106 protein-coding genes, 2 pseudogenes and 1 riboswitch (1 of these 109 running past the window's edge) are annotated in these 112,478 nt (G+C 73.0%); of the genes and pseudogenes, 47 read left to right on the forward strand and 61 right to left on the reverse strand.

Annotated elements, in window-relative coordinates; all coding sequences use genetic code 11:
• Nucleotides 1–122: 122 nt before the first annotated feature.
• Nucleotides 123–401, reverse strand: a complete 279-nt coding sequence (locus tag ACGFQC_RS31715) for a GlsB/YeaQ/YmgE family stress response membrane protein (RefSeq protein ID WP_363091082.1) — start codon at nt 399–401, stop codon at nt 123–125.
• 200 nt (nt 402–601) lie between these two features.
• On the opposite strand from ACGFQC_RS31715, the gene ACGFQC_RS31720 reads away from it, so the two are divergent.
• Together ACGFQC_RS31720 and ACGFQC_RS31725 are read left to right on the forward strand one after the other, a co-directional pair.
• Nucleotides 602–1,039 (forward strand): DUF3099 domain-containing protein, encoded by a 438-nt coding sequence (locus ACGFQC_RS31720; RefSeq protein ID WP_363091083.1) that lies wholly within the window; start codon nt 602–604, stop codon nt 1,037–1,039.
• A gap of 174 nt (nt 1,040–1,213) precedes the next feature.
• Complete coding sequence (locus ACGFQC_RS31725) at nt 1,214–1,474, forward strand: hypothetical protein (protein ID WP_363091084.1); 261 nt, start codon at nt 1,214–1,216, stop codon at nt 1,472–1,474.
• Here ACGFQC_RS31725 and moaA read toward each other — a convergent pair.
• The 3 genes from moaA to ACGFQC_RS31740 all read right to left on the reverse strand — a co-directional run bounded on the left by moaA (nt 1,471) and on the right by ACGFQC_RS31740 (nt 4,617).
• Nucleotides 1,471–2,460 carry a GTP 3',8-cyclase MoaA gene (gene moaA / locus ACGFQC_RS31730; protein ID WP_363091085.1) on the reverse strand — a complete coding sequence of 330 codons (990 nt, stop codon included), beginning with the start codon at nt 2,458–2,460 and terminating at the stop codon, nt 1,471–1,473. The genes ACGFQC_RS31725 and moaA overlap by 4 nt on opposite strands.
• Nucleotides 2,461–2,629: 169 nt before the next feature.
• Complete coding sequence (locus ACGFQC_RS31735; RefSeq protein ID WP_363091086.1) at nt 2,630–4,264, reverse strand: cation acetate symporter; 1,635 nt, start codon at nt 4,262–4,264, stop codon at nt 2,630–2,632.
• Nucleotides 4,261–4,617 carry a DUF485 domain-containing protein gene (locus ACGFQC_RS31740; protein ID WP_363091087.1) on the reverse strand — a complete coding sequence of 119 codons (357 nt, stop codon included), beginning with the start codon at nt 4,615–4,617 and terminating at the stop codon, nt 4,261–4,263. Before ACGFQC_RS31740 ends, ACGFQC_RS31735 begins: the two co-directional genes overlap by 4 nt.
• A gap of 309 nt (nt 4,618–4,926) precedes the next feature.
• On the opposite strand from ACGFQC_RS31740, the gene ACGFQC_RS31745 reads away from it, so the two are divergent.
• From ACGFQC_RS31745 to ACGFQC_RS31770, 6 genes are all read left to right on the forward strand, one after another.
• Nucleotides 4,927–6,456, forward strand: a complete 1,530-nt coding sequence (locus ACGFQC_RS31745) for a S8 family serine peptidase (protein ID WP_363091088.1) — start codon at nt 4,927–4,929, stop codon at nt 6,454–6,456.
• Between the two features lie 365 nt (nt 6,457–6,821).
• On the forward strand, nt 6,822–7,808 hold the full coding sequence (locus ACGFQC_RS31750; RefSeq protein ID WP_363091089.1) for a DEDDh family exonuclease: 987 nt from the start codon (nt 6,822–6,824) through the stop codon (nt 7,806–7,808).
• 79 nt (nt 7,809–7,887) lie between these two features.
• Nucleotides 7,888–8,121, forward strand: coding sequence for a hypothetical protein (locus ACGFQC_RS31755; protein ID WP_363091090.1), 234 nt, complete (start codon nt 7,888–7,890; stop codon nt 8,119–8,121).
• A 48-nt stretch (nt 8,122–8,169) separates the two neighbouring features.
• Nucleotides 8,170–8,964, forward strand: coding sequence for an SURF1 family protein (locus ACGFQC_RS31760; protein WP_363091091.1), 795 nt, complete (start codon nt 8,170–8,172; stop codon nt 8,962–8,964).
• A gap of 229 nt (nt 8,965–9,193) precedes the next feature.
• Nucleotides 9,194–10,984, forward strand: coding sequence for a glycoside hydrolase family 15 protein (locus ACGFQC_RS31765; RefSeq protein ID WP_363091092.1), 1,791 nt, complete (start codon nt 9,194–9,196; stop codon nt 10,982–10,984).
• A 5-nt stretch (nt 10,985–10,989) separates the two neighbouring features.
• On the forward strand, nt 10,990–11,745 hold the full coding sequence (locus tag ACGFQC_RS31770) for an SDR family oxidoreductase (RefSeq protein ID WP_363091093.1): 756 nt from the start codon (nt 10,990–10,992) through the stop codon (nt 11,743–11,745).
• A 51-nt stretch (nt 11,746–11,796) separates the two neighbouring features.
• Here ACGFQC_RS31770 and amaP read toward each other — a convergent pair whose 3' ends face one another.
• Genes amaP through ACGFQC_RS31795 form a run of 5 tightly spaced genes read right to left on the reverse strand, consistent with a single transcriptional unit; the run spans nt 11,797 to nt 14,115 of the window.
• The gene (gene amaP, locus ACGFQC_RS31775; protein ID WP_363091094.1) at nt 11,797–12,384 is read right to left on the reverse strand and encodes an alkaline shock response membrane anchor protein AmaP; all 588 of its coding nucleotides are present in this window, start codon (nt 12,382–12,384) and stop codon (nt 11,797–11,799) included.
• Nucleotides 12,381–13,025: a DUF6286 domain-containing protein gene (locus ACGFQC_RS31780; RefSeq protein ID WP_363091095.1), complete on the reverse strand. Its 645-nt coding sequence runs from the start codon at nt 13,023–13,025 to the stop codon at nt 12,381–12,383. The genes amaP and ACGFQC_RS31780 overlap by 4 nt, the downstream gene beginning before the upstream one ends.
• Nucleotides 13,022–13,405: a hypothetical protein gene (locus ACGFQC_RS31785; protein ID WP_393289022.1), complete on the reverse strand. Its 384-nt coding sequence runs from the start codon at nt 13,403–13,405 to the stop codon at nt 13,022–13,024. The genes ACGFQC_RS31780 and ACGFQC_RS31785 overlap by 4 nt, the downstream gene beginning before the upstream one ends.
• The gene (locus ACGFQC_RS31790) at nt 13,402–13,581 is read right to left on the reverse strand and encodes a hypothetical protein (RefSeq protein WP_363091196.1); all 180 of its coding nucleotides are present in this window, start codon (nt 13,579–13,581) and stop codon (nt 13,402–13,404) included. Before ACGFQC_RS31790 ends, ACGFQC_RS31785 begins: the two co-directional genes overlap by 4 nt.
• 51 nt (nt 13,582–13,632) lie before the next feature.
• A complete protein-coding gene (locus ACGFQC_RS31795) occupies nt 13,633–14,115 on the reverse strand; it encodes an Asp23/Gls24 family envelope stress response protein (RefSeq protein ID WP_363091097.1) in 483 nt (160 codons plus the stop codon).
• A gap of 87 nt (nt 14,116–14,202) precedes the next feature.
• Here ACGFQC_RS31795 and ACGFQC_RS31800 point away from each other — a divergent pair, with 87 nt between their 5' ends.
• Nucleotides 14,203–14,925 (forward strand): nucleopolyhedrovirus P10 family protein, encoded by a 723-nt coding sequence (locus tag ACGFQC_RS31800; protein ID WP_363091098.1) that lies wholly within the window; start codon nt 14,203–14,205, stop codon nt 14,923–14,925.
• Between the two features lie 31 nt (nt 14,926–14,956).
• Here ACGFQC_RS31800 and ACGFQC_RS31805 read toward each other — a convergent pair whose 3' ends face one another.
• From ACGFQC_RS31805 to ACGFQC_RS31815, 3 genes are all read right to left on the reverse strand, one after another.
• Complete coding sequence (locus tag ACGFQC_RS31805) at nt 14,957–15,760, reverse strand: enoyl-CoA hydratase/isomerase family protein (RefSeq protein WP_363091099.1); 804 nt, start codon at nt 15,758–15,760, stop codon at nt 14,957–14,959.
• 117 nt (nt 15,761–15,877) lie between these two features.
• Nucleotides 15,878–16,099, reverse strand: coding sequence for a helix-turn-helix domain-containing protein (locus ACGFQC_RS31810; RefSeq protein ID WP_004002281.1), 222 nt, complete (start codon nt 16,097–16,099; stop codon nt 15,878–15,880).
• A 334-nt stretch (nt 16,100–16,433) separates the two neighbouring features.
• Nucleotides 16,434–18,032, reverse strand: coding sequence for an ABC-F family ATP-binding cassette domain-containing protein (locus tag ACGFQC_RS31815; protein WP_363091100.1), 1,599 nt, complete (start codon nt 18,030–18,032; stop codon nt 16,434–16,436).
• 407 nt (nt 18,033–18,439) lie between these two features.
• Here ACGFQC_RS31815 and ACGFQC_RS31820 point away from each other — a divergent pair, with 407 nt between their 5' ends.
• Together ACGFQC_RS31820 and ACGFQC_RS31825 are read left to right on the forward strand one after the other, a co-directional pair.
• Complete coding sequence (locus ACGFQC_RS31820) at nt 18,440–19,330, forward strand: neutral zinc metallopeptidase (protein ID WP_363091101.1); 891 nt, start codon at nt 18,440–18,442, stop codon at nt 19,328–19,330.
• A gap of 105 nt (nt 19,331–19,435) precedes the next feature.
• Complete coding sequence (locus tag ACGFQC_RS31825; RefSeq protein WP_363091102.1) at nt 19,436–19,849, forward strand: VOC family protein; 414 nt, start codon at nt 19,436–19,438, stop codon at nt 19,847–19,849.
• A gap of 34 nt (nt 19,850–19,883) precedes the next feature.
• Here ACGFQC_RS31825 and ACGFQC_RS31830 read toward each other — a convergent pair whose 3' ends face one another.
• The 3 genes from ACGFQC_RS31830 to ACGFQC_RS31840 form a co-directional block, all read right to left on the reverse strand.
• A complete protein-coding gene (locus ACGFQC_RS31830) occupies nt 19,884–21,326 on the reverse strand; it encodes a hypothetical protein (RefSeq protein WP_363091103.1) in 1,443 nt (480 codons plus the stop codon).
• 170 nt (nt 21,327–21,496) lie between these two features.
• On the reverse strand, nt 21,497–22,624 hold the full coding sequence (locus tag ACGFQC_RS31835; RefSeq protein WP_363091104.1) for an alpha/beta fold hydrolase: 1,128 nt from the start codon (nt 22,622–22,624) through the stop codon (nt 21,497–21,499).
• Between the two features lie 827 nt (nt 22,625–23,451).
• Complete coding sequence (locus ACGFQC_RS31840; protein ID WP_363091105.1) at nt 23,452–24,162, reverse strand: class II aldolase/adducin family protein; 711 nt, start codon at nt 24,160–24,162, stop codon at nt 23,452–23,454.
• A 221-nt stretch (nt 24,163–24,383) separates the two neighbouring features.
• Here ACGFQC_RS31840 and ACGFQC_RS31845 point away from each other — a divergent pair, with 221 nt between their 5' ends.
• The 9 genes from ACGFQC_RS31845 to cobI all read left to right on the forward strand — a co-directional run bounded on the left by ACGFQC_RS31845 (nt 24,384) and on the right by cobI (nt 37,434).
• Entirely contained in the window at nt 24,384–25,631 is a 1,248-nt protein-coding gene (locus ACGFQC_RS31845) for an inorganic phosphate transporter (RefSeq protein ID WP_363091106.1), read from the forward strand.
• A 34-nt stretch (nt 25,632–25,665) separates the two neighbouring features.
• Entirely contained in the window at nt 25,666–25,887 is a 222-nt protein-coding gene (locus ACGFQC_RS31850; protein WP_363091107.1) for a hypothetical protein, read from the forward strand.
• Between the two features lie 143 nt (nt 25,888–26,030).
• Nucleotides 26,031–26,163, forward strand: a riboswitch (cobalamin riboswitch).
• Nucleotides 26,164–26,263: 100 nt separating this feature from the next.
• The gene (locus ACGFQC_RS31855; RefSeq protein WP_363091108.1) at nt 26,264–27,232 is read left to right on the forward strand and encodes a cobalamin biosynthesis protein; all 969 of its coding nucleotides are present in this window, start codon (nt 26,264–26,266) and stop codon (nt 27,230–27,232) included.
• Complete coding sequence (locus ACGFQC_RS31860; protein WP_363091109.1) at nt 27,229–28,827, forward strand: cobyric acid synthase; 1,599 nt, start codon at nt 27,229–27,231, stop codon at nt 28,825–28,827. Before ACGFQC_RS31855 ends, ACGFQC_RS31860 begins: the two co-directional genes overlap by 4 nt.
• A complete protein-coding gene (cobN, locus tag ACGFQC_RS31865; RefSeq protein ID WP_363091110.1) occupies nt 28,824–32,477 on the forward strand; it encodes a cobaltochelatase subunit CobN in 3,654 nt (1,217 codons plus the stop codon). The genes ACGFQC_RS31860 and cobN overlap by 4 nt, the downstream gene beginning before the upstream one ends.
• Before the next feature lie 169 nt (nt 32,478–32,646).
• Nucleotides 32,647–34,653: a putative cobaltochelatase gene (locus ACGFQC_RS31870; protein WP_363091111.1), complete on the forward strand. Its 2,007-nt coding sequence runs from the start codon at nt 32,647–32,649 to the stop codon at nt 34,651–34,653.
• Nucleotides 34,653–35,252, forward strand: a complete 600-nt coding sequence (gene cobO / locus ACGFQC_RS31875; RefSeq protein WP_363091112.1) for a cob(I)yrinic acid a,c-diamide adenosyltransferase — start codon at nt 34,653–34,655, stop codon at nt 35,250–35,252. Before ACGFQC_RS31870 ends, cobO begins: the two co-directional genes overlap by 1 nt.
• Nucleotides 35,249–36,688 (forward strand): cobyrinate a,c-diamide synthase, encoded by a 1,440-nt coding sequence (locus ACGFQC_RS31880; RefSeq protein WP_393289027.1) that lies wholly within the window; start codon nt 35,249–35,251, stop codon nt 36,686–36,688. The genes cobO and ACGFQC_RS31880 overlap by 4 nt, the downstream gene beginning before the upstream one ends.
• Entirely contained in the window at nt 36,685–37,434 is a 750-nt protein-coding gene (cobI, locus tag ACGFQC_RS31885; protein WP_363091114.1) for a precorrin-2 C(20)-methyltransferase, read from the forward strand. The genes ACGFQC_RS31880 and cobI overlap by 4 nt, the downstream gene beginning before the upstream one ends.
• Nucleotides 37,435–37,763: 329 nt before the next feature.
• On the opposite strand, the gene ACGFQC_RS31890 is transcribed toward cobI, so the two are convergent.
• Nucleotides 37,764–38,492 carry a ZIP family metal transporter gene (locus tag ACGFQC_RS31890; protein ID WP_363091115.1) on the reverse strand — a complete coding sequence of 243 codons (729 nt, stop codon included), beginning with the start codon at nt 38,490–38,492 and terminating at the stop codon, nt 37,764–37,766.
• A 95-nt stretch (nt 38,493–38,587) separates the two neighbouring features.
• Here ACGFQC_RS31890 and cobM point away from each other — a divergent pair, with 95 nt between their 5' ends.
• Genes cobM through cobC form a run of 6 tightly spaced genes read left to right on the forward strand, consistent with a single transcriptional unit; the run spans nt 38,588 to nt 44,980 of the window.
• Nucleotides 38,588–39,406 carry a precorrin-4 C(11)-methyltransferase gene (cobM, locus tag ACGFQC_RS31895; RefSeq protein ID WP_363091116.1) on the forward strand — a complete coding sequence of 273 codons (819 nt, stop codon included), beginning with the start codon at nt 38,588–38,590 and terminating at the stop codon, nt 39,404–39,406.
• Nucleotides 39,403–40,725, forward strand: a complete 1,323-nt coding sequence (cbiE, locus tag ACGFQC_RS31900; RefSeq protein ID WP_363091117.1) for a precorrin-6y C5,15-methyltransferase (decarboxylating) subunit CbiE — start codon at nt 39,403–39,405, stop codon at nt 40,723–40,725. Before cobM ends, cbiE begins: the two co-directional genes overlap by 4 nt.
• Nucleotides 40,722–42,404, forward strand: a complete 1,683-nt coding sequence (cobJ, locus tag ACGFQC_RS31905) for a precorrin-3B C(17)-methyltransferase (protein WP_363091118.1) — start codon at nt 40,722–40,724, stop codon at nt 42,402–42,404. The genes cbiE and cobJ overlap by 4 nt, the downstream gene beginning before the upstream one ends.
• Entirely contained in the window at nt 42,401–42,991 is a 591-nt protein-coding gene (locus ACGFQC_RS31910) for a precorrin-8X methylmutase (protein WP_363091119.1), read from the forward strand. Before cobJ ends, ACGFQC_RS31910 begins: the two co-directional genes overlap by 4 nt.
• Nucleotides 42,988–43,932, forward strand: a complete 945-nt coding sequence (locus ACGFQC_RS31915; protein WP_363091120.1) for a sirohydrochlorin chelatase — start codon at nt 42,988–42,990, stop codon at nt 43,930–43,932. Before ACGFQC_RS31910 ends, ACGFQC_RS31915 begins: the two co-directional genes overlap by 4 nt.
• Nucleotides 43,922–44,980 carry an Rv2231c family pyridoxal phosphate-dependent protein CobC gene (gene cobC, locus ACGFQC_RS31920; RefSeq protein WP_363091121.1) on the forward strand — a complete coding sequence of 353 codons (1,059 nt, stop codon included), beginning with the start codon at nt 43,922–43,924 and terminating at the stop codon, nt 44,978–44,980. The genes ACGFQC_RS31915 and cobC overlap by 11 nt, the downstream gene beginning before the upstream one ends.
• Nucleotides 44,981–45,207: 227 nt before the next feature.
• Here the strand turns inward: cobC and ACGFQC_RS31925 are convergent, their stop codons facing one another.
• From ACGFQC_RS31925 to ACGFQC_RS31945, 5 genes are all read right to left on the reverse strand, one after another.
• Entirely contained in the window at nt 45,208–46,227 is a 1,020-nt protein-coding gene (locus ACGFQC_RS31925) for an SCO1860 family LAETG-anchored protein (RefSeq protein ID WP_363091122.1), read from the reverse strand.
• Between the two features lie 143 nt (nt 46,228–46,370).
• On the reverse strand, nt 46,371–47,468 hold the full coding sequence (locus ACGFQC_RS31930; RefSeq protein ID WP_363091123.1) for an amidohydrolase family protein: 1,098 nt from the start codon (nt 47,466–47,468) through the stop codon (nt 46,371–46,373).
• Nucleotides 47,469–47,495: 27 nt separating this feature from the next.
• Nucleotides 47,496–48,287 carry an amino acid ABC transporter ATP-binding protein gene (locus ACGFQC_RS31935; RefSeq protein ID WP_363091124.1) on the reverse strand — a complete coding sequence of 264 codons (792 nt, stop codon included), beginning with the start codon at nt 48,285–48,287 and terminating at the stop codon, nt 47,496–47,498.
• The gene (locus tag ACGFQC_RS31940; protein ID WP_363091125.1) at nt 48,284–49,120 is read right to left on the reverse strand and encodes an amino acid ABC transporter permease; all 837 of its coding nucleotides are present in this window, start codon (nt 49,118–49,120) and stop codon (nt 48,284–48,286) included. The genes ACGFQC_RS31935 and ACGFQC_RS31940 overlap by 4 nt, the downstream gene beginning before the upstream one ends.
• On the reverse strand, nt 49,117–49,968 hold the full coding sequence (locus ACGFQC_RS31945; protein WP_363091126.1) for a transporter substrate-binding domain-containing protein: 852 nt from the start codon (nt 49,966–49,968) through the stop codon (nt 49,117–49,119). The genes ACGFQC_RS31940 and ACGFQC_RS31945 overlap by 4 nt, the downstream gene beginning before the upstream one ends.
• A 175-nt stretch (nt 49,969–50,143) precedes the next feature.
• Between ACGFQC_RS31945 and ACGFQC_RS31950 the strand changes: the two genes are divergently transcribed.
• The 6 genes from ACGFQC_RS31950 to thpD all read left to right on the forward strand — a co-directional run bounded on the left by ACGFQC_RS31950 (nt 50,144) and on the right by thpD (nt 55,513).
• Nucleotides 50,144–51,244, forward strand: a complete 1,101-nt coding sequence (locus ACGFQC_RS31950) for an aminotransferase class V-fold PLP-dependent enzyme (RefSeq protein WP_363091127.1) — start codon at nt 50,144–50,146, stop codon at nt 51,242–51,244.
• A 216-nt stretch (nt 51,245–51,460) separates the two neighbouring features.
• On the forward strand, nt 51,461–51,973 hold the full coding sequence (locus ACGFQC_RS31955) for a DinB family protein (protein WP_363091128.1): 513 nt from the start codon (nt 51,461–51,463) through the stop codon (nt 51,971–51,973).
• Nucleotides 51,974–52,254: 281 nt separating this feature from the next.
• Nucleotides 52,255–52,764 (forward strand): diaminobutyrate acetyltransferase, encoded by a 510-nt coding sequence (ectA, locus tag ACGFQC_RS31960; protein WP_363091129.1) that lies wholly within the window; start codon nt 52,255–52,257, stop codon nt 52,762–52,764.
• Nucleotides 52,765–52,873: 109 nt separating this feature from the next.
• Nucleotides 52,874–54,145, forward strand: a complete 1,272-nt coding sequence (gene ectB, locus ACGFQC_RS31965; RefSeq protein ID WP_363091130.1) for a diaminobutyrate--2-oxoglutarate transaminase — start codon at nt 52,874–52,876, stop codon at nt 54,143–54,145.
• Between the two features lie 53 nt (nt 54,146–54,198).
• Entirely contained in the window at nt 54,199–54,603 is a 405-nt protein-coding gene (locus tag ACGFQC_RS31970) for an ectoine synthase (RefSeq protein WP_363091131.1), read from the forward strand.
• A gap of 7 nt (nt 54,604–54,610) precedes the next feature.
• Nucleotides 54,611–55,513 carry an ectoine hydroxylase gene (gene thpD / locus ACGFQC_RS31975; RefSeq protein WP_363091132.1) on the forward strand — a complete coding sequence of 301 codons (903 nt, stop codon included), beginning with the start codon at nt 54,611–54,613 and terminating at the stop codon, nt 55,511–55,513.
• 28 nt (nt 55,514–55,541) lie between these two features.
• On the opposite strand, the pseudogene ACGFQC_RS31980 reads toward thpD, so the two are convergent.
• The 5 genes and pseudogenes from ACGFQC_RS31980 to ACGFQC_RS32000 form a co-directional block, all read right to left on the reverse strand.
• Nucleotides 55,542–55,910, reverse strand: a pseudogene (locus tag ACGFQC_RS31980) (aminotransferase); the annotation flags it as partial.
• Between the two features lie 233 nt (nt 55,911–56,143).
• Complete coding sequence (locus tag ACGFQC_RS31985; protein WP_363091133.1) at nt 56,144–56,860, reverse strand: DsbA family oxidoreductase; 717 nt, start codon at nt 56,858–56,860, stop codon at nt 56,144–56,146.
• A gap of 74 nt (nt 56,861–56,934) precedes the next feature.
• Nucleotides 56,935–57,438 carry a GNAT family N-acetyltransferase gene (locus tag ACGFQC_RS31990; protein WP_363091134.1) on the reverse strand — a complete coding sequence of 168 codons (504 nt, stop codon included), beginning with the start codon at nt 57,436–57,438 and terminating at the stop codon, nt 56,935–56,937.
• Nucleotides 57,439–57,521: 83 nt separating this feature from the next.
• Nucleotides 57,522–58,130, reverse strand: a complete 609-nt coding sequence (locus ACGFQC_RS31995) for a DUF1349 domain-containing protein (protein ID WP_363091135.1) — start codon at nt 58,128–58,130, stop codon at nt 57,522–57,524.
• 51 nt (nt 58,131–58,181) lie between these two features.
• Nucleotides 58,182–59,711, reverse strand: coding sequence for an aldehyde dehydrogenase (NADP(+)) (locus ACGFQC_RS32000; RefSeq protein ID WP_363091136.1), 1,530 nt, complete (start codon nt 59,709–59,711; stop codon nt 58,182–58,184).
• 144 nt (nt 59,712–59,855) lie between these two features.
• On the opposite strand from ACGFQC_RS32000, the gene ACGFQC_RS32005 reads away from it, so the two are divergent.
• Complete coding sequence (locus ACGFQC_RS32005; RefSeq protein WP_363091137.1) at nt 59,856–60,629, forward strand: IclR family transcriptional regulator; 774 nt, start codon at nt 59,856–59,858, stop codon at nt 60,627–60,629.
• A 3-nt stretch (nt 60,630–60,632) separates the two neighbouring features.
• Nucleotides 60,633–61,103 (forward strand): GNAT family N-acetyltransferase, encoded by a 471-nt coding sequence (locus ACGFQC_RS32010; RefSeq protein ID WP_363091138.1) that lies wholly within the window; start codon nt 60,633–60,635, stop codon nt 61,101–61,103.
• 88 nt (nt 61,104–61,191) lie between these two features.
• Here the strand turns inward: ACGFQC_RS32010 and ACGFQC_RS32015 are convergent, their stop codons facing one another.
• Nucleotides 61,192–62,643, reverse strand: coding sequence for an NCS2 family permease (locus ACGFQC_RS32015; protein ID WP_363091139.1), 1,452 nt, complete (start codon nt 62,641–62,643; stop codon nt 61,192–61,194).
• 273 nt (nt 62,644–62,916) lie between these two features.
• On the opposite strand from ACGFQC_RS32015, the gene ACGFQC_RS32020 reads away from it, so the two are divergent.
• The 3 genes from ACGFQC_RS32020 (at nt 62,917) to ACGFQC_RS32030 (ending at nt 65,291) form a co-directional block, all read left to right on the forward strand.
• Entirely contained in the window at nt 62,917–63,486 is a 570-nt protein-coding gene (locus tag ACGFQC_RS32020; protein WP_363091140.1) for a SigE family RNA polymerase sigma factor, read from the forward strand.
• Nucleotides 63,483–64,352: a hypothetical protein gene (locus ACGFQC_RS32025; RefSeq protein WP_363091141.1), complete on the forward strand. Its 870-nt coding sequence runs from the start codon at nt 63,483–63,485 to the stop codon at nt 64,350–64,352. The genes ACGFQC_RS32020 and ACGFQC_RS32025 overlap by 4 nt, the downstream gene beginning before the upstream one ends.
• Before the next feature lie 108 nt (nt 64,353–64,460).
• The gene (locus ACGFQC_RS32030; protein ID WP_363091142.1) at nt 64,461–65,291 is read left to right on the forward strand and encodes a pectate lyase; all 831 of its coding nucleotides are present in this window, start codon (nt 64,461–64,463) and stop codon (nt 65,289–65,291) included.
• A 90-nt stretch (nt 65,292–65,381) separates the two neighbouring features.
• Here ACGFQC_RS32030 and ACGFQC_RS32035 read toward each other — a convergent pair whose 3' ends face one another.
• The 21 genes from ACGFQC_RS32035 to ACGFQC_RS32135 form a co-directional block, all read right to left on the reverse strand.
• A complete protein-coding gene (locus ACGFQC_RS32035; protein ID WP_363091143.1) occupies nt 65,382–66,536 on the reverse strand; it encodes a right-handed parallel beta-helix repeat-containing protein in 1,155 nt (384 codons plus the stop codon).
• 330 nt (nt 66,537–66,866) lie between these two features.
• Entirely contained in the window at nt 66,867–68,024 is a 1,158-nt protein-coding gene (locus ACGFQC_RS32040) for a dienelactone hydrolase family protein (protein ID WP_363091144.1), read from the reverse strand.
• The gene (locus ACGFQC_RS32045; RefSeq protein WP_363091145.1) at nt 68,011–69,051 is read right to left on the reverse strand and encodes a pectinesterase family protein; all 1,041 of its coding nucleotides are present in this window, start codon (nt 69,049–69,051) and stop codon (nt 68,011–68,013) included. Before ACGFQC_RS32045 ends, ACGFQC_RS32040 begins: the two co-directional genes overlap by 14 nt.
• Nucleotide 69,052: 1 nt before the next feature.
• The gene (locus ACGFQC_RS32050; RefSeq protein ID WP_363091146.1) at nt 69,053–70,180 is read right to left on the reverse strand and encodes a pectinesterase family protein; all 1,128 of its coding nucleotides are present in this window, start codon (nt 70,178–70,180) and stop codon (nt 69,053–69,055) included.
• 142 nt (nt 70,181–70,322) lie between these two features.
• On the reverse strand, nt 70,323–71,642 hold the full coding sequence (locus ACGFQC_RS32055; protein WP_363091147.1) for a polysaccharide lyase family 1 protein: 1,320 nt from the start codon (nt 71,640–71,642) through the stop codon (nt 70,323–70,325).
• A gap of 31 nt (nt 71,643–71,673) precedes the next feature.
• Nucleotides 71,674–72,468 carry a rhamnogalacturonan acetylesterase gene (locus ACGFQC_RS32060; RefSeq protein WP_363091148.1) on the reverse strand — a complete coding sequence of 265 codons (795 nt, stop codon included), beginning with the start codon at nt 72,466–72,468 and terminating at the stop codon, nt 71,674–71,676.
• 253 nt (nt 72,469–72,721) lie between these two features.
• The gene (locus tag ACGFQC_RS32065; protein WP_363091149.1) at nt 72,722–74,062 is read right to left on the reverse strand and encodes a sugar ABC transporter substrate-binding protein; all 1,341 of its coding nucleotides are present in this window, start codon (nt 74,060–74,062) and stop codon (nt 72,722–72,724) included.
• 68 nt (nt 74,063–74,130) lie between these two features.
• Nucleotides 74,131–74,907, reverse strand: coding sequence for a hypothetical protein (locus ACGFQC_RS32070; RefSeq protein ID WP_363091150.1), 777 nt, complete (start codon nt 74,905–74,907; stop codon nt 74,131–74,133).
• A gap of 33 nt (nt 74,908–74,940) precedes the next feature.
• Nucleotides 74,941–76,485: a family 43 glycosylhydrolase gene (locus tag ACGFQC_RS32075; protein ID WP_363091197.1), complete on the reverse strand. Its 1,545-nt coding sequence runs from the start codon at nt 76,483–76,485 to the stop codon at nt 74,941–74,943.
• Nucleotides 76,486–76,496: 11 nt separating this feature from the next.
• Nucleotides 76,497–77,348 carry a PmoA family protein gene (locus ACGFQC_RS32080; protein ID WP_363091151.1) on the reverse strand — a complete coding sequence of 284 codons (852 nt, stop codon included), beginning with the start codon at nt 77,346–77,348 and terminating at the stop codon, nt 76,497–76,499.
• Nucleotides 77,348–78,544: a Gfo/Idh/MocA family oxidoreductase gene (locus tag ACGFQC_RS32085; protein WP_363091152.1), complete on the reverse strand. Its 1,197-nt coding sequence runs from the start codon at nt 78,542–78,544 to the stop codon at nt 77,348–77,350. Before ACGFQC_RS32085 ends, ACGFQC_RS32080 begins: the two co-directional genes overlap by 1 nt.
• Nucleotides 78,541–78,870: a hypothetical protein gene (locus ACGFQC_RS32090; protein ID WP_363091153.1), complete on the reverse strand. Its 330-nt coding sequence runs from the start codon at nt 78,868–78,870 to the stop codon at nt 78,541–78,543. The genes ACGFQC_RS32085 and ACGFQC_RS32090 overlap by 4 nt, the downstream gene beginning before the upstream one ends.
• Nucleotides 78,867–79,769: a carbohydrate ABC transporter permease gene (locus ACGFQC_RS32095; RefSeq protein WP_363091154.1), complete on the reverse strand. Its 903-nt coding sequence runs from the start codon at nt 79,767–79,769 to the stop codon at nt 78,867–78,869. Before ACGFQC_RS32095 ends, ACGFQC_RS32090 begins: the two co-directional genes overlap by 4 nt.
• Nucleotides 79,766–80,701 carry a sugar ABC transporter permease gene (locus tag ACGFQC_RS32100; RefSeq protein WP_363091155.1) on the reverse strand — a complete coding sequence of 312 codons (936 nt, stop codon included), beginning with the start codon at nt 80,699–80,701 and terminating at the stop codon, nt 79,766–79,768. Before ACGFQC_RS32100 ends, ACGFQC_RS32095 begins: the two co-directional genes overlap by 4 nt.
• Nucleotides 80,702–80,820: 119 nt before the next feature.
• Nucleotides 80,821–82,557, reverse strand: a complete 1,737-nt coding sequence (araD, locus tag ACGFQC_RS32105) for an L-arabinonate dehydratase (protein ID WP_363091156.1) — start codon at nt 82,555–82,557, stop codon at nt 80,821–80,823.
• Nucleotides 82,554–83,465, reverse strand: a complete 912-nt coding sequence (locus ACGFQC_RS32110; RefSeq protein ID WP_363091157.1) for a dihydrodipicolinate synthase family protein — start codon at nt 83,463–83,465, stop codon at nt 82,554–82,556. Before ACGFQC_RS32110 ends, araD begins: the two co-directional genes overlap by 4 nt.
• Complete coding sequence (locus ACGFQC_RS32115) at nt 83,462–84,118, reverse strand: GntR family transcriptional regulator (protein ID WP_363091158.1); 657 nt, start codon at nt 84,116–84,118, stop codon at nt 83,462–83,464. Before ACGFQC_RS32115 ends, ACGFQC_RS32110 begins: the two co-directional genes overlap by 4 nt.
• Before the next feature lie 156 nt (nt 84,119–84,274).
• Nucleotides 84,275–85,024: an MBL fold metallo-hydrolase gene (locus tag ACGFQC_RS32120; protein ID WP_363091159.1), complete on the reverse strand. Its 750-nt coding sequence runs from the start codon at nt 85,022–85,024 to the stop codon at nt 84,275–84,277.
• A 528-nt stretch (nt 85,025–85,552) separates the two neighbouring features.
• Nucleotides 85,553–86,215, reverse strand: coding sequence for a TIGR03086 family metal-binding protein (locus ACGFQC_RS32125; protein ID WP_363091160.1), 663 nt, complete (start codon nt 86,213–86,215; stop codon nt 85,553–85,555).
• A 384-nt stretch (nt 86,216–86,599) separates the two neighbouring features.
• Nucleotides 86,600–87,763 carry a hypothetical protein gene (locus ACGFQC_RS32130; protein ID WP_363091161.1) on the reverse strand — a complete coding sequence of 388 codons (1,164 nt, stop codon included), beginning with the start codon at nt 87,761–87,763 and terminating at the stop codon, nt 86,600–86,602.
• Nucleotides 87,760–88,701: a 5-dehydro-4-deoxyglucarate dehydratase gene (locus ACGFQC_RS32135; RefSeq protein WP_363091162.1), complete on the reverse strand. Its 942-nt coding sequence runs from the start codon at nt 88,699–88,701 to the stop codon at nt 87,760–87,762. The genes ACGFQC_RS32130 and ACGFQC_RS32135 overlap by 4 nt, the downstream gene beginning before the upstream one ends.
• A 251-nt stretch (nt 88,702–88,952) precedes the next feature.
• On the opposite strand from ACGFQC_RS32135, the gene ACGFQC_RS32140 reads away from it, so the two are divergent.
• The 7 genes from ACGFQC_RS32140 (at nt 88,953) to ACGFQC_RS32170 (ending at nt 96,437) form a co-directional block, all read left to right on the forward strand.
• Nucleotides 88,953–89,762: an NAD(P)-dependent oxidoreductase gene (locus tag ACGFQC_RS32140; protein ID WP_363091163.1), complete on the forward strand. Its 810-nt coding sequence runs from the start codon at nt 88,953–88,955 to the stop codon at nt 89,760–89,762.
• 267 nt (nt 89,763–90,029) lie between these two features.
• On the forward strand, nt 90,030–90,800 hold the full coding sequence (locus tag ACGFQC_RS32145) for a DeoR/GlpR family DNA-binding transcription regulator (RefSeq protein WP_363091164.1): 771 nt from the start codon (nt 90,030–90,032) through the stop codon (nt 90,798–90,800).
• A 142-nt stretch (nt 90,801–90,942) separates the two neighbouring features.
• Nucleotides 90,943–92,316: a sugar ABC transporter substrate-binding protein gene (locus ACGFQC_RS32150; protein ID WP_363091165.1), complete on the forward strand. Its 1,374-nt coding sequence runs from the start codon at nt 90,943–90,945 to the stop codon at nt 92,314–92,316.
• Entirely contained in the window at nt 92,313–93,251 is a 939-nt protein-coding gene (locus ACGFQC_RS32155; protein ID WP_363091166.1) for a sugar ABC transporter permease, read from the forward strand. Before ACGFQC_RS32150 ends, ACGFQC_RS32155 begins: the two co-directional genes overlap by 4 nt.
• Nucleotides 93,248–94,090: a carbohydrate ABC transporter permease gene (locus tag ACGFQC_RS32160; protein ID WP_363091167.1), complete on the forward strand. Its 843-nt coding sequence runs from the start codon at nt 93,248–93,250 to the stop codon at nt 94,088–94,090. The genes ACGFQC_RS32155 and ACGFQC_RS32160 overlap by 4 nt, the downstream gene beginning before the upstream one ends.
• Nucleotides 94,087–95,076: a zinc-dependent alcohol dehydrogenase family protein gene (locus ACGFQC_RS32165; protein ID WP_363091168.1), complete on the forward strand. Its 990-nt coding sequence runs from the start codon at nt 94,087–94,089 to the stop codon at nt 95,074–95,076. Before ACGFQC_RS32160 ends, ACGFQC_RS32165 begins: the two co-directional genes overlap by 4 nt.
• 164 nt (nt 95,077–95,240) lie before the next feature.
• Nucleotides 95,241–96,437 (forward strand): TerD family protein, encoded by a 1,197-nt coding sequence (locus ACGFQC_RS32170; protein WP_363091198.1) that lies wholly within the window; start codon nt 95,241–95,243, stop codon nt 96,435–96,437.
• Nucleotides 96,438–96,520: 83 nt separating this feature from the next.
• Here the strand turns inward: ACGFQC_RS32170 and ACGFQC_RS32175 are convergent, their stop codons facing one another.
• The 6 genes and pseudogenes from ACGFQC_RS32175 to ACGFQC_RS32200 all read right to left on the reverse strand — a co-directional run bounded on the left by ACGFQC_RS32175 (nt 96,521) and on the right by ACGFQC_RS32200 (nt 102,770).
• On the reverse strand, nt 96,521–97,093 hold the full coding sequence (locus ACGFQC_RS32175) for a helix-turn-helix domain-containing protein (RefSeq protein WP_363091169.1): 573 nt from the start codon (nt 97,091–97,093) through the stop codon (nt 96,521–96,523).
• Between the two features lie 68 nt (nt 97,094–97,161).
• Nucleotides 97,162–98,178, reverse strand: a complete 1,017-nt coding sequence (locus ACGFQC_RS32180; protein ID WP_363091170.1) for a 1-aminocyclopropane-1-carboxylate deaminase — start codon at nt 98,176–98,178, stop codon at nt 97,162–97,164.
• Nucleotides 98,179–98,225: 47 nt separating this feature from the next.
• A complete protein-coding gene (locus ACGFQC_RS32185) occupies nt 98,226–98,912 on the reverse strand; it encodes a GntR family transcriptional regulator (protein WP_363091171.1) in 687 nt (228 codons plus the stop codon).
• Nucleotides 98,913–99,085: 173 nt separating this feature from the next.
• Nucleotides 99,086–100,669 (reverse strand): TROVE domain-containing protein, encoded by a 1,584-nt coding sequence (locus tag ACGFQC_RS32190; RefSeq protein WP_363091172.1) that lies wholly within the window; start codon nt 100,667–100,669, stop codon nt 99,086–99,088.
• Nucleotides 100,670–101,007: 338 nt separating this feature from the next.
• A pseudogene (locus ACGFQC_RS32195) lies at nt 101,008–101,172 on the reverse strand (alkaline phosphatase PhoX); the annotation flags it as partial.
• Nucleotides 101,173–101,345: 173 nt separating this feature from the next.
• The gene (locus ACGFQC_RS32200; RefSeq protein WP_363091173.1) at nt 101,346–102,770 is read right to left on the reverse strand and encodes a hypothetical protein; all 1,425 of its coding nucleotides are present in this window, start codon (nt 102,768–102,770) and stop codon (nt 101,346–101,348) included.
• Between the two features lie 250 nt (nt 102,771–103,020).
• Here ACGFQC_RS32200 and ACGFQC_RS32205 point away from each other — a divergent pair, with 250 nt between their 5' ends.
• Complete coding sequence (locus ACGFQC_RS32205; RefSeq protein WP_363091174.1) at nt 103,021–104,853, forward strand: endonuclease/exonuclease/phosphatase family protein; 1,833 nt, start codon at nt 103,021–103,023, stop codon at nt 104,851–104,853.
• Nucleotides 104,854–105,199: 346 nt separating this feature from the next.
• Here ACGFQC_RS32205 and ACGFQC_RS32210 read toward each other — a convergent pair whose 3' ends face one another.
• Complete coding sequence (locus tag ACGFQC_RS32210; protein WP_363091175.1) at nt 105,200–105,700, reverse strand: DUF3618 domain-containing protein; 501 nt, start codon at nt 105,698–105,700, stop codon at nt 105,200–105,202.
• Nucleotides 105,697–106,116, reverse strand: coding sequence for a phage holin family protein (locus ACGFQC_RS32215; protein WP_363091176.1), 420 nt, complete (start codon nt 106,114–106,116; stop codon nt 105,697–105,699). The genes ACGFQC_RS32210 and ACGFQC_RS32215 overlap by 4 nt, the downstream gene beginning before the upstream one ends.
• Nucleotides 106,117–106,278: 162 nt before the next feature.
• Here ACGFQC_RS32215 and dapA point away from each other — a divergent pair, with 162 nt between their 5' ends.
• On the forward strand, nt 106,279–107,181 hold the full coding sequence (gene dapA, locus ACGFQC_RS32220) for a 4-hydroxy-tetrahydrodipicolinate synthase (protein ID WP_363091177.1): 903 nt from the start codon (nt 106,279–106,281) through the stop codon (nt 107,179–107,181).
• Between the two features lie 130 nt (nt 107,182–107,311).
• Here dapA and dapD read toward each other — a convergent pair whose 3' ends face one another.
• Complete coding sequence (gene dapD, locus ACGFQC_RS32225; protein ID WP_363091178.1) at nt 107,312–108,295, reverse strand: 2,3,4,5-tetrahydropyridine-2,6-dicarboxylate N-succinyltransferase; 984 nt, start codon at nt 108,293–108,295, stop codon at nt 107,312–107,314.
• A gap of 431 nt (nt 108,296–108,726) precedes the next feature.
• Here dapD and ACGFQC_RS32230 point away from each other — a divergent pair, with 431 nt between their 5' ends.
• The gene (locus tag ACGFQC_RS32230; RefSeq protein ID WP_363091179.1) at nt 108,727–109,557 is read left to right on the forward strand and encodes an AbfB domain-containing protein; all 831 of its coding nucleotides are present in this window, start codon (nt 108,727–108,729) and stop codon (nt 109,555–109,557) included.
• A 100-nt stretch (nt 109,558–109,657) separates the two neighbouring features.
• On the opposite strand, the gene ACGFQC_RS32235 is transcribed toward ACGFQC_RS32230, so the two are convergent.
• The 4 genes in view from ACGFQC_RS32235 to sufC are tightly spaced (at most 39 nt apart) and all read right to left on the reverse strand, a layout consistent with a single transcriptional unit that may run on beyond the window.
• Nucleotides 109,658–109,990: a metal-sulfur cluster assembly factor gene (locus tag ACGFQC_RS32235; RefSeq protein WP_030677253.1), complete on the reverse strand. Its 333-nt coding sequence runs from the start codon at nt 109,988–109,990 to the stop codon at nt 109,658–109,660.
• The gene (gene sufU, locus ACGFQC_RS32240; RefSeq protein WP_363091180.1) at nt 109,987–110,457 is read right to left on the reverse strand and encodes a Fe-S cluster assembly sulfur transfer protein SufU; all 471 of its coding nucleotides are present in this window, start codon (nt 110,455–110,457) and stop codon (nt 109,987–109,989) included. Before sufU ends, ACGFQC_RS32235 begins: the two co-directional genes overlap by 4 nt.
• Before the next feature lie 39 nt (nt 110,458–110,496).
• Nucleotides 110,497–111,753: a cysteine desulfurase gene (locus ACGFQC_RS32245; RefSeq protein WP_363091181.1), complete on the reverse strand. Its 1,257-nt coding sequence runs from the start codon at nt 111,751–111,753 to the stop codon at nt 110,497–110,499.
• On the reverse strand, nt 111,750–112,478 hold the 3' portion of the coding sequence (sufC, locus tag ACGFQC_RS32250; RefSeq protein WP_363091182.1) for a Fe-S cluster assembly ATPase SufC. Its footprint extends 36 nt past the window's final position; the window shows 729 of its 765 coding nt (coding positions 37–765); its start codon lies beyond the right edge, outside the window — the gene reads right to left on this strand; it ends in the stop codon at nt 111,750–111,752. Before sufC ends, ACGFQC_RS32245 begins: the two co-directional genes overlap by 4 nt.

Raw genomic sequence — 112,478 nt, forward strand, 5'->3', positions numbered from 1 at the left:
GGGGGGGGGGGGGGGGGGGGGGGGGGGGGGGGGGCCCCCGCCCCGGGGGGGGGGGGGCCGGGGGGGGGGGGGGCGGGGGGGGGGGGGGGCGCGCGGCCCCCCCCCCGCGCCTCTTCGTGCGCTCAGGCGTGGTGCCTGCGCCTGCCCAGCGTCCGGACGTACAGCATGTCGCCGACGGCGACGATGATGACGGCGGCGACCAGCTGGAAGATGTGCCGGCTCCAGTCGATGCCCGAGGTCTCCTCGACGCCGAAGCCCCGGGCGACGGCGTTGCCGACGATCGCGCCCAGGATGCCGAAGATGGTGGTCAGCCACAGTGGGCTGTGCTGCTTGCCCGGGATGATCGCCTTGGCGATCAGTCCCAGCACGAATCCCACGATGATCGCCCACAACCAGCCCATGACTGCCTCCTCGTACGGCTCTACACGAGCATTGCCCCCAGTGTCGGCCCGGCCTGCTTACGCCGCATGTCGGGCGCCGCCGTACGTGGTACGGCGCAGCGCGTTCGCCCGGCCGGCGGTGACCCGGTCTCGAGGGCGGCCGGGTCGCGGCGTACCGTTGACAAGCGGGGAGAGTTCGAGCGCGCGGATGGTGGAATGCGATGCGGAAGCAGCGCGGCGGCGGCGACGCCCAGGTGTTCCGGATCACCGGGGCACGCCAGGGGCTCCAGGAGGACGTCCGGGGCCGGCAGCGGCGGTACGTGATCTCGATGTCGGTCCGTACCGTGGCGGTGATCCTGGGAGCGACGCTGTGGAACGTGGAACGGCATGTCGCGGTGGTGGCGCTGGTCCTGGGTCTGGTCCTGCCGTACATCGCGGTGGTGATCGCCAATGCCGGACGGGAGAACGCGCCGGGGCTGCCGTCGACGTTCGTGACCACTCCCCCGCCGCCGATGATCACCGCCGGGCACGCGGAGGAACGAACGGCGCAAGAGGAGCCCTCCGCGGAATCCCCGCGGGAGGAACCGGAGTCCCCGCGCGAGGAACCCGGGCCCCGGTCGGGGCACGTGGAGGCCGGTCCGGCAGAGCGGCGGCCATGAGCCCGCCGTACGCCGAGGCCAATAAAAGCTGTTGTTCCAGTGCCGTGGCGCCGGGTCGCCGTGACATACTTCGTACGCGCTCCGCATCCCCCGTCGGAGCGACGGACCGACGCCGGGCAGCTCCCCCCGTGGCTGCTCGGCGTCGCCTTTTCCGCGCATCTGTGAGACGAACCTGTGAGTGACGAGACCCCGATCTGCTCCGCGAAGGGCTGCCGTGCCGACGCCGTGTGGGTACTGGCGTGGAACAACCCGAAGATCCACACGCCGGAGCGCCGCAAGACGTGGCTGGCGTGCGAGGAGCACCGGGAGCACCTGTCGCAGTTCCTCGGAGTGCGCGGCTTCCTGAAGGACGTCGTCCTGCTGGAGGAGTGGGAGTCGCCCGAGGTTCCTCAGGGTCCGGTTCCCGGGACGCCCCGGGCGCCCGGAGCGTCCTAACCGCCGATCGCCGACATCGGGCGGTCCGGCTGGACGAAGGCCGGGTCGTCCAGGCCCGCGCCCGCCTTCTTGCCCCACATCGCCAGGCGCCAGATGCGCGCGATCTCCTCGTCGGGGGCGTCGGAGCGCAGGGCGGCACGCAGGTCGGTCTCCTCGCGGGCGAAGAGACAGGTGCGGACCTGACCGTCCGCCGTGAGGCGGGTACGGTCGCAGGCCGCGCAGAACGGGCGGGTGACGGAGGCGATGACGCCAACCCGATGCGGGCCGCCGTCGACGATCCAGCGTTCGGCCGGGGCCGAACCGCGCTCCTGCGAGCCCTCCTCGGTGAGGTCGAAGCGGGTGCGCAGGGAGGCGAGGATGTCGCCCGCCGTGACCATGCCCTCGCGCTTCCAGCCGTGCTGGGCGTCCAGGGGCATCTGTTCGATGAACCGCAGCTCGTAGTCGTGCTCGACGGCCCAGGCGAGGAGGTCGGGGGCCTCGTCGGCGTTGAGGCCGGGCATCAGGACCGCGTTCACCTTGACCGGGGTCAGGCCCGCGTCCCGGGCGGCCCTGAGGCCTTCGAGGACGTCCTTGTGGCGGTCGCGGCGGGTGAGGGTCTTGAAGACGTCCGGGCGGAGCGTGTCGAGGGAGACGTTGACCCGGTCCAGGCCCGCGGCCTTGAGGGCCGGGGCCGTGCGCCTGAGGCCGATGCCGTTGGTGGTCAGCGACATCCGGGGGCGCGGGCCCAGGGCCGCGACCCGCTCGACGATGCCGACCAGGCCGGGGCGCAGCAGGGGTTCGCCGCCGGTGAAGCGGACCTCCTCGATGCCGAGGGAGGTGACGGCGATGTCGATCAGGCGGACGATCTCGTCGTCCGTGAGCAGATCCGGCTTGGCCAGCCACTGCAGGCCCTCTTCGGGCATGCAGTACGTGCACCGGAGATTGCAGCGGTCGGTCAGTGAGACGCGCAGGTCGGTGGCCACCCGGCCGTAGGTGTCGATGAGCACGCGGGCCCCCTCCCTCGTAGCGGATCACAGGTGTTCGCAGTTGTTCCGTCTTCTGTGAGCCTACGCGACGCCACCGACAACGAGGAGGGCGCGATCTCCGGGAGGCGCGAGGGGCCGCGTCGTGGGGATCCGTGGATCGCCCGCGACGCGGCCCCTTCGACGGGGTGGGTCAGTGTGCGCCGGTGCCGGTCAGGGACCGCACCTCCAGCTCGGCGTACTTGGCGGTGTCCGGCCCCTCCTTGGACAGGACCGTGCCGAGGAAGCCCATCAGGAAGCCGAAGGGGATGGAGATGATGCCGGGGTTCTTCAGCGGGAACCAGGCGAAGTCCACGTCGGGGAACATCGCCTTGGGGTCGCCGGAGACGACGGGCGAGAACAGCACCAGGCCGACCGCCACGATCAGGCCGCCGTAGATCGACCACAGGGCGCCCCGGGTGGTGAACCGCTTCCAGAACAGGCTGTAGAGGATGGTCGGCAGGTTGGCGGAGGCGGCGACCGCGAAGGCCAGCGCGACGAGGCCGGCCACGTTGAGGTCGCGGGCGAGGGCGCCGAGGGCGATGGAGACGACGCCGATGAGGACGGTCGCCCAGCGGGCCGCCCTCATCTCCTCCTTCTCCGTGGCCTGCCCCTTGCGGATGACGTTGGCGTAGATGTCGTGCGCGAAGGACGAGGAGGAGGCGAGGGTGAGGCCGGCGACCACGGCGAGGATCGTCGCGAAGGCGACCGCCGAGATCGTGGCGAGCAGGATCGCGCCCCAGGCCGAGTCGACGCCGCCCAGGTGCAGGGCGAGCAGCGGCGCCGCCGTGTTGCCGGACGGGTTGGAGGCGATGATCTCGTCCTGGGAGATCAGGGCGGCGGCGCCGAAGCCGAGCGCGATGGTCATCAGGTAGAAGCCGCCGATGATGCCGATGGCCCAGTTCACGGACTTCCGGGCGGCCTTGGCGTTGGGGACCGTGTAGAAGCGGATCAGGATGTGCGGCAGGCCGGCGGTGCCCAGGACCAGGGCGATGCCGAGGGAGAGGAAGTCCAGCTTGGTGGTGCCGGTGGCGCCGTACTGGAGGCCGGGTTCCAGGAAGGCGGCGCCCTTGCCGCTGTTCTCGGCGGCGCTGCCGAGCAGGTCGGAGATGTTGAAGTCGAACTTCAGCAGCACCAGGAAGGTGATCAGGAGGGTGCCGCCGATGAGCAGCACGGCCTTGACCATCTGCACCCAGGTGGTGCCCTTCATGCCACCGATGGAGACGTACACGATCATCAGCAGGCCGACCAGGGCGACGATGGCGATCTTGCCCGCGTCGGAGGTGATGCCGAGCAGCAGGGAGACCAGGACGCCCGCGCCCGCCATCTGGGCCAGCAGGTAGAAGATCGAGACGACGATCGTGGAGGTGCCGGCCGCCGTGCGGACCGGGCGCTGGCGCATGCGGTAGGCCAGGACGTCGCCCATGGTGTAGCGGCCGGAGTTCCTCAGCGGCTCGGCCACCAAGAGCAGCGCGACCAGCCAGGCGACCAGGAAGCCGATGGAGTAGAGGAAGCCGTCGTAGCCGAAGAGGGCGATGGCGCCGGCGATGCCCAGGAAGGAGGCGGCCGACATGTAGTCGCCGGAGACGGCGAGGCCGTTCTGGAAGGCGCTGAACTGGCGCCCGCCCGCGTAGAAGTCGGCCGCGTCCTTGGTCTGGCGGCCCGCCCAGACCGTGATGGCGAGCGTCGCGACGACGAACAGGGCGAACAGCGTGATGATGAGCGTCCGGTGCTCGCTGGCCTCGTTGGCCGCGAGGTCGGCGGCGAGAAGCGTGTGTGCGGGGCTCATGCGGCGTCCTCCATCCGGGACTTGATCGCCTCGGCCTTGGGGTCGAGCTTCGTGGCGGCGTGCCGCGCGTACCACCAGGCGATGAGGAACGTGGTGAGGAACTGGGCGAGCCCCAGGACCATGGCGACGTTGATGTTGCCGAACAGCTTGGTGCCCATGAAGTCGCCCGCGTAGTTGGACAGCAGGACGTACAGCAGGTACCAGGCGATGAAGGCGAAGGTCAGTGGGAAGGCGAAGCCGCGGTAGGAGCGGCGCAGTTCACCGAACTCCGCGCTCTCCTGCACCGCGACGAACTCCTCGGCGGAGGGAAGTCGGGCTGGGGTCTTCGAGGGGGGCGGTGTCTCGGTGGCCACGGAGTCTCCTCGCGTTGCGGGTGCGGTGGGTAAAGGGCGGGCGAGGGGCCTCGCCGTCCCTGCCCAAGGTCACGGCGGCGCACGACGACGGGTTCAACACCTCGCACCGGTTTCCGAAGTGGCCTCGGCGCCTCCTGGCCAACGAGCGGCGCCCGGCGAAGGTCATGGCCGGGTGAACTGACCTCCCGAAGGTCATTGCTGGGCGGCGAGTCGGGGAGATAGCTTCGGGCGAGCACCACCCCGTCATGTACCTGCCCAGGCACGACCCGTGTCCGGGCAGGTCTCGCTTCCGGATGATGTGGAGACCCCATGGCTCATCTGCCTTCCAGACGCCGCCTCGCCCTCGCGGTGCCCGTCGTGCTGTCGCTGACCGCCTCCCTCGGCTTCCTGCCGACGGCGGCCTCGGCGGCTCCGGTCACGGCTGCGGCCACCCTGACGGCCGACGCCGGAACGCTGGCGTACGTCGTCAACACCAAGGTGGACCACCGCACGATCGAGTCGGTGAAGAAGGCGATCGTCGCGGCCGACGGCACCGTCGTCGCGACCTACGCGAAGATCGGCGTCATCGTCGTGCACTCGGCGAACCCCGACTTCGGCGCGCAGATACGCGCGGTGCGCGGGGTGCAGTCGGCGGGCGCGACCCGCACGGCGCCGCTGAGCCCCGCCGGGACCACCGACGAGGGCGCCGCCGAGCTGATGTCGGCGGCCCAGGCCGCGAAGACGGCGAGCGCGTCCGCCGCGGCGGGCGCGAGCGAGCCGCTCGAGGCCGACCAGTGGGACCTGCGTGCCATCGGCGCCGACAAGGCCGCCGAGATCAACCCGGGCAGCAGCAAGGTGACCGTCGCCGTCATCGACACCGGTGTGGACGACACCCACCCGGACCTCGCGCCGAACTTCTCCGCCGCCCAGTCGGCCAACTGCGTCGGCGGCGTCGCGGACACCTCCGAGGGCGCCTGGCGCCCGTACACCGTCGAGGACTACCACGGCACGCACGTCGCCGGTGAGATCGCGGCGGCCCGCAACGGCATCGGCGTGGCCGGTGTCGCGCCCGGCGTGAAGGTCGCCGGCATCAAGGTGAGCGACCCGAAGGACGGCCTCTTCTACCCGGAGAACGTGGTCTGCGCCTTCGTGTTCGCCGCCGACCACGGGGTCGAGATCACGAACAACAGCTACTACGTGGACCCGTGGCTGTACAACTGCATGGACGACCCCGACCAGAAGGCCATCGTCGACGCGGTCAACAGGGCGCAGCTGTACGCCCAGAAGAAGGGCACGCTCAACGTCGCCTCGGCCGGCAACTCCAACCACGACCTGGACTCCGACGCGATCGTCGACTCCACCAGCCCGGACGACTCCACTCCGGTGACGCGGACGATCGACCCGCACGAGTGCTTCGACGTGCCGACCCAGCTGCCGGGGGTCGTCACGGTGAGCGCGACGGGCGTCAAGGGCACCAAGTCGTACTACTCCACGTACGGTCAGGGCGTCGTCGACGTGGCGGCGCCGGGCGGCGACCGGTACCAGATCCCGGAGACCCCGTCGGCCAACGGCCGCATCCTGTCGACGATGCCGAACAACGCGTACGGCTTCCTCCAGGGCACCTCGATGGCGTCCCCGCACGTCGCCGGTGTGGCCGCGCTGCTGAAGTCGACCCACCCGTGGGCCTCCCCGGCGACGCTGCAGGCGCTGCTCAAGGCGCAGGCCGACAACCCGGGCTGCCCCACCGAGCCGTACGACGGCAACGGTGACGGTGTGGTGGACGCGACCTGTGAGGGCGGCAAGCGCGTCAACGGCTTCTACGGCTTCGGCGTGGTGAACGCGCTGCGTGCGGTGAAGTAGCCGGGACGCCCCGCGGAAGGCCGGGCGGAGCGCATCCGCCCGGCCTTCCGGCGTCTTCGGCGGTCGCCGGCGCGGTCCGGGGCCGGTGCGGACAGGAAACAGCCGGGGACGGCAGGGACCGCGCCCCTCGGGCCCGGCCCTCGCCTCCGCCGCCCCGCCCGGACCCCCGCCGCACCCGGCGGTGAGCCGGCCGCTCACGTCCCCGGCATCGCGCGGCGCGCCAGTACGGCCGGCCCGGCATCGAACCTCCGCACGTCCGCCGCGCCCTCCGTCCGGCTTCGTCCCGCACGCGCGTGCGGGTGTGTCCGGCCGCGGAGTGGGAGGCGTGCGTGGGCTGTCGGTGGCGGCCCGTATCCTCATTGACCATGCTCGAAGACCGCACGCCCGCAGCGTCCTCCCCCACGGAGTGGCCGGCCGCCTACCCCCGGGGATACGCGGTCGTCGACGTGGAGACCACCGGCCTGGCCCGCGACGACCGGATCATCTCCGCAGCCGTGTACCGGCTGGACGCGCGCGGTGAGGTCGAGGACCACTGGTACACGCTGGTCAACCCGGAGCGCGACCCGGGTCCGGTGTGGATCCACGGTCTGACGAGCGAGGTGCTGGAGGGCGCGCCGCTCTTCCGGGACGTGGCGCAGGAGTTCGCGGACCGGCTCGACGGCCGGGTGCTGGTCGCGCACAACGCGGTGTTCGACTGGCAGATGATCGCCCGCGAGTACGCGCGCGCGAAGCGCGAGGCCCCGGTGAGGCAGCGGTTGTGCACCATCGCGCTCGCCAAGGAGCTGGCCCTGCCGCTGCCCAACCACAAGCTGGAGTCGCTGGCCGCCCACTTCGGTGTCGTCCAGCGGCGGGCGCACCACGCCCTGGACGACGCGCGCGTGCTGGCGGAGGCGTTCCGGCCGAGTCTGCGGGCCGCGGCGGCGGGGGGTGTGCGGCTGCCGCTGCACGAGTGCCGGCCGCTGACGGAGTGGCAGGACCGTCCCGCGCCGCGGGTCGGGCAGCAGGCGGGCGGCGGCCACCGGCCGACGGGTTGGCGTCCGGCCCGGAAGCGGCCCGCGTGCCCGTACCCCAACCCGGGGCGGTACGAAGACGGCAAACGCCTCAGACAGGGCATGCGCATCGCGTTCTCCGGGGACACCTCGGTCGAGCGCGAGCTGCTGGAGGACCGCGCGACCGAGGCCGGACTGCACGTCGCCACGTCGATCTCCCGGCTGACCAGCCTGCTCGTCACCAACGACCCCGACTCGGGCACCTCCAAGGTGGTCAAGGCCCGCCAGTTCGGGACGCCGGTGGTGGACGAGGCGGCGTTCGGCCAGCTGCTGCGCGACGTCGAGCCGGCCGCTCCGCGGTGACCGTACGGACGGGTGATTGCCGCGCGACTCGCCCGGCACCGTCTCGCCCGCGCCGCGCCGACGGCCCACCCTGTGGCCCATGGCGACATGTGAAGTCTGCGGCAACAACTACGGAATGACCTTCGAGGTGCACGCGCAGGGCGCGGTGCACGTCTTCGACTGCTTCTCCTGTGCGATCCACCGCATGGCCCCGATCTGCGAGCACTGCCGGGTGCAGATCATCGGCCAGGGCGTGGAGGCCGAGGGGCGCTGGTACTGCGGCGCCCACTGCGCCCGCGCGGAGGGAAAGGCGGGCATCGTCGACCGGGTCTGAAGCGGCCCCACCCGAAAACACCCCACGGCCGGGAGGTACCGTCGTGGGGTGTACCGCTTCCTGTTGTCCCGGCAGTGGGTGATCATCACGCTCGTCGCCCTCCTCCTGATCCCCACGATGATCGAACTGGGCATCTGGCAGATGCACCGCTACGACGAGCGCACCGCCCGCAACCGGCTGGTCTCCCAGGCGCTCTCCGCCGACCCCGTACCGGTGGAGAGGCTGACCTCCCCGGGCCACACCGTCGGCACCGGCCAGCGGTACCGCTCCGTGACCGCCGTGGGCCGTTTCGACCCCGAGCGGGAGATCGTGGTCCGGCGGCGCGTCAACGGCGACGAGGAGGTCGGCTTCCACGTCGTCACCCCGTTCGTCCTGAAGGACGGGAGGGTGCTGCTGGTCAACCGCGGCTGGATCCCCGCCGACGCCCCCAGCCAGACGACGTTCCCCGAGGTCCCGGCGCCGCCCGCCGGCCAGGTCACCGTGACCGGGCGGCTGATGCCCGACGAGACGACCGCGGCGAGCGGCATCAAGAACCTCCGGGGGCTGCCGGACCGGCAGGTCATGCTGATCAACAGCGCGCAGGAGGCGCGGCGCCTCGGCGCCCGGGTCCTCGGCGGCTACATCGCGCAGACGGAACCCGAGCCCGCGAACGGCACCCCCGAACTGATCGGCAGGCCCGGCGACGAGGACGCCGCGCTCAACTACGCCTACGCGATCCAGTGGTGGCTGTTCTCCGCGGGCGTACCGGTCGGCTGGGTGATCCTGGTCCGGCGGGAGCTGCGCGACCGCAGGGAGGCAGCCGCCGCGCAGAAGCCGGCGGAGGCACAGCCCGCGGCGGTCTGAGGCCCGCCGGGCCGTACCCCGGGGGCCGCGCCCGGCCCTGCCTCCCGGGGCCGCGCCGGGCCGCACCGCCGAGCCGCGGCCGGCCTCGCCGCCGAACCCGAACCCGTGCCCGAACCCGAGCGCACCGCCCGATCCCGCGGCCGGAAGCCGGCCGAAAGCACCGGCACCGTGTCACCCGCCCGGCTTCCGCCCGGATTGCCCTGCCGCACTGCCGGGAACCCGCACCCCCGTGCACCCCCATATCGAGGACTACGCCGTCATCGGCGACGAACAGACCGCGGCCCTGGTCGGCATGGACGGCTCGATCGACTGGCTGTGCCTGCCCCGCTTCGACTCCGGGGCCTGCTTCGCGCGCCTCCTGGGCGACGAGGACAACGGCCACTGGCGCATCGCCCCCGAGGGCGCCGACGGGAAGTACTGCACCCGCCGCGCCTACCGCCCGGACACGCTCGTCCTGGACACCGAGTGGGAGACCGACGAGGGCGCGATCCGCGTCACCGACCTGATGCCGCAGCGCGACCGGGCCCCCGACGTCGTACGGATCGTCGAGGGACTGCGCGGGCGGGTCACCGTCCACAGCGCGCTGCGGCTGCGCTTCGACTACGGCTGGGTCGTCCCGTGGATGCGCCGGGTCGACGGCCACCGGGTGGCGGTCGCCGGGCCGGACGCGGTGTGGTTGCGCAGCGAGCCGGAGGTGCGCACCTGGGGCGAGAACTTCAGCACCCACGCGGAGTTCACCGTCGCCGCGGGCGAGACGGTCGCGTTCGTGCTGACCTGGCACCCCTCGCACCACGCGCGCCCGCCGCTCGTCGACCCTTACGAGGCGCTGCGGGCCAGCGTCGCGGACTGGCGGGCGTGGTCGGCGCGCTGCCGCTACGACGGACCCCACCGGGACGCCGTGATCCGCTCCCTCATCACCCTGAAGGCCCTCACCTACGTACCGACGGGCGGCATCGTCGCCGCACTCACCACGTCCCTGCCCGAGGAGCTGGGCGGGGTCCGCAACTGGGACTACCGCTACTGCTGGCTGCGCGACTCCACCCTGACCCTCGGCGCCCTGCTGGCGGCCGGCCACGAGGACGAGGCCGAGGCCTGGCGCGACTGGCTGCTGCGTGCCGTCGCGGGCGACCCGGCGGACCTCCAGATCATGTACGGGCTGGCGGGCGAGCGCCGGCTGCCCGAGTTCGAGCTGCCGTGGCTGTCCGGCTACGCGGGTTCCCGTCCGGTGCGCATCGGCAACGGCGCCGTGAGCCAGCTCCAGCTCGACGTGTACGGCGAGGTGATGGACTCGCTGTCACTGGCCCGCACCGCGGGGATGTCGCCCAAGCCGCACGTGTGGTCGCTCCAGTGCGCGCTGATGAACTGGCTGTGCGAGAACTGGCGGCAGCCCGACGAGGGGCTCTGGGAGGTGCGCGGCGGCCGCCGCCAGTTCGTGCACTCCAAGGTGATGGTGTGGGTGGCCGCCGACCGTGCCGTCCGGGCGCTGGAGCGCCACCCGCGGCTCAGCGGCGACCTCGAGAGGTGGCGGGCGCTGCGCGACGAGGTGCACCGTGAGGTGTGCGAGAAGGGCTACGACCCCGAGCGCAACACCTTCACGCAGTACTACGGTTCGCGCGAGCTGGACGCCGCCCTGCTGCTCATCCCGCGCGTCGGCTTCCTGCCCCCCTCGGACCCGCGGGTGACCGGCACCGTCGACGCCGTCCGCGAGGAACTCGGGCACGACGGTCTGCTGCGCCGCTACAGCACCGCCGGGCAGGCCGTCGACGGTCTGCCCGGCGACGAGGGCACCTTCCTGGCGTGCTCCTTCTGGCTCGCGGACGCCCTGCACATGACGGGCCGGTCCCAGGAGGCGCGCGAGCTGTTCGACCGCCTGGTGGCCCTGGCCAACGACGTGGGACTGCTGGCCGAGGAGTACGACCCGAAGGCCGGCCGCCACCTGGGGAACTTCCCGCAGGCGTTCAGCCACATCGGGCTGGTCAACACCGCCCTCACGCTGTACGGCGGCGGGCAGGCAGGATAGGGACCATGGATCTTGGACTGAAGGACCGGGTGTACGTCGTCACCGGGGCCACCCGCGGCCTCGGCAACGCCGCCGCGCGCGAGCTGGTCGCGGACGGCGCGAAGGTGGTCGTCACGGGGCGGGACGGGGAGCGGGCCGTCGAGGCGGCGAGGGCGCTGGGGCCGGACGCGGTCGGGGTCGGCGTCGACAACGCCGACCCCGAGGCGCCCGCGCGGCTGATCGCGGCCGCGCGGGAGGCGTTCGGCCGTTTCGACGGTGTGCTGGTGAGCGTGGGCGGGCCGCCGCCCGGGTTCGTCGCGGACAACACGGACGAGCAGTGGATGGCGGCGTTCGAGTCGGTGTTCCTGGGCGCAGTGCGGCTGGCGCGGGCGGCCGCCGCCGAGCTGGAGGCCGGGGGTGTCGTCGGGTTCGTGCTGTCGGGGTCGGTGCACGAACCGATTCCGGGGCTGACGATCTCCAACGGGCTGCGGCCGGGACTGGCCGGGTTCGCGAAGTCGCTCTCCGACGAACTGGGGCCGCGCGGGATCCGGGTCGTGGGGCTGCTGCCGGCGCGGATCGACACCGACCGGGTGCGCGAGCTGGACGCGCTGTCGGCCGATCCGGAGGCGACCCGGGCCGCGAACCAGTCCCGGATCCCGCTGCGGCGGTACGGGACGCCGGAGGAGTTCGGGCGGGTGGCGGCCTTCCTGTTGTCGCCGGCCGCCTCCTACCTGACCGGCGTCATGGTCCCGGTGGACGGCGGGATGCGGCACGGGTTCTGAGGGACCGCCCGCCGCCCGGCCCGGGACAGTCCGGGCCGATCCGGGCCGGCGTCAACCGACCCGTTCCGCCTTGTGCTTGTGCGTCCTGAGGCGGACCTCCGCCGGGAGCGACGGCAGCGCCGCCGAGTCCCGCGCGTGGGACAGGCACTCGTTCGTCAGCCGGTCGAGCGCCACGGCCGGGTCCACGTGCGGTTCCAGCAGGAGTCGTACGCGGGCCTCGGGGGCGTTCTGGCGGCCCGTGAGGTGGGCGCGGCTGTGGGACACGCCGTCCAGCCGGGCCGCGTCGCCGGCCAGGGCGTTCTCCAGGGCACGGCCGCGCAGCACGGCGCCCGCGCCGTCGCCGGTGTCGACGAGGACCTCGCCGAGGCGGCGCCGGCGCAGGACCGCGACCAGCCACCACAGGGCGAGCAGGACGAGCACCGCCAGCACGGCGAGGACGGTCGGCCACCACCAGCCCTCGTCCCGCCAGCGGGTGCGCTCGGCGGTGCTGAGCAGGACGTCGTGCCGGTCGTCGTGGATCCACCAGGAGGGCGGGTCCGCGCCCAGGCCGACGGCGAGCACGGCGCCGCCGACGACGAGCAGGACGAGGCCCACCAGTCCCAGGGCCACGCGGTTGACGGTCCTGAGCATCGTCGTCATCCCTTCTTCCCGGGCCGGCGCACGTGCACGGACAGCGCGGGCGGCCGGGCGAGCCCCAGGCCGCGGACGGCGTCGCCGAGCACGTCCTCCAGGTCCGCGCGCACCTCGTCCAGGTCGCGGAAGTGCGAGACCGCCCGGACGTCGGCCCGGCGGCGCCCGGAGCGGACGTGGACCGACTGCACGCCGGCGACCTCCATGGCCCGGTCGCGCAGCACCAGCCCGGCGGCACCCCGGTGCAGTCCGGCGCGGACGTCGGGGTGGGGGCGCCGCATGGGCAGCAGGTCGCGCAGCCCGGGCGTGACGGCGAGGAGGACCAGCCACAGGCCGAGGGCGGCGGCGACACCCGCGCCGACGAGGACCCAGGTGTCGTCCAGGGGCCGTTCGGCGAGCTGCCGTGCCAGCTCCCGGCGTACGTGCAGGGCCGGCCGGTCGGACCGCACCGCGGCGACGTCGTACAGGAGCACGCCCGTGAGGGCGGCGAGCAGCAACGCGACGACGGCCGCCGGGATCCGGCGGGCCGACCAGAAGCGTCCGCTGCTCGGCGCGGGGGCGGGTCCGGGCGGGGGTGTGCCGTCCTCGGCCGCCTTCTCGAGGACCGGCGGTCGTCGTGTGGTGCCCTCGGGGCCCAGGGACTCGCTCATGACGTCCTCCCGTGTGCCACGCCGTGTTCCGCCGCCAGATGCAGGCGTTCGACCTGGACGGCGACCTCCGGCACCTCCATTCCCACCAACGCGCCTACGCGCTCGGTGACATGACGACGCACCGCGTGGCAGCGGGGGCCGATGTCGGTCGGATAGCCGAGTTCGAGGTGGACGCGGATGTGCGCGGCGTCGTGGTGGACGACCACGGTGGCGTGCGGGCGGGCGGCGTCGGCCGGCAGCGCGCCCACCGCCTCGCGCGCGGCCTGCGCGGCGACCTTCGCCACCACCCGGTCGGCGATCCGGGTGGCGCCCCGCTCCCTGGGCGGGACCGCGGCCGGGCGGGTGCCGGGTGCGCCGGGTCCCTCGCTCACGGACGTCACCGGCGCCGGTCGTCACGCGCGCGGAAGAAGTCACCGAGTTCCAGGTCCCCTTCCAGGAACCGGCCGGCGACGAACCCGACGGCGCCCAGCGCCGCCACCAGCAGGAAGGCCCCGAACCCGCCGAAGTATCCGGCGAAGCCCAGTGCCATGCCGGCGATCATGCCCACCACGGCCATGTTGTTCACGGTGCACTCCCCTCAGCGGCCCGGTCGCCCGTGGCCGGTGTGTCACTGGAGCCGGGACTCCGGCTCCTCGTCCTCTTCCTCGGGCAGCTTGACGTCGCTGACCGCGATGTTGACCTCGACCACCTCGAGGCCGGTCATCCGCTCGACGGCCGCGATGACGTTCTCGCGCACGTCCCGGGAGACCTCGGTGATGGACACGCCGTAGTCGACCACGATCTCCAGGTCGAGTGCCGTCTGCACCTCGCCGACCTCGGCCTTGACGCCGCGGGTGACGGACTTCGTGCCGCCGGGCACCCGGTCGCGCACCGCGCCGAAGGTACGGCTGATGCCGCTGCCCATCGCGTGCACGCCGACCACGTCGCGGGCCGCCAGTCCGGCGATCTTCTCCACGACGCCGTCGGCGATGGTGGTGCGTCCGCGCGATCCCGGGTCGTCGCCGCCGCGCCTCGCCGCCTTGCGGGTCGACACCGGCTCGATGCCGCCGTCCGGGAGTTGTGTCCTGCTCTGTTCGGTCGTCTCACTCATCGCCGCACGTCCTTTTCGGTCGTCGTCCTTCTGCCACCGTAAGCGCGGTGAGCCGTCCTCGCCCCAGGGATGCGGCAGGCTGGAGGAATGACGTCGGACAGATGGACGCGCGTGGTGCGCGAACAACTCGCAATGGGCCGGTTGCTCCCTTTGGGCGGGCCGCGGGACGGGGCGTGGATCGCGGAGGACGCGGCGGAGGCGGTGCTGCGGCGGGCGGTGAGGGAGCTGCCCGGCGTGCGCCTGGGTGCGTTGCGGATCGCGGTGGCGGATCCCGACGCGGTGTACGAGCCGGTGGTGCCGGCGCCGCCGAGCGCGCTGCCGCCGGGTCCGTTGCGGGTGACGGCGGAGTTCGCGGCGGCGGCCTCCGAACCGCTGCCCACGACCGCGTCCCGGCTGCGCACCGCGCTGGCGCTGGCGGCGGTGGAGCGGCTCGGGCTGGTGGTGGCCGAGGTGGACCTGCGGGTGACGGCGCTGCTCGACGGTGAGGAGGAACGGCCGGGGTCCGGGCCGCAGTCCCAGCGGCCGCCCCGGTCGGCCGGGGCGGCGCGGGAGGGCGACGAGGCGCGCGTCGCCGAGGCCGCCCTGTCGGTGCCCGGGGTGTCCGCGCTGACGGACGTGCTCGGGCGCGCGGTGCGCCTGGAGGAGCGGCGGGAGACGACGGCCGCCCTGCCGCGGCGGCACGTGTGCGTGGAGATCGCGGTGCGCGCGGACCACCGGGCGCTGGAAGTGGCCCGGGGGGTCCGCGCGGCGGTGGCGGAAGCGCTGACGGATCAGCCGACGGTGGCGGTGCTGGTGACGGCGGCGGGCTGAACGCCCACCGCACCCGCCGGCCCCGGCGGGGTCACTCTCCGAGGCCGGCCAGGTCCCGCAGGCGGCGGGCCTGGGAGGCGCGTTCGGCCGCCCGCTGCTCGTCGTACGTCCTGTCGCCGGCGCCGCGCAGCAGCGTCTTCGTCTCGACGACCGCGTCGCGCGGCGCGGCCAGGACCGCCGCGGCCAGCTCGCGGACCGCCGCGTCGAGTTCGGCGACGGGCACGGCGACGTTGGCGAGGCCGGTGGCGACCGCCTCCTCGGCGTGCACGAAGCGGCCGGTCAGGCAGATCTCGACGGCGCGTCCGTATCCCACGAGGGAGACGAGGGGGTGCGTGCCGGTGAGGTCCGGTACCAGGCCGAGGCCGGTCTCGCGCATGGCGAACTGCACGTCGTCGGCGACGACGCGCAGGTCACAGGCGAGGGCGAGCTGGAAGCCCGCGCCGATGGCGTGGCCCTGGACGGCGGCGATCGACACGAGGTCGTTGCGCCGCCACCAGGTGAAGCCCTCCTGGAACTCGGCGATGGCGGTGTCGAGTTCGGCGTCGCCACTGCGCGCGAGATCGACGAAGGACGGCTCGCCCTCGATCCCCTCGGGCGTGAACATCTGCCGGTCGAGGCCGGCGGAGAAGGACTTGCCCTCGCCGCGCAGCACGACCACGCGGACGGAGCCCGGCAGTTGCCGGCCCGCTTCGGCCAGCGCGCGCCACATCGCGGGGCTCTGCGCGTTGCGCTTGGCCGGATGGGTCAGCGTCACCGTGGCGAGTGCGTCGTCGACGGTGAGCCGTACGCCGTCCTTGTCGAGCAGGGGAACGAGTTCCTGGCCGGACGTGGCCATGGGGCGCCTCCGATGAGTGCGGTCAGCTAGCGGTCAGCTAAGTGACTGCACAGTAACCACCCGGTCGATCGGAAGACCGACCGGGTGGCCACCATCGGAGCCGATGGGCCGCCCGGATCAGGACGAGGCGGCCTTCTTGCCGCGTGTCGCTCCGCCACGCCCACGGAGCGTGACGCCCGACTCGCTGAGCATCCGGTGCACGAAGCCATACGAGCGACCGGTCTCCTCGGCCAGTGCCCGGATGCTCGCACCGGAGTCGTACTTCTTCTTCAGGTCTGCCGCGAGCTTGTCGCGCGCGGCGCCGGTCACCCGGCTGCCCTTCTTCAGAGTCTCGGCCACCCGTGCCTCCTCATGGGAAGTGCGCTCTGGTCCCCTCATGATCACCCCTCCGGGGCCCGATGGCCACCCATTCGGCAAGGTCCGTGCGACAGGGTTGTGACGACAGGAGCACGTCCCCACGAACGGAACCGATGATTCCGGCGACGGGTGTTCGTACGGCCGAACGGGTTCTTTCACGAAATACCAGGTCAGGGACGCACGACGGCCGACCCCTGACGACGCGGGGGTCGGCCGTGAAATGGATGTAGGACACACCTCGGTACGAGGAGATCTCACACAGATGGTGGATCACCGGTGGGCCGAATGATCCATACGCCGTGGATCAAGCGTTCGGTCAAGCCAGGGCGACGAGGTCCGCGTAGTCGGAGCCCCACAGGTCCTCGACTCCGTCGGGCAGCAGGATGATCCGCTCGGGCTGGAGCGCCTGCACGGCGCCCTCGTCGTGGGTGACGAGGACGACCGCGCCCTTGTAGGTGCGCAGCGCGCCGAGGATCTCCTCGCGGCTGGCCGGGTCGAGGTTGTTGGTGGGCTCGTCGAGGAGCAGCACGTTGGCCGAGGAGACCACGAGGGTGGCCAGGGCCAGCCGGGTCTTCTCACCGCCGGACAGGACACCGGCCGGCTTGTCGACGTCGTCGCCGGAGAACAGGAACGAGCCGAGCACCTTGCGGACCTCGACGAGGTCCAGGTCGGGGGCCGCGGAGCGCATGTTCTCCAGGACCGAGCGCTCGGGGTCGAGGGTCTCGTGCTCCTGGGCGTAGTAGCCGAGCTTGAGTCCGTGGCCGGGGCGCACCTCGCCGGTGTCGGGCGTCTCCACACCCCCGAGCAGGCGCAGCAGCGTGGTCTTGCCGGCGCCGTTGAGGCCGAGGATGACGACGCGGGACCCCTTGTCGATGGCCAGGTCGACGTCGGTGAAGATCTCCAGCGAGCCGTACGACTTCGACAGGCCCTCGGCCATCAGCGGGGTCTTCCCGCAGGGCGCCGGCTCCGGGAAGCGCAGCTTGGCGACCTTGTCGGAGGCCCGTACGGCCTCGAGTCCGGCGAGCAGCCGGTCGGCCCGCTTGGCCATGTTCTGGGCGGCGACCGTCTTGGTGGCCTTGGCGCGCATCTTGTCGGCCTGCGAGTGCAGGGCGGCGGCCTTCTTCTCGGCGTTCTGCCGCTCGCGCTTGCGGCGCTTCTCGTCGGCCTCGCGCTGCTGCTGGTAGAGCTTCCAGCCCATGTTGTAGACGTCGATCTGGGAGCGGTTGGCGTCCAGGTAGAACACCTTGTTGACGACCGTCTCGACCAGGTCGACGTCGTGGGAGATGACGATGAAGCCGCCGCGGTAGGTCTTGAGGTAGTCCCGCAGCCAGACGATCGAGTCGGCGTCCAGGTGGTTCGTCGGCTCGTCGAGGAGCAGGGTGTCGGCGTCGGAGAACAGGATCCGGGCCAGCTCGACCCGGCGGCGCTGACCGCCGGACAGCGTGTGCAGGGGCTGTCCGAGCACGCGGTCGGGCAGGTTGAGCGCGGCGGCGATGGTGGCGGCCTCGGCCTCGGCGGCGTACCCGCCCTTGGTGAGGAACTCCGTCTCCTGGCGCTCGTACTGCCGCATGGCCTTGTCGCGGGTGGAGCCCTGACCGTTGGCGATGCGCTGCTCGTTGTCGCGCATCTTGCGGATCAGTACGTCGAGACCACGGGCGGAGAGGATGCGGTCGCGCGCGAGGACGTCGAGGTCTCCGGTGCGGGGGTCCTGGGGGAGGTAGCCGACCTCGCCGGACCGGGTGACCTGGCCCGCGGCGGGGATGCCCTCACCGGCGAGGACCTTCGTCAGCGTGGTCTTGCCGGCGCCGTTGCGCCCGACCAGGCCGATGCGGTCGCCCTTGGCGATGCGGAAGGAGGCGTTCTCGATGAGGATGCGGGCACCGGCGCGCAGCTCGATGCCGGAGGCGGAGATCACGGACAGACTCCAGAGCGGGTGGGGGCGGGATGGGCGGCTGAGGACGTTCCCGCCGTCTAATGCGCGAGGAGAATGGCCATGAAGCCATTCTAACGGGGCCGTGCAAGCACTTTTCCTGGGTGCGTGTGTGCGATCTCCGCGCGGGTCGCGCGCCTGGTCCGGCGCGCGGGCCGGACCGCGCGGGCTCCGCGCGCGGGCGCGCGCGGGACCCCGGTGAGGGACGCCGTCCGGTTTTCGCGCGCGGTTCCGCGTGCCGGTGATGGTCCGGCGGGCGGCGGGCGGGGCGGCGTGTGCAACGGCGGGAAGCGCGGGTACCTGGTTGCCGACCCGCCTCCTCGGCTCCGCGCGCGTGGGGGTGGGTCGAGGGTGAGGACGGCGGCCGAGGGTGGCGCAGACGGAGGTGGCCCGTGCAGTTCGACGACGACGCCAGGCTGGACACGTCCGAGGTGCGGGACGTGCGCGGGAGCCGGGTCCCGGGCGGGCGGGCGACCGTGGGCGGCGGGATCGCCGGGCTGGTCGCGCTGCTGCTGGCGCTGTTCCTCGGGGTCGGGCCGGACCAGCTCGGGCTCTCCTCGGGCGGCGACGAGCCCGCGGCGACCTCGTCGGGGCTCGCGCAGGTGCAGCGCGACTGCCGTACCGGGCAGGACGCGAACACGCGGGACGACTGCCGGACGGTGGCGGTGGTCAACAGCGTGCAGGACTTCTGGGACGAGGAGTTCCGGCGGCGGGACGGCGCGTACACGCGCTCGCCCACCGTGTTCTTCGCCCAGCGGGTGGGGACGGCGTGCGGGACGGCGACCTCGGCGGTCGGGCCGTTCTACTGCCCGGGCGACCGGAAGGTCTACCTGGACCTGGGGTTCTTCGACGAACTGCGGTCGAAGTTCGGCGCGAGCGGCGGCCCCTTCGCGCAGGCGTACGTCGTGGCGCACGAGTACGGGCACCACGTGCAGGACCTCATGGGCACGCTGAGCCGCTCGCAGGACGGGCCGGCCGGCGCCGGGAGCGCCGCGGTGGGCGTGGAGCTGCAGGCCGACTGCTACGCGGGCGTGTGGGCCCGGCACGCGACCACGACGCCGGACGAGTCGACCGGACGGCCGCTGATCACCAGCCTCACGGCCGCGGACATCGCCGACGGGCTGGACGCCGCGGCGGCCGTGGGCGACGACCGGATCCAGGAGCGGTTCCAGGGACGGGTGACGCCCGAGACGTGGACGCACGGGTCGGCGGCGCAGCGGCAGCAGTGGTTCGACGTGGGGTACCGGAGCGGGGACATGGCGCGGTGCGACACCTTCCGCTGACCGCGCGGTGTCCGCCCCCGGGGCATTGTCGGTGGGCGCTGCCAGACTGGGTCGTGAGCGGGGTTTCCGGCAGGGACGGCGCGGGGTCACGAGGGAGTGGTCGGCATGGCAGGCACGAGCGGTGGGCGCCCGAGCATCTACCCGACGGTGCTCTACCGGGACGCCGCGGCGGCGATCCGGCAGCTCACGGAGGCCTTCGGCTTCTCCGAGCTGTCGGTGTTCGAGGGCGAGGACGGCTCCGTGCTGCACGCCGAGCTGGTGCAGGGCAACGGCGCGGTGATGCTCGGCTCGAAGGGCCGCGGCGGTCTCTTCGACGCGGCGATGAAGGACGCCGGTCCGGCGGGCGTTTACGTCGTGGTGGACGACGTCGACGCCCACCACCGGCGGGCCGTGGAGCACGGCGCGGAGATCCTGATGCCCCCGACGGACCAGGAGTACGGCTCGCGGGACTACACGGCCCGGGACGCCGAGGGCAACATCTGGAGCTTCGGCACGTACGCACCCGAGATACAGGGCTGACGCCCGGACACAGGACCGACGTCCGGCGCCGGGCTCAGCCCCCGGTGTGGACCTGGAAGGCGGCCCTGCGCACGGCCTTGGCCAGCGCCGGGTCGGGGTGTGCGGCGGCGAGCGCCACCAGGACCTGCACGGTGCGCGGGTGCCCGACGGAGCGGACCTCCGCCAGCAGCGCCGGCACGGTCGGCTGGAGCGCGGACTCCAGGTGGCGCACCAGCATCGGCGCCTCGCCGTGGTCGGCGACGGCCGCGGCGGTGTCCACCCACAGCCAGGTGGCCTCCTCGCGGGTGAGCACCTCGTGGGCGTCCTCGGGGTCCACCCCGTCGTGCTCGGCCAGCCACAGCAGGGCGTACGGCCGCAGGGCCGGCTCCTCGACGACGGCGCGCACGTCGGGCTCCGCGGGGGCGCCGACGACGCGCAGCGCCTCGAAGGCGAGGCCGCGCAGCAGGGCGTCCTCACCGCGGGCGGCGGTGAGGAGTTCGCCGACGGCGCTGCCGACGGTGCGGGCGGCGAGCCAGGCGCGGTACTCGGCGCGGGCGGCGTTCGGGCGGAGCTGGGCGCAGCCGCGGAGCATCTCCTCGGCCGCGACCTCGATGTTGCCGGCGGGGCTCTGCGCGGCGACGCAGATCTGCTCCAGCTTGACCCAGACCGCCCAGTTGCCGAGCGGGGTCAGGGTGGCCTGGCCGTCGGCGTGGGTGAGCGCGCCCACCGAGGCGAGGGCGTGCAGGGCCCAGTCGAGGAGGGGGGCGAGTTCGGCGGCGCGGGCCGGTTCCGCCGGGTCGGCGTCGGCGGAGGGGGCGGGGGCGGGCCGACGGGGGCTCGAGGCGTCGGCGTCCTCGGGGCCGTAGGAGACCTCGCAGCGTTCGGTGCGCAGTTCGGTGACGCGCTGGCGCAGCAGGTCGAGGAGCTGGTCCACGGGGACGGGGCCGGCGGACAGCTGGAGGAAGGAGAGCACCTGCGGCATGGCGGAGACGACCTCGGCGACGGCGCCGGGCTCCTGGCCGGCGGGTTCCGGGGTGGCCAGCGACCAGGCGTCGAAGAGGGCGACCCAGCCGCGCAGGACGGCGCTGTCGTCGCGGTTCCAGGCGCGCAGCCGCCAGCCGGAGCGGGCGCTGTCGCCGTGCACCTCGACGAGGCCGGCGAGGCGGGCGGTGTCCCAGTCGGCGCGGACCTGAGCCGCGGTCAGGCCCAGGTCGGCCGCCGCGCGTTCGGCGGTCGCCTCCGAGAGGGTGGCCTTGCCGTCGTCGGTGGCCGCGTCCCGGCCGGGACCGAGGGCGTTGTCGGCCCAGCGGGCGACGCGGGCCGCGGCCGCCAGGCCGGAGCGCGCCATTCTGGCCAGCTCCGCCGGGGCGGGGGTGCCCTCCGGCGGGCGGGGCGCGGGGCGGCGCTGGCGCCGCTGGTTCACAGCTGAGGGGGCGGCGGCCAGGGGTCGTGGGCGGACGAGTCGAAGCCTGGAGTCGCGCGGGATACGGGACGTCACGGGTGCAGTCTTCCGGTTGACGGTCCGAAATCCCAAACGGAATGTCACGGCAGGCTACGGGACTGGCCAACGCGCGGGGTGCGGGGAGGGGTGAGGAGGCTTGTTCAGGCCAGCGGTTCGACCTTAAACGGAACCTGTGGCACCGCTCCGGCGCGTGCCGCCGCGGCACGTCACATCAAGGGGGTCAGGAAGCGGCGCAGCACTTCCTCGTAGGCGGCCGGGTCGGGGTTCCACATGGCGGCGTGCGGGGCGTGCGGGACGGAGCGGAGGGTGACCGGGCCGGGGTGGCGGTCGGCGAAGCGGCGGGAGGCCGCCCACGGGGCCACGGTGTCCCCGGGGCCGTGGACGACCAGGGTCGGTACGGCGAGGGCGGCCGGGTCGGCGGCCCCGTCGGCGGTGTCGGCGCTCAGGCCGGCGCGGCCCTCGGCGGCGCGGACGGCCAGCGGCAGCAGCGCGCCCGGGGTGTGGCGGGCGGAGGCGAGGGCCCGCAGGGTGGCCTGCCAGTCGAGGACCGGGGAGTCCAGCACGAGCCCCGAGACGAGGTTGCGGAGCCCCGAGCGGGCGGCGGCGCGCAGGGCCATGGTGGCGCCGGTGGACCAGCCGAGCAGCACGAGACGTTCGGCGCCGTAGCGGACGGCGTAGCGCATCGCCGCGTCCAGGTCGCGCCACTCGGTCTCGCCGAGGTGGTGGAGGCCGTCCGGGGGGCGTGGGGCGCCCAGGTCGCCGCGGTAGGACAGGGCGAGGACCGGGAAGCGGCGGCGGTGCAGGAAGCCGGTCAGGTTCAGGGCGTGTTCCCGGGTGGTGCCCAGGCCGTGCACGGCGATCACCCAGGTGCGGCGGGCGCCGGGGACGAACCACGCGGGCAGCGGCCCCAGTTCGCCGGGCACGTCGATGTCGGCGTGGTCGAGGCCGAGCGCGGTACTCGGGTTGCCCACGTACAGGTTCGGGGTGAGCCACACCGCGTCGCCCGCCTCGAGGGTGCCGTGGGTGACCCGCTCCAGACGCCGTACGACCGTGTCGGCGGGGTGCGGGACGCTGTCCAGGACGGGGCCGACGACCGCGTGGGAGCCGTCGCCCGCGAGTCCGTAGGTGCCGGGCCGCAGGGCGGCGAGGTCGCGGGTGAGGGTCACCCGGCCGTCGGCCGTGCCGTGCACGGTGAGCCGGGGTTCGGTGGGCAGGGGGCGGCCGGGTGACGCCTTCAGCGCCGCGTCGCTGGCGAGGCGGCCTGCGGCCACGCTTGCGGCGCCGGCGGCCAGGGCCGCGGCTGCGGTGACGGCGGTTGCCGTGACGGTGCGCACTCCTCCAGTGTCCTGGCCGATCCTGCCGAGGGCCAGTGGTGGAGGGGACCGGGGGTGCGGGCGGGTGGCTGTGGCCGGGCCCCCGGCGGCCTGCGCGCCCCCGACGGGCGGCCCGCGGCGGGCGGCGGGCGGCCCGCGGCGGGCGGCGGGCGGCGGGCGGCCCGCGGCGAGCCCGCCGTCACTGCGACCGGAGGGGCTCGCACGGCGGAGCACGCGGCCCGCCCGCACGGCGGAGCCACGCGCCGGGCCGTGCGGGCGGAGCCACGCGCCGGGCCGTGCGGGCGGAGCCACGCGCCGGGCCGTGCGGGCGGAGCCACGCGCCGGGCCGTACATCGGCCGCGCGATCGGCCCCGACGGCGGAGCCACGCCGTCGGCCGGACGGCGAAGCCGCGTGCTCGGCCCGGACGGCTAAGCCGCGTCCGGGCCGCACGGCGGAGCCACTCGTCCAGGCCGCACATCAGCCCGGGAAACGGAGCCGCGCGACCCGCCCGCACGGCGAAGCCACGCGCCGGTCCGCACGGCGGAGCCACGCGCCGGTCCGCACGGCGGAGCCATGCGCCGGGCCGTGCGGGCGGAGCCACGTGCTCGGGCCGTACATCGGCCCGGGAAGCGGAGCCGCGCGGCCCGCACGCACGGCGGAGCCACGCCGTCGGCCGGACGGCGAAGCCGCGTGCTCGGCCCGGACGGCTAAGCCGCGTCCGGGCCGCACGGCGGAGCCACTCGCCCAGGCCGCACGGCGGAGCCGGGGATCGCCCCCGCCCCCGCCCCCGCCCCGGGATCGGGCGCCGCGGGCTTCGGGGTTCCGTCGGCGGCCCCGGTACGTCGCCTCAGCGGTTCTGCCCGTAGCCCCGCAGGCGTTCCGCCACCTCCCCCAGTTGGTCGTCGGTCAGCAGGTTCGGGGTGCGGCCCGGGACGGACGAGGCGGTCAGCCACAGGTGGCACATCCACTCCAGCTGGGCCGTGCGGTCGTAGGCCTGGTCGAGGGTGGCGCCGTAGGTGAGGGTGCCGTGGTTCTGGAGGAGGCAGGCGGTGCGGTCGGTGAGGGCGTGCAGGAGGCTGCGGGCGAGTTCCTCGGTGCCGTAGGTCGCGTAGGGGGCGACGCGGACGGGGCCGCCGAGGGCGGCCGTCATGTAGTGGACGGACGGGAGTTCGGTCACGAGGGTCGAGACGGCGGTGGCGTGCACGGCGTGGGTGTGGACGACGGCGCGGGCGTCGGTGGTGCGGTGGACGGCGAGGTGCATGGGCAGCTCGCTGGTCGGGGTGAGGGTGCCGAGGACCTGCCGGCCGTCGAGGTCGACGCCGGTGAGGTCGTCCGGGGTGAGGCGGTCGTAGGGGACACCCGAGGGGGTGACCAGGACGAGGTCCCCGACGCGGACCGAGACGTTGCCGGAGGTGCCGACGACGAGCCGGTCGGTGACGGTGCGGCGGGCCGTCGCCACGAGCTGTTCCCAGGCGTGTGCGACCTCCCCGTCGCGGAGGCCGTGAAGGTCGCGGGGGTCGTGGATGCCGTCACCGGTGTCGCGTCGCTGCTCTGCCATACGGCGATCCTGCCAGGTGACGAACGTCTCTTTCGCGGCCTTCCAGGACCCTCGGGGAAGGGGGCGCGGAACCCGGGCCCGTGCGGCGTCCGGGGTGTCACGGCCGAGCGGAATGAGTCCCGCCGATTGTGGACACCACGAAGCCCGCCCCAGTTCACCTTCCGTTCACTCAGGTTACCTACGTTCATCCAGCCAATGACCTCGAACGATTGCCTGGGTAAATGGAAAGCTTCTCGCTGATCCTCGCGATTGTGGTAGTAACCGCACTCGCGTTCGATTTCACGAACGGTTTCCACGACACCGCCAACGCGATGGCCACCACCATCTCGACCGGTGCCCTCAAGCCCAAGGTCGCGGTGGCCATGTCCGCCGTTCTGAACCTTGTAGGCGCCTTCCTCTCCGTGGAGGTCGCCAACACGATCTCCAAGGGTCTCGTCGACGAGACCGGCATCCGTCCCGAGGTCATCTTCGCCGCCCTGGTCGGCGCGATCCTCTGGAACCTCCTGACCTGGCTGGTCGGACTGCCGTCCAGCTCCTCGCACGCCCTGATGGGCGGCCTGATCGGCGCCACCATCGCCTCGGCCGGTGCCGGCGCGGTCCACGGTGACGTGCTCGTCACCAAGGTCCTGATCCCGGCCATCGCCGCGCCGATCGTCGCGGGCGTCGCGGCGATGCTCGCGACCCGGCTGTCGTACTCGCTGGGCAAGAAGGCCGACGGCAAGGCCGCCGCCAAGGGATACCGAACCGGCCAGATCGCCTCCGCCGGCCTGGTCTCGCTCGCCCACGGCACCAACGACGCGCAGAAGACGATGGGCATCATCACCCTCGCCCTGGTCGCCGGCGGCGCCGTCGCCCCCGACTCCGACCCGCCGCTGTGGGTCATCCTGTCCGCGGGCCTGGCGATCGCGCTCGGCACCTACCTCGGCGGCTGGCGCATCATCCGCACCATGGGCAAGGGCCTGACCGACCTCCAGCCGCAGCAGGGCTTCGCCGCCCAGACCAGCGCGGCCACCGTCATCCTGGCCTCCTCCCACCTCGGTTTCTCGCTCTCCACCACGCACTCGGTCTCCGGCGCGGTGATGGGTGCGGGCCTCGGCCGCAAGGGCGGCGTCGTCCGCTGGTCGACCGCCACCCGGATGTTCGTGGCCTGGGGCCTGACGCTGCCGGCCGCGGCCCTGGTCGGCGCCCTCGCCGAGTACGTGACCGGCCTCGGCGACTGGGGCACGGCGCTCGTCGCGGTGTTCCTCATCGCCTCCAGCGCGGCGATCTGGAAGATCTCGCGGCGCGAGATCATCGACCACACGAACGTCGTCGACGGGGACGAGGAGCCGGCCGGCGTGGTCACCACCGCGATCGCCGCCGTGACCCCGCCCCCGGCGGGCACGGTCGCCGAGGACCTCACGGCCACCATCCCCGCCCCGGCGGCGGAGTCGGCTCCGCCGGCCGCTCCCACCGTCACCACCGTCTGAGTCCCGCCCCCACCGGTACGAAGGAAGAAGCAGCATGAAGATCGACTGGGCGGCTCTCGGCTCCGTCTTCGGCGTCAGTCTCGTCGTCACCGTGGCCCTCGTGGCCCTCTTCACCCTCGGCATCATGGGCCTCTCCCGCCGCGAGCGGGCCGCGGCCCAGGGCGGCTCCGCCACCCTGGCCGTCACCGGCGCGTACGCGTGCTTCGCGGCGTGCGCCGGGGCGGTGGCCTACGGGATCTCGCTGATCGTCACCTGACGGACGGCACGCACACACGCGCGTGGGGCGCGGGACGGATCACCGTCCCGCGCCCCACGCGTGCGCGTAGGCCGTGACCGGCGGTGTGTGGGGTTCTGCACACTGTCCCGTCGCAGGTCAACAGCGAGTTGACGGCCGTTCCGGGCCCGTGGTGGACTGCCGGGGCCATGTACGGCGACAGAAGAGGAAGCCGGTGTGAATCCGGCGCGGTCCCGCCACTGTCACCGGGGTAGACACCCCCGGGAGCCAGGAACTCTCGTCGCCGGTCTCGTCGAACCAGGGCGTGGACACCCTGAGTGAGGACATAACGCCATGCTCGGCTGCCGTTCGAGGTACAGCACCAGGTCGCTGCCCGGCCCGTCGGCCGGCTGAGCCGATGGGTACCGATCGCCTCTACGCGTACGGTGCCGCCGCCGGCCTCCTGGGGGACCTGATCCTCGGCGATCCGCGCCGGGGGCATCCGGTCGCCGTGTTCGGGCGGGCCGCGGCCGGCGTGGAACGGGCTCTGTGGCGGGACCACCGCGGGTGGGGCGCGCTGCACACCGCCGTGTGCGCCGGCGGCACCGTGGCCCTCGGGGCCCTCGCCTCCCGTGCCGTACGCCGCTCCCCCGCCGCCTCCGTCGCGTTGACCGGCGCCGCCGCGTGGGCCGTCGTCGGCGGGACCTCGCTGGTACGGGAGGCCCGGACCATCGGGCGGGCCCTGGAAGCGGGGGACGTCGAGGGCGCGCGGGCGCGGCTGCCGCACCTGTGCGGACGGGACCCGCAGGCCCTGGACGCCGACGGGATCGCCCGCGCGGTCGTCGAGTCCGTCGCCGAGAACACCTCCGACGCGGTCGTGGGCGCCCTGGTGTGGGGGGCCGTCGGCGGCGTGCCGGGACTGCTCGGGTTCCGGGCCGTCAACACCCTGGACGCCATGGTCGGCCACCGCTCGCCGCGCCACCTGCGCTTCGGGTGGGCCTCGGCCCGGCTGGACGACGTCGCCGGATGGCCGGGGGCACGGCTGACCGCCGTCCTGGCCGCCGCCGCCGGTGACGATCCGCGCGGGGCGGTGCGGGCCTGGCGGGCCGACGCGCGCAGGCATCCCAGCCCCAACGCCGGTCCCGTGGAGGCGTCGTTCGCCGGTGCCCTCGGGGTGCGGCTCGGCGGGACGCTGTCGTACGGCGGGCGCGTCGAACACCGGCCCGTGCTGAACGGGGAGCGGGGGCGGCCCGTCGTGGCCCACGACATCGAACGTGCCGCGCGGCTCTCCCGCCGCGTCGGCCTGCTCGCGCTCGGCGTCACCGTCGCCGCGCGCGTCGTCTCCGCGAGGGTCCTCGCGGCGAGAGCGAAGGGGCGTACGTCATGAGCGGGGGTCTCCTCGTCGCCGGCACCACCTCGGACGCCGGCAAGAGCGTCGTCACGGCGGGGATCTGCCGGTGGCTGGTGCGGCAGGGGGTCAAGGTGGCGCCCTTCAAGGCGCAGAACATGTCCCTCAACTCGTTCGTGACCCGCGAGGGCGCCGAGATCGGGCGCGCGCAGGCCATGCAGGCGCAGGCCTGCCGCATCGAGCCGACGGCGCTGATGAATCCGGTGCTGCTCAAGCCGGGCGGCGAGCGCAGCAGTCAGGTCGTGCTGCTCGGCAAGCCGGTCGGCGAGATGAGCGCGCGCGGGTTCTTCGGGGGGACCGGAGGATCCGGGGAATCCGGGGAATCCGGGGAATCGTCCCCCGGGAGCAGGCTGCGCGGCGGACGGCAGGAGGAACTCCTCGGGACCGTTCTCGACTGTCTCGCCGAGTTGCGGGGCACGTATGACGCGGTGATCTGTGAGGGAGCGGGCAGTCCCGCCGAGATCAACCTGCGGCGGACCGACATCGTGAACATGGGGATCGCCCGCAACGCGCGGCTCCCCGTGCTCGTCGTCGGCGACATCGACCGCGGCGGCGTCTTCGCCTCCTTCTTCGGGACCGTCGCGCTGCTCTCGCCGCAGGACCAGGAACTGGTCGCCGGGTTCCTCGTCAACAAGTTCCGCGGTGACGTCTCGCTGCTGGAGCCGGGCCTGGACATGCTGCGCGGGCTGACCGGGCGGCGGACGTACGGGGTGCTGCCGTTCCGGCACGGACTCGGGATCGACGAGGAGGACGGGATGGCGGTCTCCCTGCGGGGCGCCGTCCGGGAGTCGGCCGTCTCCCCGCCCGTCGGCGAGGACGTGCTGCGGGTCGCCGTCTGCGCGGTCCCGCTGATGTCCAACTTCACCGACGTGGACGCGCTGGCCGCCGAACCGGGCGTCGTCGTGCGGTTCGTGGACCGGCCGGAGGAACTGGCCGACGCCGACCTCGTGGTGCTCCCCGGGACCCGGGGGACGGTCCGGGCGCTCGCGTGGCTGCGCGAGCGCGGGCTGGCGGACGCGATCCTGCGCCGGGTCGCCGAGCAGCGGCCCGTGCTGGGCGTCTGCGGCGGCTTCCAGATCCTCGGCGAGCACATCGAGGACGAGGTCGAGTCGCGCGCCGGCGAGGTCGCGGGGCTCGGCGTCCTGCCCGTCCGGGTGCGGTTCGCCCGCGAGAAGACCCTCACCCGGCCGGTGGGGGAAGCCCTCGGCGAGCGGGTCGAGGGGTACGAGATCCATCACGGGGTCGCCGACGTCACCGGGGGTGCGGCATTCATCCGCGATGACGAGGGGAACAGCCTGGACGGCTGCCGGGTCGGCCAGACCTGGGGCACCCACTGGCACGGCTCACTGGAGTCGGACGGTTTCCGACGGGCGTTCCTGCGGGAGGTGGCGGCCGCCGCGGGCCGCCGTTTCGTGCCGGCCGCCGACACCTCCTTCGCCGCGCTGCGCGAGGAGCAGCTCGACCGGCTCGGCGACCTGATCGAACAGCACGCGGACACGGACGCGCTGTGGCGGCTCATCGAGTCGGGCGCGCCGCAAGGACTGCCTTTCATTCCACCGGGAGCGCCCGCATGAGCACAGTGTTGTTGTTGTCCACCGCCGACACCGATCTGCTGGCGGCCCGGGCCGCCGCCGGTGCCTCGTACCGGATCGGCAATCCGACCCGCGTGGACGTCGCGGAGGACCTCCCCGCCCTGGTCGAGGGCTCGGACGTCGCCGTCGTACGGCTGCTCGGCGGGAAGCGGGCCTGGGAGGACGGGCTCGCCGCGCTGAAGGCGTCCGGCATCCCCACCGTCCTGCTGGGCGGGGAGGCCGTGCCGGACGCGGAGCTGATGGCCGAGTCGTCCGTGCCGGCCGGCGTGGTGGCCGAAGCCCTCAGGTACCTCGTCGAGGGCGGCCCCGCCAACCTCACCGAGCTGGCGCGGTTCCTCTCCGACACCGTCCTGCTGACGGGCGAGGGGTTCGAGGAGCCGCGGCGGATGCCCGCGTACGGCGTCCACGGCGACCGGGTGCGCCAGGAGGGCCGGCCGACCGTCGGCGTGCTCTTCTACCGCGCCCACGAGCTGAGCGGCAACACCGCCTTCGTGGACACGCTGTGCGACGCGATCGAGGCGAGGGGCGCCAACGCCCTCGCGGTGTACTGCGGTTCGTTGCGCGACGCCGACCCCGGCCTGTACGGGATCCTCGGCACGGCGGACACCCTGGTCGCCACCGTGCTGGCCGCGGGCGGCACCCACGCCTCGCAGGCGTCGGCCGGCGGCGACGAGGAGGCCTGGGACATCGGGGCCCTCGCCGATCTCGACGTGCCGGTGCTGCAGGGGCTCTGCCTCACCTCCTCGAGGGCCGCCTGGGACGCCTCCGACGCCGCCCTGTCCCCCATGGACGCGGCGATGCAGGTCGCGATCCCCGAGTTCGACGGGCGGCTGATCACCGTCCCCTTCTCCTTCAAGGAGCAGGGCCCGGACGACGTCCCGGTGTACGTCGCCGACCCCGAGCGGGCCGCGCGCGTCGCCGGGATCGCCGTACGGCACGCCCGGCTCAAGCACAAGGCGAACGCCGACAAGAAGCTCGCGCTCGTCTTCACCGCCTACCCCACCAAGCACTCGCGGGTCGGCAACGCGGTCGGCCTCGACACCCCCGCCTCCGCCGTCCGGGTGCTGGACGCCCTCAGGGCGGCCGGCTACTCCCTCACCGAATACCCCGACAACGGCGACGAGCTGATCCACCGGCTGATCGAGGCCGGTGGCCACGACGTCGAGTGGCTGACCGAGGAGCAGCTCGCCGCCGCGCCCGCGCGGGTGCCGCTGGCCGACTACCGGGCCTGGTTCGACGAGCTCGACCCGGACCTCAGGCAGGGCATGCTCGACGCCTGGGGCGAGCCGCCGGGCGGCCTGTACGTCGACGGCGACGACATCGTGCTGGCCTCGCTCCGGTTCGGGAACGTCGTCGTGATGATCCAGCCGCCGCGCGGCTTCGGCGAGAACCCGATCGCGATCTACCACGACCCCGACATGCCGCCGTCGCACCACTACATGGCCGCCTACCGCTGGCTGGAGAACAGTTTCGGCGCCGACGCGATCGTCCACATGGGCAAGCACGGCACGATGGAGTGGCTGCCGGGCAAGGGGCTGGGCCTGAGCGGGGGCTGCGCCCCCGACGCCGTCCTCGGTGAACTCCCGCTGATCTACCCGTTCATCGTCAACGACCCCGGCGAGGGCACGCAGGCCAAGCGGCGCGGGCACGCCACCGTCGTCGACCACCTGGTGCCGCCGATGGCGCGCGCCGACACCTACGGCGACCTGGCCAAGCTGGAGCAGCTCCTCGACGAGTACGCGCTCGTCTCCGACCTGGACCCGGCGAAGGCGCCGGCCGTGCGGGCGCAGATCTGGACGCTGGTGAAGGCGGCCGAGCTCCACCACGACCTGCACGTCGACGACCAGCCGGACGACGAGGCGTTCGACGAGTTCGTCATGCACATCGACGGCTACCTGTGCGAGATCAAGGACGTGCAGATCCGCGACGGCCTGCACATCCTCGGTGGCGGGCCGGTGGGCGAGCCCCGCGTGAACCTGGTGCTGGCCGTGCTGCGGGCCTCGCAGGTGTGGGGCGGGCGGGCGAACGCGCTGCCGGGGCTGCGGGCCTGCCTGGCGGAGCACTTCGGGCTGGCCGAGAAGGAGCTGCTCGCCGAGCCGGGGGCGCCGGTCAAGGTCCCGGTGGAGCTGACGGACCTGGTGCCGGGCCCCTCGCGCAGCGCCGCCGACGCGATCGACCTGCTGGAGCAGCTGTGCCGGCGGATCGCGGAGGGCATGGAGGCGCGGGGGTGGGCGGCCGGTGAGGGCCGCGCGCTCGTCGCGGAGGTGCTGGGCACCGAACTCCCCGACGCCGTCGCGGTGGTGGAGTTCGCCTGCACGGAGGTCGTGCCCCGGCTGGAGCGGACCACGGACGAGATCGGGCACATCCTCAAGGCCCTGAACGGCGGTTACGTCCCGGCCGGTCCGTCCGGCTCGCCGACGCGCGGGCTGGTCAACGTCCTGCCGACCGGCCGCAACTTCTACTCGGTCGACCCCAAGGCCATCCCGTCCCGCCTGAGTTGGGAGGTCGGCCAGTCCCTCGCCGACTCGCTCGTGCAGCGGTACCTGACGGACACCGGCGCCTACCCGAAGTCGGTCGGCCTGACGGTCTGGGGCACCTCGGCCATGCGCACCCAGGGCGACGACATCGCCGAGATCCTCGCACTGCTGGGCTGCCGCCCGGTGTGGGACGACGCCTCGCGCCGGGTGACCGGCTTCGAGATCGTGCCAGCGGCGGAACTGGGCCGTCCCCGCATCGACGTCACGGTCCGCATCTCCGGGTTCTTCCGCGACGCGTTCCCGCACGTCGTCGGGCTGATCGACGACGCGGTGCGGGCGGTGGCCGAGCTGGACGAGCCGGCCGACGTCAACTACGTGAAGGCGCACGCCGACGAGGACACCGCCGAGCACGGCGACCGGCGCCGGGCGACGGCCCGCGTCTTCGGCTCCAAGCCGGGCGCGTACGGCGCCGGGCTGCTGCCGCTGATCGACGCCCGCAACTGGCGCTCGGACGCGGACCTCGCCGAGGTGTACGCGGTGTGGGGCGGCTACGCCTACGGCCGCGGGCTCGACGGGCGGGCGGCGCGCGGGGACATGGAGACGGCGTTCCGGCGGATCGCGGTCGCCGCGAAGAACGTGGACACACGTGAACATGACATCGCGGATGCGGACGACTACTTCCAGTACCACGGCGGCATGGTCGCCATGGTGCGCCATCTGACGGGCGCCTCCCCCGAGGCGTACGTCGGCGACTCGGCCACTCCGGACCAGGTGAAGACCCGCACGCTGGGCGAGGAGACGCACCGGGTGTTCCGGGCCCGGGTGGTCAACCCCCGCTGGATGGCGGCGATGCGGCGCCACGGCTACAAGGGCGCCTTCGAGATGGCGGCGACCGTGGACTACCTCTTCGGCTACGACGCCACGGCGGGCGTGGTCGACGACTGGATGTACGAGAAGCTCAGCGCCGAGTACGTCTTCGACCCGGAGAACCGGGACTTCATGAGGAAGTCCAACCCGTGGGCGCTGCGCGGCATCACCGAGCGGCTGCTGGAGGCGGCCGAACGCGGGCTGTGGGCGGAGCCGGACCAGGAGACCCTGGACCGGCTCCGGGCGACCTACCTCGAACTTGAGGGAGATCTGGAGGGGGACGCGTGAGCTCCCTCGGTGTCCCCGCGCGGGCGGGGAGCACAGGAACAGCTCGACGAGATGTTCGTGGAGCAGTGGACCCTCCCCGCGCGGGCGGGGAGCACGCTTCGACATTCGCAGAACGGCATGCGGATTTCGCACCGTCTGAGTCCGACTCACACCAAGGAGTGATCGCCGCGTGAGCACGCCTTATCCGTTCACCGCCATCGTCGGACAGGACGATCTTCGACTGGCGCTCCTGCTCAACGCGGTGAGCCCTGCGGTGGGCGGGGTTCTCGTTCGGGGTGAGAAAGGCACTGCGAAGAGCACCGCGGTGCGTGCGCTGTCGGCGTTGCTACCACCGGTGGAGGTCGTCCCCGGGTGCCGTTTCTCCTGTGACCCCGCCGCCGCGGACCCCGCGTGCCCGGACGGGCCGCACGAGCCGGGGCCCGGGGCCGAACGCCCGGCGCGGATGGTCGAGTTGCCGGTCGGCGCCTCCGAGGACCGGCTGGTCGGCGCGCTCGACATCGAGCGGGCGCTGACAGAAGGCGTGAAGGCGTTCGAGCCAGGTCTGCTCGCCGCGTCGAACCGGGGCATCCTCTACGTCGACGAGGTCAACCTGCTCCATGACCACCTCATCGACGTTCTGCTGGATGCCGCCGCCATGGGAGCCTCCTACGTCGAGCGCGAGGGCGTCTCCGTACGGCACGCGGCGCGGTTCCTGCTGGTCGGGACCATGAACCCGGAGGAGGGCGAGCTGCGGCCGCAGCTGCTCGACCGGTTCGGGCTGACCGTGGAGGTCGCCGCCTCCCGGGAGCCCGACCAGCGGGTGGAGGTGGTCCGGCGGCGGCTCGCCCACGACGACGACCCGGCCGGCTTCACCGCGCGGTGGGCGGACGAGGAGGCGGCCGTACGGGCGCGGATCGTGGCGGCGCGCAAGCTGCTGCCGTCGGTGCGGCTGGGCGACGGGGCGCTGCGGCAGATCGCGGCGACCTGCGCAGCCTTCGAGGTCGACGGGATGCGGGCCGACATCGTGATGGCGCGGACGGCCACGGCGCTGGCGGCGTGGGCCGGGCGGACCGAGGTGCTCGCGGAGGACGTCCGGCAGGCCGCGCTGCTCGCGCTGCCGCACCGGCGGCGCCGCAATCCCTTCGACGCGCCCGGGCTCGACGAGGACAAGCTCGACGAGACGCTGGAGGAGTTCGGCGGGTCCGACGACGAGGACCCCGACCCCGATCCCGGTCCGGACGGGCCCGGCGGGGGCGGCGGGCAGCCGCCGTCGGAGGGGCCCGAGGGCGGTGACGCCGGGGCGCGGCCCGAGGCCGGGGAGAGCGGTGAGCCGCAGCCCTCGGGAGCCGGTTCCGGTGAGCAGCAGCCGGCGCGTGCCGGCGAGCCCTTCCGGACCAGGGCGCTGAGCGTGCCGGGGATCGGGGAGGGCACCGCCGGACGGCGGTCGCGGGCGCGGACCGAGCAGGGGCGGACCACCGGGTCCCGGCGGCCCCGGGGGGCGCTGACCAAGCTGCACCTGGCGGCGACCGTGCAGGCCGCCGCCCCCCACCAGCGGGCGCGCGGGCGCGCGGGGCGCGGTCTCGTCGTGCGCCGTGACGATCTGCGGCAGGCGGTGCGGGAGGGGCGCGAGGGCAACCTCGTGCTGTTCGTGGTCGACGCGTCCGGTTCGATGGCGGCGCGGCAGCGGATGGGCGCCGTCAAGGGCGCCGTGCTGTCGCTGCTGCTCGACGCCTACCAGCGGCGGGACAAGGTGGGGCTGGTGACGTTCCGGGGGTCGGCCGCCGAGGTGGCGCTGCCGCCGACCTCGTCCGTGGACGCGGCGGCGGTGCGGCTGGAGTCGTTGCCGACCGGGGGGCGTACGCCGCTGGCGGCCGGGCTGCTCAGGGCGCACGACGTGCTGCGGGTGGAGCGGTTGCGGGACTCCGTCCGGCGGCCGCTGGTGGTCGTGGTGACGGACGGGCGGGCGACCGGTGGTCCCGAGCCCGTGGCCCTCGCCGCGCGGGCGGCCCGGCTGTTCGCGGCCGACTCGGTCGCGTCCGTGGTCGTGGACTGCGAGTCGGGGCCGGTTCGGCTGGGGCTCGCCGGGCGGCTCGCGGCCGAGCTGGGCGGCAGCGCCGTCACGCTCGACGAGTTGCGGGCGGACGCGATCGCCGGGCTGGTCAGGGACGTGCAGGGGACTTCGAGGAGGGCCGCGTAATGCCGCAGGGACAGCCGAGTGTCGTACCGGACGACGGACTGACGACCCGTCAGCGGCGCAACCGGCCGCTGGTCGTCGTGCACACCGGGATCGGCAAGGGCAAGTCGACGGCCGCGTTCGGGCTGGCGCTGCGCGCCTGGAACCAGGGGTGGCCCATCGGGGTGTTCCAGTTCGTCAAGTCGGCGAAGTGGAAGGTCGGCGAGGAGAACGCGCTGCGCGTGCTCGGCGCCTCCGGCGAGGGCGGGTCGGTCGCCTGGCACAAGATGGGCGAGGGCTGGTCCTGGGTCCAGCGGGACGCGCAGATGGACAACGAGGAGAAGGCCCGCGAGGGCTGGGAGCAGGTCAAGCGCGACCTGGCCGCCGAGACGTACCGGCTGTACGTGCTGGACGAGTTCGCGTACCCGATGCACTGGGGGTGGATCGACACCGACGAGGTGGTGTCCGTGCTGCGGGAGCGGCCGGGGAACCAGCACGTGGTGATCACCGGGCGGAACGCGCCGGAGAAGCTGGTGGGGTTCGCGGACCTGGTGACCGACATGTCCAAGATCAAACACCCCATGGACGTGGGGCAGAAGGGGCAGAGGGGCATCGAGTGGTGACGTCCGCCGTCCCGCGGCTGGTCGTCGCCGCGCCCTCGTCGGGCAGCGGCAAGACCACCGTCGCCACGGGGCTGATGGCCGCGTTCGCCGCGCGGGGGCTCGCCGTGTCCCCGCACAAGGTGGGACCGGACTACATCGATCCCGGGTACCACGCGCTCGCCACCGGGCGGGTGGGGCGCAACCTCGACGCGTACCTGTGCGGGCCGGAGCTGGTGGCTCCGCTGTTCCTGCACGGGGCGCGCGGGTGTGACATCGCCGTCGTCGAGGGCGTGATGGGGCTGTACGACGGGGCCGCGGGACAGGGTGAGCTGGCGTCCACGGCGCAGGTGGCGAAGTTGCTGCGGGCGCCGGTGGTGCTGGTGGTGGACGCGTCGTCGCAGTCGCGGTCGGTGGCGGCGCTGGTGCACGGGTTCGTGTCGTGGGACCCGCAGGTGCGCGTCGGGGGCGTGATCCTGAACAAGGTCGCCTCCGACCGGCACGAGGCGTTGCTGCGGGAGGCGCTGGAGTCGGTGGGGGTGCCGGTGCTGGGCGCGCTGCGGCGGGCCGCGCAGGTGGAGACGCCGTCGCGGCACCTGGGGCTGGTGCCGGTGGCCGAGCGCGGGACGCTGGCGGTGGAGGCGGTGGCCGCCATGGCGGCGCAGGTCTCGGCCGGGTGCGATCTGGAGGCGCTGGCCGCGCTGGCGCGTGGTGCGGGGGCGCTGCCGGGTGCGGCCTGGGACCCGGCCGAGGCCGTGACCGGGAGCGGGAGTGATGCCGAGGTCGGGATCACGGCCCGGCCCGGCCATGACCGTCCGGCCCGGTCCGCCCGGTGCGCCCGGTCCGCCGAGGGGCCGGTGCCCACGATCGCCGTCGCCGGCGGGGCCGCGTTCACCTTCTCCTACGCCGAGCACACCGAGCTGCTCAGCGCCGCCGGGGCCGACGTCGTGACCTTCGATCCGCTGCGGGACGAGCAACTGCCTCCGGATACAGCAGGGTTGGTGGTGGGGGGCGGGTTCCCCGAGGTGTACGCCGCCGAGTTGTCCGCGAACGAGGGGCTCCGCAAGGAGGTCGCCGCGCTCGCGGAGAGCGGGGCGCCGGTGGCCGCCGAGTGCGCCGGGCTGCTGTACCTGTGCCGGGAGCTGGACGGGCGGCCCATGTGCGGGGTGCTCGACGCCACGGCCCGGATGACCGAGCGGCTCACCCTCGGCTACCGGGACGCCGTCGCGGTGGGCGACAGCGTGCTCGCCGGGGCGGGGACGCGGATGCGGGGACACGAGTTCCACCGGACCGTCGTCGAGCCGGGCGCCGGGGCGGCTCCCGCGTGGGGGGTCCTCGCTCCCGTGAAGCGGGTCGAGGGTTTTGTGGAGCGCGGTGTGCACGCGAGTTACCTGCACACGCACTGGGCGTCGTCGCCCGGTGCGGCCCGTCGGTTCGTGGAGAGGTGCCGGACGTCATGAGCAGCAGGCTGATCGGAGTCGGGGTCGGTCCCGGGGATCCTGAGCTGGTGACCGTGAAGGGCGTCAACGCCCTGCGGGCCGCCGACGTGGTCGTGGTTCCCGTGATGGCCGCGCCCGACGGAACGGCGGGCGGGGAGCGGGGGCGCGCCGAGGCCACCGTGCTCCACTACGTGCCCGCGGAGAGGGTGGTCCGGGTGGCGTTCGCGCTGAACGAGCGGACCGACCGGGGCCGGCGGGAGGCCGCCTGGGACGTCGCCGGGGAGCGGGTGGCGCAGCTGCTCACGCGGTACGACACCGTCGCCTTCGCCACCATCGGCGACCCGAACGTGTACTCGACGTTCACGTATCTCGCCCAGACCGTAGGGGAGCTGGTGCCGGGCACGGTCGTGGAGACGGTGCCCGGGATCACCGCCATGCAGGATCTCGCGGCGCGGTCGGGGGCCGTGCTGACCGAGGGGACCGAGCCGTTGACGCTGGTGCCCGTGACGGCGGGGTCGGCCGTGCTCAAGGACGCCCTGGCCGGTCCCGGCACCGTCGTCGCCTACAAGTTCGGCCGGCAGGCCGCCGAGGTGGCGGAGGCGCTGCGCGAGACCGGGCGGCTCGAGGACGCGGTGTGGGGGTCGGCGCTCGGGCTGGCCGAGGAGTCGATCCGGCCCGCCGCCGAGCTGGCCGGGGAGCCCCTCCCCTACCTCTCGACGCTCATCGCACCCGCCCGGCGCGAGGGCGGACGGGGCGGCAAACTGTGAGACGCCCCGTACCGGAGGTGGCCGCCGGGGCGGTCCGCCGGCCGTCCCCGGCCCCGCCCGCCCGGCCCTCTGTGCTCTCCCTGCCCCTTCTGCTCTCCCGGTACGCACCCGAGTCGACCGCGCCCGAGCCGCCTGCGGCCTCGCCCGACGGTGCTCGCCCCGTGCGGGCCGTCGGCCCGGCGCCGCGGTCCCGGTGCCGGTCGGTCATGGGCTCGCCGGCCGACGCGGGCTGCCCGCCGGCCGCGGGCCCGCCGGCCGCGAGCCCGTCGGCCACGGGCGCACCGGGCGCCGGTGCCGCCGCCGGCGTGGGCCGTCGCCCGGCGGGGGGTTCACTGCGCCAGGCCGACCACCAGCCAGATGAAGGCCGCGCCCGCGATCGTGCACAGCACCGTCGAGCGGGCGGGGTGTTCGTGGTGGGCCTCGGGGAGGATCTCGGCCGCCGCCAGGTAGAGCAGTCCGCCGGCGAAGAAGCCCAGGTAGCCGCCGAGCAGTGGCTCGGGGATGGTGACGAACGTGGTGCAGGCGGCGCCGACGACCGGTGCCGCGGCGTCCGCGACCAGCATGGTGAGGGCTCTGTGACGGGCGTTCCCGTACAGGCTGGTGAGGGTGTAGGTGTTGAAGCCGTCCGCGAAGTCGTGGGCGACGACGGCCAGCGCGACGGACGTGCCCATGCCGCCGCCGACCTGGAAGGCCGCGCCGATGGCGACGCCGTCCATCGCGCTGTGACCGACCATCGCCGCGGCCGCGGTGAGGCCCACCCGGGGGCTGCGGCCGTCGTGTTCGCCGGCGCCGTGCGCGGCCTGCCGGTGGGCCAGCAGACGTTCCACCAGATGGGCCAGCAGGAAGCCCGCCACGAACAGCAGCAGCGCGGCGGGCACGCCGAAGACCTCCGTGCCGGCCGCCTCCAGGGCCTCCGGCAGCAGGTCCAGGCCGACCACGCCGAGCATCAGGCCCCCGGCCAGGCCCAGCACCAGGTGGCGGCGGTCGGTCACGCGCTGTGCGGTCCAGCCGCCGGCCAACGTCATCAGGAACGCGCCGAGCGCGACGAACACCGCCATGTGCCCTTCGTATCCGATCGGGCCCCGGCCACGCACCTTCGCCACCGCCCGTTTCCCGCCCCGCACCCCACCCCGTGATGAGAGGACCCGAACCCATGGCCGACGCCCCCACCGGCAAGGTGACCTTCGTCGGCGCCGGTCCCGGCGCCGCCGACCTGCTGACCTTCCGTGCCGCCCGTGCCATCGCCGAGGCCGATGTCGTGATCTGGGCCGCGAGCCTGGTCCAGGCCGAGGTGCTGGAGCACGCGCGTGAGGACGCGGAGATCCTCGACTCGGCGACCATGTCCCTGGAGGACGTCGTCGCGGTCTACGAACGGGCGCACCGGGACGGCGTCAGGGTCGCCCGGATCCACTCCGGCGACCCCGCCCTGTGGGGCGGCACGCAGGAGCAGGTCGACCGCTGCGACGAGATCGGCATCGACACCGAGATCGTGCCCGGGGTGTCCTCCTTCTCCGCCGTCGCCGCGCTGGCCCGCCGCGAGCTGACGATTCCGGAGGTGGCGCAGTCGGTGATCCTCACCCGGCTCGGCGGCGGCAAGACGCCCATGCCGCCCGGTGAGGAGGTGCGGGAGTTCGCCCGGCACGGCACGACCATGGCGCTCTTCCTGTCGGCCGCGCGCAGCGGACAGCTGGTGCGGGAGCTGCTGGAGGGCGGCTACCCGACCGAGACGCCCGTCGTCGTCGCCTACCAGGCCACCTGGCCGGAGGAGCTGGTCGTGCGGTGCACGATCGGCACGCTGGAGGAGACGGTCAAGGAGCACAAGCTGTGGAAGCACACGCTGTTCCTGGTCGGCCCGGCGCTCGCCGCGCACGGCACCCGCTCGCACCTGTACCACCCCGGTCACTTCCACGGCTACCGCAAGGCCGACCCCGAGGCCCGCAGGGCCCTGCGCGAACGGGGTGCCCGTACGTGAGCCGTCCGATCACCGTCGTCGGCACGGGGACCGGGGCGCCCGTCCCCGCGACGGTGACGGCGGGCGCGGACCTCGTCGTCGGCGGACGCCGCCACCTGGACGCCGCGGAGCTGCCGGAGGGCGCCGAGCGGATCGTGCTGGGCCCGCTGGCACCCGCGCTCGACGGCATCGGCAAGCACCTCGCCGAGGAGCGGCGGGTGGTGGTGCTGGCGTCCGGGGACCCGGGGTTCTTCGGGATCGTGCGGGCGCTCGCCGAGCGGTTCGGCGCGGACCGGCTGGAGGTGGTGCCGGGGGTGTCCTCGGTCGCCACCGCGTTCGCGCGGCTCGGGCTGACGTGGGAGGACGCCGTCGTCGTCAGCGCGCACGGGCGGGATCCGCGGACGGCGGTCCAGGTGTGCCGGGCACATCCGAAGGTGGCCGTGCTGACCGGGCCCGGTGCCGGTCCCGCCGAGCTGGGCGCCGCGCTGGCCCGGACCGCTCCCGGCCGGGTCCTCGTCGTCGCCTCGGCGCTGGGCGACCCGGCGCGCGAGCGCGTGGAGCGGGTCACGCCCGCCGAGGCGGCGGCCCGCGACTGGGGAACGGCGGTGAGCGTCGTGCTGTGCCTGGACCAGGCGCGGGCGTCCGGTCCCGTGCGGACGCTGGCGGGGCCGGTGCGCCGGCCCGCCGGGTGGGCGCTGGACGAGGGCGACTTCGCGCACCGCGACTCGATGATCACCAAGTTCGAGGTGCGGGCGCTGGCCCTGGCCCGGCTCGGGCCGCGCCCCGGCGACCTGGTCTGGGACGTGGGGTCCGGTTCGGGGTCGGTGGCCGTGGAGTGCGCGCGGCTGGGCGCCGCGGTCAGCGCCGTGGAGAGGTCCGGGGACGGCGTCGGACGGATCCGGGCCAACGCGGCCGCGCACGGCGTCGACGTGCACGTGGTGCACGGCAGCGCGCCGCAGGCGCTGGACGGGCTCGACGATCCGGACGCGGTGTTCGTCGGCGGCGGCGGGCGGGAGCTGCCCGGCATCGTCGGGGCGTGCGCGCGCCGGGCCCGGCGGACCGTGGTCGTGGCGATGGCCGCGCTGGACCGGGTGCCCGCGGCGCGGGCCGCGCTCACGGAGGCCGGGTTCGCCGTCGACGGGGTTCTGCTGCAGTCCTCGCGGCTGGCCCCGCTGCCGGGGGACGTGACCCGGCTGGCGGCGACCAATCCCGTCTTCCTGCTGTGGGGGTCGAGGCCCCCCGTCCCCGAGGAAGTTCCCGAGGAAGTTCCCGAAGAAGTCCCTGGAGAAGACTCTGCGGAAGTCCCCGCAGCGGTCCCCGAAGAAGGAGTTGCCAAGTGATCGGCCTCATTTCCGCCACCGCGGCGGGGGCGGCGGCACGCGACCGGCTGGCCGCGGCGTGGCCGGACCGCACGCGCGTGTACGACGGGCCCGTCGGGGACGCCGTCCGGCGGGCGTTCGCGGAGTGCGAGCAGCTCGTGTGCTTCCTGGCGACGGGCGCGGTGGTACGGCTCGTCGCGCCCCTGCTGTCCGACAAGGCGTCCGACCCGGGTGTGGTGTGCGTCGACGAGGCGGTCCGGTTCGCGGTGCCGCTGGTCGGCGGGCACGCGGGCGGCGCCAACGGCCTGGCCCGCGAGGTGGGCGAATCGCTGGGTGCGGTGCCCGTGGTGACCACGGCGACGGACGCCGTCGGCATCCCCGGTCTCGACACCCTCGGCATGCCCGTGGAGGGCGATGTCGCGGGCGTGACGCGGGCCCTGCTGGACGGGGAGCCGGTCGCGCTGCGCGCGGAGGTGGCGTGGCCGCTGCCGCCGGTGCCGTTCGCCGAGCGGGGCGCCTGGACCGTGCGCCTCACGGACCGGGCCGTCGAACCCGCCGGGCGCGAGGTGCTGCTGCGTCCGCCGTCACTGGTGGTGGGGGTCGGTGCGTCCAAGGGCGCTCCGGTGGGTGAAGTACTCGACGTGATCGAGTCCGCCCTGCGGGACGCGGGTCTGTCCGCGCGCAGCGTCGCCGAGCTGGCCACCGTGGACGCCAAGCGCGAGGAGCCGGGCATCGTGGGGGCGGCCGAGCGGCTCGGCGTGCCGGTGGTGGCGTACCCGGCCGGGGAGCTGGCGGCGGTGCCGGTGCCGAACCCCTCCGACGCGCCCCTCGCCGCCGTGGGCACCCCGTCCGTCGCCGAGGCCGCCGCCCTGGTCGGCGGCGGCGAACTCCTGGTGCCCAAGCGCAAGTCGGCCGGTGTCCCGGCGACGGCGACCTGTGCCGTCGTACGGCGGCCCGGCCGCGGCCGGCTGGCGGTGGTCGGGCTCGGGCCCGGCGCCCGCGACCTGCTGACCCCGCGCGCGAAGGCCGAGCTGCGGCGCGCCTCGGTGCTCGTCGGCCTCGACCAGTACGTCGACCAGATCCGTGACCTGCTGCGGCCCGGCACCCGGGTGCTGGAGTCCGGGCTCGGCGCGGAGGAGGAGCGGGCCCGCACGGCCGTCGCCGAGGCCCGGCGCGGGCACGCCGTCGCGCTGATCGGCAGCGGGGACGCCGGTGTGTACGCCATGGCCTCCCCCGCGCTCGCCGAGGCGTCCGACGACATCGACGTGGTCGGCGTGCCGGGGGTGACCGCCGCGCTGGCCGCCGCCGCGCTCCTGGGCGCACCGCTGGGCCACGACCACGTGTCGATCAGCCTGTCCGACCTGCACACGCCGTGGGAGGTCATCGAGCGGCGGGTGCGGGCGGCGGCCGAGGCGGACCTCGTGGTGACGTTCTACAACCCGCGCAGCCGGGGCCGGCACTGGCAGCTGCCGAAGGCGCTCGCGATCCTCGCCGGGCACCGGGAGCCGACGACCCCGGTGGGCGTCGTGCGCAACGCCTCGCGGCCGGACGGCACGGCGCGGGTGACGACGCTCGCGCTGCTCGACCCGGCGACGGTGGACATGATGACGGTCGTGACGGTGGGCAACACGGCGACCCGGGACATCGCCGGCCGCATGGTGACGCCGCGCGGCTACCGCTGGCAGGAGGAACCCAAGTGAACCGTGTGGTCCACCCGATCGAGCAGGAGTCCTTCCGGCGGCTGCGCGCCCGCCTGGACACCTCGCACTTCCCGCCGCTGACCCGGGCGGTGGTGGAGCGGGTGATCCACTCCGCCGCCGACCTGGAGTACGCGGGCGATCTCGTCATGGACGAGGGCGCCCTGGAGAAGGCGCACGCCGCGCTGCACGCCGGGGCGCCGGTGGTCGTGGACGTGGAGATGGTCGCCGCCGGCATCACCCGGCGCGAGACGGTCTGCCGGCTCCGGGACGCCGTGGCCGGTCCCGGGCTGACGCGTTCGGCGCACGCGGTCCGGCTGGCGTACGAGCAGGTCGGGCCCGGCGCCCTCTGGGTGATCGGCTGCGCGCCGACCGCACTGGAGGAACTGCTCGCCCTCGACGCCTCCCCCGCGCTCGTCATCGGCCTGCCCGTCGGTTTCGTCGGTGCGGCCGAGTCCAAGGCCGCGTTGCGCGAGAGCGGTCTGCCCGCCGTGAGCAACGTGTCCGAGAAGGGCGGCTCGGCGGTCGCCGCCGCCGCGCTCAACGCCCTGCTGTACACCCCCCTTTCGCACTCCGAGGAGAAACCGTGACCACGCCGCCGCCCGCCCTGCTCATCGCCGGCCATGGCACCCGGGACGAGGCCGGAGCCGAGGCGTTCCGTGACTTCGTCCGGGAGTTGGGCCGCCGCCACCCCGAACTGCCCGTCGCGGGCGGCTTCATCGAGCTGTCCCCGCCGCCGCTGGGCGAGGCGGTGACGGAGCTGGTGGAGCGCGGCGTGCGGCGGTTCGCGGCCGTCCCGCTGATGCTGGTGTCCGCCGGTCACGCCAAGGGGGACATCCCGGCGGCGCTGGCCCGGGAGAAGGAGCGCCACCCGGGGATCTCCTACACGTACGGCCGCCCGCTGGGCCCGCACCCGGCGCTGCTGAACGTGCTGGAGCGGCGGCTGGACGAGGCGCTGGGCGCCGGGCACACGCCCGGGGACCTGGCCGACGTGACCGTCCTGCTCGTCGGGCGCGGCTCGACCGACCCGGACGCCAACGCCGAGGTGCACAAGGCGGCCCGCCTGCTGTGGGAGGGGCGCGGGTACGCCGGTGTCGAGACCGCGTTCGTGTCGCTGGCGGCGCCGGACGTGCCGAGCGGGCTCGACCGGTGCGTGAAGCTCGGCGCGCGGCGGATCGTCGTCCTGCCGTACTTCCTGTTCACCGGGATCCTGCCGGACCGGGTGCGGCACCAGACCGAGGAGTGGGCGGCCGCGCACCCGGAGGTCGAGGTGCGGTCGGCGGACGTCATCGGGCCCGAGCCGGAGCTGCTGGACCTGGTGATGGAACGGTACGCGGAGGCCGTCAAGGGTGATCTGCGGATGAACTGCGACTCGTGCGTGTACCGGATCGCGCTGCCCGGCTTCGAGGACAAGGTGGGGCAACCGCAGCAGCCGCACTTCCACCCCGACGACGAGGGCCACGACCACGGGCACGGTCATGGCCACGGTCACCACCATCACGGAGGGCACACGCATTCCCATGCACACTGACGGGCACGACCTGCGCCACCACGGGGACGCGGAGGTGCGCGACGACGGCTCGGCGCTGGTCGACCTCGCCGTCAACGTCCGCGCGGACACGCCCCCGGCGTGGCTGCGCGAGCACGTCGCCGCGTCCCTGACCGGGCTCGCGGCCTACCCCGACGGGCGGGCCGCGCGGGCGGCGGTGGCGGCGCGGCACGGGCTGCCGGCCGAGCGGGTGCTGCTGACTGCGGGTGCGGCGGAGGCGTTCGTGCTGCTGGCCCGCGCCCTGAAGGTCCGCCGGCCGGTCGTGGTGCACCCCCAGTTCACCGAGCCGGAGGCCGCGCTGCGGGACGCGGGGCACAGCGTCGACCGGCTGCTGCTGCGGGAGGAGGACGGCTTCCGGCTCGATCCGGCGGCCGTCCCCGAGGACGCCGATCTGGTGGTGATCGGCAACCCCACGAACCCGACGTCGGTGCTGCACCCCGCCGCCGCTCTCGCCGGGCTCGCCCGGCCCGGGCGGACACTGGTCGTCGACGAGGCGTTCATGGACGCGGTGCCGGGCGAGCGCGAGGCCCTGGCCGGGCGGACGGACGTACCCGGTCTGGTGGTGCTGCGCAGCCTGACGAAGACGTGGGGGCTGGCGGGGCTGCGCATCGGGTACGTCCTCGCCGCGCCGGACACCGTCGGCGAGCTGGAACGGGCCCAGCCGCTGTGGCCGGTGTCCACGCCCGCGCTGGCGGCGGCCGAGGCCTGCGTGTCGCCGCGGGCGCTGTCCGAGGCGGCGGACGCGGCGCGCCGGGTGGCTGCCGACCGGGCGCATCTCGTGGCCGGGCTCGCGGGGTTCGCGGGCGCCGGGGTGCGGGTGGCGGGACCCGCGGAGGGGCCGTTCGTGCTGGTGCGGGTGCCCTCGGCGGCGGCCGTGCGGCGGGAGCTGCGTGCCCTCGGGTACGCGGTGCGGCGCGGGGACACGTTTCCCGGGCTGGGTGAGGAGTGGCTGCGGGTCGCGGTGCGGGACCGCGGGACGGTGGACGGGTTCCTGCGGGCGGTGGGGACGGTGGTGGGGGCGGCGGGGTGACGCCGAGGGGGTGTTCCGCCCCCGCCGCCCCTTCCCGACCCGTCCCTGGGGACTGCGCCCCCAGACCCCCTGTCGGTGCTTCGCGCCTCGTCCTCGAGCGCCGGACGGGCTGAGATGCCCGACCGTCGCCATTCGGTCCACCGAGTCGGGTGGTGGGTGGGCACAGGCCGGGGTCCGGGGGCGGGTCCCCCGGGGTCGGGTCGGGAAGAGGCGGCGGCGTCCGGTCCTCAGCCGCGGCGCCGCGCCAGGGCCACCGCTCCCCCGCCCGCCACCAGCAGGGCGACCGCGCCGCCCGCGAGGTACGGCGTCATCGAGCCGCCGCCCGTCTCGGCGAGGCCTGCCTCCGCGCGCGCACCCTGTGCCTCGACGTCCCCGACGGGCTCGGCGGACTCGACTCGCTCGGCGGACTCGGCGGGCTCGACGCGCTCGACGCGCTCGACGGGCTCGACGCGCTCGACGGGCTCGACGCGCTCGACGGACTCGACGCGCTCGACGGACTCGACGCGCTCGACGGACTCGGCGGGCTCGGCGGGCTCGGCGCTCGCCGGAGCCTCCCCGCGCGGCGCCGCGGGCGTCTCGCAGGTGGCCTCGGCCAGCGTCACCGTGCCCGTGACCTCGGCGACGTTGAGGTTCAACGGGTCGACGGAGACGGTGAGTCGCAGCGCCGTCGCGGCGGCCGTGCGCGACGTCGTCTCGTGCCGCGCGAGGTCCAGCCGGACCTCTCCCACCCCCGGCACCTTCACGTCGGTGGGACCGCCCGCCGACACCGTCACCCGCTTGCCGAGGACGGTCACCGCGCCGACCGGCCGGGAGGTGGCGACCGGCGTTTTCCCCGCCTCGCAGACGGCCCGGGAGGAGACGGCCTCGATCTCGACCAGGGAGAGCAGCGGCAGCCCGGGGACGTGCAGCCTGGCGTGGGCGAGGCGGGTGGAGGCCTCGGCCCTGCCCTTGTCGACCGTCGCCCTCGCCTCGGCCACGTCCGCGCGCAGCACGCTGAAGGGACGGCCGCCGTCGACGCCGTCGAGTTCGGCCGTCAGCGCGGTCTTCCGGGCGCTCTGCGGCGCCCGGACCTCGTTGAGGGAGACGGTGAGGGGCACGTCGACGGTCTTGTCGAGCAGGGCCACGTCGAGGCCGGTGCGCAGCACCACGGCGCTCGCGCTCCCCTGCTCGCTCGCGTGGGCGGCGGGTGCGCCGGCCAGCGCCGCGGGACCGGCGGCGAGGGCGGTGGCGCAACGGCGTGCGGGCATGCGGAAGTGGTAGCCGTTCAAGGTGTGGGACCCCCGGAGAGAAAGCTTGGGACCTCGAAAGGACGTCGCACCGCCGCCCGTTCGACAGCGCCCCGGCGCGGGTTCACCCCAACGTGGCACACCCGTACACGCCTTCGACCGTTTCAGCCCACGATCCGTCCGTTCAGCACCACCCGTGCCGGCGTCCCGAGCACGCGTACGTCCGTGCGCGGGTCCTGTTCGTAGACGACCAGGTCGGCCGGGGCGCCCTCGGTCAGCGCGGGGCGGCCGAGCCAGCTGCGGGCGGACCAGGTCGCCGCGGCCAGGGCCGCCACCGGGGGGATGCCCGCCTTCACCAGTTCCGCCACCTCGGCGGCGACCAGGCCGTGCGGCAGGGAGCCGCCCGCGTCGGTGCCGACGAAGACCGGGATGCCGGCGTCGTAGGCGTTGCGGACGGTGTCGTAGCGGCGGGCGTGGAGGCGGCGCATGTGGGCGGACCAGGTGGGGTACTTGGTCTCGCCGCCGGCCGCGAGCTGCGGGAACGTCGCGATGTTGACCAGGGTCGGGACGATCGCGACGCCGCGGGAGGCGAACAGGGGGACGAGGTCGTCGGTGAGGCCCGTGGCGTGTTCGACGCAGTCGATGCCCGCTTCGACCAGGTCGCGCAGGGACGACTCGGCGAAGCAGTGCGCCGTCACCCGGGCGCCCAGGCGGTGTGCCTCGCCGATCGCCGCCGCCACGGCGTCCCGTGGCCAGCAGGCCGCCAGGTCGCCCGTCCCGCGATCGATCCAGTCGCCGACCAGTTTCACCCAGCCGTCGCCGCGCCGGGCCTCCCGGCCGACGTACGCGACGAGGTCGGCCGGCTCGATCTCGTGGGCGTAGCCGCGGATGTAGCGGCGGGTCCTGGCGATGTGCCGGCCCGCCCTGATGATCTTCGGGAGGTCCTCGCGGTCGTCGACCCAGCGGGTGTCGGAGGGTGAGCCGGCGTCGCGGATCAGCAGGGTCCCGGCGTCGCGGTCGGTGAGCGCCTGCTTCTCGGCGGCGTCGGCGTCGACCGGCCCGTGGGCGCCGAGGCCGACGTGGCAGTGGGCGTCGACCAGGCCGGGCAGGGCCCAGCCGGTCACCGTGCGGATGTCACGGGCGCCGGCGGGGCGGTCGTAGGAGACCCTGCCGTCGATCACCCACAGTTCGTCGCGGACCTGGTCCTCGCCCGGTCCGGCGAGGACCCTGCCCTTCACGTGCAGCACCGTGTCGTCGCTCATGCACGGCACCTTAGTCAGGCGTCCCGGTCAGGCGTCGCCGCCCACCTGGTCCGAGGTCTCCTCCTCCACGTCGGCCATCGCCGGGTCGAGGAGGCGGGAGAGGAAGTGGCGGGTGCGTTCGTGGCGGGGGGCGCCGATGACCTGCGCGGGGGTGCCGTCCTCGACGATCACGCCGCCGTCCATGAAGACGACCCGGTCGGCGACCTCGCGGGCGAAGGTCATCTCGTGGGTGACGACCATCATGGTCATGCCCTCGTTGGCGAGCATGCGCATGACCGCGAGGACGTCGCCGACCAGTTCGGGATCGAGTGCCGACGTGGGCTCGTCGAACAGCATCACCTGGGGGCCCATCGCCAGCGCGCGGGCGATGGCGACGCGCTGCTGCTGGCCTCCGGAGAGGGACGACGGGTAGGCGGTCGCCTTCTCCGACAGGCCGACCCGCTCCAGGTTCTCGGCGGCGACCGCGGCCGCCTCCGCCTTGCCGCGCCGAAGGACCCGGCGCTGCGGCAGCGTCAGGTTCTCGGTCACCGTCAGGTGCGGGAAGAGGTTGAACTGCTGGAAGACCATGCCGATGCGGCGTCGGGCGGCGTCGATGTCGACGTCGGGGTCGGTCAGTTCGACGCCGCCGACGACCACCTGGCCCTTGCTGGGCTCCTCCAGGAGGTTCACGCAGCGCAGCAGGGTCGACTTGCCCGAGCCGGACGGGCCGATGACGCACACGACCTCGCCCTGGCCGATCTCCAGGTCGATGCCGCGCAGCACCTCGTTGTCGCCGAACGACTTGTGCAGGGCGCGGACCTCGATCTCCGGTCGGCTCATTTCACGGCCTCCTGGGCCTTGGCCTCCATACGGCGCACGACGAAGCCGAGCGGGATCGTCACCAGCAGGTAGCACAGGCCGGCGACGAGGATGGGGGTGGAGTTGGCGGTGGTGCTGGCCAGGTCGCGGCCGTACTTGGACAGTTCGCGCTCCTCCAGGGTGACGCCGAGGAACAGCACCAGCGAGGAGTCCTTGAACAGCAGGACCAGCTCGTTGGTGAGCGGCGGGAGGATGATGCGGAAGGCCTGCGGGATGATGATCGAGACCATCGCGCGGGCGGGTGAGAAGCCCAGGGAACGGGCCGCCTCCATCTGCCCCTTGGGCACCGCCTGGATGCCCGCGCGGATGGTCTCGGCCATGTACGCCGCCGCGACCAGGCCGAGGGCCAGGGCGACCTTGCCGTACGTGCCGCCGACGATCTCCGTGCCGGGGAAGGCCAGGGGCACCGCCACGCCGATGAAGATGAAGATCAGCAGGGCGGGCAGACCGCGGAAGATCTCGATGTAGACGCCGGCGAGCCAGCGGTAGGGGCCGACGGACGACAGCCGCATCAGCGCGATGACCATGCCGAGGGCCAGCCCGACGGCGAAGCCGGTCACGGTGTACAGCACGGTGTTCTTCAGCGCCAGCGTGATGACGTCCGGGAACATCTGCCGGGCGATGTCCGCCTGCGCGAACTGGTTCTGCAGCCGGTCCCAGTCCGCCGAGAACGCGAACGCGACCAGGGCGGCGACGAAGACGACGTACTGGACACCGCGCGACAGCCTGCGCTTCTGGGTCCGCGTCAGCCCCTTGCGCCGGGGCGGGACTTCGAGCTTGGTGGCGTCGCTCATGAGGCGGACGGGGAGGCCGCGGCGGCGTCGTACGGGCCGATCCACTGCTCGTAGAGCTTCTTGTACGTGCCGTCGGCCCTGGCGTCGGCGATCGCCTTGTTGATGGCCTCGGCCAGCTTCGTGTTGCCCTTCTTCACCGTGAAGCCGTACTGCTCGCCGGTGTTGAGGTTGTCGACGACCTCGAAGGCGTCCGCGTTGGCCTTGTCCTTCAGCCAGCCCTGGACGACCGGGTAGTCGATGACGACGGCCTTGACCTGGCCGGTGCGCAGGCCGTTGAGGACGGCGTCGGAGGACTCGAAGGAGACCGGGTCGAAGCCCTGCTTCGTCACGTAGTCCTCGCCGGTGGTCTGCGCCTGCGCGCCGAGCTTGACGTTCTTGGACTTGATCTCGGCGAGGGAGTCCACCCCGGCGTCCTTGTCGACCAGGACGGCCTGCGTGGCGTCGAAGTAGGGGTCGGAGAAGTCGACGTTCTTCTTGCGTTCCTCGGTGATGGTCATGCCGGCCGCGGCCAGGTCGCACTCGCCGGAGTTGAGGAAGGCGCCGGTCTTGAAGTTCTCGAACGGCGTGTCGAGGATGTCCTGCTCGACGCCCAGGTCCTTGGCCACCAGGTCGATGAGGGAGACGTCGAAGCCCTGCACCTTGCCGTCGATCTCCGACTGGAACGGCGGATAGGGCAGGTGGGTGCAGGTGGTGAGCTGCCCCGCCTTGACCAGCTCCACACCGCCCGCGGCGGTCTTGGAGCCGCTGCCGCCGTCGTCGCTGGAGGTACAGGCGGCCACGAGCATGAGCCCGGCCGTAGCGGTGGTGGCGGCCAGGACACGGGTGCGACGCCCGAGGAGCGTGTTCACGGCGGGCCTTCCTGTGGGAGAACGGTAGCTTCCGATTATAAGGAGAAGTTTGAGGCTCTCAAATCAAACCCTTGACAGCCGGGTTCCTCCGCCTAAGAAGTCGCCGGTCCGGAGGGGTGGAGGTCACATTGGTTACTCTCGTCACGACTACCCCGCGAGTGAAGAGAGCACCGCCGTGACGCACCCCTTCCTGGATCTCGCTCCGCTGACCGCCGCCCGGTTCGCCTCCGTCGAGGACCGGGTGGCCCGGCTGCTGGACACCCGGCAGGACGTCGTGATCACACAGGGCGAGGCGCTGCTGCCGCTGGAGGGCGCGATCCGCGGGACGGCCGGGCCGGGCACGACCGCGCTGAACGTGATCACCGGCCCGTACGGGCAGACCTTCGGGGACTGGCTGCGCGACTGCGGCGCCACCGTGATCGATCTCGCGGTGCCCTTCCACACGGCGGTCACCGCCGAGCAGATCCGCGCGGCCTTCGCCGAGCACCCCGGGATCGACTTCGTGTCGCTGGTGCACGCCGAGGCGGCCACCGGCAACACCAACCCGGTCGCGGAGATCGGCGAGGTGGTCAAGGAGCACGGCGCGCTGTTCTACCTGGACGCCGTGGCCTCCGTGGGCGCCGAGCCGGTGCTGCCGGACGCCTGGGGCGTGGACCTGTGTGTGATCGGCGCGCAGAAGGCGATGGGCGGCCCGGCGGGCGTGTCGGCGGTGTCGGTGAGCGGGCGCGCGTGGGCCCGGATGGCCGCCAACCCGCGGGCGCCGCGCCGTTCCTACCTGTCGCTGCTGGACTGGAAGGAGCGGTGGATCGACGGCGGCCGCAAGGCCCTGCTGCACGCGCCGGCGCAGTTGGAGATGCTGGCGCTCGAGGCGTGCGTGGAGCGGATCGAGGCGGTGGGGCTGCGGACCGTGATGGCCCGGCACGCGTCCGCCGCCGCCGCGACCCGCGCGGGGGCGCTGGCGCTGGGGGGCGGCCTGGAGCCGTACGTGCACGAGGCCCGTGAGGCGGCGCCCGTGGCCACGACGCTCAGGGCGCCGTCGGGCGTCGTGGCCTCGGAGCTGGTGACGCGGGCGCTGGCGAGCGACCCCGCGGTGCCGCTGGCCGCGGGCGGGGGCGCGCTGGCCAAGGAGATGATCCGGGTCAACCACTACGGGGCGGACGCGACGCCGGGCGCGGTCCGCGGCAGCCTCACGGCCCTGGGCGCGGCCCTCGCGGAGAGGGGCCTGGACGTGGACCTGACGGGCGCGCTGCGAGCGGCGGAGCAGGCCTGGCGGTGAGGTCCGCGCCGCGGTACCGGCGGTGGGAGTGCCGTCGGAGCGGGGTGACCGGGAGGGGACGGCCGGGAGGGGACGGCCGGGTCGCGTCCGCGACCGGGCCGTCGGTCGCGACCGGGGTGCGGGTCACGACCAGGGTGCGGGTCACGACCGGGGTGCGGGTCGTGACGGGCTGTCGGTCGTGACCGGCCTGTCGGTGGTGCCTGCCATGCTCGCGGCATGACCACCCTTCCCGACGGCCGCCCCGTCCCCCTGATGACCGGTGACGAGCGGGCCATGCTCGACAGCTGGATCGACTTCCACCGCGCGACCCTGGAACTCAAGTGCGCGGGCCTGGACGACACCCAGGTCAGGCAGGCCTCGGCCGAGCCCTCCTCCCTCACCCTGCTCGGCCTGGTGCAGCACCTCGCCGAGGTCGAACGGAACTGGTTCCAGCGGGTTTTCGCGGGCCTGGACGCACCGCCCGTGTTCGAGGAGGAGACGGGGTACACCCTCAGCCCGGAGCGGGGGCTCGGTGAGGCGCTGGCGGTGTGGCGGCGGGAGATCGCGCGGGGGCGCGAGCTGACCGCCGGACGCTCGCTGGACGACACCGGGCGGATCGCCGACGGGCCGGCGGCGGGCGCGGAGGTCAGTCTGCGCTGGGTGCTGATCCACCTCATCGAGGAGTACGCGCGGCACAACGGCCACGCGGACATTCTGCGGGAGCGGATCGACGGAGTCACCGGAGCCTGAACACCCGGAATTACGGTCCTTTTCCTCTCGCTTTCCCCGAGCCCTTTCCCCGCCCTTTCTCCAGATAGCTTTCCGAGGTTCTTCTGCCCGAATCCCCAAGACTTAAACGCAGGGATTTTTCGAGCACATTACGGACGCGTGACGCATTGCACAGAGGCGACCTTATGTCCCGTTATTCACGGTACACAATGGGACAGATCGGAAGGCGACCACGGGGACATCACTAAACCATCGCCACCTCTCCATGCATTTTTTAATCTCCCTCGGTAAGTTCCATCCGCATGACTGCCACACAAGCAGACCTGCGGATCGACCGCCCTTCAGTGGCGGACGGGGCCGCTCTCTGGCGTATCGCGAAGGAATCCGGAAACCTCGACCTGAACTCCTCCTACAGCTATCTGCTGTGGTGCCGGGACTTCGCCGACACCTCCGCGGTGGCGCGCGACGAGGGCGGCGAACCGGTCGGATTCGTCACCGGATACGTCCGCCCCGAGGCGCCGCGGACGCTGCTCGTCTGGCAGGTGGCGGTCGCCGACGCGTACCGCGGCCGCGGCCTGGCCGCCGCGCTGCTCGACGCACTGACCGCCCGGGTGGCCGCCGAACGCCCCCTCGCCACCGTCGAGACCACGATCACCCCGGGCAACACCGCCTCGGAGCGGCTGTTCACCTCCTACGCCGCCCGGCACGGCGCGGACGTCACCCGGGAGGTCCTGTTCGGCACCGACCTGTTCCCGGACGGCCCCCACGACCCCGAAGTGCTTTACCGCATCGGCCCGTTGACCTCCGCCTGAGTCACCTCCCCGGCCGCACGAGACCCCGGGCCGCACGCGAACCCGCGTCGCCGGCCTCCGCACGACTCCCCCTCCGCACGACTCCCACCGCATCGAGGAGCGTTTCGCCGTGACCATCACCCAGCCCGACCTCAGCGTGTTCGAGACCCTCGAGTCCGAGGTGCGCAGCTACTGCCGCGGCTGGCCCGTCGTCTTCGACCGGGCGCAGGGCAGCCGTATGCACGACGAGGACGGCCACTCCTACCTCGACTTCTTCGCCGGCGCCGGGTCGCTCAACTACGGGCACAACAACCCGGTGCTGAAACGGGCGCTGATCGACTACCTGATGCGCGACGGCGTCACCCACGGCCTCGACATGTCCACCGTCGCCAAGCGGACCTTCCTGCAGACCTTCCAGGACCTGGTGCTGCGGCCGCGCGACCTGCCGTACAAGGTCATGTTCCCGGGCCCGACGGGCACCAACGCCGTGGAGTCGGCGCTGAAGCTGGCGCGGAAGGTGAAGGGCCGCGAGGCGATCGTGTCGTTCACCAACGCCTTCCACGGCATGTCGCTGGGGTCGTTGGCGGTCACCGGGAACGCCTTCAAGCGGGCCGGGGCGGGCGTTCCGCTGGTGCACGGCACGCCGATGCCGTTCGACAACTACTTCGACGGCCAGGTCCCGGACTTCCTGTGGTTCGAGCGGCTCCTGGAGGACCAGGGCTCCGGACTCAACAAGCCGGCCGCCGTGATCGTCGAGACGGTGCAGGGCGAGGGCGGCATCAACGTGGCGCGCCCGGAGTGGCTGCGGGCGCTGGCCGAGCTGTGCGAGCGGCAGGACATGCTGCTGATCGTCGACGACATCCAGATGGGGTGCGGCCGCACCGGTGCCTTCTTCTCGTTCGAGGAGGCGGGCATCACCCCCGACATCGTCACCGTGTCCAAGTCGATCAGCGGCTACGGCCTGCCCATGTCGCTGTGCCTGTTCAAGCCCGAACTGGACGTGTGGGAGCCGGGCGAGCACAACGGCACCTTCCGCGGCAACAACCCGGCCTTCGTCACCGCCACCGCCGCGCTCGAGACCTACTGGGCCGACGGATCCGCGATGGAGAAGCAGACCCGTCAGCGCGGCGAGCAGGTCGAGCAGGGGCTGGTCTCGATCACCGAGGAGAACCTCGCCGACATCAAGGAGTACCGGGGCCGCGGCCTGGTGTGGGGCCTGGAGTTCCACGACAAGTCCCGCGCCGGACGGGTCGCGGCCCGCGCCTTCGAGCTGGGGCTGCTGATCGAGACGTCCGGGCCCGAGAGCGAGGTCGTCAAGCTGCTGCCGGCACTCACCGTCACACCCGAGGAGCTGGACGAGGGCATGAGCGTCCTCGCCCGCGCCGTACGCGAAACCGTCTGACAGACCGTCTGGCAGGCCGGCACCGACCCCTATCCAGGAGGCATCGCACCACCGTGATCGTCCGTTCGTTCAAGGAACTCGAAGGCACCGACCGGCATGTGAAGGCGGCGTCCGGCACCTGGGAGAGCAAGCGCATCGTCCTCGCCAAGGAGAGGGTCGGCTTCTCGCTGCACGAGACGATCCTGTACGCCGGCACGGAGACGTCGATGTGGTACGCGAACCACGTCGAGGCCGTCGTCTGCGTGGAGGGCGAGGCCGAACTCACCGACCACGAGACCGGGGTGACGCACACCGTCACGCCCGGGACCATGTACCTCCTCGACGGGCACGAGCGGCACACGCTCCGCGTCAAGGAGGACTTCCGCTGCATCTGCGTGTTCAACCCGCCCGTCACCGGACGGGAGGACCACGACGAGAACGGCGTCTACCCGCTGCTGACCGAGCCCGAGGAGGTCTGACATCCCCATGACCACTGCCACCGGCACCACCGTCACCGATCTCTACCCCAGCCGCGGCACCACCGAGGTGACCGTCCCCCGCCAGGACCCGGTCGTCTGGGGCGCCCCGGACGCGCCCGGCCCGTTCGAGCCGCTCGACCTCCAGTCGTTCGAGCGGGACGGCTTCGCCACCGTCGACCGGCTCCTCACCGACGACGAGGTCGCCGTCTACAAGCGCGAACTGGACCGGCTGGTGGGCGACCCGGCGGTCCGGGCCGACGAGCGGTCGATCGTCGAGCCGAAGTCGAAGGAGATCCGGTCCGTCTTCGAGGTGCACCGGATCAGCGAGGTCTTCGCCCGCCTGGTGCGCGACGAGCGGGTCGTCGGGCGGGCCCGCCAGCTCCTCGGCTCGGACGTGTACGTCCACCAGTCGCGCATCAACGTCAAGCCCGGCTTCGGCGCCTCCGGCTTCTACTGGCACTCCGACTTCGAGACCTGGCACGCCGAGGACGGCCTGCCCCGGATGCGGACGGTGTCCGTCTCGATCGCGCTGACCGAGAACCACGACACCAACGGCGGCCTGATGATCATGCCGGGTTCGCACAAGACGTTCCTGGGCTGCGCCGGTGCCACGCCGAAGGACAACTACAAGCAGTCGCTCCAGATGCAGGACGCGGGCACGCCCTCCGACGAGGCGCTGACCGAGATGGCGTCCGCGCACGGCATCAGGCTGTTCACGGGGCGCGCCGGTTCGGCGACCTGGTTCGACTGCAACTGCATGCACGGGTCGGGCGACAACATCACGCCGTTCCCGCGCAGCAACGTCTTCATCGTGTTCAACAGCGTGGAGAACGCCGCGGTGGAGCCGTTCGCGGCGCCGGTGCGGCGGCCCGAGTTCATCGGCGCCCGCGACTTCACGCCGGTGCGCTGAACCCACCCGCCGGGGTGCCCGGGGGTGCTCAGCCCGACAGCACGTCCAGCAGCCGGTCCACGTCCGCCGCCGCCGTGTTGAACAGGTGGAAGGCCGCGCGCAGGTTGCCGGCCCGGTCGGAGACCTCGATGCCCGCGCGGCTCAGCTCCGGCTGCCGGGCGCCGAGGCCGGGCACCGAGACGATCGCCGGGCCGGGTGCGGGCACGGGCTCGTGGCCGAGTGTCGCGAGCCCGGCCCGGAACCGGTCGGCGGGGGCCAGGTCGTGGGCCTGTACGGCGGCGACGCCGAGTTCCTCGATCAGGTCGAGGGACCGGCGCGGCCCCGCGTAGGTGAACAGGGCGGGGCTCAGGTCGAACCGGCGTGCCGAGTGGGCGAGTTCGGTGACCGGCCCGCAGCAGCGCCGCCTCGTGCAGGGCGGTGGCGGTGCGGGCCGGCAGCAGGCCGTTGCTCGCGGTGTCGAGGTAGGTGTTCTTCGGGGCGAACTCGGTGCGGACGAGGGTCTCGGAGGTCTCCATGACTCCACTCTGCGGTGCCGTGAAGCAGAAGCCCATGGCGAATTTTCGTCCGATCCCCCAAGGGGGGCTTATACACCGGCCGTGAGCAGCCCCTTCGGTTCCGGCACCGCCCGTCTCAGTGCTGCGGTACCGCGCATCCGTCCGGGCCGCAGGCGCCGGCTCCGTCCTGGTCGAGGAGCCGGAGCGGGGAGCGCTCGCCCCAGGCCCGGGTGAGGGCCTGGGCGAAGACCTCGGCGGGCTGGGCGCCGGAGACGCCGTAGGCGCGGTCGAGGACGAAGAAGGGGACGCCGTTCGCGCCGAGCCGGGCGGCCTCGCGTTCGTCGGCGCGGACCTCGTCGGCGTAGGCGGACGGGTCGGCGAGGACCGCGCGCGCCTCGTCGGCGTCGAGGCCGGCCTCGACGGCCAGTTCCACGAGCCGCTCGTCGCCCTCGCCGAACAGGGACCGCTCCTCGGCGAAGTTGGCCCGGTACAGGAGCTGGATCAGCTCGTCCTGGCGGCCCCGCTCCTTGGCCAGGTGCAGCAGCCGGTGCATGTCGAAGGTGTTGCCGTGGTCGCGCCCGCGGGTGCGGTAGTCGAGGCCCTCGGCGGCGGCCTGGGCGCCGAGGTTGTCCTCACCGGCCTGGGCCTGGGCCTCGCTCATGCCGTACTTCTTGGTGAGCATGGCCGACACGGGCTGGATGTCGCCCTTCGCGCGGCCGGGGTCCAGCTCGAAGGAACGGTGCACGACCTCGACCTGGTCACGGTGCGGGAAGGCGGCGAGCGCCTTCTCGAAGCGGGCCTTGCCCACGTAGCACCACGGGCAGGCGATGTCGCTCCAGATCTCGACGCGCATGTCTCGGCTCTCTCCAGGTCGTGCGGGTGCGGAGACTCCCTCCGGCGCGTAGGTGAACGTTCAAACGGTTCGGCTCATTCCCCGTTCACCGGGAACCGCAGGAAGAGGTGGTGATCGCCCTCAGCGGGCGGGTTCGCCGGGTCCGGGAACCAGCCCTGACGCGCGTAGAAGTCCTGGGCGCGCAGGTTGCCGACGTGCACGTCCAGCAGTGCCGTGTCCTTGCCGTCGGCGCGCCACTGCCGTACGCACGCGGCGTGCAGGGCCGTGCCGACGCCGGCCCGCCACCGGTCGGGGTCGACGTGGAACTGGAACAGCTTGACCGTGTCCACCGGTGCGTCCTCGGGGGTGCGGAACGAGGCGACGCCGATGATCCGTCCCGCTTCGACGACGCACAGCACGTGCCCGTCCGGCCGTTCGACGGCCGCGTGCCAGACGGCGGGCCAGTCGGTGCCGTCCTGCGGCAGCCCGTCCGGGTAGTAGGTGGCACGGGCGCGCGCGTGCAGGGCGGCGAGGGCCGGCGCCTCGGCGGGCACAGCGGTGCGGATCACTCGTGCTGCGGTCACTCGGTCGCTGATCACGCCACGGAGGACGTGCCGTCCGCCGTTCCGGTTCCGGAGCGGCGGGGTCCCCCTCCCGGGAGGGGGACCCCGTCTTGCCCCGGTCAGCTGCCGTCGCGGAGGTCGTCCGGCCACTTCGGCCGGAACTCCAGGTGGTCGTAGGTGACGACGCACCCCTGCCCCATCGGCGCCTGTGCCATGAAGCCGACCAGGGCCGCGCCCGTCTGCGTCTCGTCGCCCAGCGTGAACAGCCGGACGAAGATCCACCGCTTGCCGTCGCGGGAGGCGTGGAAGGCGAACGCCCGGCCGGTCCTGCTCACCCGGAGCCAGACCGAACTGCCTTCCACGGTGAAGGAGTTGGCGTCGTCGGAGTGGCCGCGGGTGACCACCGTGCAGACGGTGGGCACGTCCGGGGAGTACTCCAGGCAGAGCTTGGCCCAGGCCCGTTCGCCGACGTGGACGTAGAGCACCCCGGCGTCGAAGGCGCCGTTGAAGCCGACGGTCACCCGGGCGATGAGCTGGAAGTCGCCCTCGGGCGCCCCCAGCAGCCGGGGTGCGTCGGCGGCCGGGTCCAGCGCCTCCGCGGTGGGCGGCACGAACCGGTCCTGGCGGGGACCGGCCCACGCGGTGAGGACCCCGTCCTCGTGGCTCCAGTGCCCGTCGGGCCCGTAGGTGCGCAACGGGAAGGGAAGTTGGGGAAGTTCGAGGTCCATGCGCCGAGTCTTCCAGATCCTTCTGTCAGCCGGGCTCTCGCCCGGTGCCGGTCAGCGTTCGAGGTGGTTGTTGAAGCGCCGCGGCAGTCCGAGCGGGTTGTCGTCGCGCAGCTCGGGCGGCAGCAGGGCCTCGGGGGTGTTCTGGTAGACGACCGGGCGCAGCCAGCGCTCGATGGCCGTGCCGCCCACGGAGGTGGAGGTGGAGGTGGTCGCCGGGTAGGGACCGCCGTGGTGCTGCGCGGGGGCCACCGCGACACCGGTCGGCCAGCCGTTCACGAGCACACGGCCGGCGAGCGGGGTGAGTTCGGCGAGGATCTCGGCGCCGCGGCCCTCACCGGCGGCCTCCTGCGTCGACAGGTGCACGGTGGCGGTGAGGTTGCCGGGGAGCCGCGAGAGGACGGACCGCGCCTGGTCGTCGTCGTCGTAGCGCGCCACCACGGTCACCGGGCCGAAGCACTCCTCCAGGAGCAGGTCGTGGGCCCCCTCCTCGGTGAGCTTCCCGGCCGGAACCGTCAGGAAGCCCGCGCTCACGGTGTGCTCGCCGCCCGCGCCGGGGGTGACCGGCGTCTCGACCGCGGGCAGCTGCGCCCGCTCGGTGACGCCGGCGAGGAAGTTGTCGCGCATGCGGTGGTCGAGCAGGACGCCCGCGTCGGTGTCGCTGACCGCGTCGGTCAGGGACTTGACGAGGCCGTCACCGGCCGCGCCGGACGGCACGAGGACCAGGCCCGGCTTCACGCAGAACTGCCCGACGCCCAGCGTCATGGAGCCGGCGAGGCCGGTCCCGATGGCCTCCGCGCGCTCGGCGGCGGCGGCCTCGGTCACGACGACCGGGTTGAGCGAGCCCAGCTCGCCGTGGAAGGGGATCGGCACGGGCCGTGCGGCCGCCGCGTCGAACAGCGCGCGGCCGCCCCGGATGGACCCGGTGAAGCCGGCGGCGGCGATCAGCGGGTGCTTGATCAGCTCGACGCCCGCCTCGAAGCCGTGCACGAGGCCGAGCACGTCGCCGGGGATGCCGTGCTCGGCGGCGGCCCGGCGGACCACCTTGGCGACCAGCTCGGAAAGGCCCGGGTGGTCGGGGTGGGACTTGACGACGACCGGGTTGCCCGCGGCCAGCGCGCTCGCGGTGTCGCCGCCGGCGACGGAGAACGCGAAGGGGAAGTTGGACGCCGAGTACACGGCGACGACACCCAGCGGCACCTTGTAGCGGCGCAGGTCGGGCACGGGCGGGGTCGCGGTGTCGTCGGGGTGGTTGACGACGACGTCGAGGAAGGCGCCCTCTTCGACGATGTCGGCGAAGGCGCGCAGCTGGTAGCAGGTGCGGGCGAGTTCGCCGGTCAGCCGGACCGGGCCGAGGGCGGTCTCGGCGTCGGCCACCTCGACGAGCTGGTCCCTGGCCGCCTCCAGCCGGTCCGCGGCGGTGCGCAGGAAGGCCGTGCGGACGGTGCGGTCGGCGAGGGCCGCGCGCGTGCCGTGCGCGGCGCGGACGACGGAGTCCACCTCCTGGGCCGTGGCCTCCACCGCAACCTGTTCACGCTGCTTCCCGGTTCGGGGGTCGACACTCCAGACTGGTGCTGCTGCCACCGCGGGTCCCTCCACGTTCGTCGCCGCATCGCAATGCCGCTGTCCTTACCTCACCACCAGGGACGTTCGATATACTGAACGCTGTCTCTGATGATGAATATGCTGTCGGAGACTATTTCCCGTCGAACGAAGGGGTCAAGGGCGATGTCGGCTGGCGAGACGGGGGGCGGGGCGCAGGTCAAGTCCGCGGTGCGGACGGTTGAACTGCTCGAGTACTTCGCCGGCCGCCCCGGAATGCACTCCCTCGCGTCGGTCCAGGAGGCCGTCGGTTATCCCAAGTCCAGCCTCTACATGCTGCTCCGCACGCTGGTGGAGCTGGGCTGGGTGGAGACGGACGCGACGGGCACGCGGTACGGCATCGGCGTACGGGCGCTGCTGGTCGGCACCTCCTACATCGACGGCGACGAGGTGGTCGCGGCCGCCCGCCCCACGCTGGACCGGCTCTCGGACGACACCACCGAGACGATCCACCTGGCACGGCTGGACGGCACCAACGTGGTGTACCTGGCCACCCGCCAGTCGCAGCACTACCTGCGCCCCTTCACCCGGGTCGGGCGCCGGCTGCCCGCCCACTCCACCTCCCTCGGCAAGGCCCTGCTGAGCACGTACACCGACGAACAGGTCCGCAAGCTGCTCCCTGAGACGCTGCCCGCGCTGACCGAGCACACCATCACCGACCGCGAGAAGCTCATCGAGGAGCTGCACCAGGTCCGCGAGCAGGGCTTCGCCGTGGACCGGGAGGAGAACACCCTGGGGCTGCGCTGCTTCGGCGTCGCGATCCCGTACCGCACCCCCGCGCGCGACGCGATCAGCTGCTCGGTGCCGGTGGCCCGGCTGACGCCCGCGCACGAGCAGCTGGTGAAGGACGCGCTGTTCGACGCGCGCGACCGGCTGACCCTGGCCACCCGTAGGCTCTGAGGCATGCAGATCGCCCTGCGCCCGGTCCACGACAGCGATCTGCCGGTGTTCTACCGGCAGATGAACGACCCCGAGTCCCTGCGGATGGCCGCGTTCACCCCGGAGGACCCGGCCGACCGGGACGCCTTCGACGCCCGCTGGAGACGGATCCGCGCCTCCGCCGCCGTGGTGCGCGCCGTCCTGGCCGACGGCGACGTGGTGGGCAGCGCGGCGGTCTACGGCGAACCGGGCGAGCGCGAGGTCACGTACTGGGTGGACCGCTCCCACTGGGGGCGCGGCATCGCCACGGCCGCACTGCGGGCGCTCCTCGCCGAGGTCCCCGAACGCCCGCTGTACGCGCGCGCGGCCGAGGACAACGCCGGCTCCCGGCGGGTCCTGGAGAAGTGCGGCTTCCGGGTGACCGCGCGGGCCACGGGGTACGCCCACGCGCGCGGTGCCCAGGTCGACGAGGTCGTCCTGGTGCTGGAGGGCTGACCTCCGCGGACGTCGGCCCGGCCCACGAGTGGGCGGGCGGCGCCCGGGTCGGGGCGCCTCCACGGGGGAGGCGCCCGCTCGCCTCACCTCACCCGACGCCCAGCGCCTGCTCGATGGGGTCGATCGCGAAGTACACGACGAACAGGGCCGAGGCCCCCCACATGAGCCAGTGCACCTCGCGCGCCTTGCCCAGCACCGTCTTGATCAGGACGAACGCGATGAACCCCGCGCCGATGCCGTTGGTGATCGAGTAGGTGAACGGCATCACGGCGATGGTCAGGAAGGCGGGGACGGCGATCTCGTACCGGTCCCAGTCGATGGACTTGACCTGGGTCATCATCAGGAAGCCGACCACGACCAGCGCCGGTGCCGCCGCCTGGAGCGGGACGATGGTGAGCAGCGGGGTGAGGAACAGGGCGAGGGCGAACAGGCCGCCGGTGACCAGGTTGGAGAAGCCGGTGCGCGCGCCCTCGCCGACGCCGGCCGCCGACTCGATGTAGGAGGTGGCGGAGGACGAGGAGGCCGCGCCGCCCGCGACCGCCGCCGCGCCGTCGATGAGCAGCACGCGGCCGAGGTGCGGCACCTTGCCCTCGTCGTCGAGGAGGTTCGCCTCGGCGCTGATGCCGACGACGGTGCCCATGGTGTCGAAGAAGTCGGACAGGACCAGGGTGAAGACGAGCAGGACGACCGTGACGGCGGTGGTCTCGCCGAACGCGCCGAGCAGGCTGAAGTGCCCGACGAGTCCGAAGTCGGGGGTGTCGACGAGCTTGTCGGGCCACGCCGGTGTGGTCAGGCCCCAGGACGTGATGTCGGCGAGGGAGTCGATGACGATCGCGACGAGGGTCATCGTCACGATGCTGATGAGGATGGCGCCCTTGACCTTGCGGGCGAGCAGTCCGACGGTCAGCAGCACGCCGAGGCAGAAGACGAGGACCGGCCATCCGCCGAGGGTGCCGGTGGCGCCGAGCCGGACCGGCACGGTGGTGCCCGCGGCGTCGGGGACGCGGCTGACGAAGCCGGCGTCGACGAAGCCGATGAAGGCGATGAACAGGCCGATGCCGACGCTGATCGCCTGCTTCAGCGGTTGCGGGATGGCGTGCATGACGGCCTCGCGCAGGCCGGTGACCACCAGCACGCAGATCAGCAGGCCTTCGAGGACGACCAGGCCCATCGCGTCGTCCCAGCTCATCAGCGGGGCGATCTGGAAGGCGACGACGGCGTTGAGGCCGAGGCCGGCGGCGAGGGCGAGGGGGAGGTTGCCGCCGATGCCCATGACGACGGTCATGACGGCGGCCACCAGGGCGGTGGCGGTGGTGAGTTGGACGGTGTCGAGCCGGTGCCCGAACTTGTCCTCGGCGCTGGCCAGGATGAGGGGATTCAGGACGAGGATGTAGGCCATCGTGAAGAACGTGGCGAAGCCGCCGCGTATCTCCCGGCCGAGGGTCGACCCCCGTTCGGAGATCCTGAAGAACCGGTCGACCCCGTTCACCGCCGGGGGCGGGGACGTCGGCCGGTCGGCCGCCTGCTGCGTTTCGGACATGACGGGCACTCCTCGTGACCTGGTGATCTGCGTGCGGATGCCGGCTGGATTGTTCCCTCGTTGAACCGCGTTCAGGTTTTCGACGTGTTACGGAATCGGGGTTCGGTCGGCCATACGTTGTTCGAACCCCTGTACCGACCAGGCGGTTGACCACTGCTACGCTTCCGGATCTCGCCCCGGCCACCTTCTCGGGGCATCCCCATGTCATTCACATGACACGCACAGCAGCCACCCCCGCCGGGGTGCAGATTCCGCACCGAGAAGAGGTCACTCGTGGGCACAGTCGTCGACGACGCCGCCTCCGTGGAGTTCCATGCCTTCTTCGAACGCCACCATGCCGAACTGGCCAGGCTCGCCCATCTGCTGACCGGCGAGGCGGACGCCGCCGACGATCTGGCGGCGGACGCGCTGCTCGCGCTCTGGCACCGCTGGGACCGGGTCCGCGCGGCCGATCACCCGGTGGCGTACGCGCGGGGTGTCGTGGCCAATCTGGCCCGCACCCGGATCCGCAGCGCGGTCCGCGAACGCCGCAGGATCGCCCTGTTCTGGTCGCAGCGCGAGGAGAAGACGGAGAATCCGGACGTCGCGGGCGTGGTGGACGTCCAGTCGGCACTGCGTAGACTCCCGTTCCGCAAACGGGCCTGCGTGGTGCTCCGGCACGCCTTCGACCTCTCGGAGAAGGACACCGCGCTCGCCCTGGGCGTCTCGGTGGGTACGGTGAAGAGCCAGACCTCGAAGGGGATGGCCGAGTTGCAGAAGCTGCTCGGCGCCACAGCGGGTCCGCGGAAGGCGCCCGCCGTCATGGCGGCGCGCACGGGTGAGGCCGGAGGAAGAAACCGATGACGACGCAGCGGGACGGGCACGGCGAGCTGCGCGCCCGGCTGCATGAGGCGGCCGGGGCGTACGAGCCGAACCGCGAGCGGATCCTCGCCCGGATCGAGCGCGGCATGGTGCAGCAGGAACGGCCCGGCGGTCACCGGGCGACCCGGCCGGCCCTGTGGGGCTGGGCACGGATCGTGAGCGCCACGGCCGCGGTCGCGGGCATGCTCGCGGTCGGCGGCTACGCGGTGGCGTCGGCGGTGAAGGACGACCCGCCGCGGCAGCAGACGGTCGCCGTCTCGCCGCCGCCGGTGGAGTCCCCGGACGCGACGAGCCGCCCGCCGGCCTCGCCGGAGCCGACGCCCGGTCAGGGCGGCGGCGGACAGGGCGAGGCCGAGCCGAGCGCCTCACCGACGAAGTCGGCGCAGGCGACGCCGTCCGCGTCCCCTGTGGACCTGCTGCCGGCCGTCGACGACACCGAGGACGGCCCGCTGTGGTCGGACGGCTCGGTGGACCCGCACAGCAACGACTTCTGGGCCCAGAGCAACGTGACGTTCAAGACCTCCGAGCAGCTCACCGAGCTGACCGTGCAGCTGAAGGTCGCACAGACCGGCGGGGTGTCCGCCGCGGGCTCCTGGCGCTCCCTGCCCGAGGGCGACTTCACGTTCACGGCCGAGGAGAGGGACGGCTTCCTCGTCTACACCTGGGTGCTCAAGGAGGGCCGTACGGTCCCCGAGGGCGAGTGGGTGTTCGCCGGGCAGTACGACCACGACCGCGGCGGCCGGGACGCCAAGGACGACAGCTACGTGGTGGCCGGCGCATCGGGCGGCCAGGAGAGCTCCGTGGGCGGCGACTTCGCGGCCCGGGACGACGACGAGGGCGACTCGTAGCGGCCGCGGGGATCCCGGGGAAAAAAACTTTCGACGAAGCGGCAACCCTTTCCTCACCGGTGACGACCACAAGGCGCAAGAGTCACCACCCACTTGAGGAACCGGTACATGACTGCACCAGCACAGCCCCGCGTCCGGCACCGCCGCAAGGTCACCAAGCGGCGGGCGCTGATCGCCGGCTCCGCCGCCTTCGCGGTCTCGGGCGCGGCGATCGTCACCACGACGATGCTCTCGTCCGCGGGCGCGGCGTCGACCTGGCCGACCGCCACCGGCAGCAAGTCCGTCTCGTCGACGATCAAGGTGTCGGGGACCTACGACGGCAAGCTGACGAAGTTCGTCGGCTCCGGCGCCCTGGGCGGCAGCGGCCAGGACGAGGGCCAGGACCCGATCTTCGAACTGGCCGACGGCGCCGTCCTGAAGAACGTGATCATCGGTACCCCGGCCGCCGACGGCGTCCACTGCAAGGGCTCCTGCACGCTCCAGAACGTGTGGTGGCTGGACGTCGGCGAGGACGCCGCCAGCTTCAAGGGCAAGTCCGCCTCGTCGGTCTACAAGGTCATCGGCGGCGGCGCGAAGAACGGTGCCGACAAGGTGCTGCAGTTCAACGGCGCCGGCACGCTGAACGTGTCCGGCTTCCGGGTGGAGAACTCCGGCAAGCTGGTCCGCTCGTGCGGCAACTGCAAGACGCAGTACAAGCGCACGGTCGTGCTGAGCGACATCGACATCGTGGCGCCCCTGAAGGCCATCGTCGGCGTCAACGCCAACTACGGCGACACCGCGACCCTGTCGAAGATCCGCATCCAGGGCGACGCCAAGAAGAAGACGAAGACCTGCGTCCGCTTCAAGGGCAACAACACCGGCAAGGAGCCCACCGAGCTGGGCACCGGCGCCGACGGCAAGACCTGCAAGTTCTCCTCGTCCGACATCACCTACAAGTAGGCCTGTCGGCCCGCCGGCCCGAGCCCCTCTCGGGCCGGCACGAGAACGCCCCCGCCGGCGGTCACCGGCGGGGGCGTTCGGCTGTCCGGTTCAGTCCATGGTGGCGCCGATCGTGGTGGACCCGGTGGTCAGGAACGTCGTCGCCGGCAGCGACCCGTCCGCGGCGCGGGCACCGTACGCCGTCGTCGCGTCCGTCGAGCGGAACGCCGGGGTGCCGACGCCGCCGTCCCAGTTGTTCGCGGCGGTCACCGTGGCGGAGCCCAGCTTCGCGAGACCGCCCTTGTTGCCCACGGCGAGGTTGCGGGCCAGCCGGGCCTTGCCGGTCGCGAAGTAGAAGCCGGCCTGCGCGTTGGCGTACGCGGTGTTGCGGTTCAGGACGATCGCGCCGGGGTTGGAGTTCTCGGTGAACCCGTTCAGCGTGTTGTCCCAGGCCGCGTTGCCGTTCACGACGTGCGCGACGACGACGCCTCCGCCGCCCAGCTTGAACCCGTTGCCGTTGCCCTCGAAGGCGGCGTCGCCCCACCGGTTCTTGCCGTTGCCGAAGGCCCACGAGTGCTCGATGGTGACCGCCGTGGAGAACTGCCAGAGGTCGAGGCCGTCGTCGGAGTTGTTGTAGAGGCGGGCGCCGGTGATCCGGTTGCCGCTGCCCGAGCCGAACTTCACGGCGATGCCGTCCGCGTTCTGCCCGTGCCCCGCGGGGTCGTAGTTGCTGTGGCTGTCCAGGTTCTGCACGAGGTTGCCGACGGTGTTGTCGCCGCGCAGGGTGAAGCCGGTGTCGCCGTTGCCGGCGGTGACCAGGTTCCTGAAGACGCCGCCGGTGGAGGAGGTCACGACGAAGCCCTGCGCCGGGGACTTCTGGAAGGTCAGGTTCTGCACAGTCCAGTAGCTGCCGTAGATCCCGGCGAGCCAGGAGCCGGCCGGGAGCTTCGAGCCGTCGATCTTCACCTTCTCGGCGCCGTACGCCTGGAGGGTGATCCGGTTGGTGGAGGTGCCGCTCGCCGTGGACTTCAGGGTGGCCGTCGGGTAGTAGGTGCCGCCGCGGACCTGGATGACGGTGCCGGCGGCGGCGTTCTTCACGGCCGTTTCCAGTTGCGCGGTGGTCGACACGGTGACCGTGGTCGTCGCGGCCTGGGCGCCGTCGTTCGTCAGGCCGAGGTAGACGCCGCCCGCCCCCGAGGCGACGGCCACCGCGGCGGCGATCGAGAGGGTGCGCGTCCTGCGGTGGCGTCCGGTGCTCAAACGCACGGGGCGTTCCTTTCCTGAGGGGGATGGAGAGGAAACGGGCCGGAGGGGCCGCCCCGGCCCGTTTCCCCACACCAGTCGCCGCCGTGGCCGGAAAGGGTTGCCGGACCGTGCGAAAGATGCCGGAACTTTCGCCGCGGTCAGTCCGTGGTCGCCCCGATGGTGGTGCTGCCCGTGGTCGGGAAGGTGGTCACGGGCAGTGCGCGCCGGACCGGCGGGCGTTGTACGTGCTGGACGCGTCCGTGGAGCGGAAGGCGGGGGTGGCGATGCCGGAGTCCTTCGCTCGTGGGGGTGGGTGGGGGGGAGGGGGCGGATCCCGGTGGGGCGCGGGGATCAGAGGACGCGGTCCAGCCAGGTGAAGACCTCGTCCTGCATGCGGTCGACGAAGACGTGGCCGAGGTCGGGCCAGGTCTTCAGGTGCAACCGCTCCCCGGCGTGGCGGGACCGCCAGACGGCGCGCAGCTTCTCGTGGGCCGTGCGGACGCCGTCGGCGGGGAACAGCGGGTCGAGGCCGCCGTCGAGGAAGAGCATCGGCCTGGGTGCGGCGATGCTCGCCACGTCGGGGAAGTCGAGGTGGCGGGGCAGTCCGGGGTGGAGCATGTAGTAGGAGGACTGGCCGCGCAGGGTGTTGTTGCCGGGGACCATCATCTCCTTGAGTCCGGTCATCCAGCAGACGGCGGCCGCGGCGGCGAGGTCGTCGGTGAGCGCCGCGGCCTGCCAGGCGCGGAAGGCGCCCATGGAGAAGCCGACGGCCGCGATCCGCCGCCGGTCCACGCGCTCCAGCCGGGCGAGGAAGCCGGCGGCACGGGCGTCCTCGCGGGCCATGAGCCCGGCCAGGGAGGACCCCAGGTGGTAGAAGGTGCTCGCCAGTGCCTGCTGCTGGTCGTAGGCGAGGGGGCCGCGGTCGCCCCAGCCGAGCGCGTCGGCGGCCAGCACGACGTATCCGCGCCGGGCCAGTTCGTCGCCGACGAAGCGGCCGCTGAAGTACTTCTGGGTCCAGGCCTGCGCGGAGGTGAGCCGGCCGGCGTCGTACCAGGGCCGGACCAGTTTCTCCTTGCCGATGTCGAACTTCGCCCCGTGGTCGTGCAGCAGGAGCACGGCCGGGAAGGGGCCGGGCCCGTGCGGGGTGAGCAGGGCGGCCCGGACGCGTTCGTGGCGGGTGAGGGAGAGCGTCACCAACTCGGCCGTGTAGCCGTCCTGTTCGGCACGCCCGTGGAATTCGGGGGCGTACGGCGTGCCGTCCTCGCGGTCGACGAGCAGCGTCTCCTCGACCTTGGCGCGGGCCGCCCGGCGCCAGGCTCGGAAGTCGCGGATCGGCGAGTTCCCCCACGCCAGCGGGAAGGTGAGGGCCTCCTTGAGGGCGGGGTGGAAGTCGGGCAGCGGACCGTCGACGACCGCCGCCCGCGCGCCGCCGGCGGTTCCCCCGGCCAGCAGGGCCGCCCCCGTCCCGACCACGAACGCCCGCCGGCCCACCGTTTCACGGACGCTCATACGGCCTCCAGTCCCCGAGGTAGGTGCGCCGGGTGTGGACGGCCGCCTCCGCGGGCGTCAGCTGCGGCCGCTCCTGCGGTGCGGAGATCACCGCGCCGGGCCCCGAGTTGCCGTACTCGCGAAAGCGCATGGTCTGCCAGGGGTGGGCCTCGCGCATGTTCGTGTACGGGGCGGCCGCGTCGATGCCGGGGCCGATCCAGGTGTCCCGTACGACGAGGGAGGGCCAGGCGGTCGTCTCGTACGACGGTACCCAGGGCCGGGCCAGTTTGTAGGCCGCGTCCTCGGCACCGGAGGTGACGCGGCCGCGGACGGCGAGGAAGCCGTAGGGGTTGGCGCGGGCGGTGGCCGGGGCGAAGACCATGCCCTTCGGGGTGAAGGCGACGTCCCGCCGGAGGGTGTGGAAGCGGCAGGCGTCGAAGACGGCGCGTGCCCGTCCGAAGACGAAGTCGACGTCGCCCTCGATGTGGCAGCGGTGGTAGTACTGCCGGTCGAAGGCGTCCAGGGCGGTGGTGTCCGCGAAGAGGGTGTCCTGATGGGCGAGGAAGCGCACGTTGTCGAAGCGGGAGCGGTCGCCGGTGACGTGGGCGGCGACCGCCTGGGTGCCGGTGATGTCGGGGTGGTCGGCGCGCAGCCAGTCGTTGGCGAGGGTGAGGTCGCGGACGGTCAGGCCGGGGGCGGCGGAGCTGAAGGTGGCGGAGCCGGCGGTGCCGTGGGTGGTGCCGTCGGGCTTCTTCGTGCCGTTCGCGTTGTCGTACACGACGACGGCGGCGCGCGGGTCGCGGGAGGCGCCGCGCAGGGTCAGCTCGGCCGCGCCTGCGGGGACGGTGACCACCTCGCGGTAGGTGCCGGGGTGCACGACGATCGTCCAGCCGGGCCCGGTGACGGCGTCCACCGCGGCCTGGACGGAGTCGCCGGGGCGGACGTGCAGGACCCGGCGGCCCCCTGCGCCCGTGCCGGCCGCGAGGGCGGGGGTGGCGGTGGCGGCCAGACCGGCGGTGAGGCCGGTCAGGAGGGAGCGCCTGCGCATGTCAGCAGGTCTCCTTCCAGGGTGTCCAGTCTCCGAGGTGGGCCGACCGGGTCGCGGACGCGGCCTGCTCGGGGGTGAGTTGGGGCCGGTTCTCGGGGACGGTGACGACCGCGCCGGGTCCGGAGTTGCGGTACTCGGCGAACCGCTGGTCCTGCCAGGGGAAGGCGGCCGACATGTTCGCGTAGGGCGCGACCGCGTCGATGCCGGGGCCGAGGTGGGTGTCGCGGACGGTGAGCATGGGGCGGGCGGTGGTGTCGGAGCTGGGCACCCAGGGGCGGGCCAGCTTGTAGAAGGCGTCCGGGGCCTCGCTCGTGACCCGGCTGCCGGTCACCAGGTAGCCGCGCGGGTTGGCGCCGGCCGTGGAGGGCGCGAAGACGAAGCCGTGGGGGGCGGTGGTGAGGTCCGGGCGGTTCAGGGTGCGGAAGTGGCAGCGCTCGAAGACGGCGGTGGCCCGGCCGAAGACGAAGTCGACGTCCCCCTCGGCGTAGCAGTGGGAGAAGTACTGGCGGGCGAAGGTGCCCAGGGCCGTCGAGTCGGCGTAGAGGGTGTCCTGGTGGCCGAGGAAGCGGCAGTGGTGGAAGGCGGAGCGGTCGCCCTGGACCTTGATCGCGACGGCCTGGGTGCCGGTGACGCCGGGGTGGTCGGCGCGCAGCCAGTCGTTGGCGAAGGTGATCCAACGGGCGGTGAAGCCGTCGGCCTGCACGGTCGTGGTGGCCGAGCCGGTGGTGCCGTAGGTGCCGCCGCCGGGCTTCGGGGTGCCGGCCGCGTTGTCGTACACGATCACGACGTCGCGGGGGTTCTCCGAGGCGCCGATCCAGGTCGCCCCGGTGCGGGTGACGTCGACCGCGAGGGTCTCCCGGTAGGTGCCGGGGGCGATGACGAGGGTGCGGCCGGTTCCGGTGGCGGCGGCCACGGCGTCCCGGACCGAGGTGTGGTCACCGCGTCCGCGCGCGTCGACGTACAGGGTCCCCGGGGTGAGGCGGGCGGACGGGGAACCGAAACGGCCGAAGGGCCTGCGGGTGCCGGCCCGGACGGGTGCGGCCGACAGGCCGAGGGCGGCGCCCGCACCGGCGCTCGCCAGGAGGAAACCCCTTCTGGACAGGGGGAGCTGGACGTGGTGCGAGGGCATGCGGGTGCTCCTTCGGGGTGCGGCTCGTGCGGCTCGTGCGGCTCGTGGGATGCGGACCTCGGGCGTGGGGGGGATGTGCGGGCCGGGGGGCGGGTCCCCGGCCCCCCGGCCCGCACGGTGCGGGTGGTGCGGGTGGTGCGGGTCAGCAGATCCTTCCGGCGCCGGCCCGGCTGTTGACGATGCCGGGGACAGCCTTCGCGGGGTCGACCCTGGTGCGCAGGGTGGGCGTCCAGCCCGCGCCGGACTGGAGGGTCTCGGCGGGGATCTCCGCGTTGTGCACGGCGATCAGGTCGACGGGCTTGCCGTTGACGTGGTTGCCGTCGGCGGTGACCGGCGCCTCGCTCCACTTCTTCAGCGCCTTCGCGGCGCTCACGCCGGCGGGCAGCGTGAACGCGTTGTGCTGGGCGACGAGCTGGGACTCCTTGCCGATGCCGAAGCTGTAGGAGTAGGAGGCGTCGGCGACGAAGTGGTTGTTGTAGGAGTCGACCTGCCCGAAGCGGACGCGGGGCGCGCGCTCCACTAGCTTCGAGAACAGGTTGTGGTGGAAGGTGACCTTCAGCTTGCCCCGGTCGCCCACGGCGGTGGACTCGCTGTCGCTGTTGCCGATGAGGATCGTCTTGTCGTGCTCGGTGAAGACGTTCCAGGAGGCGGTGACGTAGTTCGAGCCGCGCACGATGTCCAGTTCGCCGTCGTGCTGCTGGTAGAGCATGCCGAAGTGGGTCGGCGCGGCGCTGTCGGGATGGGAGCCGTCGGTGAACGTGTTGTGGTCCAGCCACACGTGCGTGGAGCCGTAGACGACGGCGGTGTCGTACTCGGAGTTCCAGTTGCCCTTCGAGCCGTCGGTGGGGTCCCACTGCGGGAAGCAGTCGATGGGGCTCTCGAAGGCGAGGTTGCGGATGATCACGTTGTCGACGGCCTTGATCTGGAGGCTGGCGCCCTTGATGCCCGCGTTCCTGCCCACGCCGATGATGGTGGTGTTGGAGGGGACGTTCGCCTTGATCGCCTTGTCCTGGTTGGCGGCGGAGGTGCGCCGCAGGCCCTCGGGGCTGTCCGCGGGCTCGGCGCCCAGGTCGGTGTCGAGGCCCCACACCTCGGGCGCGTACGCGGCGAGGTAGGCGTCGAAGTCGTAGCCGGGCGCGGCGAAGGCGTCACACCCTTCCGAGACGGCGTCGATCGTGCCCTTGACCTTGATGATCTTCGGCGCGGTGCCGCCGGCCTCCAGGGCGGCCTTGAACTCCGCCCAGGTGGTGACGGTGTAGACGTGCTCGGCGTCGGCGGCGGCACCGCCGGTGGTGCCGGTTCCGTAGGCCGCCCAGCCGTCGCCCGCCGGCAGGGTCTGCCGGGCGACGTCACGGGTGGAGTGGGCCTGGGCGGGAGTGCCGGTGACCGTCAGGGCGAGGGCGGTGCAGCCGACCACGACGGCGGTCTTTGTGGCATGCCCATGCCATTTCTGTGTGCTCACTATGCGGCTCTCTTTCGCGGAAGGTAGGGGGTCAGGCGGTGGCCGGGGGCCAGGTGATCCACGACTCCGGGATCTCGGTGTCCAGCCGGCGCACGTCCCGCGCCGTCAGCACCCGGCGGCGCAGCAGCTCGGCGGCGGCGAGCCGGGCCACGGCGATCGCACCCGGCGGATTGAAGTGCGTGTTGTCCTGCTCGGTGTCGGTCCAGTTGAAGTAGCGCTTGGTCTCCTCGGCCCCGAGCTTCTGCCACAGTGCGAGCGACAGGGCCTGGAGGTCGAGGAGCGCGACGTCCTCCTCCGCGGCGAGGGCGCGCATCGCCGCCGGATAGTCGCCGTGCGTGGGCAGGGCGTCGCCGTCCGCGTCGAAGCGGCGGCGCTCCACGGCCGTCGCCAGCACGGGCCGCGCCCCGCGGGAGCGCGCCCCCTCGACGTACAGCCGCAAATAGTCCTGGTACGTCGTCCAGGGCTCGGTGTAGCGGGCCGGGTCGGCGGTCTTCTCGTCGTTGTGCGCGAACTGGATCAGGAGGAAGTCCCCCGGGCGGATCGACGCGAGGATGACGTCCAGCCGCCCCTCGTCGACGAAGCTCTTGGAACTGCGGCCGTTCACCGCGTGGTTGGCGACCGGCCGGTCCTTGTGCAGGAAGAACGGCAGCGCCGTCCCCCACCCGGTCTCGGGCGCCGCGTCGGCGAACTTCTGGGCGGCGGTGGAGTCACCGGCGATGTAGAGGGTGCGGGGTCGCCCCGCGGCCCGGGCGGTGCCGGTGGCCGCGGCGGCGAGGGGGACGGCGGCGAGGGCCGCCGAGGTGACCTGTCTGCGGGTGAGGGACACGGGGGTGCGCCTTTCGCACAGGGATTTCTCACAGGGAGGGGGGACCGCGCCCCTGCCGGGGCGCGGGGCGGTACGCGTGTGCGGCTCCGCCGCGGAAGTCACGGCCGGCTCCGCCGCGGAAGTCACGGCCGGCTCCGCCGCGGAAGTCACGGCCGGCTCCGCCGCGGAAGTCACGGCCGGCTCCGCCGCGGAGATCGCGGCCGGCCCCGGCGGGACGCCGCGGCCGGCCACCGTGCTGCGGCAGGAGGAAGGCCTAGCCCTTCTGTTCCTTCCACTCCGCCTGCGCCGTGTTCAGCTGCTCGGCGAGGGTGTCCAGGAACTCCTTGGCGCTGAGCTTGCCCAGCAGGACCTTCTGGAAGTTGGGCTCGTTGTCGGACTTGGAGATGGTGCCCCAGTCCGGCAGGTAGTACGGCAGCTGCACGATCGTCGTGGACCCGTCCGACAGTGCCTGCGCGGCCAGCTTGGTCGGCTCGGCCTTGGCGATCCACGCGTCGTTCGCCGCCGCGGTGTTCGACGGCACCTGGCCGGCCGACTCGTTGAACTTCGAGTTCTCCGCCTGCGAGGTGGCGAACTCGATGAACTTCCAGGCGGCGTCCTTGTTCTTCGAGCTCTTGAACATGCCGATGCCGTCGACCGGGTTGGACACCTGCACCCGCTTGCCGGATGCGCCGACCGGCTGCGGGATGCCCCGGAACTTGTCGGCGCCGAACGCCTTCACGTGGTCCTGGTACGAGCCCAGGTTGTGGTTCAGCATGCCGATGGTGCCCGAGTCCCACTGGGCGACCATCTTGGTGAAGTCGTTGTTGAGGTCGGCGGCCGGGGTGACCTTCTTGTAGAGGGCCGCGTACTTCTCCAGCGCCGCGATGTTCTTCGGGTCGTTGACGGTGGTCTTGTCCCCGTTCCAGAACGAGGTGATCCCGCTCTGCCCGTACATCGCGTCCAGCGCCTGGGCGATGGATCCGGCGCCGCCGCGGATGGTGTACCCGAACTGGTTCTTGCCGGCGTTCGTCAGCTTCTCCGCCGCCGTGTAGAACGCGTCCCAGGTGGTCGGCTCGGCCAGCCCCGCCGCCTTGAACAGGTCGGTGCGGTAGTAGAGGACGCCGTTGTTGGCGGAGGTCGGGATCGAGTACAGCGCGTCACCGCCGCCGGCGGACTTCAGCGACTCGATCATGGACTTGTTGAGTTCGCCGTTGAGGGAGGACTTGGCGAGGCGGTCGTCCAGCGGCTCCAGGGCGTCCTGCGCCGCGATCGCCGCCGCCATCGACGCCGTGATGCCGCCGACGTCCGGCAGGCCGCCGCCCTGGATGGCGGTGTCGACCTTGGACTGGTACTCGGTGGAGGCGATGCCGACGTACTCGACGTCGATGTCGGGGTTGGCCTTCTCGAAGTCGGCGATGACCTGCTTCCAGATGTCGGTGCGGACACCGCCGTTGTTGTCCCAGAAGACGATCTTTCCCTTGCCGCTGCCGTCGGACCCCTTGTCCCCGCCGGCTCCGCTGCCGTCGTCACCGCAGGCGGTGGCGGTCAGGGCGAGCGCGGCCCCCAGGGCTACGGCCGTGGCGGCGCGCCTGCTTCTGTGGATGCTGATCTTCATTGGTCGGCTCTCTTCTTCTTCTCTTCTGGATCCAACGGGCTGTGCGGGCATGTGGGGGGCGCGCGGGGTCAGCGGCGGGCGTGGGGAGCCCGGTTGCCGGTGCCCCTGAGGTGGTCGGCGACGGTGCGGGTCCGTGTCCCGGTGTCGCGGACCAGTGGGCGGGCGGCCGTGCTGCGGCCGTCGTCCGTGGCCGGTCCGCGGCTGAGCGCCCGGATCGCGGAGCGCTCGACGGCGGTCGTCGCCCGTCCGTGGAGGAGGCCGACGTCGCCCCCGGGGCAGGAGTCGCGGACGCGGCCCCGGCTGGTCACGTCCGGCCCGGGGCCGTCGGTGATCAGGGTGTCCCGGTCGCCCGGGAAGGCGGTGTCCTCCAGGACGATCCGGCCGCCGGTCCTCCCCACCGCCGGCGCCTGCTCGCCGTTCGGCTCGTGCGGGGCCCCGTCGACGTCGTCGCTGAGGGCGGGGTGGCGGGCGGTGACGCCGTGGGCCGCGATCCGGACCGTGGCGCTGCCGGTCGAAACCCCGTGCGCCACAGGCGTGTCGTAGACGATGACGGTGCCGGAGCGGTCCTGTCCAGTCCCCTGCGGCAAGATGTTCGGCTCGCCCGCCGGGACGGGCGCCTCCGCGCGGCGGGTGCCCGGCGAGACGGCGACCTGGACCGGCACGGGCGCTACCGGGACCGGCAAGGACGCCACCGGGACCGGCCGGTGCGCGGGGAGGGCCCGCGGCGCGCGGGCCGTGGCGTACGGCTCCTCGGCCGCGGCGTGCGCGGTGCGGAAGGCCTGGCCGGCCACGGCGGCCGGGGCGGCGCCGGGTCTCGACGAGCGCTTGCTGGGGAAGTGCGTCATTGCGGCTCCCGACAGGCTGACCGTTGCGGTGGGTTAGAGGGGGCTGATCCTGAAGCGGGTGAACGTGGCGGCCCCGGGGCGGCCCGGTCCGTCGGGTGCCAGGGCGAACAGGCCGAGCAGGGCGCCCACCCAGCGCCAGGGGGTGGCGGCGAAGACCGGCCCGCTGCGGCGTGGGCCGTCGCCGAGGTCGTAGGCGAAACGGCAGCGGGCGCCGGTGCCGATCTCGATGCGCAGGCGGACCGTGCCGTGCGGGGCGGGCCGCGGGTGGGCGGCGTCCCGTTCCCGCTCGGCGGCCGACTCGGCGAAGCGGTGCACGAGGTGGACCGTGCCGTCGGCGCCGCGTTGCAGCCCGATCCAGGCGAAGGCGTCCCCGAGCACCGCGAGTCCGGCCCGTGTGCCGGGTTCCTCGCCGTGCAGTTCCAGCTCCACCTCGACGGCCGACGGGGTGCCGGGCAGCCGCTGGGTGAGCACGTGGGGCAGCTTGCGCAGGTCGTGCGCGTCGGCCGTGCGGAGGCAGGACAGGCGCAGTCCGTCGCCGGAGTGCTGGGTGGCCCAGCCGTCCTGGGGGTTGGCCGTCCACTGCCACTGCCTGCCGAACCGTCCGCCGGGGAAGTCGTCGTCGGTGGCGGGCGCGGCGGCGGGCTGCGGCGGCAGAGCGGGCCTGCGGTGCACGGCGACGGGTGCGCCCCGGTCCCCGATCACCGGCCAGCCGCCCCCGCCCCCGGCCCCGCTCGATCCGGAGGTGCCGCCACCGTCCCAGCGCAAGGGCTGGAGGTGGACGACCCTGCCGTACGCCCCGCGTTGCTGGAAGTGCAGGAACCAGTCCTCGCCGGACGGGGTGCGCACCCAGCCGCCCTGGTGGGGGCCGTTGACGTCGGTGTCCTTCTGCTCCAGGACGATCCTCTCCTCGTAGGGGCCGAAGAAGTCCCGGGAGCGGAAGGCGCCCTGCCAGCCGGTCTCCACCCCGCCGGCCGGGGCGAGGATCCAGAACCAGCCGTCGTGCCGGTACAGCTTGGGGCCCTCGATGGTGAACCAGCCGGGGATGCGGTCCCCGTCGACGATGACCTTGCCGTCGTCGAGGAGCGAGGTGCCGTCGGGGTGCATCCGGTGGCCGGTGAGGCGGTTCTTGATCCCGGAGCGGGACTTCGCCCAGGCGTGGACCAGGTAGGCCTCGCCGGTCTCCTCGTCCCACAGGGGGCACGGGTCGATCAGGCCCCTGCCCTCCTTCACCAGGTGGGGCCGGGTCCAAGGGCCCCTGATCCCGGGGGCGTTGACCTGGAAGACGCCCTGGTCGGGGTCGCCCCAGAAGATCCAGAAGCGGTCGTCGTGGTGGCGCAGCGAAGGTGCCCAGACCCCGCGGTCGTGGCGCGGGGAGTCGAACTCGGCCGCCGGTTCGAGGCGTTCGAGGGCGTGCCCCACCAGCGTCCAGTTGACCAGGTCGCGGGAGTGCAGCAGCGGCAGGCCGGGGGCCCGGCCGAAGCTGGAGGCGGTGAGGTAGAAGTCGTCGCCGACGCACACCACGTCCGGGTCGGACCAGTCGGCGTTCAGGACCGGGTTCTCGTACGTCTCGCCGGGCACGGCCGCGTCCGTCACTGGGCGACCGCCTTCCGCGCGAGGGCGGCCGCCTCGGCGCGGCCGAGGCGGCCGTCGGCGACGACGGTGACGACGCGGCGGACGGCGGTGTCGCCGGGGCCGATCACGAGCCGTTCGGCGGAGGCGAGGGAGGAGCCGACGCCCGGGTACTCGGCGGTGCGCACGAACCAGGGGTCGCGGCGGGTGGCGTCGGTGGCGCCCGCGAACACCAGGCTCCAGTCGGTGCCCACCAGGGCGACCCAGTCGGCGCACCGGCCGTGCACCTCGGCCTCGCCCTCGCCGGTGGCGGCGAGGACGTCGGGGACCCGGTCCTCCTTGCGTGCGCGCCAGAAGAAGCCGCCGTAGGCCGCGCCGGGGCGTCCGTTCGTCGCCGGACTGCCGATGGTCACCGGGTCCGAGGTGGCGTTGGTGAGGGAGAAGGTGAGGTCCAGGGCCCAGGCGGTGTCGGTGAGTCCGGTGGCCGCGACCGTACGGCGTTCGCGCAGCAGCTCGGTTCCGGCGGCCGTCCAGCGCAGCTCCTCCACGAAGCCGTCGGGGTCGCACAGGGGGAAGCCGGTGTGCCGCTGGACGCCGTGGTTGGCGAGTTCGGTCGGTCCCTGGTCGCGGACGTAGGTGCGGCCGCCCCAGAAGTTGTGCCCCTCGACGTCGGGAACGGCGACACCGACGCCGAGGTGGTGGGTGTGGTCGGCGGGGCTCAGTTCGGTGACGGCCGTGCCGGCCAGGGTGGTGACCGGATGCAGGAAGGGGCGCGGGGAGAGCCGGTCGGGCAGCTCGGGCCGGGTGACGTAAGCACCGACCGGGCGGCCCGCGACCCGCAGCACGACGGGTGCGTCGGGGGCCTGTGCCATCAGGTGTCCACCCCTTTCGGGTGCGCGGTCGGGGACGCCCAGGCGGCGCCCAGCTCGGAGAAGAGGGCGAGGGTGTCGGCGGCGGCGGCGACCAGCCCGTCGACGCCGGGGACGACCCGGCGGTCCTCGCCGGGGAGCCGGTGCCAGGCGTCGTCGGGCAGTTCGAGCGGGTCGGGGGCGGTCCGGATCGCCTCGACGACCCGCATGAACGCCTCGGTCGCGGCCGGCGGGACCAGCAGGTCGGCGCCGTCGGTGAGGTGGTCGACGAGGTTCTCCAGCAGATCGGTGCGGCCGTACTCGAACTCCTCGGGACCGTGGCCGCCGCGCTGGAGCAGGACGCGGTCCTGCTTGTACCAGAAGGTGATCCGGCCGTGGCTGCCGTGGACGACGACGTACGGGTCGTCGGGGTCCTCGGCGCACAGGGTCGCGGCGACGACGACGGGGCGTCCGGCGGCGGTGGTGATCCGGACGCAGGAGGTGTCGTCGGACTCGATGGCGTTGGCGTGCGCCAGCTCGGTCTCGATGCCGGTGACGTCCTCGGCGCGGGTGACGCCGGCCAGCGTGAGGGCGGTGGCGACGGCGTGCGCGAGCGGGTTGGTGAGGGCGCCGTCGATCACGTCGACGCCGTTCAGCCGCCGCTTCCCGGCCCAGGGCGCGCGCCGGAAGTAGGCCTCCGGGCGGGCCCAGGCGCCGGCCCCGCCGACCCCGGCGACCTCGCCGATCACCCCGTCGCCGATCATCCGGCGGACCGCGGGCACGGCGTGCGAGCCCAACGACTGGAAGCCGACCTGGCAGACCACGCCCGCCGCGGCGACCCCGTCGGCCATCCGGCGGAACTCCGCGTACGACGGTGCCGGCGGCTTCTCCAGCAGCAGGTGCACGCCCTTGCCGGCCGCGGTCAGCGCCAGGTCGGTGTGGGTGGGGATCGGGGTGCAGACGACGGCGATCCGGGCGCCTGTGGAGTCCAGCAGCGCGCCGAAGTCGGCGGACTGCTCGGGCGTGCCGAGGCCCTCCGGGATCTCGTCGGGGGTGAGCGGGGTCAGCTCGCAGATGCCCGCGAGGCGGACGATGCCCTTGTCCTGGAGACGGCGGATGTTCTCCAGGTGCCAGCGGCCGTGGCCGCGCGCACCGGCGAGGACGACGGGGACGCCCGTGCCCGGCGAAGCGCCCGTGGTCAGGGGTTCGGGTGTGTTCACGGGATCCTCCCCGCGCCCGCACCGCGTGCCGGTCCGCGGCCGGCCGCCGGTCCGTGGTCGGCCGCCGGTCCGTGGTCGGCCGCCGGTCCGTGGTCGGTCACCGCGGCACGGCCGGTCACCGTGGCACGGCCGGCCACCGGCCCATGGTCGATCACCGTCCCGCGGTCGGTCACCGCGGCACGATCGATCACCGTGGCACGGCCGGCCACCGGCCCATGGTCGATCACCGTCCCGCGGTCGGTCACCGCGGCACGGCCGGTCACCGCGCGCGGGGTGGGGGTGCGGCGGTCCGCGGTCGTCGCCGCGGCGGGGTGACGGGTCCTCATCCCTTCACCGCCCCCGCGCTGAAGCCGGTGATCAGCCACTTCTGGATGAAGGCGAACACGAGCACCACCGGGACGGCGGCGATGATGCCGCCGGCGGCGAGGGCGCCGAGGTCGACGCTGTCCGCGCTCATCAGGGTGTTGAGGCCGACCGGGATCGTCTGCTTGCTCTGGTTGTTGAGGAACATCAGGGCGAACAGGAAGTGGTTCCAGGAGTGCACGAAGGCGAAGGAACCGACGGCGATCAGGCCGGGCCGCAGCAGTGGCAGCACGACGATGCGGAAGGCCGTCAGCCGGTTGCAGCCGTCGACCCAGGCCGCCTCCTCCAGCGAGTACGGCACGTTCTTGATGAAGTTGCTGATCAGGATCATCGACAGCGGCAGCTGGAACACCGTCTCGGCGATGATCACACTGGTCAGCGAGTTGATCATCTGGAGTTCGGCGAAGATCTCGAACAGCGGGACCAGGAGCAGCGCGCCCGGCACGAACTGGGAGCAGAGCAGGGCCAGCATGAAGGCGCGCTTGACCTTGAAGTCGAAGCGGGCGAGTGCGTAGCCGCCGGCCAGCGCCACGAGGGTCGTCATCAGCAGGGTGGCGACGCCGACGAGCAGGCTGTTCTGGAAGTAGGTGCCGAAGCTTCGGTCCGTCCAGACCTTCTCGAAGTGGTCGAAGGTGACCGGCCAGGGCAGGAGGGAGGTGGAACCCGCCGGGCGCAGCGCGAACAGCAGGATCCAGTAGAAGGGGATCAGCGTGAAGACGAGGTAGACCGACAGCGGCAGGTAGATCTGCCAGCGCGGGGCCTCGTCCCAGGCACGGTGCTTGCCGCCGCGCGGGCGCGGCTCGGACGCGGTGGGGACGCTCACGGGCGTGGGCGCCACCTCGGTGGCCTCCTTGGTGATCACTTGGCCTCACTTCCGAACTTGCTCAGCCTCAGGTAGACCATCGAGCAGAAGAGCAGGATCACGAACGCGACGGTGGTCAGGGCGGACGCGTAGCCGAAGTTGTGGGCGTCCACGGAGGTGTTGGCGATGTAGAGGGGCAGCGTGGTCGTCTCGCCCGCGGGCCCGCCGCCGGTCAGGGTGTAGAGCAGGTCGACGTTGTTGAACTCCCACACCGCGCGCAGCAGCGTGGACAGGACGATCGCGTCCTTCAGGTGGGGCAGCGTGATGTGCCAGAACTGCTTGAGCCGGCTGGCCCCGTCGACCTCGGCGGCCTCGTACAGGTCCTTCGAGACGGACTGGAGGTCGGCGAGGATGAGGATCGCGAAGAAGGGGACGCCGCGCCACAGGTCGGCGACGATCGCGGCCGGGAACACCGTCGAGGTGTCCGACAGCCAGCTGGTGCCGTAGCTGCCGATGCCCATGTCCGCGAGGTAGCGGGTGATGCCGGTCTGGGAGTTGTAGAGCAGCACCCAGATCGCGGAGGTCAGCACGCCGGAGACGGCCCACGGGGAGAAGACCAGGGCGCGGCCGAGCGAGCGGCCCACGAAGGTCTGGTTGACGATGAGGGCCAGCGCCAGGCCGAACATCAGCTGGAGCCCGACCTCGACGAACACCCACTTGGCGCTGAAGGTGAGCGTGTCCCAGAACACCGGGTCCTCGGTGAAGGCGTGGACGAAGTTGTCCAGGCCCGCGTAGCCGTTGCGCCACGGTTTGGTGGGATTGTAGTTCTGCAGGCTGTAGTAGAAGACGCTGATGACCGGGTAGGCGATGAAGCCCAGCATGAGCAGGGCCGCCGGCGCGATCAGCAGGTACGGCAGCCTGCGCGGCGTGGCGGAGGCACGGCGCCGCCGGGCTGGCGCGGGCGGTTTCGCCACGGCTGCGGCTTGGGCCATGACTGTTCTCCGTTTCTGGGGTACGTCGTCGTACGTCGTGCTGTGGTGGTGCTCGTGTCGTGCAGGAAGCGCTTTCTCCCCGGGCAGGGGTGTGCGGGACGGTGCTGCGGTGCGGCGGGTCAGCCCGCGTACGGGTCCCGCACGGTGCCCGGACGGGCCAGGAACTCGAAGTCGCAGCCGGTGTCGGCCTGGGTGATCTGTTCGTTGTAGAGCGCGCCGTAGCCGCGTTCGTAGCGGTCGGGCGGCGGCGTCCAGTCGGCCCGGCGCCGCTCCAGCTCGTCGTCGTCCACGTGGAGGTGGAGGGTGCGGGCCTCGACGTCGAGGGTGATCGGGTCGCCCGTGCGGACCAGGGCGAGGGGCCCGCCCACGTAGGACTCGGGCGCCACGTGGAGCACGCACGCGCCGTAACTCGTCCCGCTCATCCGGGCGTCGGAGATCCGGACCATGTCCCGCACGCCCTGCCGGAGCAGGTGGTCGGGGATGGGCAGCATGCCGTACTCGGGCATGCCCGGACCGCCCTTGGGGCCGGCGTTGCGCAGGACCAGCACGCTGTCGGCGGTGATGCCGAGGTCCGGGTCGTTGATGGTGCGCTGCATGGTCCGGTAGTCGTCGAAGACGACCGCGGGGCCGGTGTGCTTGAGCAGGTGCGGCTCGGCCGAGATGTGCTTGACGACCGCGCCGTCCGGGCAGAGGTTGCCGCGCAGGACGGCGACCCCGCCCTCGGACGCGACCGGGTTGTCCCGGGGCCGGATGACGTCGTCGTTGTGCACCTGCGCGCCGGCGAGCTGCTCGCGCATCGTGTCGTACGAGACGGTCGGCCGCTCCAGGTGGAGCAGGTCGGGGATGCGGGAGAGGAACCCGGGCAGACCGCCGGCGAAGTGGAAGTCCTCCATCAGGTACGTCTGTCCGCCGGGCCGGACGTTGGCGAGCACCGGGACCGTGCGGGCGATGCGGTCGAAGTCGTCCAGCGTGAGCTTCACGCCCGCCCGCCCGGCCATGGCGATCAGGTGGATGACGGCGTTGGTGGAGCCGCCGAGGCCGAGGACGGTCGTCACCGCGTCCTCGAAGGCGTCGCGGGTGAGGATGCCCGACAGCCTGCGGTCCCGGTGGACGAGGTCGACGATCGCCATGCCGGCCTTCGCGGCCATCCGGTCGTGTCCGGAGTCCACGGCCGGGATGCTGGAGGCGCCGGGGACGGTGACGCCGAGCGCCTCGGCGGCCGCCGTCAGCGTGGACGCCGTCCCCATCGTCATGCAGTGGCCGGGCGAGCGGGCCAGGCCGTTCTCCAGCTCGGCCATCTCGCAGTCGCCGATCAGGCCGGCCCGCTTGTCGTCCCAGTACTTCCACATGTCGGTGCCGGAGCCGAGGATCTCGTTGCGCCAGTGGCCCGGCAGCATCGGGCCGGCGGGCACGAAGACGGCCGGCAGGTCGACGCTCGCGGCGCCCATGAGGAGGGCGGGGGTGGTCTTGTCGCAGCCGCCCATCAGGACGGCGCCGTCCACCGGATAGGACCGCAGCAGTTCCTCGGTCTCCATCGCCAGCATGTTGCGGTAGAGCATGGGGGTCGGCTTCTGGAAGGTCTCGCTCAGCGTGGAGACCGGGAACTCCAGCGGGAAGCCGCCCGCCTGCCACACGCCCCGCTTGACGGCCTGCGCCCGGTCGCGCAGGTGCACGTGGCAGGGGTTGATGTCCGACCAGGTGTTGAGGATCGCGATCACCGGCTTGCCGAGGTGCTCCTCGGGGAGGTAGCCGAGCTGGCGGGTGCGGGCGCGGTGGCTGAAGGAGCGCAGGCCCTCCGTGCCGTACCACTGGTGGCTGCGCAGGTCCTCGGGGCGCCTGCGGACGGGCTCGGTCATATGGACCACCCCGCGGCGATGGCGGCGACCTCGGCGCGGTCCGCCTCGGGCAGCGGCCTGCTCGGCGGGCGGACCTCGCGGCGGCACAGGCCGAGGGAGGCGAGGGCCTCCTTGACGACGGTGACGTTGTTGGCGGAGCCGTTGGCCGCGCGCAGTTCCTCGAAGCGCCGGATCTGCTCCCAGACCTTCATCGCGGCCGGGTAGTCGCCGGAGCGCAGCGCCTCGATCATGTTGAGCGAGACGGCCGGGGCGACGTTCACCAGCCCCGAGGTGAAGCCGGTGGCGCCGGCGGAGAAGTAGGAGGGTGCGTACGGCTCGGCGAGGCCGGCCACCCAGACGAACCGCTCGAGTCCCGCGTCACGGGCGAACGCGGCGAACCGGGAGGCGTCCGGGACGGCGTACTTCACGCCGATCACGTTCGGGCAGGCGTCGGCGAGTTCGGCGAGGCGGGCGCCGGCGAGCTGCGCGTTGCGGATGTAGGGGACGACGCCCAGCTCGGGCACCGACTCGGCGATGGCGCGGTGGTAGTCGACCCAGCCGCTCTGCGAGACGTAGGGGTGCACGGGCTGGTGGACCATCACCATGCCCGCGCCCAGGTCACGGGCGTGGCGGGCGGAGGCGACGGCGGTGGGCACGTCGTGTCCGACGCCGACCAGGATCGCCGCGCGCTCCCCGGCCTCCTCGATCGTCAGCTCCGTGACGAGACGGCGCTCCTCGGGGGTGAGGGCGTAGAACTCGCCGGTGTTGCCGTTGGGGGTGAGGGTCCTGATCCCGCCGTCGAGCAGACGGCGCAGCAGGGCCCGGTGGACGTCCCGGTCGACGGAGCCGTCCTCGGCGAACGGGGTCACCGGGATGGCCACGATGTCGGCCAGGGCCTCACGTTGGGTCTCGAACACCACGCTGCTCATTCCTGACCTTCCTCTGCCTGGACGTCGGGGAACGCCCTGCGGACGAACGACGCGATGTGGGCGTGCAGGGCGCGGGCCGCGCCGTCGGCGTCGCCGCCCAGGGCGAGCCGCAATATCTCGCGGTGCTCGCCCGCCTCCCGCTCCCAGGAGGGGGAGGCGGCCCAGGCGACGGCCGAGACCAGGGCGGCCTGGTCGCGGACCTCGTCGAGCATCCGGCCGAGCAGCGGGTTGCCGCACGGCAGGTACAGGGCGCGGTGGAACTCCCGGTTGGCCAGGGAGCGTTCCGCGGTGTCGGTCGCCTCGTCGGCCATGGTGAGCGCCGCGCGGGCGGCGTCCAGGGAGGCGCCGCGCTTCACGGCCCGCTTCAGCGCCTCGGGTTCGAGGAGCAGTCGCACGTCGTAGACCTCGCGCGCCATGTCCGCGTCCACCATGCGCACCGTGACGCCCTTGTACTGGCTCATGACGACCAGTCCGGTGCCGGCCAGGGTCTTGAGCGCCTCGCGCACCGGGGTCTTGGAGACCCCGAACTGCGCGGCCAGCTCGGTCTCGACCAGAGCCTGACCGGGCGTCAAGCGCCCGGTGAGGATGCGGCGTTTGATCTCCTCCAGCACGTACTGCGTGCGGGAGGGGATCGGCGTGGGCACAGAGGTCATGCGCGCCTCTCGGTGTCGCGTATCTGATCTCGCGTATCGCGTCTCATATATGACGTACGAAGTACGACGGGTTGAAGGTAGGAGGGGCGCTGTGTTTCGTCAATGCTTCTGACAGAGGAAGTCGAGGTTGCTTTTTTCCGCCCGCCGGCCCGCCCGTCAGAAGGAGACGGTGTCGCCCTCGCGTGCGGCGGTTGTCCGTCCGCCGAAGACCCGTGCCGCGCGGTCGGCCGCGGCCTCGCGGGTGAGGGTGGGTCCCACGTGGGTGACGAGCAGTTCCCGCGCGCCCTTCGCGCAGGCCCCCGCGTCCTCCGGAGTGAGGTGCACCCGCTGTTCGCCTTCGCGATGCGCGTCGACGTCGGCCTCGCACAGGAACAGGTCGGCGCCCACCGCGAGCCCGGTGAGCGCGTCGCACGGTCCGCTGTCCCCCGAGTAGGCGAGCACGCTGCCCTGGCACTCGGCGCGCAACCCGTACGCCTCGGTGTCGTGGAGCACCGCGCGGGAGGTGAGGCGAAGGTTCCAGTGCCGGACGGTGTGACCGTCGTACAACGGCCTGAAGTCGAGGATTCCGTCCAGGAACCGTACGTCCGGCCGGCCGAGGAAGCCCGCCAGGCGCCGGGCGCAGTCGCGCGGCGCGTACACCGGCACCGGGGCCGGCGGGGTCATGCCGCCGAACGCGAAGGCGTAGACGGCGGCGAGGAGATCCGCGCTGTGATCGGCGTGCAGATGCGAGATCCAGATCGCGGTGAGCCGTCGTGGATCCGTGTGCCTCTGCAACTCGGCGAACGTCCCCGGCCCGGCGTCCACCCACACCTCGGCACCCCCGCCCCGCACCAGGTAGCCGGAACAGGGCCGCCCCGGCCCGGGATGCGGGGAGGCGGTACCGAGGACGGTGAGGCTGAGGGGCATGAAGGGGAGAGTACGTACCGCGCCGACGGACCGCGCCCGGATCACGTCCGTCTACGGTTTCCTCGGCGGATGCGTCTACCGCACCGCCCCGGGGGGCTACGGCGGTGCCGCGCGGGTTCTGCGACGGTGCCGCGCGGGGATCCACGGCGGTGCCGCCGGGGCTTCCGCGGCGGCCGGGTGGTGGCGGGCGACGGCGCCCTGCCCCTGGGCCCCGGCACGCGGCACGCGGCACGCGGCACGCGGCACGCGGCACGCGGCACGCGGCACGCGGCACGCGGCACGACGATGGGGCCGGGCGGCCTGCGTGTCGGGCGACCGCCGGGCGGACCACCGCCCGGCGGGGGACGGGGTCGGGCCGCTTGCCCGACGGGTGACGAGGTCCCTCCCCGCGGCCCGGTCACACCCGTGTCTCCGGCCTCGGCCCGCCTGCGGCGGGGCACGCGCGCCCGTGGCACCCCGCCCGGCCCACGCCCGTACGTCCGGCCCCGCTCCCCCGGTGGCCACGCCCGTCCGCGGTCCCGTCCCGCCTCACGCCCGTCCAGCGGTCCAGGACGGGTCGCGGCCGCTCAGGCCGATCGTGCGGTCCAGGAGGGGGGCGTCCGGCGGAACCGGTACGACGGGGCCGAAGATGCCTCCGCCGCGGGTGGGGTCCTCGGCGGCCGTCAGCAGGAAGGCGTGGGACGCCCGGAGGGCGGCCGGGTCGGGGACGTAGTCCTGGCCGGTGGCGCGGGCGAGGTCCCAGCCGTGGACGACCAGTTCGTCGACCGCGACGGCGGCCGCGACCTCGGCCGGCAGGTCGACGCCGCCGGCGCGGGTCATGCCGGTCCGGGCGGCGGGCTCCCTCCAGGCCGCGGCGAGTTCGTCGAGGACGCGGGGCAGTTCCTCGCGCCAGCCGGGGCCGACGTCGGGGATGCCGTCGGGAGGGGTGTCGGTGGTCGGGCCGAAGTCCTTGCGGGCGGCGTCGCGGAAGGCGACGGCGAGGCCGGTGAGGTGGCCCAGCAGGTTGCGGACCGCGTACGCGGGGCAGGGCGTCCCGTCCGCGAGCCGGTCGTCCCGCACACCCGCCGCGAGGCGGGCCACGATCCCGGCCTGCGCTCCGAGGTCGGGGGCCGTCGGACCGGTGTCCGTGCCGATGTCGGTGACCGTACCGGTGTCCGTGCCGGTGTCCGTGCCGGTGTCGATGTGGGACATGTGCCGCTCCTCCGGATAGGTGTCTGCAGGGCAGACCGGCGGAGCGGCCCGGACTCATCGCGGAGCGGACCGCCTTTTCGCCACGACCCGGACCAGCTCGGACCGGCTCGACCCGGACCGGCTCAGACCGACTCGCCCGGCTCGGCCCAGCTCTTCGCCACGGCCCGGCCTGGCCCTGCTCGGCCCGACTCAGCCGGAGTCCGCCCGACGCCCGGCCCCCCGCCCGGCGGTCGCCGGGCGACGGGCCGCTCCGGCCGTGCCGCGGCACCCGCCCGACGCCGCCGTGCCGGCCCGCCCGCCCGTCCGCCACCCGCCGCGCCCACCACCGGCCCGCCCGCTACCGGCCCGCCCACCACCGGCCCGCCCGCTCACCACCGCGCCGGCTCAGAGCGCGCCGAGTCCCTCGCGGACCGCCTCCAGGTCGGCGTCCGAGGCCAGTCCCGCGTGGTACAGCCTGAGCTCCGTGGCGCCCAGCTCACGCGCGTGTGCCGCGTCCGCGGCGAGCGCGCCGGGGTTGCCACCCATGCCGGAGACGACGGTGAGGTTGGCGGCGATCACGGCCTTCTCGCGGCGCTGCCGCGCGAACGGGCCCAGGAGTGCGGGTCCGCCCGTGCAGGGCACGACCACGCCGTCGGCGACCGACAGGATGTGCGCGGGGTCGACGCCCGGGTTCGCGCCCACGTGGTGGGACACCGGGTCGGCGTGCAGGAGCACCTGGAAGCCCTCGGGTGCCGCCGCGCGGACGGCCGCGACGGCCTCTTCCTGGAGCGAGCGGGCGGTCGCGTCACGCCACGCGCGCGTGACCCCCGCCGGCTCCGTGCCGAGCAGCTTCTCCACGCCGGCCCAGCCCTCGTCGTCCGGCAGCCCCCGCCACACCGGTTCCAGCGCGGTCCGCACGGCCGCCGCGAGCTCGTCGGGGTCCAGGCCCAGGTCGTCGTAGCCGGCCCGGCAGGCGGGGCAGAAGCAGAGCGACATCAGGTACTGGCCGGCCTCGCCGAGCCCGACCCCGCCGGTCTTGTCGTGGGCGTGCAGGTGCTGGAGGCCGTACCAGCCGAGGGACTCCAGTTCGGTGCCGGCCGCGCCGGGCCGTACGGCGGCCTCGGCGGCCAGGTCGACGAGGTACGCACGCGTGGCGGGCTGCGCGATGCACGGGGCCCACGAGTACCGGTCGCCGTACGCGTTGACGACGGAGGTCCCCGGATGTTCGGCACCCAGCCGGGAGTTGTGGGCGAGGACGACCCAGCTGTGCACCTCCAGGCCGGCCTGTGCGAGCGCGGCGGCCGCCTCGCCGTACGCGTCGCCGGGCGCCCAGTCCCCGGCCGGGTACGGGCGCAGTGCGCGGCCCTGCCAGCGGCCGTCGGCCGGGTACAGCACGGCCGCGTGTCCGGCGGTGACGACGCGGTGGCGGGGGTGGCGGGGGGTGAGGGCGCGGGTGGAGTGGTAGGCGGAGGCCAGGGTGACCTGCCGGACGCCGAGCGCGGCGATCCGGCCCGGCGCGGCCGGGTCTCCGTTGACGTCCCAGGGGTAGACGAACGCCGACGCCTTCACTTGCCCTCCTCCAGCAGCGCGTACCCGCGGTCGATCAGCTGCGCGAGCAGTTTGACGTGGTCCTCGGCGGGCTCGTGCAGCGGGGGCCGCACCTCGCCCACGTCGAGGCCGCGCAGCCGTACGCCCGCCTTGACGAGGGAGACCGCGTAGCCGCGGCCCCGGGCGCGCAGTTCGACGAAGGGGCGGTAGAAGCCGTCGAGGAGGCGGTGCGCGGTGGTCTCGTCGCCGGTGGCGAGCGCCCGGTGGAAGGCGAGGGCGATCTCGGGGGCGAAGCAGAACACGGCGGACGAGTAGAGGGTGACGCCGATGGCGGCGTAGGCGAGCTGGGTCTGCTCGGCGGTCGGCAGGCCGTTGAAGTAGAGGAAGTCGCCGGGGGCCTCGGTGCGGACGGCGCTGACGATGCGCTGCATGAGGTCGAGGTCGCCGAGCCCGTCCTTGAGCCCGATGATCCCGTCGGTGCGGGCCAGTGCGACGACCGTCTCGGGGGTGAGGACGGCGTTGTCGCGCTGGTAGACGATCACCGGGAGCTCGGTCGCGGCGGCCAGCTCCCGGTAGTGCCGCAGCAGCCCTTCCTGGCCGGCGACCACGAGGTACGGCGGCATCGCGAGCAGCCCGTCCGCGCCGGCGGCCTGCGCCAGGCGCGCGTAGCGCACCGCGAGCGCGGTGCCGTAGCCGGCGCCGGCGACGACGGGCACGCGTCCGGCCGTCTCGTCCACGGCCGCGCGCACGCACGTCTCGAACTCCTCGGGGGTGAGCGCGTGGAACTCCCCGGTGCCGCAGCAGGCGAAGACGGCCGCCGCCCCGGCCTCGATGCCGCGGCGGACGTGCGCGCGGTAGGTGTCGAGGTCGAGGGAGCCGTCGGGGCCGTAGGCGGTGACGGGGAAGAACAGCGGTCCGCTGGGGACGCGCAGACGTGCGGCGAGCGGGGCTGGCGTCACGGGCTCTCCCTAGGACGACGCGTGCGTTCTTCTGACTAATGTCCACATCTATGAACGGACTCACCCTATGAAGGCCCCCACGCCCGGTCAAGCGCGCAAACCACCAGACGGGAGCCGATTCCCCGAGTCCGCGAGACACTTGACGCGGCGGGCCGGAGATCCTTAGCGTGTCCACGCATGTGAATGACGTCCACGCATACGGCCGTCGGGCCCGTCACCCGCCGCACCCGCCGACCCAAGGAGACCCGAGGATGCCCGCTCCGCGCACCGTCCTGCTCACCGGCGCCGCCGGAGGCCTCGGCACCCTGATGCGGGAGCTGCTCCCCGCGTACGGCTACGAGCTGCGCCTTCTGGACCTGCGCCCGATCGAGGGCGAGCCGGAGGCGATCGTCGCCGACCTCGCCGACCTCGGTGCCGTACGGGAGGCCGTGCGGGGCGTCGACGCGATCATCCACCTGGCGGGCATCTCCCTGGAAGCCCCCTTCGACAGGATCCTCGACGCCAACATCGTCGGCACCCACCACCTGTACGAGGCAGCCCGCGAGGAGGGCGTGCGGCGCGTCGTCTTCGCCTCCTCCAACCACGCGGTGGGCTTCACCCCGCGCCCCCGGGGCGACGACCCCCTCATCCCCGTCGAGACCCCGCACCGCCCGGACACCTTCTACGGCCTGTCCAAGGCCTTCGGCGAGGACCTCGCCCAGTTCTACTGGGACAAGCACGGCCTGGAGACCGTCTCGGTGCGCATCGGCTCCTGCTTCCCGGAGCCGACCAGCGTCCGCATGCTGTCGGTGTGGATGAGCCCGGCCGACGGCGCCCGGCTGTTCCACGCCGCCCTGACCGCCGAGGGCGTCGGACACACCGTCGTCCACGGCTCCTCCGCCAACACCCGGCTGTGGTGGGACCTGACCAGCGCGCGGGCGCTCGGCTACGAGCCGCAGGACGACTCCGAGCCATGGGCCGGGAAGCTGATCGCCGAGCAGGGCGAGCTGGACCCCGGGAACGTCGCGCACGCCCACCTCGGCGGCCACTTCGTCAACGACCCGCCGATCTGGCCGCACTGACGCCCCCACGGGAGCGGTACGGCGGCGGGCGGGCACCGAACGGGCCCGCCCGCCGCCGCGTTCGGGCATCCGCGCTGCCCGAACCGCCGCCCGCCGCCACGACCGCGCAGGTCCGCGGCGGGCACCGGCCGCGGGGAACGGGCACAGACGGGCCGCATCGGGCCCGCGACAGGCCTGGTCACCGCCCCCACCCCGTTGTAGAACTTCCCCCATGGGCCCGACCGGGCCCGAACGGGCAGAAACGGGCGGAAGAACGAGGTGACGGCAGTGACCCCGAGGACGGCGGAGGAGCGCCAGCGGGAGATCGTGCGGGCCGCGCGCGCCACCGGCTCGGTCGACGTCGCCGCGCTCGCCACCGAACTGGGCGTGGCCAAGGAGACCGTACGGCGGGACCTGCGCGCCCTGGAGGACCACGGCCTGGTGCGCCGCACCCACGGCGGCGCGTATCCCGTGGAGAGCGCCGGCTTCGAGACGACCCTCGCCTTCCGCGCCACCAGCCACGTGCCCGAGAAACGCCGGATCGCCACCGCGGCGGCCGGACTCCTCGGGGACGCCGAGACGGTCTTCGTCGACGAGGGCTTCACCCCGCAGCTCATCGCCGAGGCGCTGCCCCGGGACCGGCCGCTGACCGTGGTCACCGCGTCCCTGCCGGTCGCGGGCGCCCTCGCCGGGACCGGCAACGTGTCCGTCCTGCTGCTGGGCGGCCGGGTCCGGGCCGGCACCCTGGCGACGGTGGACCACTGGACGACGAAGATGCTCGCGGGCTTCGTCGTCGACCTCGCCTACATCGGCGCCAACGGCATCTCCCGTGAGCACGGCCTGACCACCCCCGACCCGGTCGTCGGGGAGGTCAAGGCGCAGGCGGTACGGGCCGCCCGCCGCACGGTGTTCGTGGGCGTGCACACCAAGTTCGGCGCGGCCAGCTTCTGCCGGTTCGCCGAGGTCGGCTCGCTGGAGGCGATCGTGACGAGCACGCTGCTGCCGGCTCCCGAAGCCCACCGCTACTCCCTGCTGGGCCCCCAGGTCGTCCGCGTCTGAGGGACCGGCGGACCCGGCCGGACGCGCGTGCGGAGAACCCGTCCTCTCCCCCATCGAGGGGCACTCCCCTACCCCCTCGCGCCCCCACGCCCTCCAATACGCCCTATAAGTCCCATACGCCCCATACGTCCAGGAGTGATCCATGCGAACCCCGAGCCGACGGCGGCCACCGCGAGCCACGCTCGCCCTGGCCGCCGCAGGGACGCTGCTCGCCCCGCTGCTCTCCGGCTGCTGGACCGGAGCCGGCGGGGCCGGATCGGGCGGCGATTCCCTCAACGTCCTCATGGTCAACAACCCCCAGATGACCGAGCTGCAGAAACTGACCGCCGCCCACTTCACCAGGGACACCGGCATCAAGGTGAACTTCACCGTCCTGCCGGAGAACGACGTCCGCGACAAGATCAGCCAGGACTTCGCCAACCAGGCGGGCCAGTACGACGTGGCCACCCTGTCCAACTACGAGATACCGATCTACGCCCGCAACGGCTGGCTGCACGAGATGGACTCCTACGTCGCCCGGGACCCGGCCTACGACGAGCAGGACGTCCTCGCCCCGATGCGCGAGTCGCTCACCGCCGACGACGGCAAGCTCTACGGTCAGCCGTTCTACGGCGAGTCGTCCTTCCTGATGTACCGCAAGGACGTCTTCGCGAAGGCCGGTCTGACGATGCCCGAGCGCCCCACCTGGACCCAGGTGGCCGACCTGGCCGCGAGGGCCGACGGGGCCGAACCCGGCATGAAGGGCATCTGCCTGCGCGGCCTGCCCGGCTGGGGCGAGGTGATGGCACCGCTGACCACCGTCGTGAACACCTTCGGCGGGACCTGGTTCGACGAGGACTGGACGGCACGCCTGGACTCGCCCGAGTTCGAGAAGGCGACGAAGTTCTACGTCGGCCTCGTCCGCGAGCACGGCGAGTCCGGCGCCGCCCAGTCCGGCTTCGCCGAATGCCTCAACAACATGACCCAGGGCAAGGTCGCCATGTGGTACGACGCCACCTCCGCCGCCGGTTCCCTGGAGGCGGCGAACTCCCCGGTCAAGGGCAAGATGGGCTATGCCCCCGCCCCCGTCGAGAGGACGGAGACCTCGGGCTGGCTCTACACCTGGGCCTGGGGCATCCAGAAGGCCTCCCGCAACACCGACAAGGCCTGGCAGTTCGTCTCCTGGGCCTCCGGCAAGGGGTACGAGCAGCTGGTCGGCGAGCGGATCGGCTGGTCGAACGTGCCCGCCGGCAAGCGCGCCTCGACGTACGCCAACGCCGCCTACCGGGCCGAGGCGTCCGCATTCCAGGACATGACGAAGGCCGCCATCGAGGGCGCCCGGCCGAAGGACCCCGGCGTGCAGCCGCGGCCCGCGCCCGGCATCCAGTTCGTCGGCATCCCCGAGTTCACCGACCTCGGCACCAAGGTCTCCCAGGAGATCAGCGCGGCCATCGCCGGACGCCAGTCCGTCGAGTCGGCCCTGAGGAAGTCCCAGAAGCTCGCCGAGCGCATCTCCGAGGAGTACGAGGGCCGATGACCGCCACGACGACGGCCCCCGTGGCCACCACCCCGGTACCGGCCGGGCACCGGCCCTCCGCCCGGCTGCGCGCCTGGGCCACCCGCGCCCCGCTGCTGCCCGCCCTGATCTTCATGATCGTCGTGACCCAGCTCCCGTTCGTGGCCACGCTGGTGATCTCGTTCTACGACTGGAACGCCCTCTACCCCGACGCCCGCAGCTTCACCGGCCTCGACAACTACCGGCAGGTGCTGAGCGACGCCGACCTGCGCCACTCGGTGTGGACGACGGTCCTGCTGACGGCCTCGGTGGTGCTGGCCAGTCTGGTCCTGGGCCTGGGCCTCGCCCTGCTCCTGGACCGCAGGTTCCGCGGCCGGGGCGTGGTCCGCACGCTCCTCATCGCCCCCTTCCTGGTGGTCCCGGTGGCGGCGGCCCTGCTGTGGAAGCACGTCCTCTACAACCCTGAATACGGCCTGCTGAACGGCCTGTTGCACTACGTCGGCGGCCCGCAGCCCGACTGGATATCCGACACCCCGCTGCTCGCTGTGGAGGCCTCGCTGGTCTGGCAGTGGACGCCGTTCATGATGCTGATCCTGCTGGCCGGGCTGCAGAGCCGGGACCAGCAGCAGATGGAGGCCGCGCGGGTGGACGGCGCGAGCGACTGGCAGATCTTCCGGCACCTGACGCTCCCGCACCTGCGCCGGTACCTGGAGCTGGGCGCCCTGCTGGGCTCGATCTACATCGTGCAGAACTTCGACGCGGTCTTCACGATCACGTCCGGCGGCCTGGGCACCGCCAACCTGCCCTACACCGTCTACCAGAGCTTCTACCAGGCCCACGAGAACGGCCTCGCGTCGGCGGCGGGCGTCCTGGTGGTCATCGGCTCGATCGTCATCGCCACCTTCGCGCTGCGCGTGGTGTCGTCCCTGTTCCGCGAGGAGGTGTCGCGCGCATGAACGCACCGACCGTACGGGCCCGCCGCAAGGGCGCCGGACTCGGCCTGCTGGCCTGGCTGGCCGGGATCGTCTTCTTCCTGCCCATCGCGTGGATGGCGCTGACCTCCTTCCACTCCGAGGAGGACGCGGCGACCAATCCGCCCTCCTTCACCGCGCCGCTCACGCTGGACGGCTACCGCGAGTTCTTCGGCACGGACGGCGGAGCCAGCCCCTGGCCCGCGCTGACCAACTCGGCGGTGGCCTCGGTGGCGTCCACCCTGCTGGTGCTGCTGCTGGCCGTCCCGGCGGCCTACGCGCTCTCGATCCGCCCGGTGCGCAAGTGGACGGACGTGCTGTTCTTCTTCCTGTCGACGAAGATGCTGCCGGCCGTCGCGGGTCTGCTGCCGATCTACCTCTTCGCCAGGGACACCGGGCTGCTCGACAACATCTGGCTGCTGGTCGTGCTCTACACCAGCATGAACCTGCCGATCGCGGTGTGGATGATGCAGTCGTTCCTCGCCGAGGTCCCGGTGGCCGTCATCGAGGCGGCCCGGGTGGACGGGGCCCGCCTGCCCACCGTCCTCACCCGGGTGGTGGGCCCGATCGCCCTGCCCGGCATCGCCGCCACGGCCCTCATCTGCTTCATCTTCAGCTGGAACGAGCTGCTGTTCGCCCGGGTCCTCACGGGCGTCGTCGCCGAGACCGCCCCCGTCTTCCTGACCGGCTTCATCACCAGCCAGGGCCTGTTCCTGGCGAAGGTGTGCGCCGCGTCGCTCGTCATCTCCCTGCCGGTGCTCGCCGCGGGGTTCGCCGCCCAGGACAAGCTGGTCCAGGGCCTGTCACTGGGAGCCGTGAAATGAAGGCCGCCGTCATCGAGTCCATCGGCCGCGCCGTCGTCACCGAGGTCCCGGACCCGACGCCGGGGCCGCGCGACGTCGTCGTCGAGGTCGCCGCCTGCGGACTGTGCGGCACCGATCTGCACATCCTCCAGGGCGAGTTCGCCCCCAAGCTGCCGATCGTGCCGGGCCACGAGTTCGCCGGCACGGTGGTGGGCACCGGCGCCCAGGTCACCGAGGTGGCGGTGGGCGACCGGGTGGCCGTCGACCCGTCCCTGTACTGCCACGAGTGCCGCTACTGCCGCACCGGCCACAACAACCTCTGCGAGCGCTGGGCGGCGATCGGCGTGACGACGGCCGGCGGCGCGGCCCAGTACGCGGTGGCGCCGGTGGCGAACTGCGTGAAGCTGCCCGAACACATCCGCACCGAGGACGCGGCGCTGATCGAGCCCCTCTCCTGCGCGGTGCGCGGCTACGACGTGCTCCGGTCACGCCTGGGTGCCCATGTCCTGATCTACGGCTCCGGGACCATGGGCCTGATGATGCTGGAACTGGCCAAGCGGACCGGGGCGGCGAGCGTGGACGTGGTGGACCTGAACCCGACGCGGCTGGAGACGGCGCGGCGGCTGGGGGTCTCCGCGTCGGCGGCGACCCCGGACGAACTGGACCGGCCCCGGGGATGGGACCTCGTCATCGACGCGACGGGGAACGCGGCGGCGATCCAGGACGGGCTGGAGCGGGTCGCCAAGGCCGGTACGTTCCTCCAGTTCGGGGTGGCCGACTACGCGACGCGGGTGACGATCGATCCGTACCGGATCTACAACCAGGAGATCACGATCACCGGTTCCATGGCCGTCCTGCACAGCTTCGAACGCGCGGCGGAGCTGTTCGCGAACGGGGTGCTGGACCCGGACGTCTTCATCAGCGACCGCCTCCCCCTGGACCGGTACCCCGAGGCCCTGGACCAGTTCGCCGCAGGCGTGGGCCGGAAGATCGTGGTGGTCCCGTAGGGGTTTCCCGGCCCTCACCGCCGTCCCGTCCCCCGGGGCCCCCGGGGGACGGGGCGGGGCGGCGGGCAAGATCCCTCCGGGTCCACCGGGTCCACCGGCCCCGATCGGACCACAGGTAAGGGAACGGTAAAACGCCCTCGCTCGTTCATCCAGGCATGACAGCTATGACCCCCGGCTCGAACATCCCTCTCCCCGTCACCCGCGTGGCGGTGGACGTCGCCGCCCCCGTGCGCCTCGACGTTTCGGGCCTGCTGCTCACCGCCGACGGCAAGGTGCGCTCCGACGACGACTTCATCTTCTACAACCAGCCGGCCGGCCCCGGCGTGACCTACCGCTCCGGCGGCGGCGCGGCCCCCGACGCGATCGTCGTCGACACCTCCGCACTGCCCCCGGGCATCGAGAAGATCGTCGTCACCGCGAGCCCGGACGCGGCGGGCCAGACCTTCCAGGGCATCGAGCCGACGGCCACCATCCGCGGCGCCGACGACAACGGCGTCCTGGCCACCTTCACTCCCCCGCAGCTGGGCGCCGAGACGGCCCTGGTGGTCGTGGAGATCTACCTGCGCAACGGCGTCTGGAAGGCCCGCGCCGTCGGCCAGGGATACGCCGACGGCCTGGCCGGCATCGCCACCGACTTCGGCGTCAGTGTGGAGGAGCCCGCCCCGGCCGCCCCGGCCCGGCCGGCCGCCCCGCCCATGCCCGCGGCGCAGCCCCCGGTCACCCCGCCCGCCCCGCCGATGGCGGCCCCGCCCGCTCCCCCGGCCCCGCCCGCCCCCGGCGCCGGGAAGATCAACCTGGACAAGGGCCGCGTCAGCCTCCAGAAGAACCAGACGGTGTCCCTGGTCAAGGGCGGCAGCCCGCTGCTCTCGCAGGTCAAGATGGGCCTCGGCTGGGAGCCGGCGTACCGCGGCAGGGACATCGACCTGGACGCCTCGGTGATCGCCTACGGCCCGCAGCGCAACCACATCGACAGCTGCTACTTCGGCAAGCTGTCCATCGTGGGCGGCGCGATCAAGCACTCCGGCGACAACCTCACCGGTGAGGGCGGCGGCGACGACGAGGTGATCGTCGTCGACCTGGGCCGCATCCCGCAGGAGGTCACCGGTCTGGTCTTCACCGTGAACTCCTTCTCCGGCCAGAAGTTCACCGAGGTCGCCAAGGCCTACTGCCGTCTCCTGGACGCCGCCACCGGCGAGGAACTGGTCCGCTTCGACCTGACCGCTGCCGAACCGCAGACGGGCGTGATGATGGCCAAGCTGATCCGCCAGTTCACCGGCGAGTGGGAGATGACGGCCATGGGCGAGTTCGTCAAGGCCCGCACGGTGCGGAACATGGTGAAGCCGGCGGCGCAGGCGCTCTGACCGCCGGGCCGGCCGGCCCCCGACGACGCACGCGGGCGCCCCTCTGCGGGGGCGCCCGTCGCCGGCGCCCCGCCACGCCCCGATCACCGCGCGGGGCTCAGCCCTTCCGTCAGCAGCGAAACGTACCGGCGGATGCCGCTCGCGCCCCCGTTCGCCAGCTCCGCCGCCGTCGCCACACCGTGCGCCAGCCGCAGCACCTCCACGGGTTCGACGTCCGCCCGCAGCGTCCCCTCCCGCTGCGCCGCCTCCACCAACCGGGCCGCCGCGCCCTGCACGGTCGTACCGCAGGCGGTGGCCGCGGCGCTGCCGGCGTCGGTGACGGCCGACCCCAGCAGCGCCTTCATGCCGCGCACCTGGATCGTGCCGACGCACACCTCGTTCAGCCACTCCACCAGCGCCTCGCCCGGCGGCAGGCGCGCGGCGAGTTCGTCCGCGCGCACGGCGAACGCCTCGATCCGGTCGACGTACGCCGCCTCCAGCAGCGCCTGACGCGTGGGGAAGTGCCGGTACAGCGTGCCGGAGCCGACCCCCGCCCGCTTGGCGATGTCGTCGAGGGACGCGCCCTCCCCGTGCTCGGCGAAGGCCTCCGCTGCGACCGTCAGCAACCGCTCGTAGTTGCGGCGGGCGTCCGCGCGCATGGGCTTGACCTGCGTCATCCAGTCACTCCTCGCAAGCCGGGGACTCTCCCCGATTTTAGCGAGGACCGAAGTGCCGCCGTCCGGGCTCAGAACAGCGCGCTGTACGCGTTGAGCGCCGGCTGGCCGCCCAGGTGGGCGTAGAGCACGGTGGAGTCGCGGCCGATCTCGCCGCGCGCCACCAGGTCGACGAGTCCGGCCATCGACTTACCCTCGTAGACGGGGTCGGTGACCATGCCCTCGGTGCGCGCGGCGAGCCGCATCGCCTCCAGGGTGGCCTCGTCGGGGACGCCGTAGACCCCGGCGTGGTACCGCTCGTCCAGCTCGACGTCCGCCTCGGTCAGCTCCCGCCGCACACCGATGAGCTGCCCGGTGCGCCGGGCGATGCGGGCGATCTGCGTCCGGGTCCCGGCGGGCTCGGCCGAGGCGTCGACGCCGAGGACGCGCCGGGGCCGGCCGCCCGCCTCCTCCAGCGCCGCGAACCCGGCGACCATGCCGGCCTGCGTCGACCCGGTCACCGAGCACACGACCACGGTGTCGAAGAAGACGCCCAGGTCCCGCTCCTGCTCCGCCACCTCGTACGCCCATCCGGCGAAACCCAGCCCGCCGAGCGGATGGTCGGAGGCACCGGCGGGGATGGCGTACGGCTTGCCACCGGACTCCTCGACCTCCCGGAGCGCCAGCTCCCAGCTCTCCTTGAAGCCGATCCCGAACCCGGCCCGCACCAGCCGGACGTCGGCCCCCGCGAGCCGGCTGATCAGGATGTTGCCGACCTTGTCGTACACCGGGTCGGGCCACTCCACCCAACTCTCCTGCACCAGAACGCACTTGAGTCCGGCGCGGGCCGCGCAGGCCGCCACCTGCCGGGTGTGGTTGGACTGCACCCCGCCGATCGACACCAGGGTGTCGCAGCCCTGCGCGAGGGCGTCGGCGATCAGGTACTCCAGCTTGCGCGTCTTGTTGCCGCCGTACGCGACCCCGGAGTTGCAGTCCTCCCGCTTGGCCCACAGGGCGGCGCCGCCGAGGTGTTCCGTCAGCCGGTGCAGCGGGTGCACGGGCGACGGGCCGAACAGCAGCGGGTAACGCTCGTACGAGGACAGGGACATGTCGCCTCCTGGGGCGGATTCAGCAGCACGGTCTCGGCGGGACGGTTTCAGCGGGACGGTCGGTCGTCGGTATCGGGGTCGGTGTCGGTGTCGGTGTCGGCGAGATCCGCGAGGGTGCGCCAGATCTCCGCCGTGACGCGGACCGCCCCGTCCACGTCGGTGGTCGCGCAGGCGGCGATCAGCCGGTCGTGCAACCCGGCCGAGCGGCAGGTGCCGCCCTCGCCGAAGCGCCGTCGCTCCAGCCGCCGGATGAGCGGGGTGTAGCGGGCGACGGTGGCGGCGGCCGCGCGGTTGCCGCTCACCCGCACCAGGACGTCGTGCAGGTCGTCGTCGGCGCGCAGGGCGCCCTCGACGTCACCGGCGTCCACTGCGGCGCCGAACCGCTCGTTGGCGGCGCGCATCGCCTCGACGTCCGCCGCGAACAGCCGGGGCACCGCCACGCGCGTGACCAGCTCGTGCATCGCGCCGACCACGGCCGCCGCGTCCCGCACGTCCCCGGCGACGACCGGAGTCACCCGCGTGTAGCTCTGCGGCTTGCTCTCCAGCAGCCCTTCGTCCACGAGCCGCGCGAACGCCTCCCGGACCGGCGCCCGGGACAGCCCGAGCCGCTCCGCGAGGTCGGCGTCACGCACCACCGCGCCGGGCTCGATCTCCCCGGCGACGATGGCGTCGCGGATCGCTGTGTACGCCCGCTCCCTGAGCAGGGTGCGGGGCACGGGTCGCAGAGGTTCCATGAACTGACATGTTAGATGTCAGTGGTCTCCAGGAGAAGGGCCGTACGGGAAGAGGCCCGCACCGGTGGTGCGGGCCTCGGGGCTCCGGGCTCAAGTTCCGGGTTCCGGGTTCCGGGTTCCGGGTTCCGGGCTCCGGGTTCCGGGTTCCGGGTTCCGGGTTCCGGGACGGACGGTCAGACCTCCCACGGCCAGTCCGCGTCGCGTGCCGCCTCCAGCAGCGGCACCATGCGGAAGGCCGCGTCCGAGAGTCCCCCGAAGGTGTGCCGGTTCCGCTCCCCCGAGGGCCCGTGGCCCGCCCGGTACCCCGCGAGGTTCCACGTGTAGACCGGCACGTCGGCCGGGACCTGCTCGGTCGGCGAGCCGTGGCCGCTGAAGCCGTACTGCTCGTCGGTGACGATCAGCACCCGGTCGTGCCCCCGGTAGTGCTCGCGCACCGCGGCGGTCGTGTCGGTGCCGCCCAGGTCTCCGAAACGCTCCAGGAGCCTCAGTACCGACTCGCCCGTGCGGAACTCCACCCGCCTGCTGGTGGTGCCGAACTCGACCAGGTCCGCGTCCGCCGCCCGCAGCGCGAGCGCCGTGCCGAAGATCGCCGCCGCGTCGGCGCGGTTGAGGGCGGAACGGTCCGACAGCCGGGAGAAGAACATCGAGCCCGAGCGGTCGACGAGCACCAGCGTGCGGCCGGGCAGCGCGGGCACGTTGCCCAGCGCGTGCCCGAGCGCCCGTTCCAGCGGGTACGCCCACCGCAGCGAGGGCGCGTGCTGGTGGGCGGCGAGGTAGCGGAACGGGAACTGCCGTGAGCGCGCGACCTCGGCCGGGTCGCTGATCCGGGCCGCGACCCGCGCCGCGACCTCGTCGCGGACGCCTGCCTCGTCGAAGTTCCGCAGGTTCCTGATCAGCGCCATCGACCCCATGGACGGGATCACGGCCTCCCAGGCCGCCTTGTCCATCGGCCCCTGGAGCCAGCCCGCGAGCGCCTCCCAGGTCATGCCGGCCGCGGCGAGCCGTTCGGCGCCGCCCGCGGAGGTGACGACCGCGCGCCGCTCCTCGACCGGCAGTGCCATCAGCTCACGGTGCGCGGTCAGGACCCGGTCCGAGGCGGGCGGCACGGCGGTGTCGGGGTGGTGCCGGCGGTCCAGCGCGTACCGGAACAGCTCGCCCTGCCACGGCTTGGCCGGGTCCGGCGCCGCGTGGACGAGGTTCAGGACGTCGCCGAAGCGGTAGCCCCTGGACGCGGTGTCGTACTTCAGCAGCGACTTGCCGCTGTAGAGGCGCCGTACGGCGTCGGCGATGCCGCGCTTGACCGGCTTGGGGACGCTGCGGCCGTGGGTCGCGGTCCAGTACGCGAGCAGTTCCCCGGGCTCGTCCGGGCGCCGGAGGACGGAGTCGACGACCTGGCGGCCCGTCGGTCCGTCGGTCGCGCCGGCCTTCAGGTGCGCGTGGACGTACTCGGCGGCCCCGACGACCGCGGCGGTGCGCAGGTTGCCCTCGCCGCGCAGCCAGCCGAGCAGGCCGGCCGTCCAGGACGGGTCGGAGACGGCCAGCTCGCGCACGAGCCGCACGAACCGGTCGTCGCGGTCGGCGGCGCTCTCGTAGAAGGTCTTCTGCGTCACGAAGTGGGACACCGCGAGCAGGAACAGTTCGGAGCGTGCGTCCCGCTCGTGGCCCCGGCCGCCCTGGTGGGTGCGCAGGGTCCGGCCCGTCGCGCGCACGGGCGAGGCGGGCTGCGCCCTCGCGGCCCGGGTGTTGAAGCGCGCCATGCTGAAATCCCCCCGAATTCCATGGTGTTGCGGAGGGAGACACGGCAGGGGGAGGGTGCCCGAGATCAGAGGTCGGCGACGGACTTAGCCAGATGCTCTACCGACTGAGCTACACCGACCCGAAGTCGATGACGGGACTCGAACCCGCGACCGTCCGATCCAATGAAGTAACCGTTGCCTGCGCACCGGGCACCCACCGCGTGCCGCGCCTCCCGAGATCGAACCGGCTGCGGCCCGGATTCCGTGGAAGAGAAGTAGCCGCCGCCTTCGCACCGGGAGGTGCGTCGTCGTGTCCTCACTGTAGGAGGCGCGGCACGCGGGATGCGAACCTATTTCGCTCAGTCGCGCTGCTGCCGCTTCCAGGGCCCCGTGATCGCCACCACGACGCCCGGCTCCTGGATGCCGGCGAACAGCGTCTTCCCGTCGGGGGAGCAGGTGACGCCGGTGAACTCGCTGTGCTCGGGGGCCTCTTCGGTGTCGACGTTCAGGTCGTTGCGGGCGAGGAGGGTGGCGGACCTCGGTCCGCGCCACCGCCCTCCTCTCCCCTGAACACCGGCTGAACACGGAGCGGCGCCCGGTCAGGCTCCGGGGGAACTGCACACCCGCGTCCGCGGCACGGACCCGGGGCGCGCGAGCGACCGCACCCTGCCTCCGCTCACCCGCACCGGCTCCCCGGTCACCCGCCCTGCTGCGAGCGCGCCTTGAACGCGGCCTTGCGGGCCTCCTTGGCGATCCGCTTGTCCGGGTGCAGGCGCCCCATGGCTTCCAGGACGTCGGCGGTGGCCGGGTGCGCGACCCGCCAGGCCGCCGCGAAGAAGCCGCTGTGCTGCTGCGCGAGCCCTTCGACGAGCCCCTGGAGTTCGTCGGAGTTGCCCTCGGCGGCCAGTTGGGCGGCGAGGGTGTCGATGGTGAGCCAGTAGACCAGGTCCTCGGAGGGCGGCGGTACGTCGGCGGCACCCAGCTCGCTCAGCCAGACCCGGGCGAGCCCGCCGAGTTCGGGGTCGTCGAGGACCTCCCGCACGGCGGGTTCGGCCTGCGCGCCGACGAGGGACAGGGCCTGCTGGCAGCGCAGCCGGCGCAGCGGCGCGCCCTCGTCCGAGCCACGGGCGGCGGCGAGCAGTTCGCGGGCGGCGTCGAGGGGTTCGCGCCGGTCCAGCCATTGTTCGGTCTCGGCGCGGGCGGCGTGCGGTCCGTAGCCGGAGCTGCCGTCGAGGAGTGCGTCGGCCCCCTTGTCGACGAGGTCTCCGACGGCGGGTGCCTGGAAGCCGGCCTCCAGCAGGCGCGCGCGGAGCCCGTAGAGGCCGAGCGGGGTGAGGCGGACCATGCCGTAGCGGGAGACGTCGGTGTCGTCGACGGAGGCGGCGGGCTCCTCCTCGGGGTCGCCCATCAGCGCCTCGTCGACGGGCTGGTAGGCGACCAGGCCGATGGGCTCCAGGAGCCGGAACTGGTCGTCGAGACGCATCATCGCGTCGGAGATCTGCTCCAGCATGTCGTTGGTGGGTTCGCCCAGGTCACCGGGGACGATCACGGAGGCGGCGAGGGCGGGCAGCGGGACGGGGCCGCCGGGGCCGTCCTCGGTGACGGTGAGCAGGTAGAGGTTGCCGAGCACGCCGTCGAGGAAGGCGGCCTCGCCCTCGGGATCCCAGTCGAGCCGGGAGAAGTCGATCTCGCCGCCCTCGTCCATGGCGTCGACCAGCTCGTCGAGGTCGGGCACGGTCGCGTCGGCGAGGACGGTCTCCAGGGCGGCGAGCCAGACGGCGAGCACGTCGTGCGGGGCGCCGCCGGTGAGCAGGGGGAGCCCCCCGCCCGCGGTGACGGTGCCGGCCTCCTCGTCGGTGACCTCGACGAGCCCGGCGTCGACGGCGACCCGCCAGGCCTCGCTCGCGTGGGCGGCGGCGTCGTCGCCGGCGAGTCCGAGCACTTCGGCGGCGGCCGGGAGCTGCTCGTCGAGGAGTCCGCCGCCGGCGTCGACACGGGTGTCGGGCCCGGCCCAACGGGCGAGGAGGGCGGCCCGGGAGAGCAACGGCGTGGACAGCGCGTCGCGCGCCAGCTCCGCTTCGGGGTGCAGCCGCACCGGCGGCAGGGGGGAGCTGTCTGACATCGGCTGTTCTCCTCGGACGCGTGGTGCCACTCGACCGCTCAGCCTAGACGGGTTTCGACCCATGCCGCCCGGTTCATCTACCGGTCAGGTCTCGTACATGGCCGAAACCTTGACAACTGGACCGGCCAGGCTGGAGATTGACGCGCGTAGAAGTTGGGGGGACAGGTGTTCACTGGTTTCTACGCGCGTCATCCGCGCCCCACGTCTCACCCTCGTCCCGGCGCTCATGAACGTCCCCGGAGGGAACCCCTTGCCTAGCAGGTCTTCCACGCGCCTCGCCGCGCTCACCGTCGCCGCCGTCTGCTCCGCCGCGTCGGCGGTCGTCGTCGCCGCGCCCGCGCACGCGGACCCGGACTCGGTGCGCATCCACGACATCCAGGGCACCACCCGCGTCTCGCCGTACGCCGGCAAGCAGGTCACGGACGTGACCGGAATCGTCACCGGTGTGCGCACCTACGGTTCTTCCAAGGGTTTCTGGATCCAGGACCCGGACCCGGACGCCGACCCGGCCACCAGCGAGGGCGTCTTCGTCTTCACCAGCTCGGCCCCCAAGGTCGCCGTCGGGGACGCGGTCAGCGTCTCCGGCACGGTCTCGGAGTACGTCCCGGGCGGCACCTCGTCCGGCAACCAGGCGGTGACGGAGATCGTCCGTCCGACGGTGACCGTGGTCTCCGGGGGCAACGCGGTCCCGGCCGCGACGGTCGTCGACGCGAAGTCGGTGCCGGCTGCCTATGCCCCGGCCGGCGACCCCGCCGCGAACAACTCGATCAACGCCCTGCCCCTGCGGCCCGGCACCTACGCCCTCGACCTCTACGAGTCCCTCGAGGGCATGAACGTCCAGCTCTCCGACGTCCGCGTGGTCGGCGCCACCGACCCGTACACCGAGCTGTGGGTCACGGTGAAGCCGTGGGAGAACCGCAACCGCCGCGGCGGCACGGTCTACGGCTCCTACGACGCCCAGAACACCGGCCGGCTCCAGATCCAGTCGCTCGGCAAGGTCGCCGACTTCCCCGCGGCGAACGTCGGCGACCGGCTGACCGGCGTCACCGAAGGCCCCCTGGACTACAACCAGTTCGGCGGTTACACCGTCGCCGCCAACCGGATCGGCGCGCTCGAGAGCGCCGGTGTGGAGCGGGAGACGACCCAGAGGCAGAAGAACGGCGAGCTGGCGGTCGCGACGTACAACGTCGAGAACCTCGACCCGTCCGACACCACGTTCGCGGCGCACGCCTCCGCGATCGTGAACAACCTGAAGTCGCCCGACATCGTGTCCCTGGAGGAGATCCAGGACAACAACGGCGCGACCGACGACGGCACGGTGGCCGCCGACCTGACGGTGACCGAGCTGATCGACGCGATCGTCGCCGCGGGCGGTCCCCGCTACGACTGGCGCTCGATCGATCCGGTGAACAGGACCGACGGCGGTGAGCCGGGCGGGAACATCCGTCAGGTGTTCCTGTTCAACCCGGAGCGGGTCTCCTTCACCGACCGCGCGGGCGGCGACGCCACCACCGCGGCCGGCGTCACCAAGGAGCGCGGCAAGGCGGCCCTGACCGTCTCGCCGGGCCGGATCGACCCGGCGAACGCGGCCTGGAGCTCCAGCCGCAAGCCGCTGGTCGGCGAGTTCGCCTTCCGTGGCCGCACGGTGTTCGTGATCGCCAACCACTTCAACTCCAAGGGCGGCGACCAGGGGCTGACCTCGCAGTACCAGCCGGCGGCGCGCAGCTCGGAGACCCAGCGCCACCAGCAGGCGACGCTGGTCAACTCCTTCGTCAAGAACATCCTCGACACCCAGAAGAACGCGGACGTCGTCGCGCTCGGCGACATCAACGACTTCGAGTTCTCCGGCACCACGAAGCTCCTCGAGGGTGACGGCGAGCTGTGGTCGGCGATCAAGTCGCTGCCCAGGAGCGAGCGTTACTCGTACGTCTACCAGGGCAACAGCCAGGTCCTCGACCAGATCCTGGTCAGCCCGTCGATCCGGCGCGGCTGTGACTTCACGTACGACAGCGTGCACATCAACGCGGAGTTCAACGACCAGATCAGCGACCACGACCCGCAGGTGCTGCGCTTCAAGCCGTGACCGGCCGTCCCGGGGCCGGCTGAACACGTCCTTCAGCCGACCCCGCCGGGCCGTTCCGTCGGCCCGGCAGTCAGGGCGAGGCGTGCCCGGACGGGAAGGACCCGGCGCCCCGGAGGGGGAGCCGGGTCCGGCATACCGTCGACTGCTGACTGCTGACGGTCGGCTGTCAGCCGTCGGCGGCCGGTTGTCAGCCGTCAGCCGTCGGCGGCCGGTTGTCAGCCGTCAGCCGTCGGCGGCCGGTTGTCAGCCGTCAGCCGTCGGCGGCCGGTTGTCAGCCGTCGGCGGCCGGTTGTCAGCCGTCGAACGCCGACACCCAGTCGTCGGCAGCCGTCCGCCGTCGGTCGGGTCAGCGTGCGCAGCGGCGGCGGCCGAGCACTCCCGCCACCACGAGCGCGACGCCCGCCGCGGCCACGATCGCCACCGGCCCCGGGTGCCGCGCGGCGAACCGGACCGGCGCGCGCAGCGGCGCCGGGGCGGCGTGTTCCGCGTGGGACCCCGTTTCCTGGAGGTCCTCGCCCGTCTTCGCGGCCCTGGCCCGGAGTTCGTACCGCGTGTCCTTCACCCTGCTCCGGGCCGTGTGGCCGACGCGGCCCGCCTTGTCCTGGACGGTGTGCCCCGCGTCCTTCGCCTTCTCCTGCACGGTGTGGCCCGCCTGGGCCGCCGTGCTGCGGAGCTGGACCGTCATCGCGCCCGCGCGGTCCCTGAGGTCGGCCGCGCGGGCCTTGGCCCGCCCGCGGATGTCCGTCTTCGCCGCCAGTTCCTCGACCGTGGCGCCCAGCTGGTTCCTGGTCTGCGCTATCTGCCTGCGCAGCTCCGCGGCGCCGTCCGCGGCTGCCCTGTCCGTCATCGGTGCGCCCTTTCCCTGATTTCCTCGACGTCCGCCTTGACGCTGCCGAGGGCCGCCTCGGGGGTGGGCGGCGTGGCCTGACGCAGCTGACTGCGTCCGGTCGCACCCAGGACGGCGGCGATCACGAACAGCACCGCCGTCACGATGAGCGCCGCGGCCCAGACCGGCAGCACCAGTGAGAGGGCGGCGACGCCCGTACCGGCGAGTGCCAGCAGACCGGCGTACGCGAACGCGCCCGCGGCCCCCAGCAGACCGCCGCCTCGGCCGGCGCGGCGTCCCTTCTCGGCCAGTTCCTCCTTGGCCAGTGCCATCTCCTGCCGGACGAGCCGGGAGAGCTGTTCGCTCGCCTGTCCGACGAGTTCTCCGACCGTGTGGTGCCCGTCGTGGACGGGCCGGGTCTCCGTGGTACCTGCCACGTGCTCCGCCTCCTCTCGCGGTGGTGACGCTCCGGGTACCCACAGGAACGACGGCTACCCGTGCGGTGCGGCAGGCTCGCCGTCGACGTCGCAGCAGTCCTTAGCCGTACCTCGTAGCAGATTTAAGTGGAGCTTCACGATCACGGTGCCGAGACTGCTTCCATGACGAACGCAGCCTTCCCCGGCGCCCCCTTCGGCCGCGCCCTCTGCGCGATGGTCACGCCCTTCACCGCGTCGGGCGCCCTGGACCTCGACGGTGCCCAGTGCCTCGCCGCCCGCCTGGTCGCGGACGGCTGCGACGGGCTCGTCCTGTCCGGCACCACGGGCGAGTCCCCGACCATGTCGGACGCCGAGAAGGCGGAGCTGGTGCGGGCCGTGCGGGCGGCGGTCGGGGACCGGACCGCTCTGGTGGCGGGCGTGGGCACCGCCGACACCCGGCACACCGTCGAACTGGCCCTCGCCGCCGAGAAGGCGGGCGCCGACGGCGTGCTGGTGGTCAGTCCGTACTACAGCCGCCCTCCGCAGGACGCGCTGGAGGCGCACTTCCGCGAGGTCGCCGACGCGTCCGGCCTCCCGGTCCTGCTCTACGACATCCCCGGCCGCACCGGCACCCGCATAGAGCCACAGACCCTGATCCGCCTCGCGGAGCACCCCCGGATCGTGGGCGTCAAGGACTGCTCCTACGACCTCCTCGGCACCCAGAAGGTGCTCTCCCGAACGGAGTTGGCCTGCTACGCGGGCTGCGACGAGCAGATCCTCGCGCTGTACGCGGTGGGCGCGACCGGGTTCATCAGCACCGTCGCCAACGTCGTCCCCCGCCAACTCCGTTCCGTCGTCGACGCGTTCGACGCCGGTGACACGACCGGGGCGGCGCGCCTCCAGCGACGTGCGCTGGAACTCGTCGAGTCGATGACGGCCTCGGGTCTGCCGGGCGCGGTCACCGCGAAGGGCCTGCTGGGCGAGCTCGGCCTGCCGGCCGGTCCCGTCCGGGCACCCCTGCGGCCCGCCGACCGAGAGACGGTCGACGGACTGCTGGCGGCGTACCGGGCCTGCGTGTCCGGGTAGGGGAGGCGGCCGGCGGTACGCACCTCCCCAGCCGGTCGTCACCTGCCCCGACACAGGCGCAGGCGCAGGCACAGGCCGGGGCCCGTACCGCGGGTGTCCGCGGTACGGGCCCCGGCCCGGTGTCGGGATGTCAGTTGTGGCTGTGCAGGATCTCGTTCAGGCCGCCCCACACCGCGTTGTTCGGACGGGCCTCGACCGTGCCGGTCACGGAGTTGCGGCGGAACAGGATGTTGGAGGCGCCGGAGAGTTCGCGGGCCTTGACGATCTGGCCGTCGGGCATCGTCACGCGGGTGCCCGCGGTGACGTACAGACCGGCCTCCACCACGCACTCGTCACCGAGGGCGATGCCGACGCCGGCCTCGGCGCCGATCAGGCAGCGCTCGCCGATGGCGATGATCACGTTGCCGCCGCCGGAGAGGGTGCCCATCGTGGAGGCGCCGCCCCCGATGTCCGAGCCGTCGCCCACCACGACGCCCGCGGAGATGCGGCCCTCGACCATCGAGGTGCCGAGCGTGCCCGCGTTGAAGTTCACGAAGCCCTCGTGCATGACCGTGGTGCCCTCGGCCAGGTGCGCGCCCAGGCGGACGCGGTCGGCGTCGGCGATGCGGACGCCCTTCGGGGCCACGTAGTCCGTCATGCGCGGGAACTTGTCGATCGACGTGACCTGGAGGTGCAGGCCCTCGGCGCGGGCGTTCAGCCGGACCTTCTCGATGTCGTCCACGGCGACCGGGCCGAGGGACGTCCAGGCGACGTTCGCGAGCAGCCCGAAGATGCCGTCCAGGCTCTGGCCGTGCGGCCTGACCAGGCGGTGGGAGAGCAGGTGCAGGCGCAGGTAGGCGTCGTGCGTGTCGATCGGCTTGTCGTCGAGGGAGCTGATGACCGTGCGGACCGCGACCACTTCGACGCCTCGCCGGGCGTCCGGGCCGATCGCCCTGGCGGCTCCCTCACCGAGCAGTTCCACGGCCTTCTCGGCGGACAGGCGCTCGGTGCCGGACGGGCCGGGCTCGTCGGTGAGGAGGGGGGTGGGGAACCAGGCGTCGAGAACGGTGCCGTCGGCGGCGAGGGTGGCGAGGCCGGCGGCCGCGGCGCCGGTGGTGCGAGTGGTGTCGGTCATGAGGGAAACCTAACCGGCGGGAACGGGTGGAGGCCAACCCGCGGGGCGGTGTCTCAGGTGGCGGGCGGGAAGGGGCGGCGCGGTACGTGGGGCCACCGACGGGGGCGCGCCGCGGCCCTGCTCCCGGCGATCCGGGCCCCTCCGACCATCCCGCCGGCCACCTCGCCGGTCCGGCACCCGGCCACTCCTGCCGACCCCCGGCCACTCCCGCCGGTCCAGCCACCCGGCCACCCGGCCGCCCCCGCCCATCCGGCCCATCCGGCCCATCCGGCCCATCCGATTCGGTTCCCCCACGGCACTCGGGCCCCGTAGCGGAAACCGCTCGCCCAAACGCCTGCTCGGGAGCCACCGGTTCCGCTACTGTTTCACCGTTCAAACACCGGGCCGTCGCAGCCGTGTTCGCCCTTCGGGCGCCGCTGGAGGAACAGCGCATGCCAGACAACAGGTCCCGGCCTTCTCCGGGGCACCACTGGGAGAACGGCTGGGCTCCGGACACCTCCCGGACACCCGGGACGCGGCGGCTGTGGCTGGCCGGCGTCCTCGCCGTCGCGACCGTCGTGGCCTGCGTCGCGACCGTCTCGCTCACCGACCGGCCGGCCGACGAGCAGTCGGCCGCCCGGGCGGGGCGGACCGTGTCCGACAAGCAGACGTCGCCTGGGCTCATCTCCTTCGCCTCGCCCCCGGTGAGCGGTTCGCCCTCGGCGTCGGCCTCGTGGGCGAGTGCCTCGCCGTCCGCGCCGGCCTCCTCCTCGCCGTCGCCCGGCGGCAGTTCGTCACCATCCGCGCCGGCCCCGCCCTCCCCGTCGGCCTCGGTCGGCGGGAGCGGTTCCGATCCGCGGCCGGTGACCGTGCGGCGGTCGGTGCGGTCCGTCAACTACCCCGACCGCTACTGGCGGGTGGGCGGCGGCCAGGTGCGGCTCGAAGCGGCCGGTGGCGCGGAGTTCCGTGCGGACGCCACCTTCACCGTGGTGAGCGGTCTGGCGAGCGGCTCGTGTCTGTCGTTCCGCGCGTCCGACGGGACCTACCTGCGCCACCGCGACTTCGTGCTGCGCGCGGCACCCGACGACGGCTCCTCGCTGTTCCGGCGGGACGCCACCTTCTGCGCCCGCGCCGCCGACTCCGGCGCGGTCATGCTGGAGTCGGTGAACTTCCCGGGGTACTTCCTGCGCCACCAGAGCTTCCAGGTGAAGCTGCAGCGGTACCAGAACGGCGGTCAGTACGCCGCCGACTCCGCCTTCCGACTCGTGGAGGGCCTGGCGTAGGGTCCGCGCACGAAAGACCCGCGCACGAAAGAACGGCGACGTCCTCGAGGACGTCGCCGTTCTTTCGTGCTGCGGATGCACCGCGGAGGTACCGCGGATCTCAGACGTTGAAGCCGAGCGCGCGGAGCTGCTCACGGCCGTCGTCCGTGATCTTGTCCGGGCCCCACGGCGGCATCCAGACCCAGTTGATGCGCAACTCGTTGACCAGGCCGTCCGTGGCGGACTTCGCCTGGTCCTCGATGACGTCCGTCAGCGGACAGGCCGCGGAGGTCAGGGTCATGTCGATCGTCGCGATGTTCGCGTCGTCGACGTGGATGCCGTAGATCAGCCCGAGGTTGACGACGTCGATGCCCAGTTCGGGGTCGACGACGTCGTACAGCGCCTCGCGGAGCTCCTCCTCGGAGGCCGGCTTCATCTCAACGGTCTCGCTCATGCCGTCTTCCTTTCGGCGTCGGCGTCGGCGCCCAGCGCCTGGGCCGTCGCGTCCTTCCACGCCATCCAGCTGAGGAGGGCGCACTTGACCCGTGCCGGGTACTTGGAGACACCGGCGAACGCGACCGCGTCCTCCAGCACCTCCTCCATCGCGTCGTCCGGTTCGACCTTGCCCTTGGACTGCATCAGCTCCAGGAAGGTCTCCTGGATCCGCTGCGCCTCGGAGACGCTCTTGCCGACGAGGAGCTCGTTCAGCACGGAGGCCGAGGCCTGGCTGATGGAGCAGCCCTGCCCCTCGTACGAGACGTCCTCGACGGTCGTGCCGTCGTACTTCACCCGCAGGGTGATCTCGTCGCCGCACGTCGGGTTGACGTGGTGCACTTCGGCGTCGCCGTCCCGCAAGCCCCGCCCGTGCGGGTTCTTGTAGTGGTCCAGGATGACTTCCTGGTACATGGAGTCCAGCTTCACGTCAGCTAACCTCGCGTCCCATCGTCGTCGTCACGCCCCTCAGCCGAAGAAGTTCCGTACGTGCTCCAGGCCCTCGACCAACGCGTCGATCTCGGCGGGCGTGGAGTACAGGTAGAACGACGCTCGCGTGGTCGCGGGAATTCCGTAGCGCAGGCAGACGGGGCGCGCGCAGTGGTGTCCGACCCGGACCGCGATGCCCTGCTCGTCGAGGACCTGACCCACGTCGTGCGGGTGGATGTCGCCGAGCGTGAAGGAGATCGCGGCGCCGCGCTCCTCTGCGGTGGCGGGTCCGATGATCCGCAGGTCGGGGACCTCGCCGAGCCGCTTCACCGCGTACTCGGTGATCGCGTGCTCGTGGGCGAGGATCTTGTCCATGCCGATCGCGGACAGGTAGTCGATCGCCGCGCCCAGGCCGACCGCCTGCGCGATCGGCGGGGTGCCCGCCTCGAACTTGTGGGGGGCGGGCGCGTAGGTCGAGGAGTGCATCGACACCGTCTCGATCATCTCGCCGCCGCCCAGGAACGGGGGCAGGTCCTCGAGCAGCTCCTGGCGGCCCCACAGGACGCCGATGCCGGTCGGGCCGCACATCTTGTGGCCGGTGAAGGCCACGAAGTCGGCCTGGAGGGCCTGCACGTCCATCGGCATGTGCGGCGCGGCCTGCGAGGCGTCGACGCACACCAGGGCGCCGACCTCCTGCGCGCGGCGCACTATCGCCTCGACCGGGTTGACCGTGCCCAGGATGTTCGACACCAGCACGAAGGAGACGATCTTCGTCTTCTCCGTGATGATCTCGTCGATGTTGGACAGGTCGAGGCGGCCGTCGTCGGTGAGACCGAACCACTTCAGCTTCGCGCCGGTGCGCTGCGCCAGCAGCTGCCACGGCACGATGTTGGAGTGGTGCTCCATCTCCGTGATGACGATCTCGGTCTCGGAGTCCACGCGGTAGGGCTCGTCGGCCCAGCCCAGCATGTTCGCGACCAGGTTCAGCGATTCCGAGGCGTTCTTGGTGAAGATCACCTCGTCGCGGCTGGGCGCGTTGATGAACTCCGCGACCTTGTCGCGCGCGCCCTCGTACAGTGCCGTGGCCTCCTCGGCGAGGACGTGCACGCCACGGTGGACGTTGGCGTTGTAACGCTCGTAGTACTCGCTCAGGGCGTCCAGCACCTGGCGCGGCTTCTGCGAGGTCGCCGCGTTGTCCAGGTACACGAGCTTCCGGTCGTCGTGGAGCACGCGGTCCAGGATCGGGAAGTCCTTGCGGATCGCCTCTGTGTCGAGGAGGCCCGGCAGCTGTGTCACTCGGATGCGCCACCCTTCGTGTAAACCTCGTAGCCCTCGTTCTCCAGCTTGTCGGCCAGCTCGGCGCCGCCGGACTCGACGATCCGGCCGCCGGAGAAGACGTGGACGTGATCGGGCTTGATGTAGCGCAGGATGCGCGTGTAGTGCGTGATCAGCAGGGTGCCGACCTCGCCGGTCTCGCGGACGCGGTTCACGCCCTCGGAGACGATGCGCAGGGCGTCGACGTCCAGACCGGAGTCCGTCTCGTCGAGGATCGCGACCTTCGGCCTGAGCAGCTCCAGCTGGAGGATCTCGTGGCGCTTCTTCTCACCGCCGGAGAAGCCCTCGTTGACGTTGCGCTCGGCGAAGGACGGGTCCATGTTGAGGCGCTCCATGGCCTCCCGGACCTCCTTCACCCAGGTGCGCAGCTTGGGGGCCTCGCCGCGGACGGCGGTGGCGGAGGTGCGCAGGAAGTTGGAGACCGAGACGCCGGGGACCTCGACCGGGTACTGCATCGCCAGGAACAGGCCGGCGCGGGCGCGCTCGTCGACGGACATCTCCAGGACGTCCTCACCGTCGAGGGTGACGGTGCCGCCGGTGATCGTGTACTTGGGGTGACCGGCGAGCGAGTAGGCCAGGGTGGACTTGCCCGAGCCGTTGGGGCCCATGATGGCGTGCGTCTCGCCCTGCTTCACGGTCAGGTCGACGCCCTTGAGGATCTCCTTCGTGGCGTTGTCGGCCTCGAC

The organism is Streptomyces sp. NPDC048734 (assembly GCF_043198675.1).
GTDB lineage: Bacteria > Actinomycetota > Actinomycetes > Streptomycetales > Streptomycetaceae > Streptomyces.

Coding starts and splice junctions, on each gene's coding strand:
- ACGFQC_RS31715 (WP_363091082.1), bottom strand. CDS start 401: ATGGGCTGGTTGTGGGCGATCATCGTGGGATTCGTGCTGGGACTGATC.
- ACGFQC_RS31720 (WP_363091083.1), top strand. CDS start 602: ATGCGGAAGCAGCGCGGCGGCGGCGACGCCCAGGTGTTCCGGATCACC.
- ACGFQC_RS31735 (WP_363091086.1), bottom strand. CDS start 4,264: ATGAGCCCCGCACACACGCTTCTCGCCGCCGACCTCGCGGCCAACGAG.
- ACGFQC_RS31745 (WP_363091088.1), top strand. CDS start 4,927: ATGGCTCATCTGCCTTCCAGACGCCGCCTCGCCCTCGCGGTGCCCGTC.
- ACGFQC_RS31750 (WP_363091089.1), top strand. CDS start 6,822: ATGCTCGAAGACCGCACGCCCGCAGCGTCCTCCCCCACGGAGTGGCCG.
- ACGFQC_RS31755 (WP_363091090.1), top strand. CDS start 7,888: ATGGCGACATGTGAAGTCTGCGGCAACAACTACGGAATGACCTTCGAG.
- ACGFQC_RS31770 (WP_363091093.1), top strand. CDS start 10,990: ATGGATCTTGGACTGAAGGACCGGGTGTACGTCGTCACCGGGGCCACC.
- amaP (WP_363091094.1), bottom strand. CDS start 12,384: ATGACGACGATGCTCAGGACCGTCAACCGCGTGGCCCTGGGACTGGTG.
- ACGFQC_RS31780 (WP_363091095.1), bottom strand. CDS start 13,025: ATGAGCGAGTCCCTGGGCCCCGAGGGCACCACACGACGACCGCCGGTC.
- ACGFQC_RS31790 (WP_363091196.1), bottom strand. CDS start 13,581: ATGGCCGTGGTGGGCATGATCGCCGGCATGGCACTGGGCTTCGCCGGA.
- ACGFQC_RS31795 (WP_363091097.1), bottom strand. CDS start 14,115: ATGAGTGAGACGACCGAACAGAGCAGGACACAACTCCCGGACGGCGGC.
- ACGFQC_RS31800 (WP_363091098.1), top strand. CDS start 14,203: ATGACGTCGGACAGATGGACGCGCGTGGTGCGCGAACAACTCGCAATG.
- ACGFQC_RS31805 (WP_363091099.1), bottom strand. CDS start 15,760: ATGGCCACGTCCGGCCAGGAACTCGTTCCCCTGCTCGACAAGGACGGC.
- ACGFQC_RS31825 (WP_363091102.1), top strand. CDS start 19,436: ATGGCAGGCACGAGCGGTGGGCGCCCGAGCATCTACCCGACGGTGCTC.
- ACGFQC_RS31840 (WP_363091105.1), bottom strand. CDS start 24,162: ATGGCAGAGCAGCGACGCGACACCGGTGACGGCATCCACGACCCCCGC.
- ACGFQC_RS31845 (WP_363091106.1), top strand. CDS start 24,384: ATGGAAAGCTTCTCGCTGATCCTCGCGATTGTGGTAGTAACCGCACTC.
- ACGFQC_RS31850 (WP_363091107.1), top strand. CDS start 25,666: ATGAAGATCGACTGGGCGGCTCTCGGCTCCGTCTTCGGCGTCAGTCTC.
- ACGFQC_RS31855 (WP_363091108.1), top strand. CDS start 26,264: ATGGGTACCGATCGCCTCTACGCGTACGGTGCCGCCGCCGGCCTCCTG.
- ACGFQC_RS31860 (WP_363091109.1), top strand. CDS start 27,229: ATGAGCGGGGGTCTCCTCGTCGCCGGCACCACCTCGGACGCCGGCAAG.
- cobN (WP_363091110.1), top strand. CDS start 28,824: ATGAGCACAGTGTTGTTGTTGTCCACCGCCGACACCGATCTGCTGGCG.
- cobO (WP_363091112.1), top strand. CDS start 34,653: ATGCCGCAGGGACAGCCGAGTGTCGTACCGGACGACGGACTGACGACC.
- cobI (WP_363091114.1), top strand. CDS start 36,685: ATGAGCAGCAGGCTGATCGGAGTCGGGGTCGGTCCCGGGGATCCTGAG.
- ACGFQC_RS31890 (WP_363091115.1), bottom strand. CDS start 38,492: ATGGCGGTGTTCGTCGCGCTCGGCGCGTTCCTGATGACGTTGGCCGGC.
- cobM (WP_363091116.1), top strand. CDS start 38,588: ATGGCCGACGCCCCCACCGGCAAGGTGACCTTCGTCGGCGCCGGTCCC.
- cobC (WP_363091121.1), top strand. CDS start 43,922: ATGCACACTGACGGGCACGACCTGCGCCACCACGGGGACGCGGAGGTG.
- ACGFQC_RS31925 (WP_363091122.1), bottom strand. CDS start 46,227: ATGCCCGCACGCCGTTGCGCCACCGCCCTCGCCGCCGGTCCCGCGGCG.
- ACGFQC_RS31930 (WP_363091123.1), bottom strand. CDS start 47,468: ATGAGCGACGACACGGTGCTGCACGTGAAGGGCAGGGTCCTCGCCGGA.
- ACGFQC_RS31935 (WP_363091124.1), bottom strand. CDS start 48,287: ATGAGCCGACCGGAGATCGAGGTCCGCGCCCTGCACAAGTCGTTCGGC.
- ACGFQC_RS31940 (WP_363091125.1), bottom strand. CDS start 49,120: ATGAGCGACGCCACCAAGCTCGAAGTCCCGCCCCGGCGCAAGGGGCTG.
- ACGFQC_RS31955 (WP_363091128.1), top strand. CDS start 51,461: ATGACCACCCTTCCCGACGGCCGCCCCGTCCCCCTGATGACCGGTGAC.
- ectA (WP_363091129.1), top strand. CDS start 52,255: ATGACTGCCACACAAGCAGACCTGCGGATCGACCGCCCTTCAGTGGCG.
- thpD (WP_363091132.1), top strand. CDS start 54,611: ATGACCACTGCCACCGGCACCACCGTCACCGATCTCTACCCCAGCCGC.
- ACGFQC_RS31985 (WP_363091133.1), bottom strand. CDS start 56,860: ATGCGCGTCGAGATCTGGAGCGACATCGCCTGCCCGTGGTGCTACGTG.
- ACGFQC_RS31995 (WP_363091135.1), bottom strand. CDS start 58,130: ATGGACCTCGAACTTCCCCAACTTCCCTTCCCGTTGCGCACCTACGGG.
- ACGFQC_RS32005 (WP_363091137.1), top strand. CDS start 59,856: ATGTCGGCTGGCGAGACGGGGGGCGGGGCGCAGGTCAAGTCCGCGGTG.
- ACGFQC_RS32010 (WP_363091138.1), top strand. CDS start 60,633: ATGCAGATCGCCCTGCGCCCGGTCCACGACAGCGATCTGCCGGTGTTC.
- ACGFQC_RS32015 (WP_363091139.1), bottom strand. CDS start 62,643: ATGTCCGAAACGCAGCAGGCGGCCGACCGGCCGACGTCCCCGCCCCCG.
- ACGFQC_RS32025 (WP_363091141.1), top strand. CDS start 63,483: ATGACGACGCAGCGGGACGGGCACGGCGAGCTGCGCGCCCGGCTGCAT.
- ACGFQC_RS32030 (WP_363091142.1), top strand. CDS start 64,461: ATGACTGCACCAGCACAGCCCCGCGTCCGGCACCGCCGCAAGGTCACC.
- ACGFQC_RS32040 (WP_363091144.1), bottom strand. CDS start 68,024: ATGAGCGTCCGTGAAACGGTGGGCCGGCGGGCGTTCGTGGTCGGGACG.
- ACGFQC_RS32045 (WP_363091145.1), bottom strand. CDS start 69,051: ATGCGCAGGCGCTCCCTCCTGACCGGCCTCACCGCCGGTCTGGCCGCC.
- ACGFQC_RS32050 (WP_363091146.1), bottom strand. CDS start 70,180: ATGCCCTCGCACCACGTCCAGCTCCCCCTGTCCAGAAGGGGTTTCCTC.
- ACGFQC_RS32065 (WP_363091149.1), bottom strand. CDS start 74,062: ATGAAGATCAGCATCCACAGAAGCAGGCGCGCCGCCACGGCCGTAGCC.
- ACGFQC_RS32070 (WP_363091150.1), bottom strand. CDS start 74,907: ATGACGCACTTCCCCAGCAAGCGCTCGTCGAGACCCGGCGCCGCCCCG.
- ACGFQC_RS32080 (WP_363091151.1), bottom strand. CDS start 77,348: ATGGCACAGGCCCCCGACGCACCCGTCGTGCTGCGGGTCGCGGGCCGC.
- ACGFQC_RS32090 (WP_363091153.1), bottom strand. CDS start 78,870: ATGAGGACCCGTCACCCCGCCGCGGCGACGACCGCGGACCGCCGCACC.
- ACGFQC_RS32100 (WP_363091155.1), bottom strand. CDS start 80,701: ATGGCCCAAGCCGCAGCCGTGGCGAAACCGCCCGCGCCAGCCCGGCGG.
- araD (WP_363091156.1), bottom strand. CDS start 82,557: ATGACCGAGCCCGTCCGCAGGCGCCCCGAGGACCTGCGCAGCCACCAG.
- ACGFQC_RS32110 (WP_363091157.1), bottom strand. CDS start 83,465: ATGAGCAGCGTGGTGTTCGAGACCCAACGTGAGGCCCTGGCCGACATC.
- ACGFQC_RS32115 (WP_363091158.1), bottom strand. CDS start 84,118: ATGACCTCTGTGCCCACGCCGATCCCCTCCCGCACGCAGTACGTGCTG.
- ACGFQC_RS32120 (WP_363091159.1), bottom strand. CDS start 85,024: ATGCCCCTCAGCCTCACCGTCCTCGGTACCGCCTCCCCGCATCCCGGG.
- ACGFQC_RS32125 (WP_363091160.1), bottom strand. CDS start 86,215: ATGTCCCACATCGACACCGGCACGGACACCGGCACGGACACCGGTACG.
- ACGFQC_RS32140 (WP_363091163.1), top strand. CDS start 88,953: ATGCCCGCTCCGCGCACCGTCCTGCTCACCGGCGCCGCCGGAGGCCTC.
- ACGFQC_RS32150 (WP_363091165.1), top strand. CDS start 90,943: ATGCGAACCCCGAGCCGACGGCGGCCACCGCGAGCCACGCTCGCCCTG.
- ACGFQC_RS32155 (WP_363091166.1), top strand. CDS start 92,313: ATGACCGCCACGACGACGGCCCCCGTGGCCACCACCCCGGTACCGGCC.
- ACGFQC_RS32160 (WP_363091167.1), top strand. CDS start 93,248: ATGAACGCACCGACCGTACGGGCCCGCCGCAAGGGCGCCGGACTCGGC.
- ACGFQC_RS32165 (WP_363091168.1), top strand. CDS start 94,087: ATGAAGGCCGCCGTCATCGAGTCCATCGGCCGCGCCGTCGTCACCGAG.
- ACGFQC_RS32170 (WP_363091198.1), top strand. CDS start 95,241: ATGACCCCCGGCTCGAACATCCCTCTCCCCGTCACCCGCGTGGCGGTG.
- ACGFQC_RS32175 (WP_363091169.1), bottom strand. CDS start 97,093: ATGACGCAGGTCAAGCCCATGCGCGCGGACGCCCGCCGCAACTACGAG.
- ACGFQC_RS32180 (WP_363091170.1), bottom strand. CDS start 98,178: ATGTCCCTGTCCTCGTACGAGCGTTACCCGCTGCTGTTCGGCCCGTCG.
- ACGFQC_RS32185 (WP_363091171.1), bottom strand. CDS start 98,912: ATGGAACCTCTGCGACCCGTGCCCCGCACCCTGCTCAGGGAGCGGGCG.
- ACGFQC_RS32190 (WP_363091172.1), bottom strand. CDS start 100,669: ATGGCGCGCTTCAACACCCGGGCCGCGAGGGCGCAGCCCGCCTCGCCC.
- ACGFQC_RS32200 (WP_363091173.1), bottom strand. CDS start 102,770: ATGTCAGACAGCTCCCCCCTGCCGCCGGTGCGGCTGCACCCCGAAGCG.
- ACGFQC_RS32210 (WP_363091175.1), bottom strand. CDS start 105,700: ATGACGGACAGGGCAGCCGCGGACGGCGCCGCGGAGCTGCGCAGGCAG.
- dapA (WP_363091177.1), top strand. CDS start 106,279: ATGACGAACGCAGCCTTCCCCGGCGCCCCCTTCGGCCGCGCCCTCTGC.
- dapD (WP_363091178.1), bottom strand. CDS start 108,295: ATGACCGACACCACTCGCACCACCGGCGCCGCGGCCGCCGGCCTCGCC.
- ACGFQC_RS32230 (WP_363091179.1), top strand. CDS start 108,727: ATGCCAGACAACAGGTCCCGGCCTTCTCCGGGGCACCACTGGGAGAAC.
- ACGFQC_RS32235 (WP_030677253.1), bottom strand. CDS start 109,990: ATGAGCGAGACCGTTGAGATGAAGCCGGCCTCCGAGGAGGAGCTCCGC.